The sequence below is a fragment of the Sphingomonas sp. Root720 genome, from assembly GCF_001428605.1.
Classification (GTDB): Bacteria; Pseudomonadota; Alphaproteobacteria; order Sphingomonadales; family Sphingomonadaceae; genus Rhizorhabdus.
Genome location: NZ_LMID01000012.1, coordinates 172,289 through 285,215, shown reverse-complemented (window position 1 = coordinate 285,215; position 112,927 = coordinate 172,289). Strand labels below are relative to the sequence as shown.

Sequence of the window (112,927 nt, the reverse complement as noted above, 5' to 3'; positions counted from 1 at the left end):
GCGACCGACAATGACCGCGGCCTGTCCCTCGATCGCGAGATCGAGGCGCTCCGGCACCGCGACTGAGCCAACCATCGCGGCACCGAGCCCGCGGATGCCAGCATCCGCCCCGGCGTCGCCCTGAGGGAACGAGAAGCATGACCGATCCCATATTGTGGATGACCATCAGCGGCGCGGGCCTGGTCGGCCTGTGCGTGGTCGCCTGGGCCGCGCTCAGCGGCTGGCGCGGCTGGCTGGAGCTCGAGCGGATGAAGCTCGATCGCCGCGCAGCCGCCGCCATGCCCGAGCCCGCCGGCGGCCCGTCGCCCGCCGCGCGCATCGAACTGGCCGACCTCAAGGAGCGCATCCGCAAGCTCGAGGCGATCGCCGCCGGGGTGGACCTCTGACGACCGACCGGACACCATTGTCCCGGCAAATGCACGCGATAGTCCCGCTTTCGCCGAACCAGCCGGGAAAGCGGCAGGGGGATCAGGCGTTCGCCGGGATGACGAGCGGCAGAAAATAGACTAGTCCCCGCTCGCCATGACCGAGCCAGCCCGTCTTTCCGACATCCGCGAAGAATATGAATTCCTCGATGGCGACGACCGCTATCGCCTGCTGATCGAGCTCGGCCGGGCGCTGGAGCCGATGCCCGATGCGCTGAAGACCGATGCGACGCTGGTGCGCGGCTGCTCGGCATCGGTATGGGTCTATCCTACCGTCGCCGATGGCGGCACGCTCCATTTCCTCGCCGACAGCAATGCCGCGATCACCAAGGGGATCATCGCCTTGGTGCTGCTGACCGTGCAGGACAGGCCGGCTGCCGAAATCCGCGACGCCGACATCGCCGCGCTGCTCGAGCCCTTCGACCTGAAGAACCAGCTCAGCTCGAACCGCACCCAGGGGATACCGAACATGATCGCGCTGATCCGCTCGACCGCCGAGCGCTACGCATGATGCGCCGGCGCGTCCTGGCGCTGCTCGCCGCGCCGCCGCTCGCCCTGGCATCGCTCGCCGCGCCGGCCTGCGCCGCGGGGGCGCCTGTCGCCGCCACGTTCGCGACCGGCAGGCTCACCATCGCGGGGGAGGCGTTCGCGCCGGCCGACGTCCTCGATGCCCGCGCGCTGCCCGACGTCAACGGCAAGGTCGGGATCATGCTGACGCTCGTCCCCGCCGCGGCGAAACGGCTCGAAGCGATCACCGCATCGCTGGTCGGCAAGCCGATGCTCGTCGCGCTCGACGGGCGGGCGCTCGCCGCCGAGCTGATCCGCAAGCCGATCGCCGACGGGGTGATCGAGATCCCGGGACGCTGGAACCTCGGCGACGGCGAGGCGCTCGCGCGCCGCATCTCCGGCCGGGACCCGCTGCCCGACGATCTGGCGGAGTAGCGCTCCGCTCCTTCTCGCCGGACGACGGACGAGGAAGAACGCCAGCGTACAGAAAGGCTGCACCCTTTCGGCCGTTCGCAGCGTTCTCCCATTCCCATGCAGCACCGCCCCATCGACCAGGTCGACACGGTCGACTCCGCCCCCGGCATCACCCGTATCCGGCGGGGGAGCGGATGGCGCTTCCTGGCGCCCGACGGCGCGACGGTCCGCGACGTCGAGAACCGGATGCGCATCCTCGCGCTCGGCATCCCGCCCGCCTGGCGCAAGGTGTGGATCAATCCCGATCCGGACGCTCCGGTCCAGGCGACCGGGCTCGATGCCGCCGGGCGCAAGCAATATCGCTACCACAGCAGCTGGCGCGAGGCGCGCGACGAGGAGAAGTTCGCGGCGCTTCCCGAATTCGCCCGGCACCTGCCCCACCTGCGCGCGGTCGTCCGCCGGAGCCTGCGCAGCGACGATCCCTGGGAACGCGCACGGGCGGCGGCGGTGCGGCTGCTCGACGGCTTCGCGATCCGGGTCGGGTCGGCCGATTCGGCGGCGCATGGCAGCTTCGGCGCGACCACCCTGCTCAACCGCCATGCGCGGATCGACGGCGACGTGATCCAGCTCTGCTTCTACGGCAAGCATGGCATCCGCGCCGAGCTGTCGGGCAAGGACGCGGCCCTGGCGGCGGCGCTCGCCGAGCTCAAGGCGGCGGGCCCGGGCAATCTGTTCGCGATGCGATCGGGCCTGCGCATCCGCGCCGCCGACATCAACCAGTGGATCTGCGAGCTGACCGACGGGACCGGCACCGCCAAGACCTTCCGGACCTGGCGCGCCTGCGCAGTCGCGGCGGGGATGCTGGCGCGGGGGCGACGGACCTCGGTCAAGACGCTGCTGGAGGAGGTGGCGCGCCAGCTCGGCAACACCCCGGCGGTGTGCCGCAAATCCTATGTCGCCCCGGCCTTCATCGAGATGGCCAAGGCGGGTCGCTGGATCGAGCATGTCCCCGCCGTGCCGCGCCCGCTGCGCGCGAACGAACGGGCCAGCCTGGCGGTGCTGACCGCCCCGGCCTGAGGATCAGCGGCGGACGGAGGTCAGAGCGCGGCGGCGCTGGACTGCGGCGGCGGCGTGGCCATCGCGATCGCCTGCTGCAGCTCGCCGAGGGTGCAGGGCTTGCGCAGCACCCGGTCGCCGGTGCCGAGGAAAACCTGTTCGATCCCGCTGAAGTAGATGACCGGCATGTCGGGGCGGGTCCGGCGCGCGCGTTGCACAAGGTCGGGGCCGCCGGGGCCGCCGGGCATGTGGACGTCGGTGACGAGCAGGTCGAAGACTTCGCCCTCGTCGATCACGATCGTCGCCCGGTCGCCGCCGATCGCCTCGACCACCTCATGACCGAGCGCGCGCAGCAGATCGGAAGTTATCGCAAGGACAAGTCCATCGTCATCGACGCACAGGATACGCAACATGAACCTCCTCCGGCGGGAATGGTCGTTACGCAACCATCATAGACCGCCGTAGAGTCATGGTATCGGCAAGCGCGCCGTGAGGCAATCGGGTCGAACCGGGGCCGAATCGCGACCGGCGCCCCTCACCGCGGCCGGCGTTCCTCGGCGCGGCGGAGGACTTCGAACGCGGCCTGGACCGCCTGGAAGCGGACGGCGGCCGCGGCGTCGTTGGGGTTCACGTCGGGGTGGTTGACCTTGGCCAGCCGCCGCCATGCCGTCTTGATCGCTTCGAAATCGGCATCGGTTTCCAGCTCGAGCGTCTCGAAGGCGCGCAGCTCGTCGCGGGTCCAGCGGCCGTCGCCGGGGCCGCCCCAGCTATAGTGGGCCTGCTCGGCATAGCCGGAGGCGGAGCGGCGCTCGTCCTCCTCGCGCTTGGCGGCGTCCTCGGCCGACAGCCCGGCGAAATAATCCCAGTTGCGATTATATTCCTCGGCATGCTTCGGGCAGAAATACCAGCGCTCGGGGCTGTTGGGCGATTTGGGCGCGGGGCAATCGCCGGGCTGGTCGCAGCCGTGCCGGTCGCACATGCGGACCTTGGTCGCGCCGCGCTCGCTGCCATAGCCGCGCCAGCGGGGAAAACCCCAGTCGTTCGAACGGGAAGAAGATCGGGCCATAAGCCTTCCCTTGTAGCGCCGAACGGCTGAACGGACCATTGCGGAATCGGAAGCGGTGCCCTGTGGCCGTCATCGGCAGGGAACATCGGGGGTACATTCCCCGATTTCTGCGTTATAGCGGCCGGGAAGAGCGGACGTCACCGCCGAAGCAGGAGAGACGATGCGGACCTTCGAGCGATTTCCGAATCTCGTCACCATGTTCTTCGCGCGCGCCCGCGAGAAGGGCGACGCGCCGTTCCTCTGGGCGAAGCAGGACGGCGCCTGGACCCCGCTGAGCTGGGCGGAGGTCGCGCGCCGGGTCGCCTCGCTCGCGGCCGGGCTGCGGGCGCAGGGACTGAAGGACGGCGACCGCGTGGTGCTGGTGTCCGAGAACCGCCCCGAATTCTGCATCGCCGACCTCGCGATCATGACCGCAGGCTGCGTGACGGTGCCGACCTACACGACCAACACCGAACGCGACCACACCCATATCCTCGAGAATAGCGGCGCGCGGGCGGCGATCGTCTCGACCGCGAAGCTGGCGCAGGTGCTGCTCCCCGCGATCGTGCGCTCCTCGACCTGCGAATTCCTGATCGGCATGGAGCCGCTGCCCGCGACCGGGGTGCGCACGCTCGACTTCGCCACCCTCGCCGGCGACGCGGCGGCCGACGTCGCCGCGGCCGAGGCCGCCGCCGCCGACATGCGGCGCGAGGACCTCGCCTGCCTGATCTACACCAGCGGCACCGGCGGCGCGCCACGCGGCGTCCGCCAGCATCACGGCGCGATCCTGTGCAACGTCGAGGGCTGCGTCGACATCATCGCCGAGGATTTCGGCTGGGGCGACGAGGTGTTCCTGTCCTTCCTGCCGCTGAGCCACGCCTATGAGCATTCGGGCGGGCAGTTCCTGCCGATCGCGCTGGGCGGGCAGATCTACTATGCCGAGGGGCTGGAGAAGCTCGCCGCCAATATCGAGGAGACGCGGCCGACGATCATGGTCGTCGTGCCGCGCCTGTTCGAACTGCTCCGCGCCCGGCTGATCAAGACCGTCGAGAAGCAGGGCGGCCTCGCCCAGAAGCTGCTCGACAAGGCGCTGGAGCTGGGCGCGCGCGAAAAGCTGCGGCTCGCCGACTATCCGGCCAGGTTCGCGATCGACCTGCTGCTCAAGCCCAAGGTGCAGAAGCGCTTCGGCGGGCGGATCAAGGCATTGGTCTCGGGCGGCGCGCCGCTCAATCCCGAGGTCGGCCAGTTCTTCGGCTCGCTCGGGCTCACGCTGCTCCAGGGCTATGGCCAGACCGAGGCCGGGCCCGTCGTCTCGTGCAACCGCCCCAAGGCCGGCATCCGCTACGATACGGTCGGCCCGCCGATGAAGGGGGTCGAGGTCAGGATCGCCGAGGACGGCGAGATACTGGTGCGCGGCGAACTGGTCATGGCCGGCTATTGGCGCAACGAGGCCGAAAGCGAGCGGGTGCTCCGCGACGGCTGGCTCCACACCGGCGACGTCGGCCATCTCGACGGGCGCGGTCGGCTCAAGATCACCGACCGCAAGAAGGACCTGATCGTCAACGACAAGGGCGACAATATCGCGCCCCAGAAGGTCGAGGGCATGCTGACCCTCCAGCCCGAGATCGCCCAGGCGATGGTGTCGGGCGACAAGCGTCCCTATGTCGTCGGCCTCGTGGTCCCCGACCAGGAATGGCTCGCCGGCTGGGCCGAGGAGCGCGGCCTGTCCCCCGAGCTGGGCCGGCTCGCGGGCGATGCCGATCTCCACCGCGCGCTGATGGCGGCGGTCGACCGGGTCAATCGCGACCTGTCGGTGATCGAGAAGGTCCGCCGGATCGTGGTGGCCGACGAGCCCTTCTCGATCGCCAACGAACAGATGACCCCGTCGATGAAGAACCGCCGCCACGCGATCCGCGCGGTCTATGGCGATCGGATCGACGCGCTCTACGGGTAGCGGGAAGCCTCTCCCCGCGCGAACCTCGCAAGCGGTTCGCGAGGCCAATAGTCGGACGGCGCCGCCGACACCGGTTACACGCGCGACACGAAAATTACGTGATATTGTAATATCCGCGCGCGCACGCCGCACGGCCCGCCGTTCGACATCTTGAGTAGATCGCAGAAAAAATTCCCCACATGCGAGGAATTTTCCGATCATCCCGAATATTTTAAGGATGCCCCGAAAAATATATCGTCGAACCGACTTTAGGCTATCCCCGAAGACAGCATGTTATAGGATAATAATCTACCAAGTAACTTGAAAATGAAGCGAAAATGAACTGGTGATTTCACGCACTTTACTATGATCGTAACATAAGTGTCGTGACGAAAACCTATAGGCCCCGTCGAACCAGTTCAACAAAGGGGTTTATAGAATGCGGTCCCGCACCCAGTTTCACCTGCGCCTGCTGACGGCCTCGGCCGCGCTGGCGATCGCCGCGCCGGCGCTTGCACAGGCCGTCCCCACGGCCGCGCCGGCCGACGAAGCCGCCGCCGACGATGCGGGCGGCGGCCTCAGCGACATCGTCGTCACCGCGACCAGGCGCGAGACCGACCTGCAGAAGACCCCGATCTCGATCTCGGTGATCGGCGCCCAGGGCATCGAGGATCGCCATATCCAGAGCCTGTACAACCTGACGGACGGTTCGATCCCGTCGCTGCGCGTCGCCACCTTCGAGGCGCGCCAGTCGGCGCTGACGATCGGCATCCGCGGCATCGTCCCCTATGACCAGAACCAGACCGCCCGCGACGGCGGCGTCGGCGTCTACATCGACGGGGTCGCGCTGGGTAAGACCCAGGGCCTCAACGCCGCGCTGTTCGACATCGAGCGCATGGAGGTGCTGAAGGGGCCGCAGGGCACGCTGTTCGGCCGCAACACCGAGGGCGGCGCGCTGTCGATCGTCACCAAGGCGCCCACCGGCATATTCGGCGGCCACATCGACGCCGGGGTCGGCAATTACGGCAGCCACAGCGCCGACGCGCATGTCGACCTGCCGGCCTTCGCCAACATCGCCCTGAAGTTCGAGGGCGTCTACCAGCACCAGGATCCGACCGTGAAGGATCCGCTCGCCGGCTCCACCGGCTGGAACTATTATGATCGCAAGGGCGGCCGCGTCGCGGCGCGCTGGACGCCGTTCAGCGGCCTCACCGCGGACTTCAGCTATGATTATGCGAAGGACGAGAACACCCCGAACTTCAGCCAGCTGATCAACTACAACCCGAACGGCTACACGGTCGGCTCGTATAACGGCGCCACCTCGGGCTCGGCGCTGTTCCTGCCGGGCACGACGACTCCGTGCGGCGGAACGATCGCGGCCGGCACCGCCCGCCCCGCCTGTATCGCGCCCTTGGCGCCGGCGGTCGTCCCGCACGCCGGGCGCCAGTCCTCGTCCGATATCGGCGTGCCGCAGCAGCCCAGCGTCGACATCACACACGGCGTCTCGTCGAACATCACATATGACGTGGCGCCCTGGCTGGCGCTGCGCTCGATCACGGCGTGGCGCGGCGTCTCGACCGATCAGTGGGACAATAGCGGCGGCGCGGCGCGCCAGACCTTTTCGCCCGGCGCGAACTTCAGCCGCTACAGCCTCTCCTTCCTGCGCCAGAACCAGTTCAGCCAGGAATTCCAGGCCGTCGGCAGCGTCGATCAATTCGACTATGTGGCCGGCGCCTATTATTACACCGAACATGCGACCGAATATGCCGCGACCCCGCTGAGCAACCTGTGGAACGCGGACGGCACGGGCTACACGGTTCGCAGCCCGATCGTGTCGGGCACGGTCACCAGCGCGAACTCGGGCTACCAGCCCTCCGACCCGTCGTGCATCAACAGCCTGGCCGCCACCGTCCCGCAATTCGCGAACAGCTGCCGCTTCATCGCCCGCGCCAGCGAGGCGCACGACCATAGCTACGCGCTGTTCGGCAACGTCACCTACACGCCGGAGGGCCTGGATATCGTCCACCTGACCGCCGGCGGCCGCTGGACGAAGGATCGCCGCCGCGGCCAGCTCTACGTCGTGAACAACGCGAAGCAGCCGTTCACCTTCCGGAACAGCATCAGCCGCTTCGACCCGATGCTGAACCTCGCGGTCGACCTGTCAAACGACACCCACGTCTACGCCAAATATGCGACCGGCTTCCGCGCCGGCGGCGCCAACGACCGTTCGCAGCAGTTCAATGCGTTCGGCCCGGAGACGGTGAAGTCGTACGAAGCCGGCGCGAAGATGGATTTCTGGCAGCACCGCGCGCGCCTGAACGTCGCCGGTTACATCATGGATCGTTCGAACACGCAGTTCGACTTCGACCTCTACGATACCGCGTCGGGCAGTCCGACGCTGGGCAGCCACATCGAGCAGACGCAGAATGCGGGCAAGACCAAGATCCGCGGCGTCGAGGTCGACCTCGCGGTCATGCCGATCGACGGGCTGACCCTGACGGCGTCCTATGCCTATACCCACTGGAAGGCGCCTTCGGCGGTGAACCCGATCACCGGCGGCCGGCCGCAGCAGCTGTACATCGTCTACACGCCGACGAACGCGGCGTCGGGCGCGATCGATTATGTCCTGCCCGTCCCCGCCATCGCCAGCGACGCGAACATCCGCTTCCACCTCGACGGCAATTATTCGGGCAGGCAGTACAGCTTCCAGCTGGAGCCGACCCGGACCGATGCGAGCTTCGTCGTGAACGGCCGCATCACCCTCGGCGACATCGCGGTCGGCGGCAACAGCAAGGTCTCCTTCTCGCTATGGTCGCGCAACCTGCTCGACACGACCTATTATTATCGGCGTTCGGCGGCGAACTCTGCGCCGGTGTCGAACTATAACGGCAGCACGCTGGTCTCGACCAACTATGGCGGCGTGCTGGGCGACTATGCCAACCTCAACCCGCCGCGCACCTTCGGCGGAGAGGTTTCCGTCCACTTCTGATCCCCCTCTACCGAAGGTGGACCGCCGGCCCATCCTCGCGAAAGCGGGGACGGGTTCGGCGATCGTCGTCGATCGGTCGCTGGCCGGTCAGGGCTTCGCGGCGGTCTTGCTGGTCCTGTACCGGTCGAACCAGGCGATGATCGCCGATGCCTTGGCGGCCGATTGCGACGGGCGGGCGGCGATGCCGCCATGGCTCGCGCCCGGCACCTTGACCAGCGCGGTCGGCACGCCGCGGATCTGCAGCGCGGCATAATATTGCTCGGCCTCGCTGACCGGGGTCCGGTAATCCTCGCTGCCGACCACGACCAGGGTCGGGGTCTTGACGTTGCCGACCAGGCTGAGCGGCGAGCGGGCCCAATAGCCGGTCGGGTCCTCCCAGGGCAGCTTCGGGAACCAGTAGCGCGAGGTGAACAGCGTCGCGTCCATGGTCAACGCCTCGCTGATCCAGTTGATCACCGGCTTCTGCGCCGCCGCACCCTTGAAGCGGTCGGTCTTGCCGACGATCCAGCTGGTCAGCACGCCGCCGCCCGATCCGCCGGTGACGAACAGATTGTCGGGATCGGCGACCCCGGCGGCGATCGCGGCGTCGACCGCCGCCATCAGGTCGCCATAGTCGTCGCCCGGATATTTATGGTGGATCAGCAGCGCGAATTCCTCGCCATAGGAGGTCGAGCCGCGCGGATTGGTATAGAGCACCGCATAGCCCGAGGCGGCGTAGAGCTGGTCGTCGGTCGAGAAATGCGGGCCATAGGCGCTGTGCGGGCCGCCGTGAATCTCCAGCACGAGCGGCACGCGCTGCCCCTCGCGCCAGCCCGGCGGCGTCACCAGCCAGGCCGGGACGGCACGGCCGTCGGGCGCCGTGACCGCCAGCTCGCGGACCTGGCCGAGGCTCTTGGCCGAGAGGAAATCCTCGTTGAGGCGGGTGAGCTGCCGGGTGCGGCCGCCGCTCGCGACCGACAGGTCGGCCGGGCGCAGCGGCGATCCGCTGGTGAAGGCTATCGCGCCGCCCTTCGACACGGTGAAGTCGCCGCCGCTATAGGGCCGGTCGAGACCGGTGCCGGTCAGCCCGGTCGCCAGTTCGGTGACCTTGCCGTCGAGGGTGATGCGGGCGACGCGGTTGACCCCGCGCTCGTCATATTGCGCGTAGAGCGCGCGGCCGTCGGCGGCCCAGTCGACCCGGTCGATGCTGCGGTCGAAGCCCGCGGTGACGGCGCGCGCGCCGCTGCCGTCGCGGTTCATCACGTAGAGCAGCGTGTTCTGGTAGGAGAGCCGCTTGTCGTCATAGCCGAGATAGGCGACCTTCGACCCGTCGGGCGAGACGGCGGGGGCGATGTCGGGCCCCGCGCGGCTGGTCAGCGCGCGGATCGCGCCGGTCGCCACGTCGAGCGCATAGATCTCGGGATCGAAGACATTGTGCTGCCAGTCGGGCTTGCGCACCGCGCTGAACAGGATCGAGCGCCCGTCGGGCGTCCAGCTCAGCGGCCCGCCATCCTGATAGTCGCCGAAGCTGAGCTGCCGGGGCGGCCCGCCATCGGCGGCGACGACGAAGATATGGTCGTAGCCCGGCTCGACATAGCCGCCGCCGTCGGCGCGATAGTCGACCCGGTCGATCACCTCGAGCGGCTTGGCCCATTCGGCGCCCTCGGGCTTGTCGGGCGCCTTGCCCAGCTTCGCCGGCTCGCCCGGCACGCGCATGACATAGGCGATGCTCCTGCCGTCGGGGGACCATGTGATCGCCTGCGGGCCGTCGGGAAGCTGGGTGACGCGGACCGTCGCGTCGTCGGCCAGCCAGCGGACGAACAGCTGCGGCTTGCCCTTGGGATCGGCGGCGACATAGGCCAGCCGCTTGCCGTCGGGCGACCAGCGCGGCTGGCCCGCATCGGCGACCAGCGGCCGTTGCGTGCCCGTCGCCACGTCGACCAGCCAGATCGCGCCCTTCTGCTTGTCGCTCATGATGTCGGCCTGGCGCCGGACATAGGCGACGGTCCTGCCGTCGGGGCTGATCTGCGGGTCGGACGCGACCTGCAGCGCGAAGATGTCGCTCCCCTCGAAACGGGTCGAGAGGGTCGGCGGCGCGACGGGGGCGACGGGACCCTGGGCGAGCGAGGGCGTCGAAAGCAGCGTCGCTCCGAGGAGCAGCGCGGAGAGGGTCGGTTTGAGCATGGAGGACCTCTGGCGTTGGGATGGACCGAGGGTGGCGCGTTTCGCAGCCGGGCTCAAGCCCGGCGCGACCGCGCCGCCCGGTCACGGCGCCAGCGGCAGCCCGATCACCACCCGCAGTCCCGGTCCCGCATCCTCGAGCCGCATCGATCCCCGGTGGAGGCGCACGATCGACTCGACCAGCGGCAGGCCCAGTCCATGGCCGCCGCTGCCCCGGCTGCCGTCGAGGCGGCCGAAGCGGCGCAGCGCGCGCGTCCGGTCGGCGGCGGCGATCCCGGGCCCGTCATCCTCGACGACGATCGCCGCCGCGTCGCCGACGCGCGTCGCGGCGATACCGATGCGGCTGCCCGGGGGCGTGTGGCGGATCGCGTTCTCGACGAGGTTGATCAGCGCCTGGGCCAGCAGCTGGCGGTCGCCGAGCACCGGCAGATAGGCGGGCTCGCCGTCGGTGAGGCGCCGGCCGGCATCGGCGGCGGCGGGCTGCATCGTCGTCGCGACATGGTGGACGAGCGTACCGAGGTCGATCCGCTCGAAGCCCGCGCGCCGGGCGCCGCCCTCGATCTCGGCGATGCGGAGGATCGCCGCGAACATGGCGAGCAGCTCGTCGCTGTCGGCGATCGCGGCCTCGATCTCGTCGGCGAGGCCGCCGTCCCCGGCGCGCCCGGCCAGCGCCTGGAGGCGTCCGCGCAGCCTAGCGAGCGGAGTGCGCAGGTCGTGGGCGATGTCGTTGGAGACGTTGCTGATCTCCGCCATCAGCGCCGCGATCCGGTCGAGCATCGCGTTGAAGGCGTGCGCCTGCTGGTCAAAGGCGCTGTGCGATCCGTCGACCGGGACGCGGCGCTGCATGTCGCCGTCGACGATCGCCTCGACGGTATGGCGCATCGCCACGATCCGCCGGCCGATCACCAGCCCGAAGGTCGCGACGCCGGCGACGACGATCAGGACGATCGATCCGAAGCCGAACAGATAGATGCGCGCGCGCCGGCTATCATAGTCGTCGATCGGCTCGGTCTCGGCCACGACGGTCAGGATCAGGCCGTCGCCGATCGGGCGGACCAGCGCGCGGCCGACCGACAGGCCCTTGAGGCCCAGCGTGCGATCGACCGTCGAGAAGCCCTCGGGCAGCGGGCGCCGCAGCCGGATGTTGCCGGCCAGGACGCGGCCGTTGGCGCTGGTCAGCAACAGGCCGAGGTCGCCGGTGTCGCGTTCGCCGGTCAGCGCCCGGATCTGGCGGACCAGTTCGGGCGTGCCGCTGTGCGTGCCCATCGCCGCCAGTTCGCCGCTGACGCTGGCGATGCGCCGGTCGACCAGCGTGGCGATCGTGCTGTGGGTGGCCCGGTAGACCGCGACGCCGGTCAGCCCCGTCGCGGCGATGAACGCCAGCAGGAACGCCGCGGTCAGCGCGCGCAGCGATCGCAGGCCGGTCACCGGCGCCTCATCCGGGCAGGAGATAGCCGACGCCGCGCACCGTGGTGATCGGATCGCTACCCCCGTTCGCGGTCAGCTTGGCGCGCAGCCGGCGGATATGGACCTCGACCAGGTTGGTCGCGGGCTCGAAATCATAGCCCCATACCCTTTCGAGCAGCATCGCCCGGGAGATGATCGAGTCGACGTTGCGGACCAGCTCGAGCAGCAGGTTGAACTCGATCTTGCTGAGGTCGACCGCCTTGCCATCGCGCCAGGCGCGGAAGCGGGCCGGGCTGACGACGATGTCGCCGGCGCGCAGCGTATCGCCGTCCTGGGCCGGCTGGCGGCGGCCGCGCAGGATGGCGTTGAGCCGGGCGTGGAGCTCGGCGGCGGTGACCGGCTTGACGACATAGTCGTCGGCGCCCGCCTCCAGCCCCTCGACCTTCTCGACCGGGCGGCCGAGCGCGCTGAGGATGATGACCGGCAGGCCCATGTCGTCCTGGCGGACCCGCTGCAGCACCGACAGGCCGTCGACCGTCGGCAGCATCAGGTCGAGGATCATCGCGTCGAACCGGTCGCGCGCCACCGCCTCGATCGCCGCCCGCCCGTCCATCGCCACCGCGACGACATGTCCCAGCGCGCGCAGGTCGCGCTCGAGCATCGCGACCAGGGCGGCATCATCCTCGACCAGCAGCAGCTTCAGGCTCATCGCGTCCTCACTTCGCGCGTCGCTCCAGCAGAAGCGCCGCGGCGACGAAAGCGCGATTGTCACCATAATGCAGCATTGCCGCCACTTCGACGTCAGACTTCGGCGGAATTTCGACTCCGGCGCGGCGGCGGGACGGACGGGGCGTATTGCTGTTGCATATATGTCATACACCGGCCCGATATCGGTCGTCGTTCGACGATGGCCGCTTTTCCATTGTTACAACGGCGAAAAATTCGTCACTAGTCGATCATGCGGGGGATAGACGAATCGGGCGCCGGGCGCTCCATCGGAGCGGCCGAACGTATCTTGCGGGCTTTGTCGGCGGAATTTCCGCGGCTGCACGACCGCCAGTCCTTTCTCGACAGCGACGCGCTGCGCGCCGGCTACGAGAAGGACGAGGGGGTCGCCCTCGCCGATAACGAGCGCCAGGCCGCGGCGCGCACGCTCACCCGGATGATCAGCGACGGCACCGTGTCCGAGCTGCTGTGGCCGGCGGGGCATAGCGACAAGGTGCAGCTGCCCGAGCAGGGGATGATTGCGGTGTCGGTCAATCTCGGCTCGCTGCGCGAGGAGCGGCTGGCCTGGGAAGTGGACCGGCAGGGGCCCGAGCCGAGCCAGGAACGGATCATCAGCGAGATCGTCGATCGCTCGCGGGTCTGGATCGAGCAGAACATGGACGGCGGCAAGCTGCCGCTGCTGCTGGTCAATGCCAGCATCATCCACGGATCGAACGCCTTCGACATCCTGATCAGCGCGCAATATCGCAATCCCTACAACCTGCTGCGCTACACGCGCGAGGTGGTCCAGGTGGTCGCCCATATCGCCGGCACCCACACGATGCTGGTCGCGCAGAGCTACGGCTTCCCGGACTTCACCGCCGGGCGATAGGGTTTCTCCACGCTCATCGTCTTCGCGGCGAACGCCGGGACGATGGAGACGTCGCCGGGCGGAAACCTGCCCGCTCAGCCCCGCTCCTCCGCGCTCCGGCGCAGATTGTCGCCGAGCGTGGTCAGCCGCTGCTGGAGCGCGGCGATCTCGCCGACCGGCAGGCCGATCGCATCGAACAGCTCGGGCGACAGGCAGCTTGCCTCCTTGCCGGCGGCGCGTCCCTTGTCGGTCAGGTGGACGCGCACGACCCGCTCGTCGGCGGTGTCGCGCTGCCGCCGGACGAAGCCGGCCGCCTCGAGCCGCTTGATCAGCGGGGTCAGCGTGTTCGATTCGAGGAACAGATGCTCGCCCAGCGCGCCGACCGTCTGGCCGTCGGTGTGGCGTAGCGCCAAGATCACCAGATATTGTGGATAGGTCAGCCCCAGCCGGTCGAGCAGGGGCTTGTAGACGCGGTTGAAGGCATGGCCCGCCGCATAGACGGCGAAACACAGCATGTCGTCGAGCGGGCCGGAGGCCCCGGAAGCGGGCGAGGTCATCGCCCCGATATAAATCGCGCGCGATATGATCGCAAGCATTGACAGCGTCACGCGACTCGCCTAGATAAATCGCACACGATCTAATCGTGGAAGATTAAATTGGCCTTCGGGCCCCGAACAAGGAACAGGACCATGGCTACGAAGATCCTCTACACCACCAGTTCGACGGCCACCGGCGGTCGCGACGGCCGCGCCCGCACGGCCGACGGCAGCTTCGAAGTGACCCTCGGCACGCCGAAGGAGCTGGGCGGCAACGGTCAGGGCAACAACCCCGAACAGCTGTTCGCCTCTGGCTATGCGGCCTGCTTTCTCGGTGCGATGAAGTTCGTCGCCGCGCAGGGCCAGCATGTACAGGTGCCCGCCGACGCGACCGTCACCGCCACGGTCGGCATCGGCCTGCGTGCCGACAAGGGCTTCGGCCTCGCCGTCGCGCTCGAGATAAGCCTGCCGGGCGTAGACCGCGCCGCCGCCGAGGCGCTGGTCGCAGAAGCGGACACGATCTGCCCCTACAGCCACGCGGTACGCGGCAATATCGAAGTGAAGCTCGGCGTCGCCTGAGCGGATCGCGCGGGCGGCCGAGGGTCGCCCGCCTTCCACTCACTCGTCCTTCGCGGCCACCGCCGGAGTGGACGGGAATGGAACGCGGACTAAGTTAGTCTGCGTTTTATACTTGACGAAACAAACGCGGAGTCTATGAGTCCGCGTTATGGCGCACATCACCACCAGTGTCGAATATGGCATCCACTGTCTGCTGTGGCTCGTGGAATCGAGCGACCGGGCGCTGAGCAGCCGCGACCTCGCCGAACTGCAGGGCGTCTCGCCCAGCTTCGTCGCGAAGATCTTCCCCAAGCTCGAAAAGGCCGGGCTCGTCGCGGCGAGCGAGGGCGTGCGCGGCGGCTATCGGCTGGCGCGCCCGGCGGACCAGATCAGCTTCCTCGACATCGTCGACGCGATCGAAGGCGACAAGCCGCTGTTCGATTGCCAGGAGGTGCGCGGCCGCTGCGCCCTGTTCGCGGGCGGTGCCCCTTCCTGGGCGACCGACGGCGTGTGCGCGGTCCACGGCGTGATGCTCCAGGCCGAGAAGGCGATGCGCGACGCGCTCGCCTCCCAATCGCTGATGGACGTGGCCACCCGTTTCGGGCGCAAGGTGCCCGACGGCTTCTTCGGCGACGTCGAGGCCTGGCTCGGCGGCCGCATGAGCGGCCGCACCGGCCGTGGCGGCAAAGCGGCGCGCGAATCGCCGGGCTGACCTGACCGCCCCCTAGGGCCCTTCCGACCTTTCCGATCTCTTTCTCGGCTCCTGCCGGACGTTCCGAGAAAGCCCCCCTGCGCGCCGTGACCGACGGCGGCAGGGAACGCCCCCGCATGTCCGGCGACCATCAAGCATGAAGAGGAGACCATCATGACCCAGAAGATCCTGATCGCCGGTTCCGGTTTCGCCGGCCTGTGGGCCGCTCTCTCCGCCGCCCGCGCCGTTTCGCTCGCCGGGCGCGAGGGCGACGTCGAGGTGACCATCGTCTCGCCCACACCCAATGTCGCGATCCGGCCGCGCCTCTACGAAGCCGAGCTCGCCGACATGAACCCCGACATCTCGGCGCTGCTCGCCGCGGTCGGCGTCCGGCACATCGCCGGACTGGTCGACGCGGTCGACGGCGCGGCGCGCACCGCCACCGTCCGCACCAGCGACGGCGGCTGGCAGACGATCGGCTATGACCGCTTCGTCCTCGCCGCAGGCAGCCGCCTGTTCCGTCCGGACCTCCCCGGCATCGACCTGGTCTTCGATTCGGACCAGCACGACTCGGCGCAGGCGCTCGACCGCCACCTGAAGGCGCTCGCCGACGAGCCCGCGACGCCCGCCCGCAACACCGTCGTCGTCGCCGGCGGCGGCCTCACCGGACTGGAGACCGCGACCGAGATGCCCGGACGGCTCCGCGCCGCGCTGGGGCCCGACGCGGCGATCCGCGTGGTCATCGTCGACACCGCCGCGACGATCGGCGCGGCGATGGGGGCCGAGGCGGTGCCGCATATCCGCGAGGCGCTCGACGAGGCGGGGGTCGAATCGCGCGCCGGCGTCCGCGTCGCCGCGGTCGAGCCCGGCGCGGTGCGCCTGTCCTCGGGCGAGCGGATCGAGACCGACACGGTGGTATGGAGCGCCGGCATGCGCGCCCATCCGCTGGCGGCGAAGATCCCCGGCGAGCACGACCCGCTCGGCCGCGTGGTCGGCGATGTCTTCCTCCGCGCCCCCGAGGCGCCGGGCGTCTTCGTCACTGGTGACACGGTCCAGGTCGCGACCGACGACCAGGGCAACGTCAACGTCATGTCCTGCCAGCATGCGATGAGCCTGGGCCGGGTCGCCGGTCACAACGCCGCCGCCGAGCTGGTCGGCCTGCCGCTGCATCCCTACAGCCAGCCCAAATATGTCACCTGCCTCGACCTCGGACCATGGGGCGCGCTCTATACCGAGGGCTGGGACCGCAAGGTCCGCTTCACCCGCGACGAGGGCAAGGCGATCAAGCGCGAGATCAACGGCGTCTGGATCTACCCGCCCGCGCCCGATCGCGACGCGGTGTTCGGCATCGCCAACCCCGACTATGTGATCGTCCCGTAAGACCCCGGCGGCGGTCGAAGCATCGCAGCATCATGGTGCCCCTTTCCTTCGGGAAGGGGGCATCGCTTCGTCCTTTCCGCTCGCCATTCCCGCGGAAGCGGGGACGGTCGGCGCTCAGCGCTGCGGCGGCCGCTTGCCCGACGGCGGGCGATCGGGCCGTGGCCGGCGCGGCTGGTCGCGCGGCGCTCCGGGACGTCCGCCGCCACCCGGCCCGCGGCCCGGCCCGGCCTGCGGGCGGGGCGCCGGCCGCGGCGTGACGCCGGCGACCTTGGGGTTGAGCACGGTGTAGCCCTCGGACTGCAGCTTGGTGAAGGCGGCCCGCACGCTGGTCTGGATCGACGCCTGCAGGTCCGCCGGCAGATCCTGGAAAGTGGTGTTGGGATGGATCGCGGCCAGATCGCGCAACAGCGCATTGGGCACGCCCTTCGATGCGGTGCGCAGGGCACCGAGCCCATCGATCACGGCCGCGACGATCACGTCGTGCATGACCTCGGCTGCGGACTTGGTCACTTCTTCTCTCCGGATTCGACAGCGGTTCCGACGACGGGGCCGCTATACAGCCTGCCGGAACCGGCGGAAGCGAAATATGGTCGAATACGCCATATCGGTCGCGACCGAAGCCGGGATATGGGGCCAGACCGTCCGCCACGATTGACGCTGCGCGCGGCTTGCTGGCAGGCAGGAGGCGGGTCGATGGCGGATGGGGGGACGATGACATGAGCGAACGCAAACGGGCGATCCTGCCGATGCGGCCGCGCGATCCGGCCGAGCCGCACCGCGCCGCGACCCCGCTCGAACTGCTGTTCGACCTCGTCACGGTGATCGCGATCGCCACCGCGGCCGAGGGCCTCCACCATGCGATCGCCGAGGCGCATGCGGGGCAGGGCGTGCTGCGTTTCGCGCTCGCCTTCTTCTCGATCTGGTGGGCCTGGATGAACTTCACCTGGTTCGCGTCGGCCTATGACAATGACGACGTCGTCTTCAGGCTGCTGACGATGGTGATCATGGCCGGATCGCTGGCGCTGGCCGCCGGGGTCGACGCCTTGTTCCGGTCGCTCGACATCGATCTGGTGGTCGGCGGCTATGTGGTGATGCGCCTCGCCATGGCGCTTCTGTGGCTACGCGCCGCCGGGGCGGATCGGGCCCGGCGAACGACCAACCTGCGCTATGCGGGCGGCATCCTCGTCGTTCAGCTCTACTGGGTGGGGCTCGTCGCGATCGGTTCGCCCGGTTCGACCGCGTTCGTGCCGCTGATGCTGCTCGGCTTCCTGTTCGAGTTGGCCGTGCCCGCCTTCGCCGAGCGTAGCGTCACGACCCCCTGGCACCGCCATCATATCGTCGAACGCTATGGCCTGCTGACCCTGATCGTGCTCGGCGAGATCCTGCTCGGCGCTTCGCTCGCGCTCCAGGCGGCCGCGCGCGAGGGGTTCGACGCCCGGCTCGTCCATGTCGCGCTGGCGGCGCTGGCGATCACCTTCGCGATGTGGTGGCTCTATTTCTGCGAGGAAGAACAGCTGCAGGGATCGGGGCTCCGCCGCGCGCTGCTATGGGGGTACGGCCATCTGCCGATCTTCGCGGCGGGGGCCGCGGTCGGCGCGGGCTTCGCGGTGCTGGTCGACATCGTCGCCGGCCATGCCCATGTGCCGCTGCGCACCGGCGACCTCGCGGTGGCGATCCCGCTCGCGCTCTACATGGGCGGCATCTGGTTCGTGCGCGACCGCTTCGTCCTCGGCGGCGGCGCCGGTCTGGTCCTGCCGCTCTTCGCGCTCGCGATCCTGGTCCTGCCCTTCGTCTTTCCCGCGCTGGAGGCGATCGCCGCGCTCGCGGTGCTGGCCGCCATCGTCCGCGCCTGGGCCGGCCACCGGCGGACCGCGCGAGGTTGATCCGCCCGCGCCCGGGCCTTCCCCGAGCGGCCCAGTGGAAAATCGGCGCGCGATCGACTATGGGACGGCGATGAATCACCCGCAGCCGCTCACCATGCCGATTCCCGGCCATATCGATCCTGTGCCCGTTCCGCGCGACCTGAAGCCGCGGGTCGACGGCCGCATCGACCTGCTCGGCCTGTCGCGCGACGACCTGCGGATGGCGCTCGAGACCGCCCAGCTTGAACCTCGCCAGGCCAAGCTGCGCGCCAAGCAGCTGTGGCACTGGATCTACAATCGCGGCGCCACCGACTTCGCGGTGATGACCGACATCGCCAAGGACATGCGCGTCTGGCTCGAACAGCGCTTCGCCGTGTCGCGGCCGTCGGTGGTCGAGGCGCAGGTCTCGACCGACGGCACCCGCAAATGGCTGCTCCGCTCGGACGCCAATGACGGGCAGGGGAGCCAGGATTACGAGATGGTGTTCATCCCCGACGCCGACCGGGGCACCCTCTGCGTCTCCAGCCAGGTCGGCTGCACCCTCAACTGCCGCTTCTGCTACACCGGCACGATGCGGCTGGTCCGCAACCTGACCCCGGGCGAGATCGTCGGGCAGGTGATGCTGGCGCGCGACGCGCTCGGCGAATGGCCGTCGCAGCCCGAGGGCCGGATGCTCACCAACATCGTGATGATGGGGATGGGCGAGCCGCTCTATAATTTCGACAATGTCCGCGACGCGCTCAAGCTGGTCATGGACGGCGACGGCCTCGCGCTGTCGAAGCGGCGGATCACGCTGTCGACCTCGGGCGTGGTGCCGATGATGGCGCGCGCCGGCGAGGAGATCGGGGTCAACCTGGCGGTGTCGCTCCACGCGGTGACCAAGGCGGTGCGCGACGAGATCGTTCCGCTCAACCGCAAATATGGGCTGGAGGAGCTGCTCCAGGCCTGCGCCGACTATCCGGGCGCCAACAATGCGCGGCGCATCACCTTCGAATATGTCATGCTCAAGGACAAGAACGACAGCGACGACGACGCGCGCGAGCTGGTCCGGCTGATCAAGAAGTACAAGCTGCCCGCCAAGGTGAACCTGATCCCGTTCAATCCCTGGCCCGGCTCCGACTATCAATGTTCGGACCGCGACCGGATCGCCCGCTTCTCCGACATCGTGTTCAAGGGCGGCATCTCCGCCCCGGTGCGGACCCCGCGCGGGCGCGACATCATGGCCGCCTGCGGCCAGCTCAAGTCGGCGTCGGAGAAGAAGAGCCGCGCCGAGCTTGACCGTCTCGCGGCCGAGAAGCAGGCGGCCCTGGGCTGATGTCGGGGGATCGTTTCGAGCGGCATCGCCAGCCCTGGACCCAGGACGAGATCCAGAAGCTGCATCTGCTGGCCAAGAAGGGCATGGCGCTCAAGGCCATCGCCAAGGCGCTCAAGCGCAGCGAGGAATCGACCAAGGACCGCGCCAAGGCCGACGGGCTGAACATCGCCAAGCTGCGCTGAGGGCAGGATCGGTGGCACACCCCCGCCCGGAGCGGCGGGATCAGCGCGGTTACGCGGCGGCCTTCGAAATATTCCCTCCGTTTAACCGTTAAATTTTCGCCACATGACCCCTTGCATCGTTTCGCGGGCAGCGGTTGAATAGGTTCCGGAGACCCTGACCTATGTCGCTATTCGACCGCTTCGCCGGCCACCTGTTCAAACGCGGTGAAATGACCATCATCATGGCGGACGGCTCGGTCCGCCGCTACGGCACCCCCGATCCCGCGATCAAACCCGTCACCATCCGTTTCGTCGACAAGGGCGTCACCGCCTTCATCGCCCGCAACCCGCATCTCCATGCGGCCGAGGCGTTCATGGAGGGCCGGCTGACGATCGAGCAGGGCGACATCCGCGACCTCGTCGACCTCGTCCGCTCCAACGGCAAGTGGGAGGAGGGCAGGGTCACCCTGCGCGGCACCCTGCGCAGCCTGGTCCGGGACCGGCTGCGCGCGCAGATCCAGAGCATCAACTGGGCAAGCCGTTCCAAGGCGAACGTCGCGCATCATTACGACCTGAGCGACCGGCTCTACGATCTCTTCCTCGATGCCGACCGCCAATATAGCTGCGCCTATTTCACCGATCCCGACAACGATCTCGAACAGGCGCAGGCCGACAAGAAGGCGCATATCGCCGCCAAGCTCCACCTGAAGCCGGGCCAGCGGGTGCTCGACATCGGCTGCGGCTGGGGCGGCATGGCGCTCTACCTGAACCGCGTCGCGGGCGTCGACGTGCTCGGCATCACCCTGTCCGAGGAGCAACTGAAGGTCGCGCGCGCCCGCGCCGAGGCGGCGGGCGTGTCCGACCGGGTCAAGTTCGAGCTCGTCGACTATCGCGCGCTCGAGGGCCGGTTCGACCGGATCGTCTCGGTCGGCATGTTCGAGCATGTCGGCGTGCCCCAGTACGAGACCTTCTTCATGAAGTGCCGCGAGCTGCTGGCCGACGACGGGGTGATGCTGCTCCACACGATCGGACGGCTCGGCGGGCCGGGCAAGACCGACGCCTTCACCCTCAAATATATCTTCCCCGGCGGCTACAACCCCGCGCTGTCGGAGATCGTCGCGGCCAGCGAGCCGGCCAGGATGATCGTCGCCGACGTCGAGACGCTCCGCCTCCATTACGGGATGACGCTCGACCGCTGGTACGACCGCACGGTGGCGGCGAAGGAGGCGATCGTCGATCTCTACGACGAGCGCTTCTTCCGGATGTGGACCTTCTATCTCGCAGGCGCGCGGGCGGCCTTCTACCACGGCAATCTGTGTAACTATCAGGTCCAGTATGTCCGCGATCGCCGGGCGCTGCCGATCACCCGTTCCTATATGGCGGAAAAGGAAGCGGCGCTGCCGCGCTGACCGGCGGGGCCTGCTAGGCTGCTCTCGAACAGGGGAGAGAGCCGATGGCGGAAGGTGCCTGGAAGAGGATTCTCGGCGAATGCTTCGTGGGCGACGAACTCGCCGAATGGAAGGCGGCCAAGCAGAGGCTGGGCCCGGCGTTCGACCATGACGGCCATGCCGCCGCCTGGGTCGACTATAACGCCCGGGTGCAGGCCGCGCTGCCGCTCGACCCCGACTCGGACGAGACCCGCGCGATCGTCGCCGAGTGGGACGCGCTGTGCGCCGACTATATGCGGGTCGCCGATCCGGCGATGAAGGCGGGGTCGACGCCGCTCTGGGCCTTCCCGATGCGGCTCGACGATCCCGAGCTGTTCAAGCAGGGCTGAAATAGCCGCTCTCCCGCGAAGGCGGGAGAGGGCGCTGCCCCTGCCGCGATGTCCGGGTCGGCAGATGTTTCCATCTGCCGCGAAATCGCTCTACGCCGAGAAGCCGCCGTCGATCGTCTGCAGCGATCCGGTGATCATCGCGCCCGACGTGCTGGCCAGGAAGGCGGCATAGTCGGCGATCTCGCCGGCATGGACATGGCGCTTGATCGCCATGAAGCCGTGCATCGTGTCCGCCATCGGGCCAGTCGCCGGGTTCATGTCGGTGTCGGTCGGCCCCGGCTGGATAGCATTGACGGTGATGCCGCGCGCGCCGAAGTCGCGGGCGAGGCCACGGACCATGCCCTGGGTCGCCGCCTTGGTCATCGCATAGGCCGCGCCGCCTTCGAACGGGATGCGGTCGCCATTGGTCGACCCGATGATCAGGATGCGGCCATTGTCGGGCATCGTCCGCGCCGCCTCGACCGCCGCATGATAGGGCGCGCGGACGTTGACGTCGATCATCGCGTCGATCGCGTCGGGGTCGAGCGTCAGCGGATCGCCCATCGCCAGCGTGCCGGCATTGACCAGCAGCACGTCGATCGGGCCCTCGGCCGCCACCGCTGCGATCAGGGCGTCGCGGTCGGCGCTGTCGACCCGGACCGCCCTGGCGCTGGTCTCTTCGGCCAGCGCGGCGGCGGCATCGACCGATCCGGCATAGCTGAAGACGACGCTGTCGCCGGCGCCTGCGAACCTGCGGACGAGCGCGGCGCCGATGCCCCGGCTACCGCCCAGCACGACCACCTTACGGGAAGCGATATTCGACATGGGATGTTCCTTTCAATTTCTATAGTGATCGCTATATAAATATCGAATCGCCGATGCAAGAGGTTTTTATAGTGGCCGATATAAAAAAACCGCAAGGCCGTGGCCGGCCGCGCGGCTTCGACCCGGAAGCCGCCATCGCGACCGCCCAGGCGCTGTTCCAGGAGAAGGGCTATGACGGCGTCGGCGTCGCCGATATCGGCCGCGCGCTCGGCATCACGCCCCCGAGCTTCTACAATGCCTTCGGCAGCAAGGCGGCGCTCTTCGACAAGGTGCTCGACCGCTATGCGGGGAGCTTCGGCCGTTTCGTTCCCGAAGCGCTGGAGGGGGGCGGCGGCGTCGCCGAGGCGATCGAGCGGGTGCTGCACGACGCGGCGCGCCTCTATGCGCGCAAGGACGGGATCGCCGGCTGCCTGGTGATCGACGGCGCGCGGGGCAGCGGCGACCCCGAGGCGGTGGCGCTGACCCGGCGCAAGATGGAGGAAAGCCAGTCCGCGATCGCGGCGCACATCGCCCGCGAGGCGCCCGACCGCGCCGACCGGCTGGCGGCGACCGTCACGACCGCGCTCAAGGGGCTGTCGGCCGCGGCGCGCGACGGCGCGACCGCCGACGAACTGCGCGCCTTCGCCGAGATGGCGGCGGCGGGATTTCGCGCCCAGCTCGGGCGCCCATAGCAAAACCCTCTCCCGCGCAAGCGGGAGAGGGAAAAGGTTGGCAGAGGGATGGAGATCAGCCCTGCGAGGGCTTGGCCGCCTCGCGGCGCTCCTTCCACTTGGCGCGCATCGCCTCATGGGCGGCGGTGCGCTCCTCGGGGCTGATCGTCCCGTCCTTGTTGGTGTCGACCCGGTCGAACATCGCCAGCGGCGCGGCCTGCGCCTCGGCGAGGCTGACCTTGCCGTCCTTGTTCGCGTCGGCGCGATCGAACCAGTGGCCCATCATCGCCATGCCGCCGCCATGGTGCATCCGGCCCCAGCCGGGACGGCCATGCTTGCCGTCGCGGCCGGGCCGGCCGGCTTCCTTGCCGGCGCGCGGCGGCGGCGGAGCGAGATATTCGTCCTTCGACAGCGAGCCATTGCCGTCCTTGTCGAGCATCGCGAAGCGCTCGCCCTTGCGCTCCTGGCGCTTCTCGGCAAACGCCTCGCGCATCTTGGCGCGGGCGGCGTCGGCCTCGGCCTTGGTGACGAAGCCGTCGCCATTGGCGTCGGCCCGCTTGAAACGCTCGGCGACCTTCGCCTGCACCTCGGCGCGGGTCTGGGGCGGCGGCGGGCCGTCGCCGCGTGGTCCGGGGGCGGCGATCGCGGCACCGGCGAGCAGGGCGGCCAGCGCGGCGCCGGCGATCAGGGGAGACTTCTTCATCGGGGCATCCTCCGTAAGCGTAGATGGGGTGGGCGGACCGGTCACAACAGGAAAGGGCCGGTCCGCCCTGAGATGCGGTCTAGGGGCCGAATCTTGCCCCCATAGTTCGATGCTGAAATTGTTGTGTCGGCGTTGAAATATAAGGGCGGATCGCTGCCCCGTTCCTGAACCGGCGTTCAGGCGTCCTCCCCAAATCGTCATGCCGAGGGGAGCTTGGCGCCTCAGTCCGCCGCGGACAGGCCCTTCCGGAACAGGGTCAGCTTCTCCATCGCCGCCTGGCGCTCCTGGTCGTCGAGGATGCCGTCATGGTCCGCGTCGGCTGCGTCGAAGGCGGCGCGGCCGACCGCCTGGACCTCGGCGAGCGAGAGCCGCTGGTCGCCGTCCCGATCGGCCAGGCGATAGGCCATGTCGACCATTCCGGCCGTGCTCAGCGGGCCGTTCTCGTTGAGCGACAGGCGCGGGGTGCCGTCGGGGGCGACGTCCATCGTGAAGGGTTCCAGCTCGCGCTTCGCGGTCAGCAGCGACCGGGCATAGCCCAGCGCCTCGCCCGCCTCGCCCCGGTCGATGCGCTGGTCCCGGTTGCGGTCGGCACCCGCGAAATACTGGGCGAGCGCGCTGCTCAGCCCCTCGCTGGTCATCGGCAGCTCCTGGGCCGCCGCCGGCGCGGCGGCCGTCAGTATCGCGATCATGGCACCGAGACGCATTTCATTCTCCCGCGTTGCAGCCGTTTCGCCATCTTGTGCCGCTATCAGCTTGAACGGCGGCCTAACGCATGGCAAGGCGCCGCCGCGCCCGGACGACGGGGCGGACGGAGACAGAGATGAGCGATGTGAAGCGGGTGGTGCTGGCGTTCTCGGGCGGGCTCGACACGAGCGTGATCCTGAAATGGCTGCAGCAGACCTACCAGTGCGAGGTCGTGACCTTCACCGCCGACCTCGGCCAGGGCGAGGAGCTCGAGCCCGCCCGCGCCAAGGCGAAGCTGATGGGCGTGCCCGACAAGCACATCTTCATCGACGATCTCCGCGAGGAGTTCGTGAAGGACTATGTCTTCCCGATGATGCGCTCCAACGCGCTCTACGAGGGGCTCTACCTGCTCGGCACCTCGATCGCCCGGCCGCTGATCGCCAAGCGCCAGATCGAGATCGCACGTCAGGTCGGCGCCGACGCGGTCAGCCATGGCGCGACCGGCAAGGGCAACGACCAGGTCCGCTTCGAGCTCGGCTATTACGGCCTCGCCCCCGACATCCGCGTGATCGCCCCGTGGCGCGAATGGGACCTGACCAGCCGCACCGCGCTGATCGCCTTCGCCGAGCAGCACCAGATCCCGGTGCCCAAGGACAAGCGCGGCGAATCGCCCTTCTCGACCGACGCGAACATGCTCCACACCTCGTCCGAGGGTAAGGTGCTCGAGGATCCGTGGGAGGAGGTGCCCGACTATGTCTATTCGCGCACCGTCAATCCGGAGGACGCGCCCGACCAGCCCGAGATCATCACCATCGACTTCGAGCGCGGCGACGGCGTCGCGATCAACGGCGAGGGGATGAGCCCCGCGACGCTGCTCGAGACGCTCAACGACTATGGCCGCAGGCACGGCATCGGCCGGCTCGACCTGGTCGAGAACCGCTTCGTCGGCATGAAGTCGCGCGGCATGTACGAGACCCCGGGCGGCACCATCTACCACCTCGCCCATCGCGGCATCGAGCAGATCACCCTCGATCGCGGCGCCGCGCATCTCAAGGACGAGCTGGCCCCGCGCTATGCCGAGCTGATCTACAATGGCTTCTGGTTCAGCCCCGAGCGCGAGATGCTCCAGGCCGCGATCGACCACAGCCAGGAGAAGGTGACCGGCACCGTCCGGCTCAAGCTCTACAAGGGTGGGGTCCATGTGGTCGGCCGCAAGTCGCCCAACACGCTCTATTCCGAGAAGGTCGTCACCTTCGAGGACGACGCCGGCGCCTACGACCAGCGCGACGCGGCGGGCTTCATCAAGCTCAACGCGCTGCGGTTGCGCCTGCTCGGCCGCCGCGACGGGCGCTGATTCGACGTCGCCCCTGTCGTCAGGCCAGCGCAGGCGGGATCCTTGCGTAAGGGCCCCGTCTCCAGTGCCTTAATCGTCATCCCAGCGAAGGCTGGGATCCCCTTGCCTTTCCACGCCGCCGGGACAAAGACGAGGAAGAAGGGAGATCCCGGCTTTCGCCGGGATGACGGCAAGGGGACGGCGTTTACGCAAAGGTCCCGCGCGGCTGGCATCTCATAGGATTAGCGCGCGCGACCCTCTGCTGAGACCCCAGCCTTCGCTGGGGTGACGGGCACGGGGGCGTCGTCGCGCCGCAGCCCGACGATGTCGATCGCGCCGTCCTTGAAGCGCCCGACCTCGACCCGGCCCTGCGACAGCTCCTCGAGGAAGACGTCGCCCTTGTCATAGGCCCAGGGGCCGAGGCGCAGCAGCCAGATGGTCGGCACGGCGCGGGTCGCGGGCGCGCGGGCGATCGCGCGCAGCTGCACCCGGTCGAGCGAGGGGACGCCGCGCGAGCCGCTGACATACCAGCTCCCCGGCGGCGGGTTCAGGCTCGGCACCTCGGTCGGGATCGGGCGGCTCGGCATCGCCAGGCCATGGTCGCGCACCGCGCGGTCGAAGGGCAGCGCCCCCTCGTTGGGATAGGCGAACACCACGTCCCCGGGACCGAAGCGCGGCGCGAGCCATTCGACGGCGCGGTACCAGTCGCGCTGCAGATGGCCGAAGCGCGCCTCGACGTCGATGACCGCCTGTCCGACCAGCACCCAGACCAGCGCGGCGGCGGGCAGCAGCCGGACGAAGCCCCGCCGGTCTTCGCCGGCCGGAGTCCAGCCGATTCCCAGCCCCATCAGCAGCAGCGCCGGGATGGCGAGCGCGGTCATCGTGCGGATGATGAAGACCGGGGTGACATAGTGGGACACGACCAGCGACACGCCGACCGGCAGCAGCGCCAGGATCAGCAGCGCGGCGAGCAGGCGGCGCTGCCGCGCGCGCCACAGCAGGGCGCCGCCGAACACCGCCAGGATCGCGGCGGCGGCGCGGATGTCGTCGTGCGGGCCGGTGAACATGTAGGTCGCTCGCCGCCACAGGTCGACGGTGGAGAATTTCAGCCAGGTCGCCTTCACCCATTCGGGCGCCTGGTCGAGCAGGATGAACAGCGCGGGCAGCCACAGCGCGATCGCCAGCAGATGGCCGCCGGCGAACCAGAGCCAGTCGGCGCGGTCCATCGTCCGCACCCGCACGACGCAGAGCAGCGCAAGGCCCATCGCCCCGGCGTAGAGCGGCCCGAGATTGTGGAGCCACAGCATCGCCAGCCCGCAGCCGAGCCAGGCGGCGAAGGCGCGACCCGCGAGCGGCAGCCCGGCCGCGCGCCGCTCGGCGATCGCCAGCAGGGCCAGGGTCGCGCCGGCATAGGCGAGGATCATCAGCGGATAGGGCCGGATCTCGCGCGTCATCCAGATCAGCACCGGCGAGGCCGCGACCAGCGCCGCGACGGCGAGCGCGATCCGGGGGGCCGCCGAGGCGGCGTCGACCCCGGCGATTCGCGCCAGCCGCCGCGCCGCCAGCGCCGCGACCAGCAGCGTCGCCATCCCGCACAGCACGCCGAGCAGCCGGTGCGCGACCAGCCCGTCGCCCGCGACCAGCGTCCAGGCGCGCAGCAGCGAATAATAGAAGGGCGGATGCGTCTCGTAGCGGGGAACCACGTTCCACAGGAAATCCCAGCCCTTCGCCGCGGCATAGGCGCTGTAGCCCTCGTCGAGCCACATCGGCTCGGCCCAGATGTTCCAGACGCGCGTCCACAGCGCGAAGCCGGCGATCAGGGCGACGGCAAGGACCAGGGCGGGGCGGGGGAGCTTGAAGGCGGTCATCGGCCGCCGCTTATGCCAGACCACGCCCCGCGCGCCAGTGCCGCCGGACGAGGCGGCGGACGATGATCGCCGACAGGCTTCATCCCGTCGCGTCTTTCCAGTAAGACCATCGTCCGATGGCACTCTCCTTTATCGGCTCAAAGCCCTTCTTCGACGACAAGAATCGCGCCTTCTGGGTACTCCAGTCGGCGGGATGGAGCGGCTATTTCGTGCTGCGCGCGCTGGGCGGCCTCGCCAACAACATGGGCCTGCTGTTCGTCGTGCCCACCGCGCTGACCACCGCGACCGGCTATTCGCTGACCCTGCTGATGGCCTCGGCCTTCCGCCGGCTGATCAAGCTCAAGCCGATCGTCACCTGGACCGTGTCGATCCTGATCCTGGTCCTCGCCGCGGGCGTCTTCTCCTCGATCGAGACCTGGGCGCACGCCACCTTCTACCGGCCGCAGGAGATGCCCAAGGGCATCCAGTTCTTCGGCGCGATCCTGCTCGATCTCGCGCTGCTCGCGGCCTGGTCCTCGCTCTATTACGGCATCAACTTCTACCTGCTGCTCGAACAGCAGTCGGACCGGGTCGAACGGCTGGAAAGCCAGGCCAGCTCGGCGCAGCTGGCGATGCTGCGCTACCAGCTCAACCCCCATTTCCTGTTCAACACGCTCAACTCGATCTCGACCCTGGTGCTGCTGAAGGAGACCCAGCGCGCCAATGCGATGCTGTCGCGCCTGTCGTCCTTCCTGCGCTACACGCTGGCCAACGAGCCCGAGGGCACGGTCAGCCTCGCCCAGGAGATCGAGACGCTGAAGCTCTATCTCGATATCGAGAAGATGCGCTTCGAGGACCGCCTGCGCGCCGACTTCGACGTCGACCCGGCCGCGTCGGAGGGGCGGCTGCCCTCGCTGCTGCTCCAGCCGCTGGTCGAGAATTCGATCAAATATGCGGTCACGCCGCTGGAGCAGGGCGCCGACATCTTCGTCGCGGCGCGGCTGTCGGGGATGGAACCGGACCGGCGCCTGATCATTACGGTCACGGACACCGGGCCGGGGTTGACCGATGGAGTGACGCGCCCCACCTACTCCACAGGCGTCGGTCTGGCGAATATTCGCGACAGGCTGGCGCAGGCTTATGGAACGGACCAGCGATTTGAGGTCCAGACTGACCGTCAGGAAGGTTTCGGAGTCGTCATCGACATCCCCTTCCAGACCGCGAAACAGCGCAAGGACAATGCATGACGATCCGAACCATTCTCGTCGATGACGAGCCGCTCGCCATTCAGGGCCTGAGGCTGAGGCTGGCGCCGCACGAGGATGTCGAAATCATCGAGACCTGCCTGAACGGCCGCGAGGCGATCCGGGCGATCAAGACCCACAAGCCCGACCTCGTCTTCCTCGATATCCAGATGCCGGGTTTCGACGGCTTCTCGGTGATCCAGGGGCTGATGGAGGTCGAGCCGCCGCTGTTCGTCTTCGTGACCGCTTATGAGGACCATGCGATCCGGGCATTCCAGGCGCAGGCGCTCGACTATCTGCTCAAGCCGGTCGACGAGCAGCGGCTGGCCGACACGCTCGACCGGGTGCGCCAGCGCCTCGCCGAGAAGAAAGGGGTCGAGGAGGTCGGCCGGCTCAAGGAGGTGCTGGCCGAGGTCGCGCCCGACGCCGCCGACAACTATGTCGAGGGCGACGACGCGCCCGCGTCGAATCGCTTCGAGAAGATGATCAACATCAAGGATCGCGGCCAGATCTTCCGCGTCGACGTCGACACGATCGAGCGGATCGACGCCGCCGGCGACTATATGTGCATCTACACCGGCGACAACACGCTGATCCTGCGCGAGACGATGAAGGACCTCGAGAAGCGCCTCGATCCGCGCCGCTTCCAGCGCGTCCACCGCTCGACGATCGTCAACCTCGACCTCGTCCGCCAGGTCAAGCCGCACACCAACGGCGAATGCTTCCTCGTGCTCGACTCGGGCGCGCAGGTGAAGGTCAGCCGCTCCTATCGCGAGGTCGTCGCCCGCTTCGTTCATTGATAATTCCTCCCCTGCGATGCAGGGGAGGGGGACCGCCCGAGGTGGTGGAGGGGGCGACGCCGCACACGGCGCTTCGCGCCGCCGCTCCGCCGCTGCGCGGTCCCCCTCCCCATATCGGGGAGGAATGAGAGGGGAAGCCATGACCATCCGTCCGCGCCGCAGCGCGCTCTACATGCCCGCATCGAACGTCCGTGCGATCGAGAAGGCGCGCTCGCTGCCATGCGACGTCGTCGTCTTCGATCTCGAGGATGCGGTGGCGCCCGAGGCGAAGGCCGAGGCGCGCGCCAATGCGGTGGCGGCGGTGCGCGCGGGCGGCTTCGGCGACCGCGAGCTGGTGATCCGGGTCAACGCCTTCGGCACGCCCTGGGCCGAGGATGATCTGGCCGCGGCCGCCACGTCGGGCGCCGACGCGATCCTCGCCCCCAAGGTCGGCGATGCCGAGACGGTCCTGCGCTACCACCGGGCGATCGCGGCGGCGCCGGCCACGACCGGTTTCTGGGCGATGGTCGAGACGACCCGCGCGATCTTCCGGCTCGAGGCGATCGCCGAGGCGATGGCGGCCCGGCCGGCCGGGGGGGCGTTCGTGCTCGGCACCAACGACCTCGCCAAGGAGATGGGCGCGCGGCTCACGGTCGAGCGGACCCCCTTCCTCGGCATGATGGCGATGGCGGTCGCGGCGGCGAAGGGCCATGGCCTTGCCATCCTCGACGGGGTCTACAACGCCTTCGACGACGAAGCGGGGCTGGTGCGGCAATGTTCCGAGGCGCGGGGCTACGGCTTCGACGGCAAGACGCTGATTCACCCGCGCCAGATCGAGCCGGCCAATCGCGCCTTCGGCCCCGATGCCGCGGAGATCGCCTGGGCGCGTGCCGCGGTCGAGGGCTTCGCCGCGCCCGAAAATGCCGGCAAGGGGGCGATCAGCGTCGGCGGCGAGATGGTCGAACGGCTGCACCTCGATCAGGCGAGGGCAATCCTGGCGATGGCGGACGATCGCCCAAGCTAAGCGGCGCGCGGGCTGGCGTAAAGCTCGTAAATGTTCGCCTTTTCGCTGTTTTATGCCGATGATAGACTGTTCCCGACAAGGCTCGCACCTGAAAGAACAAGAGGGGACTACGCAGACGCGCGCCCAAGACCTGATGCCGCGCGGCTGGCCGCGCATGGCTGCGGATCGCCGGACCCTGGGTTTCATGGCGCTGTTCGCGGCCATCATCGTCGTGGCGATCGTCAAGGCCGCCTATCTGCACCCGCCGTTCGGCCGGGCCGACACGATCCAGATCGCCCTGTTGATCGTCGCGGGCGTCGCCTCGGCCGGCGCCATGATGTGGTCGTGGCGCGCACATGTCGCCGAACAGGGCCTGATCGAACGGCGCGACCTGGTCGACGCGGTCGACCTCGCCGCGGTGATGGTGGTCGACGAGGAGGGAACGATCCGTCACTGGTCGCGCGGCTGCGAGGAGCTTTACGGCTGGCCCGCCGCGGCGGCGGTCGGCCGCAAGCGCATCGACCTGCTCGGCACCCAGATGCCGGTGTCGATGGAGGAGCTGTGGCGACAGCTCCGGGCGGCCGGGCGGCTGAGCGTCGAACTGGTCGAGCGGCATCGCGACGGCCACGAGCTGATCGTCCACGACCATGCCAAGCTGGTCCAGAACGGCACCCGCCGCCATTCGGCGGTGGTCGCCGTCACCGACGTCACCGAGTGGCGCCGGGCGGAGGAGGCGCTGCGGCTGAGCGAGGCGCGGCTCGCCACCTCGGTCGCGGTGCAGGGCATCTTCATCTACGAATATGACCTGGTCGCCGGCCAGCCGATCTGGACGACCAGCGGCGACATCTTCTTCGGCCTCGGCGGCAACGAGGCCGGGACCGGCCCGCGCTACTGGAGCGAGGCGCTCGACAGCCAGGTCCGCGAGGTCGTCGAGGCGGCGGTGGCGAACGGCCAGGACCGCGCCCATTTCGATTTCGACTTCCGCCACCCCGACGGCGCCGCGCGTCGCGCCGAGGGCTGGGCGCGCATCATTCGCAGCCGCGACGGCCGGCCGGTCCGCCTGTTGGGCACCCATCTCGACGTCACCGAGCGGCGCGAGCGCGAGCAGGAGCTGCGCGCGGGCGAGGCCGAGCGGCAGGCGATCCTGGCGACCGTTCCCGACGCGATGTTCGTCTGCGACGCGCGCGGCCATGTCCGCGCCTGCAGCGCCACCGCCTGCCAGCTGCTCGGCTATAGCGAGGGCGAGCTGATCGGCGTCGCGCTCAGCGATCTGGTCGAAAACCGGCGCGGCCCCGCGGCGATGCGCCGCGATCTCGCCCGGGCGCGCAAGCTGGGCCCTGGCGGGCAGTGGCCGGTGCCGGTCAACGTGCGGCGCGCCGACGGCGAACATGTGCCGATCTCCTTCGTGCTGGGCGACGCCTTCGTCGAGGGCACGCGCATGTATGTCGTGTTCGGCCGCGACATGCGCCCGACGATCGCGACCGAGGAGCGCTTCCACCGCCTCAACAACGATCTGGCCCAGGTTTCCCGCCTCGGCATGATGGGCGAGATGGCGGGCGCGCTCGCGCATGAGCTGAGCCAGCCGCTGTCGGCGATCGTCAACTTCCTGGGCGCGGTCGACCTGATGCTCGACAGCGGCGACGGCACCGATGTCGCCCGCCTGCGCCAGGCGCTGCAGCGGGCCAGCGAACAGGCGTCGCGCGCGGGCGAGATCATCCGCCGGCTGCGCGCCTTCATCCTGCGCGGCGAAGCCGACATGCGCGCCGAGCCGTTGACCAGCCTGGTGCGCGAGGCGGCGGCGCTGGCGCTGTTCAACAGCAGCAGCTTCGGCATCCGCCTCTTCTACGATTTCGAGAATGAGGGCAGGATCGTGCTGGGCGACCGGATCCAGATCCAGCAAGTGCTGGTCAACCTCATCCGCAACGCCGCCGACGCGATGACCACGCAGGGCAACGGGCGGCGCGAGCTGCTGATTTCAACGAAGATGGCGAGAGATAATTTGATCGAGCTCATGGTGAAGGATTCGGGGCCGGGGATAGCGCCGGAGATTCTCGAGCGGCTGTTCAGCCCCTTTGCCACCACCAAGCGCGAGGGGCTCGGTTTCGGCCTGGCGATCTCGCGGCGGATCATCGAGGCGCATGGCGGCCAGCTGTCGGCCGCCTCGGCGCAGGACGGCGGTGCGATTTTCCGCTTCACCCTGCCGGTGATGGAAGAGGAGGCGGCGCGATGAACCCGAGGCATATCTACATCGTCGACGACGACGACGCGCTCCGCCAGTCGGTCGAGGTGCTGCTCGACGTCGCGGGGGGCTTCGTCACCCGCGCCTTCGCGTCGGGCGAGTCCTTTCTCGACGAGGTCCCGTCGATGGAGGCGGGCTGCGTGCTGCTCGATCTCAACATGCCGGGCCTCAACGGGCTCGAGGTGCTCCATCGGCTGCGCAAGCTCGACAACCGCTTCGAGACGATCCTGCTGACGGGGCAGGGCGATATCGGCGTCGCGGTCGAGGCGATGAAGTCGGGGGCGATCGACTTCATCGAGAAGCCCTATGACAACCGCATGCTGCTCAACGCGCTCGACAACGGCTTCGACCGTATCGAGGACCGCGAGAAGGAAGCGAGCGCGATCCAGTCGGCGCGCGACGGCATCGACCGGCTGACGCCGCGCGAACGCGACGTGCTGCTCGGCCTGATCGACGGCAAGGCCAACAAGATCATCGCCTATGAGCTCGACATCAGCCCGCGCACCGTCGAGATCTATCGCGCCAACCTGATGGACAAGCTGCGCGTGCGCAGCGTTGCCGAGGCGGTTCGCATCGCCTTCGCGGCAGGGCTGGTGCCGGTCTTCCCGCGCTGAGGCGCGCCGCTCATTCGTCACCCCGGCGCAGGCTGGGGTCTCCGGAGGGGAGGGGAAGGGCATGCGGCAAGGGCCTCACGAGACCCCAGCCTGCGCCGGGGTGACGGATTAGAGGGGCGGTCGGAACGGGTGCGGCGCGGCACGGTTTGACCCGTAACGCGCGCCGGGGATATTCAGGGACATGAGCAGCAGCACGACCCGGTCCGAGCCCCATTCCGATCCCGGCCCCAAGCCCTTCGCCGTCCTCGTCACCGGGGGCGCCGGCTATATCGGCAGCCACGCCGTCCTCGCGCTGCTCGATGCCGGCTGGCGGGTCTCGGTGATCGACAATCTCGTCACCGGCTTCCGCTGGGCGGTCGATCCGCGCGCGCGCTTCCACGAGGGGGACATCGCCGACGAGGCGCTGGTCGCGCGCATCCTGGCGGAGGACGGGATCGGTGCGATCCTGCATTTCGCGGGATCGGTGGTCGTCCCCGAATCGGTCGAGAACCCGCTCAAATATTATCGCAACAACACCGCCAACAGCCGCTCGCTGATCGAAAGCGCGGTGAAGGGCGGGGTGCGCCACTTCATCTTCTCCTCGACCGCGGCGACCTACGGCATCCCCGACGCGATCCCGGTGCGCGAGGACATGCCGACCGTGCCGATCAACCCCTATGGCATGTCGAAGCTGATGACCGAGGCGATGCTGGGGGACGTCGCCGCCGCGCATCCGATGAACTATTGCGCGCTGCGCTACTTCAACGTCGCCGGCGCCGACCCCGAAGGGCGCACCGGCCAGTCGACCGCGGGGGCCACCCACCTGATCAAGGTCGCGGTCGAGGCCGCGCTCGGCAAGCGGACCGAAGTGGCGGTGTTCGGCACCGACTATGCGACCCCCGACGGCACCGGGGTGCGCGACTATATCCATGTCAGCGATCTCGCCGACGCGCATCTCCACGCGCTCGACACGCTGGTCGCCCGGCCCGGCGACAGCCATGTGATGAACTGCGGCTATGGTCGCGGCTTCTCGGTGCTCGAGGTGCTCGACTCGGTCGACCGCATCGCCGGCACCACCGTCCCCCGCCGGATGGAACCGCGCCGCGCCGGCGATCCCGACGCGCTGATCGCCGACAATGCCCGCATCCTGGCGACCACGCCGTGGCGGCCGAGGCTGGCGGACCTCGACACGATCGTGGCGCACGCGCTGGGGTGGGAACGGGGACTGGCGGAGCGGGGCTAAACCCCTTCTAGAATTCCGCGTCGAGTTCCTCGACCTCTTCGGGCTCCGCCAGCGCCGCCCTGGTCCATTCCCGCATCAGCGGCCAGTCGGTGATCGTCTTCACATAGGCGCCGCAGACCGGGTCGAGCGGGATGGCGTAGGTGACGAAGCGGGTCGCGACCGGGGCGAACATCGCGTCGGCGACGCCCGGCTTCGCGCCGAACAGCCAGGGGCCGCCATAGCGCTCGAGGCAATCGCGCCAGATCGCCTGGACCCGTTCGATGTCGGACTTGGCGCCCGTGAACAGGCGGAAGCTGTCGTGCCGCGCCTTGAGGTTCATCGGCAGCGCCGAGCGCAGGTTGTAGAAGCCCGAATGAATCTCCCCCGACACCGACCGGCAATGCGCGCGGGCGAGCTTGTCGGCGGGATAGAGGCCGGCTTCGGGAAAGGTCTCGGCGAGATATTCGGCGATCGCCAGCGTGTCCCACACGCTCGCGCCCTCATGGGTCAGCCGGGGGACCAGCACCGACGGCGACAGCAGCAGCAGCTCGGCGCGCTGCCCGGGCGAGTCGATCGACACCATCTCCTCGCCGACGTCGAGGCCGGCCAGCTTGCAAAGAAGCCATCCGCGCAGCGACCAGGACGAATAGTTGCGGCTCGAAATGGTCAGGACGGCTCGCGGCATCTGCATCCCCCTTGTCCAGGGAACATGCATCGAATGTGCGGGGGCGTCAAAATTTTATGGCGCGGTGCAGCATAAAAGGCTGGATGCGATCGCATGGGCGGTCTAGCCTCCCGCCGGGGGTATAGGTCGCGATGCTGTATCAGCTTTTCCAGACGATGACCGACCTGGCCGAACCCGGCCGGCAATTCGCGGCCGCGGGGCTGCGGGCCCGGCCTTTCCTCGGCGCCTTCGGGCAGCAGCCCATCGCCAGCAGCCTGTTCGCCGCGCTCGACATGGCGGTGCATACCCGGCTCGGCGCCGAACGCCCCGATTATGCGATCGACAGCGTCATCTCCGGCAATATGGAGGTGGCGGTCCGCGAGGAGGTGGTGGCCGCGACGCCGTTCGGCGACCTGCTCCACTTCGCCAAGGAGGAGGGCGGCCTTCCCCAGCCCAAGCTGCTGCTCGTGGCGCCGATCTCGGGCCATTTCGCCACGCTGCTCCGCAATACGGTGCAGGTGCTGCTGCGCGATCACGACGTCTACATCACCGACTGGAAGAACGCCCGCGACGTGCCTCCGTCGGCGGGGGCGTTCGGCTTCGACGACTATGTCGATCACCTCGTCCATTTCATGGCGGAGATCGGGCCGGCAGCCCATATGGTCGCGGTGTGCCAGCCCTGCGTGCCCGCGCTGGCGGCGGTGGCGCTGATGTCGAAGGACGGCCATCCCGCGACGCCGCTCAGCCTCACCCTGATGGGCGGGCCGGTCGACGTGCGGGCCAATCCGACCACGGTCAACGACCTCGCCAACCAGCACGACTATCAGTGGTTCGCCGACAATCTGATCCACACCGTGCCGGGGCGCTATGCCGGGGGCGGTCGCAAGGTCTATCCCGGCTTTCTCCAGCTCACCGCCTTCATGGCGATGAACGCCGGCCGCCATTTCGACCAGCACCGCGCGCTCTACCAGCACCTCGCCGACGGCGAGGTCGAGGAGGCCCGGCCGATCCGCGACTTCTACGACGAATATTTCGCGGTGCTCGACCTGACCGCCGAATTCTACCTCGAGACGATCGACCGCGTGTTCCAGCGCGCGCTGCTCGCCAGGGGCGAGCTCGACTATCGCGGCCAGCGGATCGACTGCGGCCTGATCCGGCGCACCGCGCTGCTGACCGTCGAGGGCGAGCGCGACGATATCTGCGCGGTCGGCCAGACCGCGGCGGCGCATGAGCTGTGCACGGGCCTGCGCCCGCATATGAAGCGCCATTATCTCCAGGCCGGGGTCGGCCATTATGGCGTGTTCAGCGGCCGGAAATGGGAAAACCAGATCTACCCGCAGGTGCGCAGCTTCATCCTCGGGGCCTGCTGAGGCGGCTGTCCCTCCCCACCCTGGCGATGGGAGGGGGCGTACGTCACCACGTCACCCCAGCGAAGGCTGGGGTCCACGTCTCTCGTCTCCCTGATGATCACGCGGGTGAAAACGGACATGGATGCCAGTCTCCGCTGGCGGGACGGAAAGCTACCCCGCCACGAGCACAAAAAAAGAGGCCGATCCCGAAGGACCGGCCTTGAAAGTTTTAGGAGAGGATGCCTGAAAGGCCCGATCTTTGTGCAGGTGCGAACGTGAAAACGCAAGCGAAAAATCGCGGCACCGCCGAAAAAAGTTCCAAATCGTTGGAAAACAGCCAATTTTCTATATTCAGCGATGTAAGCTAATTGCAGGTGCCTCGGTTTTTGCTCGCAGGTGCGAACGCGGGCGGCGTGGATTGCCAGCCATCGCCGCGGGCGCCATGGTCGTCGCCGAACGACGGATCGGAATGGGCATGGCGGAAAATCGAGCGGAAACCGGCGCTTTGCGCGAGCTTACCGCCAGGGGGCTGCTGCTCGGCGCGCTGATCACCTTCGTGTTCACCTCGGCCAATGTCTATCTCGGCCTGCGAGTCGGGCTGACCTTCGCCACCTCGATCCCGGCGGCGGTGATCTCGATGGCGGTGCTGCGACTGGTGCGCGGCGCCACCATCTTCGAGAACAACATCGTCCAGACGGTCGCCTCGGCGGCGGGCTGCATCGCCTCGATCATCTTCGTCCTGCCCGGCCTGATCATGATCGGCTGGTGGCAGGGCTTCCCCTTCTGGCAGACCTTCCTGCTCTGCGCCTCGGGCGGGATGATGGGCGTGGTGCTGTCGGTGCCGTTGCGCCGCGCGCTCGTCACCGGATCGGACCTGCCCTATCCCGAGGGGGTCGCCGCCGCCGAGGTTCTGCGGGTCGGCACCCAGACCAGCGAGGGCGCGGCCGAGGCGCGCGTCGGCCTGCGCACGATCGTCGTCGGCGCGGTCGCCGCCATGGGGTTCGCGGTGCTGGGCGCGACGCGGCTGGTGGCGACCGAGGCATCGACCTGGTTCCGGCTGGGCTCGAGCGACGCCGCCACCGGCGTCTCGGCGTCGCTGTCCTTCGCGCTGCTCGGAGCGGGCCATCTGGTCGGCCTGTCGGTCGGGCTGGCGATGGGGCTCGGCGTCGTCATCGCCTTCGGCGTCGCGACCCCGATCCTGTCGGCGATCGCCGGCGCGCCGGGCCCCGCCGAGGCGGCGGCGCTGGCGGTGTTCGGCAGCCAGGTCCGCTTCCTCGGCGCCGGGGTGATCGGTGCCGCCGCGATCTGGACGCTGGGCAAGCTGGCCCGGCCGCTGTGGCGGGGCATGGCCGGCGCGATCGCCGCATCGAAGGCGCGTAAGGCGGCGGGGGCCGACCTGCTGCCGGTCGAGGAGCGCGACATCGGGGTCGGCTGGCTGGCGGTGATCGTCGCGGGCATGGCGCCGCCGATCATCGGCCTGTTGTGGCATTTCGCGGGAGAGGGGCCGCTCGCCGCCCAGGCGCTGCCGCTGTCGCTCGGCTTCTACGTCTATGTGCTGCTGATGGGTGCCTTCGTCGCGGCGGTGTGCGGCTATATGGCGGGGCTGATCGGATCGTCGAACAGTCCGGTGTCGGGGCTGGCGATCCTCGCGGTGCTGGGATCGGCGCTGCTGCTCGCGGTCGCGGTGCAGCCGCTGGCGGGGGCCGAGGCGGGGCCGCAACTCGTCGCCTTCGCGCTGTTCGTCACCGGGCTGGTCCTCGCCTGCGCGGTGATCGCCAACGACAACCTCCAGGACCTCAAGACCGGCCAGCTGATCGGCGCGACCCCGTGGAAGCAGCAGGTCGCGCTGATGGTCGGCGTCGTCGCCGGGTCGGCGGTGATCCCGCCGATCCTCGACCTGCTCAACGCCGCCTATGGCTTCGCGCCGCTGCCCGGCACCGGCCTGCCGATCCCGGACAATCCGCTGCCCGCGCCGCAGGCGACGCTGATCGCGGGGCTCGCGCGCGGCATATTGGGCGAGGGGCTCGACTGGAACATGATCTTCATCGGCGCCGCGATCGGCCTGCTGCTGGTCGCGCTCGACGGGCTGATGGGGCGCAAGGGCTGGCTCCGCCTGCCCCCGCTCGCGGTCGGGATCGGCATCTACCTGCCGATGTCGGCGACCCTGCCGGTGGTGATCGGCGCGCTGATCGGCTGGCGCTACGACAAGCGCCGCGGCGATCCGGTGGCGCAGCGCATGGGGGTTCTGCTCGCCTCGGGCTTCATCGTCGGCGAGAGCCTGTTCGGCGTGCTGCTCGCCGGGCTGATCGTGGCGACCGGCAGCGGCGCGCCGCTGGCGCTGATCGGCGAGGGACATGCGGGGGCCGCGATGGCGGCGGGCACGGTGCTGGTGGTGGCGCTGCTGGTCGGACTCTACCGCTGGACCGCGCGGGCGGCGGGGCGGGTGGCGTCCTGACCCGGGGAGAAGCGCTGCAAAGTTGCCATTTGGCGGGCTTACGGCTATGGCGCCCGCCGGCTCTTTCAAATCCTCACAGTCTCAGGTGACATCCATGAAGATCAGTGGCGTGGACATCCGTCCCGGCAACATCATCGAATATGAAGGCGGCATCTGGCGCGCCGTCAAGATCCAGCATACGCAGCCCGGCAAGGGCGGCGCCTATATGCAGGTCGAGATGAAGAACCTGATCGACGGGCGCAAGAACAACGTCCGCTTCCGGTCCGCCGAGACCGTCGAGCGCGTCCGCCTCGACACCAAGGATTTCCAGTTCCTGTTCGCCGAGGGCGAGGACCTGACCTTCATGGACAAGGACAGCTACGAGCAGATCACGTTGCCGCGCGACCTGCTCGGCGACGCCGCAGCCTTTCTGAACGACGGCATGGACGTCGTGATGGAGCTGTATGACGAGCGCCCGATCTCGGTGCAGCTCCCCGACACCGTCGAGGCGCTGATCGTCGAGGCCGACGCGGTGGTGAAGGGCCAGACCGCATCGTCGAGCTACAAGCCGGCGCTGCTCGAGAACGGCGTCCGCGTGATGGTGCCGCCGCATATCGCCAGCGGCACCCGCATCGTCGTCGACGTCTACAGCCAGGAATATGTCCGCCGCGCGGACTGAGCGAAGCTTTCTCCTCCCCGATGGGGAGGGCATGTTCCGCCGGGGGCATCGGGTTCCCGGTTTCGTCACCCACCCCTAGCCTCTCCCTTGAAAGGGAGGGGGAGAAAAAGACATGGTTGCCCACTCCGGCCTCATCACCGTCATGGACCGTGCCGCGCGCAAGGCGGCGCCGCGGCTGCGGCGCGATTTCAACGAGGTCCAGCAGCTCCAGGTGAGCCGCAAGGGCCCGGCCGACTTCGTCTCGATGGCGGACAAGCGCTCCGAGCAGACGCTGGTCGAGGAACTGAAGCGCGCCCGTCCCGACTGGGGCTTCATCCTCGAGGAAGGCGGCGAGATCGAGGGCGATCCGTCGAAGCCGCGCTGGATCATCGATCCGCTGGACGGCACCTCCAACTTCCTCCACGGGCTGCCGCACTTCGCGATCTCGATCGCGGTCGAGGAGCCGCGCACCGGCCAGGCCCGCGGCGAGGTGACGCAGGGGCTGGTCTACCAGCCGCTCACCGACGAGAGCTTCTGGGCCGAGAAGGGCCGGGGCGCCTGGCTGCACGACCGGCGCCTGCGCGTCTCGTCGCGCCGCGACCTGTCGGAAGCGCTGGTCGCGACCGGCATTCCCTTCCTCGGCCATGGCGACATCCGCGAATGGACCGCGATCTTCGCCTCGATCGCCCCCGAGGTCGCGGGCATCCGCCGCTTCGGTTCGGCCGCGCTCGACCTCGCCTGGGTGGCGGCTGGGCGCTACGACGCCTATTGGGAAGCCGATCTCAACATCTGGGACGTGGCGGCCGGCCTGCTGCTGGTGCGCGAGGCGGGCGGCTTCGCCAGCGACTATCGCGGCGGCGACCGGATGCACGAGCGCAACGAATATCTGGTGACCAACGACGGCCTGGCGACGCGGATGCACAAGCTGGTGGCGCAGGGCCTGAAGAGGCTCTGAGGCTTCGGCGCCGCCGAGGGCCCTGTCCTTCGTCGGTCCCGCGACGGCGACGTCTTCCGCCATTCCGGCAAAAGCCGCGATCTCCCTGCTTTTCGCCCTCCGGGACGAAAGACGAAGTGGACGCGAGATCCCGGCTTTCGCCGGGAGGAAGAGGAAGAGGATGGCGAAGGGCCGTGCTTTCCCATGGCTGTCGGGCGCGCCTCGAAACCCCGGGAATTCCGTGACCCAGTTGCGAATCATTCTCACCCTTCCACGGCTTGCTTCGCAAATGCCGCAAGCCTAAACGTCCGGCCAAAGGCCGGATTCCCGGTCCACAGCTCGGAGCCTGTTCATGGCGTCAGTCGCCGCCGGATATCTGCCGATCCTGCTCTTCCTGGGCGTCGCACTCGTCCTGTCGAGCGCCTTCGTCTTCCTGCCGATGGCGGTCGGCCGGCTGACCGGCGCGCACCAGCCGAATCCGGAGAAGCTGGCCGAATATGAATGCGGCTTCCCGGCGTTCGAGGACAGCCGCGCCCAGTTCGACGTGCGCTTCTACCTGATCGCCATCCTGTTCATCGTCTTCGACCTCGAGGCCGCCTTCCTTTATCCCTGGGCGGTGTCGCTCGGTGGAATCGGCTTCGTCGGCTGGCTGTCGATGATGGTCTTCCTGGTCGAGCTGACGATTGGTTATGTCTATGCATGGAAGAAGGGAGCGCTCGAATGGGAGTGACCCTCGATAGCGCGCTGAACCCGCACAAGCCGGAAGGCTTCGGCGACGTCGTCGCGCCCGATCCCGATTATTTCAAGGCGCTCCAGGCCGAGGTCAACGACAAGGGCTTCCTCGTCACCTCGGCCGAGGATCTGTTCCAGTGGGCCCGCACCGGCTCGCTGTGGTGGATGACCTTCGGCCTCGCCTGCTGCGCGGTCGAGATGATCCACGTCAACATGCCGCGCTACGATCTCGAGCGCTTCGGCGCGGCGCCGCGCGCCTCGCCGCGCCAGTCGGACGTGATGATCGTCGCGGGCACGCTGTGCAACAAGATGGCCCCGGCGCTGCGCCGCGTCTACGACCAGATGTCCGAGCCCAAATATGTCATCTCGATGGGTTCGTGCGCCAATGGCGGCGGCTATTATCATTACAGCTATTCGGTGGTGCGCGGCTGCGACCGGATCGTGCCGGTCGACATCTACGTCCCCGGCTGTCCGCCGACCGCCGAGGCGCTGCTCTACGGGATCATGCAGCTCCAGCGTAAGATCCGTCGGGTCGGGACGCTGGAACGGTGAGCGGCGCAACGGTGAGCAGCTCGATGACCTTCCCGCGCTTCGCCTCGAACGACGGGGTGATCGAGGCGGCGACCGCCGCGCTCGGCGCCCGGCTGGTCGAGACGCGTGAATGCGTCGGCGAGATCGCGCTCCATGTCGAGCGCGCGAGCCTGGTCGAGACGATGCGCATCCTGCGCGACGAGCTCGCCTATCAGCAGCTGATGGAGATCGCCGGGGTCGACTATCCCGATCGGGCCGAGCGGTTCGAGGTGGTCTACTGCCTGCTGAGCGTGACCAGGAACCACCGCATCCGCGTCCATGTCGCGACCGACGAGGTCGCGCCGGTGCCGAGCGTGACCGGGCTGTGGCCCGTCGCCGGCTGGCTCGAGCGCGAGGTGTTCGACATGTACGGCGTGCTGTTCGAGGGCAATGCCGACCTGCGCCGAATCCTGACCGACTACGGCTTCCGCGGCCATCCGCAGCGCAAGGACTTCCCGCTGACCGGCTATGTCGAGCTGCGCTATTCGGAAAAGCACAAGCGCGTCGTCTACGAGCCGGTCAAGCTGGCGCAGGACTTCCGCAGCTTCGACTTCATGAGCCCGTGGGAAGGCGCCGACTATATCCTGCCCGGCGACGAGAAGGTCTCGCCGGTCGAGCCCGGAGCCCCGACCCCGGCGCCCGCCAAGACGGCGCCCGAGCCGGTCGTCGCCACGTCGCCGCCGCCCACGCCCAAGACCACCGACAGCCCCGCCCAGACCGGCGAGGGCAAGGCCGACCCGCTCGGCGACGGAGCGAAGAAGTGATGGCTGTTCTTCCCACCGTCATGCCGGCGCAGGCTGGCATCTCGGGCGGCTTACGCGCGCCCTCATCTCCTGAGACCCCAGCCTTCGCTGGGGTGACGGATATCGTGGCGGGGATGCTCTGATGGCCTCGACCTATGAAACCCTGACTCCCGAGGCCCAGAAGGGCGAGATCGAGATTCAGAACTACACGATCAATTTCGGTCCGCAGCATCCGGCCGCGCACGGCGTTCTGCGCATGGTGATGGAGCTCGACGGCGAGATCGTCGAGCGCGTCGACCCGCATGTCGGTCTGCTCCATCGCGGCACCGAGAAGCTGATCGAGTACAAGACCTATCTCCAGGCGCTGCCCTATTTCGACCGGCTCGACTATTGCTCGCCGCTGGCGATGGAGCACAGCTACGTCCTGGCGATCGAGAAGCTGCTCCAGCTCGAAGTGCCGCTTCGCGCGCAATATCTGCGGGTGTTCTTCGCCGAGCTGACCCGCATCTGCAACCACATGCTCAACATCGGCGCGCACGTCATGGACGTCGGCGCGATGACCCCGAACCTGTGGCTGTTCGAGATTCGCGAGGACTGCCTCAACTTCTTCGAGCGCGCCTCGGGGGCCCGCATGCACGCGGCCTGGTTCCGCCCGGGCGGCGTCCACCAGGACGTGCCGCTCAAGCTGCTGACCGACATCGGCGACTGGCTCGACGATCGCATGCCGCGCCTGTTCGAGGACGCGGTGTCGCTGTTCGCCGACAACCGCATCTTCAAGCAGCGCAACGTCGACATCGGCGTGGTCAGCAAGGAGGATGCGCTCGCCTGGGGTTTCTCGGGGCCGATGATCCGCGCCGCGGGCATCCCGTGGGACATCCGCAAGGCGCAGCCCTACGACGTCTACGACCGCATGGACTTCGAGATCCCGATCGGCACCAAGGGCGACTGCTACGACCGCATCATGGTCCGCATCGAGGAGGTGCGGCAGTCGGCCCGGATCATGAAGCAGTGCCTGAACGAGATGCCCGAAGGGCCGATCGCCAGCCTCGACCGCAAGGTCGTCCCGCCCAAGCGCGGCGAGATGAAGCGATCGATGGAAGCGCTGATCCACCATTTCAAGCTCTACACCGAGGGCTTCCACGTCCCCGCCGGCGACGTCTATGTCGCGACCGAGAGCCCGAAGGGCGAGTTCGGGGTGTATCTGGTCTCCGACGGCAGCAACAAGCCCTATCGCTGCAAGATCCGGCCGACCGCGTTCAGCCATCTCCAGGCGATGGACTTCATGATGAAGGGGCACATGCTCGCCGACACCACCGCCGTCCTCTCGGCGATCGACGTCGTGTTCGGGGAGTGCGACCGGTGAGCAGGCTCGCAACCGCCGAGGCGATGATCGCGCATTACAACGCGCAGGACGCCGACGCCTATGTCGCGCTGATGACCGACGATGCGGCCGAGGCGGGCTATCGGGGTGCGGTCGTGCGCGACGGCAAGGAAGGCGTTCGCGCGGGCCTCAAGGCGATGTTCGCCGAGTTCCCCGAGAACCGCGCCGACATCCTCTCCGGCTACCAGCTCGGCGACTATGTCGTGCTGCACGAGCAGGTGTTCCGCTCGTCGACCGCCGAGCCGTTCGAGGTGATGAGCATCTACAGTTTCGAAGGCGACAAGGTGTCGCGCGTGGAGTTCGTGCGCTGATGGCCGACGCAGCCCATATCCCCGACGAAGCCGAGACCCGCGCGCGCTGGGGCGGATTCGCCTGGACCGCCGAGAATGCCGAGCAGGCCGGGAAGATCATCGCCCGCTATCCGCCGGGCCGCCAGCAGTCGGCGGTGATGCCGCTGCTCGACCTCGCCCAGCGCCAGGTCGGCGCCGAGACGCAGACCCAGGGCTGGCTGCCGATCCCGGTGCTGGAATATATCGGCGCGCAGCTCGGCATGGCCTATATCCGCGTGCTCGAGGTCGCCAGCTTCTACACCATGTACAATCTGGCGCCGGTCGGCCGCTACCATGTCCAGGTGTGCGGGACGACGCCGTGCATGCTGCGCGGTTCGGACGACGTGCTCGACGCCTGCGCCAGGAAGGGCCTGAAGAAGGGTGCGACGACCCCCGACGGGCTGTTCACCCTGACCGAGGTCGAGTGCCTGGGCGCCTGCGCCAACGCGCCGATGGTCCAGATCAACGACGACAATTACGAAGACCTCACCTTCGAGACGACCACCGCGATCCTCGAGGCGCTTGCCCGGGGCGAGCAGCCGAAGGTCGGCCCGCAGATCGAGCGCCAGACGAGCTGCCCCGAGGGCGGCCCGACCACGCTCAAGGAGATGGTCGGCGAGAATCACGATTATCGCGGCCGCTGGCCGGTAGCGGGGGATGTTCCGGCATGAGCGGCCTGATCGCCATCATCGTCACGATCGTCCTGGCGGTCATCCTGATCAAGGTGACCTTCAAGCTGCTCGGCATCGCCATTGCCATCGCGATCGGCGTCGCGGTCTATTTCATCGCGGCGAAATTCTTCGGGAAGTCGGCATGACGCGATTTTCCCAAGCCGTCATGCCAGCGAAGGCTGGCATCTCGTGCGTCCCGGACGCGCGCTATTCTCCTGAGACCCCAGCCTCCGCTGGGGTGACGCTTTTCATTGGGGGTAGTCGTCGTGCTTGACGACAAGGATCGCATCTTCACCAACGTCTACGGGTTCCAGCCCTGGAACCTCGAGGCGGCGCGCAAGCGCGGCGACTGGGACGACACCAAGGCGCTGATGGCGCGCGGCCAGGACCAGATCATCGAGGATATCAAGGCGTCGGGCCTGCGCGGCCGCGGCGGCGCCGGCTTCCCGACCGGCATGAAGTGGAGCTTCATGCCCAAGGAGCCCAAGCCCGGCAAGCCGAGCTTCCTGGTGATCAACGCCGACGAATCCGAGCCCGGCTCGTGCAAGGACCGCGAGATCATCCGCCACGATCCGCACAAGTTGATCGAGGGTGCGCTGATCGCCGGCTTCGCGATGCGCGCGCGGGCGGCCTATATCTACATCCGCGGCGAGTTCATCTTCGAGGCGAAGATATTGTTCGCGGCGGTCGAGGAGGCCTATGCCGCCGGCCTGCTCGGCAAGAACGCCGCCGGCTCGGGCTATGATTTCGACGTCTTCGTCCATCGCGGCGCGGGCGCCTATATCTGCGGCGAGGAGACCGCGCAGATCGAGAGCCTCGAGGGCAAGAAGGGCCAGCCGCGGCTGAAGCCCCCCTTCCCGGCGGGCGCGGGCCTCTATGGCTGCCCGACCACGGTCAACAACGTCGAATCGATCGCGGTGGCGCCGACCATCCTGCGGCGCGGCGCGGCCTGGTTCGCCGGCATCGGCCGCGAGGGCAACAAGGGCACCAAGCTCTTCCAGATCTCGGGCCATGTGAACAAGCCCTGCGTCGTCGAGGAAGAGATGGGCATCTCCTTCCGCGAGCTGATCGAGACCCATGCCGGCGGCATCCGCGGCGGCTGGGACAATCTGCTCGCGGTGATCCCGGGCGGCTCGTCGGTGCCGCTGGTGCCCGCCGCGCAGATCATGGACGCGCCGATGGACTTCGACGGATTGAAGGCGCTCGGCTCGGGGCTCGGCACCGCCGCCGTGATCGTCATGGACAGGTCGACCGACATCGTCCGCGCGATCAGCCGCCTGTCCTATTTCTACAAGCATGAGAGCTGCGGCCAGTGCACGCCGTGCCGCGAGGGCACCGGCTGGATGTGGCGCGTCATGGAGCGGCTGCGCACCGGCGAGGCGCGGGTCGACGAGATCGACACGCTGCTCGACGTCACCAAGCAGGTCGAGGGTCATACCATCTGCGCCCTGGGCGATGCGGCCGCCTGGCCGATCCAGGGCCTGTTGCGTCATTTCCGTCCCGAGGTGGAGCGCCGTATCCGGGAGCGGGGCAATGATGGCGGCGCGTTGATGGAGGCTGCCGAATGAAACGGATCATGCTTGCTGTCATGGCCGCCGGCGCGACGATCGCCCCCGCCGCCACGCCCGCTTATGCGGCCACGCTCAGCGCCGATGTCGCGCTGACCGGCCACAAGGTCGCCAAGTGCCTCTACGCCAAGCGCCGCGCCGACGTCGTCGGCGCGCTCGGCACGAGCAACGAGGCCGACTTCCAGCGCTATTACAAAACCCTGACGCGCAGCCAGCAATGCCGCGACATCGGCGTCCAGTCGGCCGAGGTCGAGGGCGCGGCGGTGGTCGTTCCCGCCGACATCCTGCGTGGCATGCTGGCCGAGCAGGCGCTGGCCGACAGCGCGAAGTTCCGCGCGCTGCAGCCGGTGCAGGGCGAAACCAGCTACCAGCGGCCGTGGTTCGCCGCGACCGGCCGCAACCCGACCGTCGACGAGATGGCGGTGTGCACGGTCGACCAGAACCCGGCCGGCGTCCGCGAACTGATCGATGCGAAGCCCGAGGGCGATGCCGAGCTCGGCGCGGTCCGTGCGCTCAGCGCGACGCTCGGCGCCTGCCTGCCGCAAGGCGCCACCCTGTCGGCCAACCGCCAGTCGCTGCGCGCGGCGCTGGCTGACGCGCTTTACCAGCGCGCAACCGCCTCGGCGCTCGCCAGCAAGTGATGCGGCTGGCGGCATCCACGACGGCCGGCCTGACGGCAGCGGCGATCGCGGCTTCCGCGATCCTGCCGCTGTCGGACGTCCGGGCGCAGCGTTTGCCGATGTCCCCCGAGCAGTCGCGGCGTGCGTCGCGCGCCTTCGTGACCTGCACGGTGGATCGCCGCCGCGAAATAGCGACCCATTATCTGGCCGCCACCGATGCCACCGATTTCGCGAAGTGGCGCGACCGGCTGTTCGACAATGTCCGGTGCGGGATGAAGGATTTTCCCACGGTCGCCAGCGGTTTCCGGATGACCTACATTCCGGTCGACGTCGAACGTGGTTTCGTGGCGGAGCAGTTGATTGCCGTGGGTCGCGTGGCCCTGGTTGCCGAGCCGGAACCGATCGGAACCTTCGACGGTCGCTGGTCCGGCGTTTCGGGACGTGCGCCGGCGGTGGACGAAATGGCCGGTTGCGCGGCGTCGGTCCGTCCCGCCGACCTGATCGCGCTGCTCCGGACCGAACCGGACAGCGAGGCGGAAAAGACGGCTTTTGCCGGTCTGGGTGATCTGTTCGGGCAATGCCTGGTCACGGGTGCCAAGTTGCAGGCCAATCGTCTGTCGCTCCGCGCCGCACTCGCCGAAGCTTTGTATCGCAGGGCCGCCCGCCAGGCCCCAATTTCTACCGCAGGAACGCAATAATGCCCAAGCTGACCGTAGACGGGATCGAAGTCGAAGTCCCCGCCGGTGCCACGGTGCTCCAGGCCTGCGAAGCCGCGGGCAAGGAGATTCCGCGCTTCTGTTACCATGAGCGGCTGTCGATCGCCGGCAATTGCCGCATGTGCCTGGTCGAGGTGAAGCCCGGGCCGCCGAAGCCGCAGGCGTCGTGCGCGCTGCCCGCCGCCGACAAGCAGGAGGTGTTCACCCAGTCGGCGATGGTCAAGAAGGCGCGCGAGGGGGTGATGGAGTTCCTCCTCATCAACCACCCGCTCGATTGTCCGATCTGCGACCAGGGCGGCGAGTGCGATCTGCAGGACCAGTCGGTCGCCTATGGCAAGGGGCAGAGCCGCTTCACCGAGAACAAGCGCGCCGTCACCGACAAATATATGGGCCCGATCGTCAAGACGACGATGACCCGCTGTATCCAGTGCACGCGCTGCGTCCGCTTCGCCGAGGAGGTCTCGGGGATCGAGGAGATCGGGGCGATCGGCCGCGGCGAGAATATGCAGATCACCTCCTATCTCGAACATGCGGTGACCAGCGAGCTGTCGGGCAATGTCGTCGACCTCTGCCCGGTCGGTGCGCTGACGAGCAAGCCCTATGCCTTCGAGGCGCGGCCCTGGGAGCTCAAGAAGACCCTCGGCATCGACGTGATGGACGCGGTCGGCACCAATGTCCGCTTCGACAGCCGCGGCCGCCAGGTGCTGCGCGTGCTGCCGCGCATCAACGAGGACGTGAACGAGGAATGGGCGTCGGACAAGACGCGCCACGCCGTCGACGGCCTCGTCCGCCGCCGTCTCGACAAGCCCTATGTCCGCAAGGCCGGCAAGCTGGTCGAGGCGAGCTGGCAGGAGGCCTTCGCCGCGATCAAGGCCGTCAGGGCGGGTTCGTCGGTCGCCGCGATCGCCGGCGACCAGCTCGACTGCGAGACGATGTACGCCGCGAAGGCGCTGCTCGCGAGCATGGGCTCGACCCTGCTCGAAGGTCGCCAGACCGGCATGGACTACGACACGTCGAGCCTCGCCGCGGTGAACTTCAACAGCACGATCGCGGGCATCGAGACCGCCGACGCGATCCTGCTGGTCGGAACCAACCTCCGCTGGGAGGCGCCGCTGATCAACACCCGCGTCCGCAAGGCGGTGAAGCGCGGGGCGAAGGTCTTCGCGATCGGCGAGGAGCTCAACCTCACCTATCGCACCGAGTGGCTCGGCAACGACCTGGGTCTGCTCGGCCAGCTGCCCGACGCGGTGACCGAGGCCTTCGCCAAGGCCGAGCGCCCGGCGCTGATCGTCGGCGGCGGCGCGCTGAAGGCCGGGGCGCAGGGCGCCACCCTCGCGCTGGCCGGCCCGCTCGGCCTGATCCGGGACGGCTGGAACGGCTATAACGTCGTCCATCTCGCCGCCGCGCGGATGGGCGGGTTGATGCTCGGCTATGCGCAGAAGGGCGGCGTCGCCGACCTCGCCGCAGCCGCGCCGAAGCTGCTGTTCCTGCTCGGCGCCGACGACGTCGACGCCACGAAGTTCGCGAAGAGCCTGAAGGTCTATATCGGTCATCATGGCGATGCCGGCGCGGCCGCGGCCGACGTGATCCTGCCGGGCGCGGCCTATACCGAGAAGCCCGGCACCTATGTGAACACCGAGGGCCGCGTCCAGCGGGGCGACCGCGCCGTCTTCCCACCGGGCGACGCCCGCGAGGACTGGGCGATCCTGCGCGCGCTGAGCGAGGTGCTCGGCCACAAGCTGCCGTTCGACAGCTTCGACGCGCTGCGCGCCGCGATGGTCGCCGAGGTGCCCGCGCTGGGCATCGAGGGCCTCGCCGCCTATGCATGGTCGGCACCCGCGCTCGCCGCCACCGCGTCGGGCCCGGTGGGCTATCCGGTCAAGGATTTCTACCTGACCAACCCGATCGCGCGCGCCAGCGACACGATGCAGCGCTGCTCGGCCGAACTCCTCCATGGGCAGAGCTTCGCGGAGGCCGCGGAATGAACCTTCTCCCCCATTTCGTCATCCCAGCGAAGGCTGGGATCTCGTGCGGCTCAAGCGCGTCGATCTCGCCGGAGGCGCCAGCCTTCGCCGGGGTGACGGCAGCGGAGTGCGCCGCATGACCGCTCTCTTCCAGAGCTGGGGCCTGCCGTACGACTGGGCCTGGTTCGCCTCGACCATCATCGGCATCCTCGTCATCGCGCTGCCGCTGATGCTCGCGGTGGCGATGATCATCTATGCCGACCGCAAGATCTGGGCGGCGATGGCGCTGCGCCGCGGGCCGAACGTGGTCGGCCCGTGGGGCCTGCTGCAGAGCTTCGCCGACGGCGCCAAGGTGTTCCTCCAGGAAACCATCATCCCGGCGGCCGCGAACAAGGGGCTGTTCATCCTCGCGCCGATCATCACCTTCACGGTCGCACTGATCGTCTGGGCGGTGATCCCCTTCGCGCCGGGCGTGGTGCTCGCCGACATCAACATCGGCCTGCTCTACATCCTCGCGGCGTCGTCAATCGGCGTCTACGGCGTGATCATCGCGGGCTGGGCGTCCAACTCCAAATATCCCTTCTACTCGGCGCTCCGCGCGGCGGCGCAGATGGTCAGCTACGAGGTCTCGATCGGCTTCGTGCTGATCTCGGTCGTGCTGTGGACCGGCAGCTTCAACATGTCGGCGATCGTCGAGGGACAGCGCGCCCATGTGTTCGGCTTCATCAACGGCTATGGCTTCAACCCGCTGCTCTTCCCGATGGCGGTGGTGTTCCTGATCTCGGCGATGGCGGAGACGGCCCGTGCGCCGTTCGACCTGACCGAGGCCGAATCGGAGCTCGTCGCGGGCTACCAGACCGAATATTCGTCGATGGCCTTCGCGCTGTACTGGCTCGGCGAATATGCCAACGTCATCCTGATGTGCGGCCTCAACGCGATCCTGTTCTGGGGCGGCTGGCTGCCCCCGGTCGACTGGGCACCGCTCTACATGGTACCGGGCATCGTCTGGTTCTTCGCCAAGCTGCTGTTCTTCTTCTTCGTCTTCTCCTGGGTGAAGGCGACGGTCCCGCGCTACCGCTACGACCAGCTGATGCGGCTGGGCTGGAAGATCTTCCTGCCGCTGTCGCTGTTCTGGGTTTTCCTTGTTTCGGGGTGGCTGATGCTCACCCGCTACGGAGTCTGAGATGAGCCTCGCGCACATCATCAAGTCGTTCACGCTCTGGGAGTTCGTGAAGGCGCACTGGCTGACCCTGAAGTATTTCTTCAAGGCCAAGGCGACGATCAACTATCCCTATGAGAAGAACCCGCTCTCCCCGCGCTTCCGCGGCGAGCACGCGTTGCGCCGCTACCCGAACGGCGAGGAACGCTGCATCGCGTGCAAGCTGTGCGAGGCGGTGTGCCCGGCGCAGGCGATCACGATCGAGGCCGAGCCGCGCGACGACGGCTCGCGCCGCACCACCCGCTACGACATCGACATGACCAAGTGCATCTTCTGCGGCTTCTGCCAGGAAGCCTGCCCGGTCGACGCGATCGTCGAGGGTCCGAACTTCGAATATTCGACCGAGACGCGCGAAGAACTCATCTACGACAAGGCCAAGCTGCTCGCCAATGGCGACCGCTGGGAACCGGCGCTTGCCGCCAACCTTGCCGCCGATGCGCCGTACCGTTAAGCGCCAGCCGTTCGCGAAGGGGCACTGAGAAAGCCGTGATCCAGACCATAGCCTTCTATCTGTTCGCCACGCTGGTGATCGCGTCCGGGACGCTCACCATCCTGGCGCGCAACCCCGTGCACAGCGTGCTGTGGCTCATCCTCGCCTTCTTCAACGCGGCGGGCCTGATGATCCTGGTCGGTGCCGAGTTCATCGCGATGCTGCTCGTGATTGTCTATGTCGGCGCGGTCGCGGTGCTGTTCCTGTTCGTCGTGATGATGCTCGACATCGACTTCGCCGAGTTGCGCGCGGGCTTCGCCCAATATCTGCCGTTCGGCGTGCTGCTGGTGCTGGTGCTCGCCGCGGAGATGATCTTCGCGGTCGGCGCCTGGTCGGCCGGCGGGGTCGACATGGGGACGCGCGTCGCGCCGACCCCGTCCGAAGTGCCCAATATCGAGGCGCTCGGGACGCTCATCTACACGCGCTATCTCTATATCTTCGAAGGCGCGGGCCTCGTCCTGCTCGTCGCGCTGATCGGCGCGATCGTCCTCACCCACCGCACCCGCGGCGGCGTGAAGGCGCAGAACGTCAGCGCGCAGAACATGCGCCGGCCCGAAGACGCCACGCGCAACGTCAAGCCGGCCGTCGGCCAGGGGGTGGAGCTGTGACGCTTCGCGTTTTGATCCTGCAGCCCGCTAAGGGCGCATCGCGTGGGAGGGCTTCGGCATGATCGGGCTCCAGCATTATCTGGTCGTCTCGGCGATCCTGTTCGTGATGGGGGTGTTCGGTATCTTCCTCAACCGGAAGAACGTCATCATCATCCTGATGGCGATCGAGCTGATCCTGCTGTCGGTGAACATCAATTTCGTCGCCTTCTCCGCCTATCTGGGCGACCTGGTCGGCCAGGTCTTCGCGATGTTCGTGCTGACCGTCGCCGCCGGCGAGGCGGCGATCGGGCTGGCGATCCTCGTCATCTATTTCCGCGGCCGCGGCACCATCGCGGTCGACGACATCAACCGGATGAAGGGGTGATGGTGACTATCTCCGTCATGCTGGCGAAGGCTGGCATCGCGTGCGGCTCCTGCGCGCGCATCTCTCCTGAGATCCCGGCCTTCGCCGGGACGACGTCTGTGGAAGCGGGGGCCGTTCGGGCATGATCACGCTCATCGTCTTCCTGCCGCTGCTCGCGGCGATCGTCGCCGGGCTCGGCAACCGCATGCTCGGCAACCTCGTCGCCAAGAGCATCACCACCGGCGCGCTGTTCCTGTCCTGCGCGCTGAGCTGGCCGGTGTTCGTCAGCTTCCTGACCGGCGCCGCGACCGCGCATGTCGTGCCGGTGCTGACCTTCATCAACTCGGGCGACCTGATGGTCGACTGGGCGCTCAGGGTCGACACGCTGACCGCGGTGATGCTGGTGGTCGTGACGACCGTCTCGAGCCTCGTCCACCTCTACAGCTGGGGCTATATGGCGGAGGACCCGAGCCAGCCTCGCTTCTTCGCCTATCTGTCGCTGTTCACCTTCGCGATGCTGATGCTCGTGACCTCGGACAGCCTGGTCCAGATGTTCTTCGGCTGGGAAGGCGTCGGCCTCGCCTCCTACCTCCTCATCGGCTTCTGGTACCAGAAGCCCTCGGCCAACGCCGCCGCGATCAAGGCCTTCGTGGTCAACCGGGTCGGCGACTTCGGCTTCTCGCTCGGCATCTTCGGCACCTTCCTGGTGTTCGGCACGGTCTCGATCCCCGAGATCCTGGCCGCCGCGCCGGGCTATGCCGATGCGTCGATCGGCTTCCTCGGCGCGCGGGTCGACCTGATGACGCTGCTCTGCCTGCTGCTGTTCGTCGGCGCGATGGGCAAGTCGGCGCAGCTCGGCCTCCACACCTGGCTTCCCGACGCGATGGAGGGCCCGACCCCGGTGTCGGCGCTGATCCATGCCGCGACGATGGTCACGGCCGGCGTGTTCATGGTCTGCCGCCTGTCGCCGATGTTCGAGGTCAGCCCGACCGCGATGCATGTCGTCGCCTATGTCGGCGCGGCCACCGCCTTCTTCGCGGCGACGGTCGGCACGACCCAGACCGACATCAAGCGGGTGATCGCCTATTCGACCTGCTCGCAGCTCGGCTACATGTTCATGGCGGCGGGCGTCGGCGCCTATGGCGCGGCGATGTTCCACCTGTTCACCCACGCCTTCTTCAAGGCGCTGCTGTTCCTCGGCGCGGGCTCGGTGATCCATGCGATGCATCACGAGCAGGACATGCGCCATTATGGCGGCCTGTGGAAAAGGATTCCCTGGACCTTCGCGGCGATGACCGCGGGCACGCTGGCGATCACGGGCGTCGGCATCGCGGGCGTGTTCGGCTTCGCGGGCTTCTATTCGAAGGACGCGATCATCGAGGCGGCGTTCGCCAGCGGATCGACCTCGGGTGGGATCGCCTTCGCGGTCGCGGTGGTCGCGGCGCTGCTGACCAGCTTCTATTCGTGGCGGCTCGTCTTCCTGACCTTCTTCGGCAAGCCGCGCTGGGCGGGCTCCGAGCATATCCAGCATGCGGTGCACGATGCGCATGGCCACGGCCATGACCATGACGCACCCGCGGACGAGGATGCCGGGCACGATCCGCACGCGCAGGACGATCATGGCCATGGTCATGCCGCGCACGGCCACGGCCATGGCGGCGCGGTGGAGGGCGACCTCGGCTATCATCCCCATGAAAGCCCGGCGCCGATGATGATCCCGCTGGTCGTGCTGTCGATGGGGGCGATCTTCGCGGGCTGGTTCTTCGCCCCGTGGTTCCTCGATCCCGAGAAGGGCGCCGCCTTCTGGGCGGGCAGCATCGCCTTCGACGCCCATCTGATGCACGCGATGCACGGCATTCCGGCGTTCGCCAAGCTGTCGGCGACGATCGTGATGCTGATCGGCCTGGCGATCGCGATCTGGGCCTATGTGCTCGACCGCACGATACCGGGCCGCTTCACGTCGCAATTCCACGTGCTGTACGACTTCCTGCTGCACAAATGGTATTTCGACGAACTCTATCATTATCTGTTCGTCGTCCCGGCCTTCTGGCTCGGCCGCTTCTTCTGGAAGAAGGGCGACCAGGGCACGATCGACCGGTTCGGCCCCAACGGCGTCGCCGCGCTGGTGGTGCGGGCCGGCACCGCCGCCCGCGCCGCGCAGTCGGGCTATCTTTATACATATGCGCTGGTGATGCTGCTCGGCCTTGCCGCCGCGGCGACCTGGGCGATGGTGGGCTGACGCGATGGGCTTTCCTATCCTTTCCGTGATGATCGCGCTGCCGCTGGTGGCGGCGCTGGCCTGCCTGTTCGCGGGGGCGAAGGGGGCACGCTGGATCGCGCTGGTCGCGACCCTGGTGAACCTCGGCCTCGGCATCCTGCTGTGGCATTGCTACGAGATCGGCGGCGCCCAGTGGCAGTTCACCGAGAATGTCGCGCTGTTCGGGCGCTTCGCCTGGGCGCTCGGCATCGACGGCATCGCGCTGCTGCTGATCGTCCTGTCGGTGTTCCTGATGCCGATCTGCATCGCCGCCTCCTGGGAGGCGATCGAGAAGCGCGTGCCCGAATATATGGCCGCCTTCCTGCTGATGGAAACGCTGATGATCGGCGTGTTCGCGGCGCAGGACCTGTTCCTGTTCTACATCTTCTTCGAAGCCGGCCTGATCCCGATGTACCTGATCATCGGCATCTGGGGCGGCGCCGACCGCATCTACGCCAGCTACAAATTCTTCCTCTACACGCTGCTCGGATCGGTGCTGATGCTGATCGCGATGCTGTGGATGGTGAACGAGGCCGGCACCACCTTCATCCCCGCGCTGATGGCCTACGACTTCCCGCCGCAGGCGCAGACCTGGCTGTTCCTGGCCTTCTTCGCCTCCTTCGCGGTGAAGATGCCGATGTGGCCGGTCCACACCTGGCTGCCCGACGCGCACGTCCAGGCGCCGACCGCGGGTTCGGTCATCCTGGCCGGCGTGCTGCTGAAGATGGGCGGCTACGGCTTCATCCGCTTCTCGCTGCCGATGTTCCCGGTCGCCAGCGCCGAGCTGATGTGGCTGGTGATGGGCCTGTCGATGATCGCCGTCGTCGTGACCAGCCTGATCGCGCTGGTGCAGGAGGACATGAAGAAGCTGATCGCCTATTCGTCGGTCGCGCACATGGCCTTCGTGACGATCGGCCTGTTCGCCTTCAACCGGCAGGGCATCGAAGGCGCGCTGATGGTCATGCTCGGTCATGGCCTCGTCTCGGGCGCGCTCTTCCTGTGCGTCGGCGTGATCTACGACCGCATGCACACCCGCGAGATCGCCCGCTATGGCGGCCTGTCGAACAACATGCCCAAATATGCGATGCTGTTCCTGCTGTTCACCATGGCCTCGGTCGGCCTGCCGGGCACGGGCAACTTCGTCGGCGAATTCCTGTCGCTGGTCGGCGCCTATGAGATCTCGTCCTGGGTCGCCTTCGTCGCGACGACGGGCGTGATTCTCGGCGCGGCCTATATGCTCTACCTCTACGCCCGCATCGCTTATGGTTCGGCGCGCACGCCCGAAGCGGCGGCGATGCCCGACCTGACGCCGCGCGAGCTCGCCCTGCTGGTGCCGCTCGCGCTCGCCACGCTGTGGATGGGCGTCTATCCCGAAAGCTTCCTGGCACCGATGCGCAACGACGTCGGCGCGGTGCTCGCCCGCCTGGCGCCGGCCGCGCCGGACAGCGACGCCAAGGTGGCGATCGGTCACTCGAAACCTGCTGCCGCGCACCCGGAGGCGCACCACTGATGTCGATGACCGCCTCCCTCGCTCTCACCGTTCCCGAGCTGATCCTGTCGATCGGCGCGATGCTGCTGCTGATGGTCGCGGCCTTCGGCGGCGACGGCTTCGCCCGCGCGATCGGCTGGGGCGCGGTGGCGCTGTTCGCCGCCGCCGGCTTCGCGCTGACCGGCCCCGCCGGCAACGGCGGCCCGGGCTTCGACGGACTCTACATCGCCGACAGCTTCGCCGCCTTCGCCAAGCTGCTGGTCTACATCTCGGCGGCGGTCTGCGTGATCGTGGCGCCGGGCTTCTTCGACCGGTCGGGCGGCGGCTACCGCGCCGAATATCCGATCCTGATCCTCTTCTCCGCGGTCGGCATGGGGATGATGGTGTCGGCGGGCGACCTGCTGACCCTCTATGTCGGGCTCGAGCTGCAGTCGCTGTCGGCCTATGTGCTGGCCAGCTTCCTGCGCCGCGACACCCGTTCGGCCGAGGCGGGTCTCAAATATTTCGTCCTCGGCGCGCTCGCCTCGGGGATCCTGCTCTACGGCATCTCGCTGATCTACGGCTTTACCGGCACGACGCTGTTCGCCGGCATCTCCGACGCGCTGGCGAAGGGGATCACCACCGGTCAGCTGTTCGGCATGGTATTCATCTTCGCGGGCCTCGCCTTCAAGATCTCGGCGGTGCCGTTCCACATGTGGACCCCCGACGTCTACGAAGGCGCGCCGACCCCGGTCACCGCCTTCTTCGCCTCGGCGCCGAAGGTCGCGGGCATGGCGCTGCTGCTGCGCGTCGCGGTCGAGGCGATGGGCTCGGGCACCGACAGCTGGCGCCAGATCGTGATCTTCGCCGCGCTCGCCTCGACGATCCTCGGCGGCGTCGCCGCGATCGGCCAGAGCAGCATCAAGCGGCTGCTCGCCTATTCGTCGATCAACAATGTCGGCTTCGCGCTGTTCGGCCTCGCCGCCGGCACCGCCGAAGGCGTCGCGGGCACGATGACCTATATGGCGGTCTATGTCGCGATGACCCTGGGCAGCTTCATCTGCGTGCTGCAGATGCGCGGCGCCGACGGCCAGCCGGTCGAGACGATCACCAGCCTGTCGGGCCTGTCGCGCAGCCGTCCCGGCCTCGCCGCGGCCTTCGCGATCTTCATGTTCAGCCTCGCCGGCATCCCGCCGCTGTTCGGCTTCTGGCCCAAATTCCTGGTGTTCGACGCGCTCGTCCGCGCCGGCTTCTGGCCGCTGGCGATGATCGGCATCGCGACCTCGGTGATCGGCGCCTTCTATTATCTGAAGATCGTCAAGACGATCTACTTCGACGACCCCGCGCCCGAATTCGCGCCGGCCGCGTCGAGGCTCGAAGGCGGGCTGATCACCCTCGCGGCGCTCGCCGTCTCGCCGCTCGGCTATCTCGCCATCCCGCTGCTCGACGCGACGAGCATGGCGGCGGCGCGCGCGCTGTTCTGAGCGGCTTGAGCAAAGGCCGTTCGTCCCGGGCGAAGGTGAGGGACCTGGGCTCGCGGAACCTCTCTCGACCGCGGCCGATGGCCGACGTTCGTCCCGGGCGCCTGCCGTGCAGGCCGTCGAGGGGCTCGACACGGACGGAACGGGCGTGACGATGGCGCGACCCATCCGCCACGTCGCCGTCACCGGATCGACCAACGACGACATGATGGCGCTCGCCCGCCAGGGCGCCGCCGAGGGAGCGTGGCTGCGCGCCGACCGGCAGGAGGGCGGGCGCGGGCGACAGGGGCGGCCCTGGGTGTCGCCGCCCGGAAACCTCTATGCCAGCACGCTGGTCCGCCGCCTGGGCGGCGATCCCCCGGCGCCGAGCCTGGCGATGGTCGCGGCGGTCGCGCTCGACGAACTGCTGCAGGCGTGGCTGGGTCCCGACCGGCTCGCGATCAAATGGCCCAACGACCTGCTCGTCGACGGCGCCAAGATCTCGGGCATATTGCTCGAGGGTGCCGAGGATGCGGTGGTGGTCGGCATCGGCGTCAACCTTGCCCATCACCCGGAGGCGATCGACCGTCCGGCGACGAGTCTCGCCGCGCTCGGCCTGTCGCCGCCCGATCCGGCCGATTTCGCCGCCGAACTGGCGACGGTGTTCGCCGCCTGGCTGGCGCGCTGGCGGGGCGAGGGCCTTGGCGTGGTGCTCGCCCGCTGGCAGGCGCGCGCGCATCCGCCCGGCACCGCGCTCAGCGTGCGCGCGCCCGAGGGGACGCTCGAAGGGCTCTATGACGGCCTCGCCGCCGACGGGGTGCTGCGCCTGCGGGGCGCCGACGGGCGCATCCATCTCGTGCACGCCGGCGACGTTTTCCTGCTATAGCCCGCCCGGACAGAAGGACTCGGACGAAGCATGCTGCTTGCGATCGACGCTGGTAATACCAATATCGTGTTCGCGCTGGTCGACCCCGGATCGAGTCCGGGGCAGGCGGGCGGGGCGATCGTCGCGCGCTGGCGGATCGCCACCGACGCGCGCCGGACCGCCGACGAATATGCGGTGTGGCTTCACCAGCTGCTCCAGCTCGAAGGCCATGACCGGTCGGCGATCGAGGCGGTGATCATCGCGACGGTGGTGCCGCGCGCGCTCCACAATCTCGAGGTGCTCGCATCGAAATATTTCGGGGTCGAGGCCCTGGTCGCCGGCCGGCCGCCGGTCGAATGGGGGATCACCCTCGACGTCGACGAGCCGCAGAATGTCGGCGCCGACCGCGCGGTGAACGTGATCGCGGCGCACGCCCGCCATCCGGGCGACCTGATCGTGATCGACTTCGGCACCGCGACCACCTTCGACGTGGTCGACTATAGCGGCGCCTATAAGGGCGGGATCATCGCCCCGGGCATCAACCTGTCGCTCGACGCGCTGGTCGCCGCCGCGGCGAAGCTGCCGCGCATCGCGATCGAGGCGCCCGAGACGGCGAGCGTGATCGGCCGGACGACGCAGGACCAGATGCTCATCGGCATCTATTTCGGCTATGTCGCGATGATCGAGGGGCTGGTCGCGCGCATGAAGGCGGAAGTGGGCCGCCCCGCCAGGGTGGTCGCCACCGGCGGCCTCGCCACATTGTTCGAACGGCATGTGAAGCTGTTCGACAGCATCGAACCGGATCTGACGATCCAGGGGCTCGGCATCATATATGATCGCCTCAAGGCCAAGACGTGAACAGATTGGACAAAAACCTACAGTGACGAAACCCGGTAACGAACTGCTCTTCCTGGCGCTTGGCGGCTCCGGGGAGATCGGCATGAACGTCAATCTCTATGGCACCCAGGGCAAATGGGTGATGGTCGACCTCGGCCTGACCTTCGCCGACCCCGGCTATCCGGGGGTCGAGCTGATCCTGCCCGACCTCGCCTTCATCGAGGAACGCGCCAACGACCTGCTCGGCGTGGTGCTGACCCATGGCCATGAGGACCATATCGGCGCGATCCCCTATCTCGCCGCCGATCTCGGCGTGCCGCTCTACGCGACCAGGTTCACCGCCGAGCTGATCAAGGGAAAGCTCGACGAGGAAGGGCTGACCGGCAAGGTCGAGCTCCGCGTGATCGAGAATGAGGGCAGCTTCCAGCTGGGCCCGTTCGGCTTCACCTATGTCCCGCTCGCCCATTCGATCCCAGAGGGCAACGCGCTGCTGATCGAGACGCCCTATGGCCGCGTCTTCCACACCGGCGACTGGAAGATCGACGCCGCGCCGCTGCTCGGCGTGCCGTCGACCGCCGAGGAACTGACCGCGATCGGCGACAAGGGCATCCTCGCGCTGGTCTGCGATTCGACCAACGTCTTCAACGAGGAGGCGTCGGGGTCCGAGGCCGACGTCCGCAAGGGCCTCGACGAGGTGATCGGCGCGTGCAAGGCGCGGGTGCTGGTGACGACCTTCGCGTCGAACGCGGCGCGGCTCCAGACGCTGGGCGAGGTCGCGCAGGACACCGGCCGCAAGCTCTGCGTCGCCGGCCGCTCGCTCGACCGCATCATCCGCGTCGCCAAGGCGAGCGGCTATCTCAAGCATTTCCCGCCGCTGATCGACGTCGACGAGGCGATGCGCCTGCCGCCGAAGGAGGTGATGATCATCGCCACCGGCGGCCAGGGCGAGGCGCGCGCCGCGCTGTCGCGGATCGCCTTCGACAGCCACCCCATCAAGCTGTCGGCGGGGGACACGGTGGTGTTCTCGTCGAAGCAGATCCCCGGCAACGAGATCGCGATCGGCCGCATCCAGAACGCGCTCGCCGCCAAGCGGATCGACATGGTCACCGACCGGCAGGCCGAGGTCCATGTCTCGGGCCATCCGGGACGGCCCGAGCTCAAGGCGATGTACGAATGGATCCGGCCGGAGATCATCCTGCCGGTCCATGGCGAACTGCGCCACATGGCCGAGCAGGCCCGCTTCGCCAAGGGACTGGGCGTGCCGCACGGCATCGTCCAGTCGAACGGCACGGTCGTCCGCCTCGCTCCCGACGGGCCCAGGGCGATCGGCCAGGAGCGGGTCGGCCGTCTCGTTCTCGACGGCGACGTGATCCTGCCCGCCGACGGATCGACGATGAACGAGCGCCGCCGCGTCGGCCTCTACGGCTTCATCGGGGTCACGATCGCGCTCGACAAGAGCGGGCGGCTGAAGGGCGAGCCCGTCCTCCACCTGCAGGGCCTGCCGGTCGAGGAGGATCGCGGGGATTTCGTCGCCGACGCCTCGGACGCCGCGGCCGACGCGGTGGCCAAGGGCGGGCGCGACGAAGCCAAGCTCAAGGAAGCGGTCCGCCTCGCGGTGCGCCGCCGGGCGACCAGCTGGACCGGCAAGAAGCCGGTGGTCGAAGTGTCGATCATCCGGGTGTAGGAGGCGGCGATGAAGTTCACCTCGATCACCGCGATCTACATGCTGTTCTGGTGGGGCTGCCTGTTCCTGGTGCTGCCCTTCCGGCTGCGCACCGGCGCCGAGCCCGAGGCGTTCGTTCCCGGCCAGGCCGAAAGCGCCCCCCCGCGCTTCTCGATGTGGCGCACGGTGCTGTGGACGACGATCGTCTCCGCCGTCGTCTTCGCGCTGTTCTACGTCAACTATGTGAACGGCTGGATCACCGCCGATTTCTTCGACCTGAGCAGGTTTCGTTAGGGCCGCGGGGCTTTCGCCGCCTTGGGTGCGAAGCTGTCGCCGAAGAAGTCCTTCGCATACCAGCGCGGTGGGGTGTCGGCGTCGGCCATCGCGCGCATGATCCGGTAGTTCGCCTCGGCGAAGCGCGCGCCCGAATCCCAGTCGATCTCCTGGTTCATGTCGTCGCCGGGATGGTGATAGGCACCGCCCAGGAAGGCGCCCCATTGCTTCTCGCCGCCATTGGCGAAGCCGGTGGCGAGGAACACCGCGGGGACGCCCTGCTTGACGAACATATAATGGTCCGACCGGACGAAGATCGTCTCGGCCGGCATCGGATCGGGCGACAGGCCGATTCCCATCGGCGCGACCGCCCCGGCGACGATCGGCCCCAGGGTCGAATGGTCGGCGCCGAAAGCGGTGACGTCGGTGAAGCGGTAGAGCAGCAGCGGCATGTCGAGGTCGACATTGCCGACGATCGCCGAGATCGGCACGCTCGGGTGGCGCGCATAATAGTCGGCGCCGAGCAGACCCTTCTCCTCGGCGGTCGAGGCGAGGAAGATCAGCGAGCGGCGCGGGGCGACCGGGGCCGACGCGGCGGCGCGCGCCACCTCCAGCATCGTCGCGATGCCGGCGGCGTTGTCGAGCGCGCCATTGTTGATGCGGTCGGTATCGGGCGTGTCGCCGGGCCTGGCGGGGGTGATGCCGATATGGTCGAGATGCGCCGACAGTACGACATATTCGGCCTTCAGCGCGGGATCGCTGCCCGGCAGGATCGCCACGACATTGGGGCTGGTCACCCGCTTGGTGCTGCTGTCGCTCTGGATGCGGATGCGGGTCGTGAGCGCGAAGCCCTTCGGCCGCCCGCCCGGCTTGTCGGCCAACGTGCGGATCGCGGCCAGCGTCCGGGGCGCGCCTTCGAACAGCGCCAGCGCGGCGGGCTCGTTGACGGTGGCGGTGATGCGGATGCCGGGCGCCTCGTCGAACGCCTTGCCGTCGGCGCCGACCCAGGCGAAGCTCGGCTCGTCGGCGAAGTGGACGCTCTGTGCCCAGGGCCGGGTCTTCATCGACAGGATCGTGCCGACGCCGACCATGCCGATCGCGCCATGCGCCTGCGCCGCCTGCGCCTTGGTGGCGGCGGCGTGGGCCGCCTCCTCGCTCGGCAGCCCCTTCGGATAGCCGCGCAGGGTGACGACGATCTTGCCCCTGACGTCGAGCCCGGCATAGTCGTCGATGCCCAGCCGCTTGTTCTCGATGCCATAGCCGACGAACACCAGCGGCGCCGAGATGTCGAGCGCCGGCTCGTTGGGGCTGAGGCCGACCAGCACGTCGGTGCCGTGCGTCCAGCGCTGGGTCGCGCCGCCGGGGCCGGTGATGGCGATGCTGCCCGGGGTCGTGCCCGGGTCGGTCTGCTGGAAGGTGATCCGCTGATACCAGCTTCCGCCGTCGCCGCCCGGCTTCAGCCCCAGCGCCTCGAACCGGCTGGCGACATAGCGCGCGGCGATCTCGTGCCCGCGGCTGCCGGTGTCGCGGCCTTCGAGCAGGTCGTCGGCGAGGAAGGCGACGGTGGCGCGGAAGCTCTCGGGCGCGAAGGCGGGATCGTTCTGCGCCTGAGCGGTCGAGGTCGGCGCGCTTGGCGCCTGGGCCGTCAGGGCGATCGGCGATGCGAGCAGGGCGACGGCGGCGAGCGCGCCGATGGCATGAGCGGGTTTCACGGGCTGGAGCCTCTTTTGTCTATACAATAACGGGAGACCCTATCAGCGGCCGGTCCCTTGTCCAGTGCTGGTCGGCCGGGGCCGCGTCACCAGCCGCCGGTTTCCAGCCAGCGCTCGACCATCCCCAGCCGGTCGGACCCCCAGAAGCCTTCTTCGCCGACCCGGACGAAGGGCGCCCCGAACACCCCCTTGGCGATCGCCTCGTCGGTGCGCAGCCGCAGCGCCTCCTTCCATTGCGGATCGCGCGCCGCCGCGGCCAGCCAGGCGCCGTCGAGACCGAGCGCCGCGCCGATCTCGCCGATCCGCTCGGGAGCGGTGATGTCGATCCCCTGGCCGAACAGCGCGCGGAACAGGTCGAGCGCGAATTGCGGCGCGATGGCCGGTGCCGTCGCCTCGACCGCATAATAAGCGCGGGCCGGCGCCACCGACAGGATCGGGAAGCGATCGGGCAGGCGGAAGGGCAGGTCGTGCAGGCGCGACAGGCGCGCCCAGTCGTGGCGGCCATAATCGCCGCGCACCGGCTGCTCGGTCAGCGGCGCCATCCCGGTCAGCTTGAGCATCGCGCCGAGCAGGAACGGCCGCCAGGCCACGGCGCGACCGTGGCGCGCGGCGAGCGGCTCGATCTGGTGCGCGGCGAAATAGGCATAAGGCGAGCTGAAATCGAACCAGAATTCGATCGTCGCGCCGTCGCTGGATTCTGGCGTCGTCATTCTCGTCTCCCGACCGGTGGGCCGTCAGCGCTTCAGCAGGAACACCGCATGTTCGGCGCGCAGGTTCGCGGCCGCCTCGCCGCGCCGCCGGTCGCCCGACAGGAACCAGGCGCGCTCGACGGTGATGCCGCGTTCCTTCACGAAGGCGCGGAAATCGTCGATCGTCAGCTGGTGGATGTTCTGCGTCTCGTACCAGCTGCCCGGCAGCGCCGGGGTGACCGGCATGCGGCCGCCCCAGGCCAGGCTCAGCCGCACCCGCCAATAGGCGAAATTGGGGAAGGAGACGAAGGCGCGGCGGCCGATCCGCATCAGTTCGCCGAGCACCTTGTCGGGCGCGCGGGCGGTCTGCAGCGTCTGGCTGAGGATCGCATAGTCGAAGGCGTTGTCGGGATAGTTGACCAGGTCGGTGTCGGCATCGCCCTGCACCACCGACAGGCCGCGCCCGACCGCGAGGCTGACATTGGCCGGATCGATCTCGATCCCGCGCGCGTCGCAGCCCCGGCCGCGCAGCACGTCCATCAACTCGCCGTCGCCGCAACCGACGTCGAGCACGCGCGAAGCGGGGGCCACGTGCGCGGCGATGATCGCCAGGTCGGGGCGCAGCTCGCTCATCGCGGCGAACCGGAGGGGCGGGCGGGGCTCATGCGGCTTCCCCCGCGCGCAGGAAGCCGTCGACCACCCGGTTGAGCTCGGGCACGTCGAGCAGGAAGGCGTCGTGGCCGAAGGGCGAGCTCAGCTCGACGAAGCTGACGGGCGCGCCAGCGGCGTTGAGCGCATGGACGATCGTGCGCGATTCGGCGGTCGGGTAGAGCCAGTCGGTGTCGAAGCTGACCAGGCAGAAGCGGGTCCCCTTCGATCCCCGGAAGGCGTTGGCGAGCAGGCCGCCATGTTCCTCGGCCAGGTCGAAATAGTCCATCGCCCGGGTGATGTAGAGATAGGAATTGGCGTCGAACCGGTCGACGAAGCTGATCCCCTGGTGGCGCAGATAGGATTCGACCTGGAAGTCGGCGTTGAAGCCGAAGCTCTTGGCGCCGTTGGCGTTGTTCGGGCGCGCCTGCAGGCGGCGGCCGAATTTCTCGGTCAGCCCGGCTTCGGACAGATAGGTGATGTGCGCCGCCATCCGCGCCACCGCGAGGCCGGCGGCGGGCGGGTCGGCCGCGGCGTAATAATCGCCGCCGTTCCATTTGGGATCGGCCATGATCGCCTGGCGGCCGACCTCGTGGAAGGCGATGTTCTGCGCCGAGTGCCGCGCCGCGCCGGCGATCGCGACCGCCGAGCGGACCCGCTCGGGATAGGTCGCCGCCCATTGCAGCACCTGCATCGCGCCCATCGATCCGCCCACCGCCGCCGCCAGCGTGCCGACGCCGAGATGGTCGAGCAGCATCGCCTGCGCGCGGACCATGTCGCGGATCGTGATGACCGGGAAGCGCATCGCATAGGGGGTGCCCGTCGCCGGATCGAGCGTGGCCGGCCCCGAGCTGCCGAGGCAGCTGCCCAGCACATTGGCGCAGACGATGAAGTGGCGCGCCGGATCGATCGGCTTGCCCGCCCCGACCATGCGCGTCCACCAGCCCGGCTTGCCGGTGATCGGATGGGTCGAGGCGACATGCTGGTCGCCGGTCAGCGCGTGGCAGATCAGGATCGCGTTCGATCCGTCCCCGTTCAGGCTGCCATAGGTTTCATAGGCGATCTCGACCGGCGCCAGCCTGGCGCCGCCGTCCAGCCTCAGCGGGCCGGGCAGGGTCGCGGAACGGGCGAGGCCGAAGCGGCTGTCGTCGGTCATGGACTTTCGGCGCTAGGACGGGGCCGGGGGAGTGTCAATGAGGGGACGGGCGGTGCCGTCACCTCCTTCCGTCATGCCAGCGGAGGCTGGCATCCATGTCTGTTGTCTTCTCAGGTGCCATCTGGCCGATAAGAGACATGGACCCCAGCCTGCGCTGGGGTGACGTGCTTGGGGGAAGAGGCACCGCAAGCATTGCGGCCCGTCCCCTTCCCCCGTAAAGCGCGCGCATGACCAAGACCCTCGCGCCCAAGCCCTGGATCGAAGCGATCGCCCCCTATGTGCCGGGGCGGTCGGCCACCGACGACGGCCGCAAGGTCGCCAAGCTCTCCTCGAACGAGAATCCGCTGGGCACCAGCGAGGCGGCGCGCGCCGGCTTCGCCGCCGGGGCCGCCTCGCTCGAGCGCTATCCCGACGCGTCGGCGGCGGCGCTGCGCGAGGCGATCGCCGCCGCGCATGGCGGGCTCGATCCCGCGCAGGTCATCTACGGCACCGGATCGGACGAGATCCTCCACCTCGCCGCCGGCGCCTATGCCGGCCAGGGCGACGAAATCCTGTACGCGCGCTACGGCTTCGCGGTCTATCCGATCGCGGCGCAGCGGGTCGGCGCGGTGCCGGTGCAGGCGCCCGACCGCGACTATGCGACCGACATCGATGCGATGATCGCGCATATCACGCCGCGCACGCGGGTGATCTTCCTTGCCAATCCGAACAACCCGACCGGCACCTATGCGCGCCGCGAGGAGATTGCGCGCCTCCACGCCGCGACCCCGGCCGACTGCCTGCTGGTGATCGACCAGGCCTATGCCGAATATCTCGAGCCAGACGAGGACGATGGCGGCCTCGCGCTGGCGCGGTCGGCGCCCAACGTGCTCGTCACGCGGACCTTCTCGAAGATCTACGGCCTCGCCGCCGAACGGATCGGCTGGGGCTATGCCGGCGCGCCGGTGATCGAGGCGCTGCACCGCATCCGCGCGCCGTTCAACGTGACGACCGCCGGGCAGATGGCGGCGATCGCGGCGCTGGGCGACACCGGCTTCGTCGAGCGCAGCCGCGCGCACAATGCACGGTGGCGCGCCTGGTTCGAGGGCGAGATAGCGGGCCTCGGCAACCAGGGCCTGCGCACGGTACCGAGCAAGGCCAATTTCTCGCTGGTCCTTTTCGAGGGCGAACTGACCGCCGAGCAGGCCTATAAAGGGCTGATGGACGCGGGCTATATCGTCCGCTGGCTGCCGGGGCAGGGCCTGCCCCAGGCGCTGCGCATCACCATCGGCACCGAGGAGGAGATCCGCGGGCTGATGGCGGTGATCCGGACGCTGGCCGGGGCGGCGGGCTGATGCTGCCCTTCGCGCGGGTCACGATCGTCGGGCTGGGGCTGATCGGCTCCTCGATCGCGCGCGCGGTCCAGGCGCAGATGCCGACGGTGCGGCTGACCGGCCACGACGCCAGCCCCGAGGTGCGCGAGCGCGCGCGCCAGATCGGCTTCTGCGACGACGTCACCGACACGGCGGGCGCGGCGGTGGTCGATGCCGATCTCGTCATCTTCTGCGTGCCGGTCGGGGCGATGGCGGCGGCGGCGGCGGAGATCGCCGACGACCTGCCCGCCGACGCGATCGTCAGCGACGTCGGCTCGTCGAAGGAAAGCGTGCTCGCGGCGCTCGGCGGCGCGCTTCCGGGCGCGACGATCATCCCCGCCCATCCCGTCGCGGGCACCGAGAATAGCGGGCCCGACGCGGGCTTCGCGACCCTGTTCCAGGGCCGCTGGTGCATCGTCACCCCGCCCGAGGGCGCCGATCCGGTGGCGGCCGAGCGGGTCGCCGAATTCTGGCGGCGGCTCGGCGCGAATGTCGACACGATGGACCCGCGCCACCATGACCGGGTGCTCGCCGTCACCAGCCACCTGCCGCACCTGATCGCCTATACCATCGTCGGCACCGCGTCCGACATGGAGGAGGTGACGCAGAGCGAGGTGATCAAATATTCGGCGGGCGGCTTCCGCGACTTCACCCGCATCGCCGCGTCCGACCCGACGATGTGGCGCGACGTGTTCCTCGCCAACAAGGAGGCGGTGCTGGAGATGCTCCAGCGCTTCAGCGAGGACCTGACCGCACTCCAGCGGGCGATCCGCTGGGGCGACGGCGACACGCTGTTCGACCTGTTCACCCGGACCCGCGCGGTCCGTCGCTCGATCATCGAGCAGGGCCAGGACGACGCCGCCCCGGACTTCGGCCGCTCGCACTGAGCCGGCGGGCAGGGCGGCGCGCGCCGGGTCGGGCGCGGGCCGGTGACAATTTTGCCGCCCAAGCGAAATCTCGTCGCAAATGGCTCATTCCGTTCTTGTAACAATATGTTCGCTTTATTAGCTGCATCCCCGCAACCGTTAGACAGAAACATGAAGTTTCAATGAGTTGCTAACAAATCCGTCCCCGAAGACGGAATGTTCGATACAAGGGGTACTTATCTTGAAAATGATCCATATCGCGGCCGCCGCCGCGGCTATCGTCGCGACTCCGGCCTTCGCCGCCGATTTCGCCGGGCCCTATGTCGGCGCGGGCATCACGCTCGACAACGTCCAGGGCTCGGGCGCGCTCGAAGGTCTCGGCTTCTCGGGCGTCGGCGCGACCGCGTTCGGCGGCTACAACCTGCCGCTCGGTGGCTCGACGTTCGCCGGCGTCGAGGCCAATGTCGATCTGAACACCGCCGATGCCGCGGGCATCGAAGCCAAATGGGGCTGGGGCGTCGGCGCCCGCTTCGGCTACAAGCTCAACGAGGGCACCGCGCTCTATGCGCGCGCCGGCTATGCCCGCAGCAAGATCGCGGCCTTCGGCTTCAGCGATTGGGGTGACGGCGTGCGCTACGGCGCGGGCATCGAAACCGGCGTGACCGACCGCGTGTCGCTCCGCGCGGAGTTCACCCAGACCAACTATGAATCGGACATCATCAACAACCAGGGCACCCTGGGCGTGGTGTTCGGCTTCTGACGGGGCGCTAGAAGGGCCCGACCGATCGGGACGGAAGAGCGCGGGACGCTCCCGTCCGGATCCGGGCCTGCCAGGGAAGGGCGCCGGCATGCCGGCGCCCTTTTCCGTTAACGGACGTCAGCGTTCCAGCGCGTTCATCGCGGCGTGGGTCCGCGCCTCGATCTCGGCGCGGGGAAGGCCGGCGGGGAGCGGCTCGCCGAAGCGGATCGTGATGATGCCGGGGCGCTTGAGGAAGCTGTTGCGCGGCCATATCAGGCCGCTGTCCAGCGCGATCGGCACGACGGGCAGCCCGAGCGCCTTGTAGAGGCCGGCGAAGCCCGGCTGGAGCGGCGGCTGATCGCCCGGGGCGACGCGGGTGCCTTCGGGGAAGATCAGGATCGAGCGGCCGCTGTCGCGCGCGGCGGCGGCGGCGCGCATCATCCGGCGCAGCGCCTTGGCCGATCCGGCGCGGTCGACCGGGATGACGCCCTCGCGCTTCGCGATCCGGCCGAACAGCGGGATGTCGGCCAACTCGCGCTTGAGCACGGTGGCGGGGTCGCCGACGACGAGCAGCAGTTCGAGCGTCTCGAACATCGACTGGTGCTTGGCGGCGAACAGGTGCGGGCCGGGCGGAATCGTGCCCTCGACCCGCGCGCGGATGCCGAGGAGCAGGCGCGCGCACCAGCGGTGGAAACAGGCCCAGCGCAGCGCATGGCGGCGCAGCGGCGCGTCCCCGAACGGCGCGACGAGGAAGGCGGTCAGCACCGCTACCGCCGTCCCGGGGTAAAAGAAGAGGGCGAACAGGGCCGAGCGCAGGGCTGTCATCATATTCCGATCAGGGCGGCGACCCGCCGCAGCAGATATTTGTTATATTCGCGGACGAGGTCGACGAGGCCGGGCTCGGTCGGCACCGCGTCGGTGACGATCTCCAGCCCGTCGCCGGTCGCGTTCTTCAGGTCGAAGCGCGCGCGCACCATGTGCCAGTCCGACGTGACGAGCCGGATCGACCGGTAGCGCCGCCGCGCGATCCAGTCGGTCGCCTCGGCCGCGTTGGACCGGGTGTCGACCGATTCATGGCCGAGATCGACGCAGCAGGCGACCAGCGCCATCGGCGCCTTGAACTGCAGGGCCAGCTCGTGCGGGCGGACCCGCCGGTCCGCGCCCGAGATCAGCAGCCTTTTCGCGCGCTTCGCCTCGAGGAGGGCGAGGCCGCGTTCGACCCGGCCGCGGCCCCCGGTCATCACGACGATGCCGTCGGTGACGATCCCGTCGGGGGCGGGCTGGGGCAGGAACAGCGCGAAGGCCATGAAGCCGGCGATCCACAGCAGGAGGGCGGCCGCCGCCGCGCGGACGATCACAGCCGCCGCCTCAGCGCGAGGATGATCGTCATCCGCGCCGCGACCATCGCCAGCAGGGTACCGGCGAGCGGCAGCAGCGCCAGGACGCCCCAGGCGGCGAGCGGCAGGTCGACCGATCCGATCAGGTCCGATCCGACCTTGGCGATGCGGTCGCCGACCGCGAAGATCACCAGCGAGGCGAGCAGAAGGCCGACCATCCCGCCGAACAGTGCGTCGGTCGCGATGCGTCGCTGGAAGAGCTGGGCGATCTGCGCGTCGGTGGAGCCGAGATGGTGCATCACCTCGATCGTCGCCTGGTGGGTGTTGAGCGCCGACCGTGCGGCGAGGACGACGGTGAACGCCGCCGCCGCCGCCATCAGCAGGACGAGCACGGCGGCGAGCCAGCGCAGCGAGGCGATCAGCCCGGCGAGCGGCGCCAGCCATTGCGCATGATCGTCGATCCGCGCGCGCGGGCTGATCGCCAGCACGGCCGCTTCGGCCGCGCGCTGGGCGTCGGCGGCGCCGGGGGCGAAGCTGACGTCGATCATCGCCGGCACCGGCAGGTCGTTGTCGGCGAGGCCGGCGCCGAGCCAGGGGCGCAGCAGCTCGGTCATCTCGCGGTCGCTGATCCGGCGGACGATGGCGACGCCCGGCAGCCTGCCCACCGCACCGACGACGCGGTCGGCGGTCGCGTCGCGGCGGGCCTGGTTGGCGTCGACGATCTGGACGGTGATCTGCCCCGACAGATGCGAATCCAGCCCGCGCGCGGCGAAGCCCAGCGCCAGGCCCGAGGCCGCCGCCAGCACCATCAGGAACATCATGATCGCGATCACCCAGGGCATCGGCCCCGACAGCCAGCCCTCGGGCAGCAGCCGGCGGCCCGCCGCGCTCGTCAGCCAGTTGCCCGATCCTCTGCCGAACAGCGGCATCAGCGGGCACCCCCGACCGATTCGACGGGCCGGGAGCCCTCGAGCCGCCCATCCTCGAGCGTGATCGTCTGGGCGTGGTGGACCCTCGGGATGAGGTGCAGGTCGTGGGTGGCGACGACGATCGTCGTGCCGAGCTTGTTGAGCGCCTCGAACAGGTAGAGCAGCCGCCCCGCCATGTCGGGATCGACGTTGCCGGTCGGCTCGTCGGCGACGAGGATCTCGGGCCGGCCGATCACCGCGCGGGCGATCGCGACCCGCTGCTGCTCGCCGCCCGACAGCGTGGCGGGCCTGGCATAGGCGCGGCCCGACAGGCCGACCCATTCGAGCATCTCGCGCACCGGCGTGTCGATATCGGCCTCGGCGACGCCGTTCACCCGCAGCGGCAGCGCGATATTCTCATAGGCCGACAGATGCGGGATCAGGCGGAAGTCCTGGAAGACGGTGCCGATCCGGCGGCGGAATCCGGGAATGCGCGCGCGGGGCAGGGTGACGACGTCCTCCCCGAACATGCGGATCAGCCCGCGGCTCGGCCGCTGCGCCAGGTAGATCAGCCGCAGCAGCGAGCTCTTGCCCGCGCCGGAGGGCCCGGTCAGGAAGTAGAAGGCGCCCGCCGCCAGGCCGAAGCTGAGGTCGCTCAGCGTCTCGGCGCCGGCCCCGTAGCGCAGGCCGACATTCTCGAACTGGACGATGTTGGCGGCGCCCGGCCTCATCCGCCCAGCCTCATCCTATCGACACCCTGCGCATGGGCGAGCCATGGCACAGCATCGTCCCTCCCGCAAATGCTTGCAGGTGGAGTCCTGTCAGGGTTAGGGAAGGGAGCGCATGATACTCATCTGTCCCGCCTGCCAGACACGCTATCTCGTCCCCGATGCCTCCATCGGGGCTACCGGACGTCAGGTGCGCTGCGCGAGCTGCCGCCATAGCTGGTTCCAGGATCCGCCCGAGGCCCCCGCCGGCTCCCCCGCCGAGCCGCCGGCGCCCACCACCGTCGAGCCGGTGCCGCCGCCCGCGACCGCGGACAGCGAGCAGCCCGAGGCCGACGTCCAGGCGCGCTACGACGAACCGGAGGAGGTCGCCCCCATCCACGACCGGGTGCCCGCGCTCCTCGGCCGGCAGCGTCGCAATACCGCGAAGCTGCTGACGATCGTCTCGATGATCATCGCGCTGGTGCTGGTCGCGGCGATCGGCGCGGTCGTCGCCGTGGGGCCCGACAAGCTGGCCGAGCGGCTGGACCTCGTCCCCGCGCCGGTGCCGCTGCTGATCGAGATGACCGGCAAGCCCGAGCGGCGCGAGACCGCGAGCGGCAACGAGCTGCTGGCGGTGACCGGCCGGATCGTAAACCCGACCGACCAGCCCCAGCCGGTGCGCGACATCCGTGCCGAGCTGCGCGACACCCAGGGGCGCACCGTCTACAGCTGGACGATCACCCGGCCGGTGCCGATGCTGGTCCCCGGCGGATCGGCCGAGTTCGACAGCGCCGCCGTCGACATACCGCGCGGCGCGAAGAACCTCCATCTGAGCTTCATCGGCCCGACCGGAAGCTAGGGCGGCGCGGCATCGCCGCTCTTCCCAGCGATTGCGGGGATCGATCGCTTCCCCCAAACGTCATGCCAGCGAAGGCTGGCATCCATGTCTGCTTTCTTCTCAGATGCGATCGCGTGTGAGGAGAGACATGGACCCCAGCCTCCGCTGGGGTGACGGCAATAGAAGGATGATGAAACCATGCGCATCGGCGTGCTGACCGGCGGCGGCGACGTTCCGGGACTCAATCCCTGCATTCGCTCGATCGCGCTGTCGGCGCTCGACCGCGGATGGGAGGTGATCGGCTTCAAGCGCGGTTGGCAGGGCTTCCTCGAGATCGACCCCGACGCGCCGGAGAGCGTCGCCGCCCACAGCATCGTGCTCGACCGCGAGGCGGTGCGCGGCATCGACCGGCGGGGCGGGACGATGCTCCACACCTCGCGCACCGATCCGCGCACCGTGCCGGGCGGCGACCGCACCGGCCATGTCCTCAAGGTGCTCGACGCGCTCGGCGTCGACGCGCTGATCACGCTCGGCGGGGACGGCACCCTGCGCTTTTCGGCGCATCTGTCGGCACAGGGCTTCCCGGTCGTCTCGATCCCCAAGACGATGGACAACGACGTGTTCGGGACCGACTATTGCATCGGCTTCTCGACCGCGATCACCCGGTCGGTCGACGCGATCAACGCGCTCCGGACCACCGCCGAGAGTCACGAGCGGATCGCCATCGTCGAGCTGTTCGGGCGGCGGAGCGGCGAGACCGCGCTGCTCGCCGGCTTCCTCGCCCAGGTCGACCGTACGGTGATCGCCGAAGTGCCGGCCGATCCCGAGCTGCTGCTGCCGCTGCTCGCCGCCGACCGGCGTAGCCGTCCGGGCGCCTATGCGATGTGCGTGATCTCCGAGGGCGCGAAGCTGGTCGGCGACGAGACCGCCGACGGCGAGCGCAAGCTGTCGGCGACCCAGCGCAGCGAGGCCGCGGTCAGCCGCCGGCTGGCGCTGATGATCGAGGAGCGGGCGAAGGAAGGGACGATCGTCCAGCAGCTCGCCTATCTGATGCGCTCGGGCGATCCCGACGCGCTCGACCGGATGGTCGGCTTCGCGTTCGGCGGCCTCGCCATCCAGAAGATCGAGGCGGGCGAGACCGGGCGGATGCTGGCGCTGCGCGACGGCAATTACTGCCATGTCCCGATCGACACGCTGCTCGGCGGCACCAAGACGGTCGACGTCGACAGGCTCTACGATCCCGCCCGCTACCGGCCGAAGCTGACCCATGTCGAAGGCATGCCGATGTTCCTCTACTGACCGCGCCCGCCGGCGCCTGCCGGGCGGGATCGGATATTTCTCGACATGGCCCATTGCGCCCCGCGAAACGCTTTGCTAGTGGCCCGGGCCTGCCAGCATCCCGGGCTTCCGGGATTCTCCTCGGTGTGCGGTCGTGGCGGAACTGGTAGACGCGCAACGTTGAGGTCGTTGTGGCCGAAAGGCCGTGGAAGTTCGAGTCTTCTCGACCGCACCAAACAGTCCCAAGTCATCGTATAACTGAATTTTCCCTTCGGGGGCCCGAGGATGGGCCTTACCCGCTGGACAAGCGGGACATCAGCCTTGCGACGGTCGTCCCCGACGGGGTGTGATCCTTGCGATAGGCTATCTCGGCCAGGATCGAGCGGAAGAAGGGCGACGAGCTGGCATAGGCCAGGTTCCAGTCCGCAAAGCGTCGCCGTTCGATCCTGCCGTCCCACAACGTCTTGACGTCGGCATGTCGATCGTCGCCCAGAATCTTGTTCTGGATCTTGATCACATTCGCTTGCGGGCCCTCGATCACCTGCGCGAAGGTACGCTCGGCGAGCATCAGGGCGCCCGAGAGATCGAGCCGTGCGTTATTCCTGCGGGACACTTCAACGATCGCCCGAACGCCGGCGTCGGTATCGGACGGACCGAGGAGGCTGCGGCTGATGTAGATCCAGCTGTATAACGACGATTCGGGAAAGCCTTCGACCCTTGGCCCACGCCGATCGGCTTCGCCAATGGCATGCGGGTCGAGCAACAGGAGGTCGAGCGCCGCGAGCAGTTCCGCTCTGTAATGCGGTTTTTGCAGCACAATGCCCTCGGGCACGGCATGCGCCGCCGCGAGCGCGGCGCTGTCGCCGGTCATGTAGATCACCGCCAGCGCCGCATTGAGGCCGCGCGCCAGCTTGGCCACCTGCCACCCATCCGGGCCCAGGCCCAATCTCACGTCCGTCACAAGGGCGTCGAACGTCGAGGCCGACTGCTGGAGGATGGCTATCGCTTCCGTTCCATTCTCCGCCATCTCGACGGCGTAGCCCGCATCCTCGAGATCGTCCGCCACGAGCATGCGGATAAGAGGCTCATCCTCCACGAGAAGAATTCGCTGCGGGCAAACCATCTTCGCTCCTTCATCCAAGGGCCCGGAGAACCATGCGGGATCGAGCATGTTCCGGACTCGTTCGCGACACTCGGCCAAGGCATGGCGCAGTCACATCTATGTCCAATAGTGAACATTTGGAAGCATGGCCTGCGGTCCCCGCAATGCCACTTTCGCGCGGCGCGCGGGCGCCACGGATCGCCCTATCGCCCGTAGCGGCGAATCCGGGCCCGCCGCAGGATCCTGTCCTCCAGCGAGTAATAGAGCCAGATATCCTCCCCCATCACGAGGCAGGATGCCGCGAAGGCGATGTCGGTCGCGTCGCGGCTCTTCGCGGGGGGCGGCATGACGATCGGTTCGATGCCGCGCCCGGTCACGCGGCCGAAGTCGGGGGAGAAGCTGATCCAGCCGATCCGCCACCGCGCGTCGGCCGTGGCGCCGTTGTAGAACATGACCGGGTCGCGCCCCTGCTGCTGGACGATCGGGCCGGTCGAGAGGTGCCAATTGTCCCAGGCGTCCTCGCGGATCGAAAAGGGATCGTCGACCACCGTCCACGGTCCCTCGGCCGTCGGGCCGACCGCCATTCCGATTCGCGAGGCGTCGTCCCTGGCATATTCGTAGAACAGCCTGAATCGCCCGTCCGAACCCTGTGCGAGGGTGGCTTCCTTGATATTGCCTTCCCCCCGAGGCGCCTTGAGCATCACGCGCTGTTCGTGGAGCGCGGTGAGCTTCGGCCCCTTCGCGACGAGCAACGCGCCCTGCGATCGCGCGGCGTCGACGCCCGTGTAGAAGACGAGATAGGCGCCGTCCTCGCCGCGCACCACGGTCGGATCTTCGCATCCCCCCGCGTCGTCGGGATTCGGCCCCGGCACGATCGCGGCGGAGTCCTGCATCCGGAAGCATGTCCCATTGTCGGACTCCCCCGCCCAGATGACGCCCGTGGGATCGGCCGGACCCAGCGGGTTGGGCAGCACCCGGACCAGCAGGCGGTAGACCGGGCCTTCGGTCCAGACGAACGGACTCATCAGGTCGTGGTGGGCCAGCCGCCCGTCCGGGCCGGCGATGTCCAGCGTCACCTCCTGCAGTTCCTCCACGGCATAGGCCACCATCGCGTCAGGCGCCCTGCGCGACGGTGAGCGACAAGGCGCCGTCGATCGCGACCGTGGTCCCGGTGATATATCCGGCCGCCGGAGACAGAAGGAACAGGATGAGGTCGGCGACCTCGTCCGGCGTGCCGGCGCGGCCCCACGGGATGGCCGCTTCCTTGCGCTTCAGTTCGCCGGGGTCGTCGAGCGCGCTCTGGTTCATCGGGGTCAGGATCATGCCGGGCGCTATGCCGTTCACCGCGATGTGCCGGGGCGCCAGTTCCAGCGCCAGCGTCGCGGTGAGCTGCGCCAGGCCGCCCTTCGCGGCGTCATAATCGACTCCGCCGGCGCGCGGCGCGCGTTCGTGGATCGACGATATGTTGACGATCCGGCCGCCGCGGCCCGTCTTGCCGAGCGCGCGCACCAGGCGCCGGCAGGTCAGGAACGGGCCGTAGAGGTCGGTGCGGATCAGCCGGTCGAACTGGGCGAGAGCCATGTCCTGCACCATCACGCCCGACATGTTGAGGCCCGCGGAATTGACCAGCAGATCGACCGCGCCGAACCGCTGCTCCGCCAGCGCGAAGACCGCATCGACCGGCTGCTCCCGGCTTATGTCGGTCCTGGCCGCGGCGGCCTGCCCGCCCTGCCCGACGATCTCGGCGACGACGGCGTCGGCGGCGGCGGCGTCCTCGAAATAGGTGAGGACGACCGGTACCCCGGCTCTGCCCAGCTTGATCGCCGCCGCGCGACCGATCCCCGATTCGCCGCCGGTGACGATCGCGACGGAGGCCTGGTCGAAGGACAGGGTGGGGAGTGCCATGCGCCAATAACACGCGGATGCGCTTCGAGTGCCCTGACGTGCGCGGCGAGAGCTGTCGTCATGCGCTATCGGCGCGGCCGCTGGCCCGCTCCTCGAGGATGGTTTTCCGGAAGGCCTCGCCGGTCGGCGACAGTTCCTCGTTGTGGATCAGCCACAGCGAACTCGGCGCGGGCATCGCGAAGGAGCGGTGGACGACATTCTCGACATGCAGCCGGGCCATCGACTGGGCGATGATGGTCGGTCCGAAGCCGGCGGCGACCAGCCCCAGCAACGTCGCCAGGCTTCGCGCCTCATGGGCGATCTTCGGCACGAACCCGGCCTCCTCGCACAGCGCGAAGAAATGCTCGGTGAAGCCCGTTCCGTTGGGCGGCCCGTAGAGAACCAGCGGTTCGTCCTCGAGGTCGGCGATGCGCGGCGGCTCGGCCCGGCGGGCGAGCCGGTGGTCCTCGGGCAGCGCCAGGATCATCTCCTCACGCTGCAGGCACTGCGCCACCATGCCCGCGGGCAGGACCGGCGTCCGATAGTCGCGGACGATGCCGATATCGAGCTGGCGGGTACGAACCCCTTCGATCTGTTCGTCGCGGCCCTGTTCGCGCAGGATCAGCTCGACATCGGGATAGCTCTGGCGAAAGCGGTGCAGCGCGCGGGCAACGAGCGGCACGAACGGTCCCGAGGTGGTGAAGCCCAGCCCGAGGCGGCCGATCTCGGCGCGATGGGCGAGCCGGGCGATCTGCGCGGCCTTGTCGGCCTGTTCCAGCGCCTTGCGCGCCTCGGGCGCGAACAGGCGCCCGGCCTCGGTCAGGCGGACGCGCCGGCTGGTGCGATCGAACAGCCGCACGCCCAGCTCGTCCTCGAGCGCGCGGATCTGCTTGCTGAGCGGCGGCTGCGAAATGCCCAGGCGCTGGGCCGCGCGGCCGAAATGCATCTCGTCGGCCACGTGGAGGAAATAGCGCAAATGCCGCAAGTCCATCGATCAATTCCCCAAAGATATCGATCGAGGCATATTATGTATTAGACGCGAATTGTCCAACGCGGCATGGGCGGCGGGGAAGTGGCAGCGCCGATCGCCGCGGACATGCCCGGGTGACGACCAGCCCCCGCACGCCGCCACGCAGCGCCGCCGCATCCCGGAGCAGGTCCGGCGCTCGACCGGAACGGTTCGATATCGTCTTGCTCTCGCCCGGAGAGGCGCGGCATCCTCTGGAGAGGCGAATGGCACTGCATCGCGGCATCGGTTCCGCCGACGGTGCATCCCGGAGTCGTGAATGATCGGTATCGTCAAGGTCGCGCTGCATCGCCCGCTAACCTTCATCGTCATGGCGATCCTGATCGCGATCGGCGGTACGCTGGCGGCGATCCGCACCCCGGTCGACATCTTCCCCAACATCCGCATCCCGGTGATCGCGGTGGCGTGGCAATATGCCGGCCTTCCGCCGCAGGACATGGCCGATCGCATCATCGGCCCCTATGAGCGCGTGCTGACCACCACGGTCAACGACATCGACCATATCGAGAGCCAGTCGCTCCAGGGCGTCGGCATCGTGAAGATCTACTTCCAGCCCAACGCCGACATCCGGACCGCCACCGCGCAGGTGACCTCGATCTCGCAGACGGTGCTGCGCCAGATGCCGCCGGGCGTCACGCCGCCGCTGATCCTCAACTACAGCGCGTCCACCGTCCCGATCCTGCAGCTCGCCCTGTCGGGCAAGGGCCTGTCCGAACAGCAGCTGTTCGACCTGGGCCAGAACCAGATCCGGCCGCAGCTCGTCACCGTTCCCGGCCTCGCCATGCCTTTCCCCTCGGGCGGCAAGCAGCGGCAGGTCCAGATCGACCTCAACCCGCTCGCGCTCCAGTCGAAGGGGCTGTCGGCCCAGGACGTCGGTGCCGCGATCGCGGCGCAGAACCAGATCAACCCCGCTGGCTTCGTGAAGATCGGCGAAACCCAGTACAGCGTCCGGCTGAACAACGCCCCCGCCTCGATCGAGGCGCTCAACGACCTGCCGGTCAAGGTCGTCAACGGCGCGACGATCTACATGCGCGACGTCGCCTATGTCCGCGACGGCAGCGCGCCGCAGCAGAATATCGTCCATGTCGAGGGCGGCCGCTCGGTGCTGCTGACGGTGCTCAAGAACGGCGCCACCTCGACCCTGGCGATCGTCGCCGGGGTGAAGGAGCACCTGCCGCGGATCGCCGCGACCCTGCCCGACACGCTGAAGATCCTGCCGGTCGGCGACCAGTCGCTGTTCGTCAAGGCGGCGGTCCAGGGCGTCATCCACGAGGGCGCGATCGCCGCCGCGCTGACCTCGCTGATGATCCTGCTGTTCCTCGGCTCCTGGCGCTCGACCGTCATCATCGCGCTGTCGATCCCGCTCGCCATCCTCGGCGCGGTCGCCGCGCTCGCCGCCTTCGGCCAGACGCTCAACGTCATGACCCTGGGCGGGCTCGCGCTCGCGGTCGGCATCCTCGTCGACGACGCCACGGTGACGATCGAGAACATCAACTGGCACCTCGAGCAGGGCAAGGGCGTGATCGAGGCGATCCTCGACGGTGCCGCGCAGATCGTCACCCCCGCCTTCGTCTCGCTGCTCTGCATCTGCATCGTGTTCGTGCCGATGTTCTTCCTGCCCGGCGTCGCGGGCTTTCTGTTCGTGCCGATGGCGCTGTCGGTCGTCTTCGCGATGATCGCGTCCTTCGTGCTGTCGCGCACGCTCGTGCCGACCATGGCGATGTATCTGCTGAAGCCGCACCGCGCCGGCGACGAGGACGAGCATCTTGCGGGCACCCCGGCGTCCCGCAACCCGCTGGTGCGGTTCCAGCGCGGCTTCGAGCATCGCTTCGAACGGGTGCGCAGCGGCTATGTCGGCCTGCTCCACCGCGCGCTGAACGCGCGCAAGCCCTTCCTGCTGGGCTTCCTGGCCGTCGTCATCCTGTCGTTCGCCCTTCTGCCGATGCTCGGCAGCAATTTCTTCCCGTCGGTCGATTCGGGGCAGATCGCGATGCACGTCCGCGTGCCCGCGGGTACCCGCCTCGAGGAGACCGCCGCCCGGTTCGATCGGATCGCGCGCGAGGTCCGCAAGCTGGTGCCCGCCGGGGAGCTGGCCTCGATCACCGACAATATCGGCTTGCCGGTCAGCTCGATCAACACCGTCTACAACAATAGCGGCACCATCGGCCCGCAGGACGGCGACGTGCTGATCGCGCTCCGGAAGGGCCACCGCCCGACCGACGAGATCGTCGCCGAGCTGCGGCGCGAGATGCCCCGGCGCTTCCCCGGATCGACCTTTTCCTTCCTGCCGGCCGACATCACCAGCCAGATCCTGAACTTCGGCGCGCCGGCGCCGATCGATATCCAGATATCGGGCAAGAAGGCCGCGGCCAACCGCGCCTATGCGCAGATGCTGCTGGCGAAGATCGCGACCATCCCGGGCCTGGCCGATGCCCGCATCCAGCAGCCGGGCCGGGCGCCGCAGCTCGACGTCGAGGTCGATCGCTCGCGCGCCGGCCAATATGGGCTGACCGAACGCGACGTCACCACCAGCCTCGCCAGCCAGCTGGCCGGCACCTCGCAGACCGCGCCGGTGTTCTTCGTGAACCCCGACAACGGCGTGCAATATCCGGTGGTCGCGCAGGCGCCCGAATATCTCGTCGGCACGATGGGCGACCTGTCCAACCTGCCCGTGTCGGGCGGGCTCAACGCGGCGGTGCAGCCGCTCGGCGGGCTCGCCTCGATCCGGCGCGCCAACACCGTTCCCGTGGTCTCGCACTATAATATCGAACCCGTGCTCGACATCTTCGCGACCACGCAGGGACGCGACCTGGGCGCGGTCGCCGGCGACGTCCGGAGCGCGATCAAGGCTCTCGAGAAGGACCAGCCCAAGGGCGTGACGGTCACGATCCGCGGCCAATATGCGACGATGAACACTGCTTTCTCGGGCCTCGGCTTCGGTCTCCTCGGCGCGATCGTGCTGATCTACCTGCTGATCGTCGTGAACTTCCAGAGCTGGGTCGATCCGTTCGTCATCATCACCGCGCTGCCCGCGGCGCTGGCCGGCATCGTCTGGATGCTGTTCACGACGGGCACGACGCTGTCGGTGCCGGCGCTCACCGGCGCGATCATGTGCATGGGCGTGGCCACCGCCAACTCGATCCTGGTCGTCAGCTTCGCGCGCGAGAAGCTTGCCGAGCTGGGCGACGCGACGCGCGCCGCGCTCGAGGCGGGCCGGGTGCGCTTCCGCCCGGTGCTGATGACCGCGCTGGCGATGATCATCGGCATGGCGCCGATGGCGTTCGGCCTGGGCGAGGGGGGCGAGCAGAACGCCCCGCTCGGCCGCGCCGTCATCGGCGGCCTGATCTGCGCGACCATCGCCACCCTGTTCTTCGTCCCCACCGTCTTCGCCCTGATGCATCGCAAGCATGGCGCCAGGGCGACCTCCATGGAAATGCAGCCCAGTCATGTCTGAGCCCATCAGCACCGCAGAGAACCCGGCCGAGCAGGGCCCCGACGGCCGCACGCTCAAGCGGGTCGGGATCGGGGCGGCGATCGTCGCGCTGGTCGTCGTCGGCCTCGGCGTCACCGCGCGCATCAGCGCGACCGACGAGCTGCGGCAGACCGCGGCGGATGCCTCGATGCCGACCGTCTCGGTCATCACGCCCACGATCGACGCCGACGGCAGCAAGCTGCTCCTGCCCGGCAACGTCCAGGCCTTCAACAGCGCCGCCATCTATGCGCGCACCAACGGCTATGTCCGCCGCTGGCTGGCCGATATCGGCGACAAGGTGCGGACGGGCCAGTCGCTGGCGATCCTCGACGCGCCCGAGGTCGACCAGCAGCTCGCCGCGGCGCAGGCCGATTACCAGACCGCGCTGGCCAACCAGCGGCTCGCCGACACCACCGCGAAGCGCTGGAGCGCGATGCTGGCGCAGGACGCGGTGTCGCGCCAGGAATCGGACGAGAAGGCGGGCGACCTCGCGGCGCGGACCGCCCTGTCCAACGCGGCGCTCGCCAATGTGAAGCGGCTGAAGGCGCTGCAGGGCTTCACCCGCCTGACCGCGCCGTTCGACGGCGTGGTGACGAGCCGCTCGGCGCAGATCGGTGCGCTGGTGGTCGCGGGCAACGCGGCGGCGCAGCCGCTCTTCACCATCTCCGACACCCACCGCATGCGCGTCTATGTCCGCGTGCCGCAGGGCTATTCGGCGGCGATCCGCCCGGGCATGGCGGCGACGCTGTCGCTGCCCGAATATCCGGGCCGCTCGTTCGCCGCGACGCTGACGCGCAGCGCGGGCGCGGTCGACGCGCAGTCGGGCGCGGTGCTGGTCGAGCTCCAGGCCGACAACCGCGACGGCGCGCTCAAGCCGGGCGCCTTCGCGCAGGTCAGCTTCCAGGTCGGCATGGGCAACGGCAACGGCATCGGCCTGCCCGGCAGCGCGATCCTCTACGGCCATGCCGGCCCGACGATCGCCGTGGTGGGCCGCGACGGCCGGGTGACCCTGAAGCCCGTCACCATCGCCCGCGACGAGGGCGCGCAGGTGCTGCTGTCCGCCGGCGTCTCGCCCCGCGACCGGGTGATCGACACGCCGCCCGACGCGATCCGCACCGGCGATCGGGTGCGGGTGCAGACGGCCGCCGGCCCGCGGGATGCCGGTCATGCGGGGTGAGCGGGGCGCGGCGGCGCTGGCGCTGGTCCTGCTCGCGGGTTGCTCGATGGCGCCCGCCTACCGCCCCCCGCAGACCGTGGTGCCGCAGGGTTTCAAGGAGGTCGAAGGCTGGACCGCGGCCCGGCCGATGGACGCCGCCGCGCGCGGCGAGTGGTGGAAGGCCTTCGACGATCCCGTGCTCGACGACCTGATCGCGCGCGCCGCGCAGGCCAGCCCGACGCTCGAGGCGGCGCTCGCCCGCTACGGCCAGGCGCGGGCGGCGGCGCGGATCGAGGCGGCGGACCTCTTTCCCCGGATCGACGCGGCCGCCGATGCGGGCCGCCAGCGCCTGTCGGGCAACCGCTTCAACGGCACCGGCGTCGCGCCGACCTATGATCAATATACCGTCGGCGCCACGCTCGACTATGAGCTCGACCTGTGGGGACGCATCCGCAACAGCGCGAGGGCGGCGCGGGCGGATGCCGAGGCCAGCGGCGACGACCTGGCCTCGGCCCGGCTCAGCCTGCAGACGGCGGTGGCCGACGCCTATGCGCGCCTGCGCGGGCTCGATGCCGAGGCGGAACTGCTGCGCCAGACCGTCGACGCCTTCGGTCGGGCCTATGAGTTGACCGCCAAGCGCCACGATGGCGGCATCGTATCGGGCATCGACGTCAATCGCGCGCGGACCGTGCTCGACAATGCCCGCGCGCAGATCTCGGCGATCGCCAACCAGCGCGCGGCGACCGAGCACGAGATCGCCGCACTGGTGGGGGCGGTCGCGTCGGACTTCGCGATCCCGGTGCGCAGCCAGCCGCTGCTGTCGCCGACGGTGCCCGCCGGCGCGCCGTCCGAGCTGCTCCAGCGGCGGCCCGACGTCGCGGCGGCCGAACGGCGGATGTTCGCCGCCAACGCCCGGATCGGCGTCGCGCGGGCGGCGTTCTTCCCGACGCTGACGCTGGGCCTCGGCGGCGGCTACCAGACCACCCATGGCGACCTGTTCGCGACGCCCAACAGCTTCTGGGGGCTGGGGCCGGCCTCGGCCGTCCTGGCGCTGTTCGACGGCGGCCGGCGCAAGGCGCAGGTCCGCATGTCGCGCGCCGAATATGACGCGCTGGCCGCCGACTACCGGGGTACCGTGCTGACCGCCTTCCGCGAGGTCGAGGATGCGCTGGCCGCCGACCACCACCTCGCCGACCAGATCGCCCGGCAGCGCAGCGCCGCCGCGGCGGCCGGGCGGACCAGCCAGCTCGCGCTGACCCGCTATCGCGACGGCGCCGCCGACTATCTCGAGGTGGTGACCGCGCAGACCGACGCGCTGGACGCCCAGCGCGCGCTGCTGTCGGCGGAGACGCAGCGCATGCGCGCGAGCGTCGCGCTGGTCCGCGCCCTGGGGGGATCGGCCTGAGGCCTCGCCCGGGGCGAACGCGCCGCGGCGCGCCCCGGCCCTATTTCAGATCCTCGACCGAAACCCAGCCCTTGGTGCCGTAAGCGTCGCTGACCTCGACGAAGAGGCCCTCGCGCACGCCGGTGGGCGTCAGGGCGGTGCCGGCGCGCAGCGCGCGGACCGCCTCGGTCGCCTCGGGCTGGGCGTAGAGCTTGGTGTCGATCGCGGTGGTGAAGCCCGGCTTGGTCGCGACCGGGGCGATCCCCGCCGCGCCGGCGCCCGCCAGGCCCGCGGCGGGCTTGACCGCCACCAGCGCCGCCTGCTGCGCGACGACGTTGTTGAAGGCGATGACGAAGGCGCTGGCCAGCATCTGGCCGTCCTTCGAGCTGGCGTAGCCGCTGTTGACATAGTCGCCATAGCCGCGCGCGATGATGTTCTCGCGCGCCGCGTCGGCCCAGGGATTGCCGCCCATTCCGCCGAGGCCGCCAATCGACACCTGGGTCTTGGTCTGCTCGCCGACGCCCGTGGCGACGGTCTGGCCGGTCGCCGGGCTGATCACCCGCAGCCCCGCCGCGACGGTCTTCTTCTTGCCGCCGAAGCCGCCGAACATGCTCAGCGCCTGGCCGCCGAACGGCACGCTGCCCATCATCTTGCCGGCCATGCCCGACCGGACGAGGCCTTCGGTCAGCGCGGTCTTGGCGAGGTTGGTGCCTTGGTCGACCTCCTCCTTGTCGCCGGCGATGGCGTTCAGCAGGAAGTCGGCGGGCGCGCCGCCGCCGTTCGCCTGCAGGGTGAAGCAACCGCTCTGTGCCGCCATCGCGGCGATCAGGTCGCGCGGGCTGCTCAGGCCATATTTGGTCCAGCCCTGGGTGTCGCCATCGACGACGGCGATGCTGCCGATCGGCTTGTCGCACTTGGCCAGCGTGACCGGCGTATCGGCCGCGAAGGCCGGGTGCGCCGACAGGACGGCGGCAAGAATCGCCGCCGGAAGGACGTATTTCATGATGAAGAACCCCCGTTCTCTGTTCTGACCGAAACCATGTCGTCCCATTACGCGACCCACCGGTCCGGCCCGGCCTTACGTTTCATGAATTCGCATGGCCCGGCTATGACGAGCGGCACAGGGTCATCGGTCTTTTGCTTATGCGCGCAGGCATTGCTATGGCCCGCGCCATCATCCCGCTTTCATCGAGACCTTCGTGACCGTTCCGCTCGACAGCATCCGCAATTTTTCGATCATCGCGCATATCGATCATGGCAAGTCGACGCTTGCCGATCGCCTGATCCAGCGCACGGGCGGCCTGACCGACCGGGAGATGTCGGCCCAGGTTCTCGACAACATGGACATCGAGAAGGAGCGCGGCATCACCATCAAGGCGCAGACCGTGCGCCTCGACTACAAGGCGCGCGACGGTAAGGACTATGTCCTCAACCTGATGGATACGCCGGGCCATGTCGACTTCGCCTATGAGGTGTCGCGCAGCCTTGCCGCCTGCGAAGGCGCGCTGCTGGTGGTCGACGCCGCGCAGGGGGTCGAGGCACAGACCCTCGCCAACGTCTACCAGTCGATCGAGCATGACCATGAGATCGTGCCCGTCATCAACAAGATCGACCTGCCCGCCGCCGAGCCCGACAAGGTCAAGAAGGAGATCGAGGACATCATCGGCCTGCCCGCCGACGATGCCGTGCTCGCCTCGGCCAAGTCGGGGATCGGCATCGACGAGGTGCTCGAGGCGATCGTCACCCGCATCCCGCCGCCCAAGGGCGACCGCAGCGCGCCGCTCAAGGCGATGCTCGTCGACAGCTGGTACGATCCCTATCTCGGCGTGGTCATCCTGGTCCGCGTGGTCGAAGGCATCCTCCGCAAGGGCCAGCAGATCATGTTCATGCAGCATGGCACCCAGCATCTGGTCGACCGGGTGGCGTGCATGCGGCCCAAGCTCGAGCAGCTGAGCGAGCTGGCGGCGGGCGAGATCGGCATCATCACCGCGCAGATCAAGGAGGTCAGCCAGACCCGCGTCGGCGACACCATCACCGACGCGAAGAAGCCGACCGCCGAGGCGCTGCCGGGCTTCAAGGAGGTCCAGCCGGTGGTGTTCTGCGGCCTCTTCCCGGTCGACGCCGCCGATTTCGAGAAGCTGCGCGAGAGCCTCTACAAGCTGCGCCTCAACGACGCCTCGTTCAGCTTCGAGGCCGAAAGCTCGGCGGCGCTGGGCTTCGGCTTCCGCTGCGGCTTCCTGGGGCTGCTCCACCTGGAGATCATCCAGGAGCGGCTGACCCGCGAATATGACCTCGACCTGATCACCACCGCGCCCTCGGTGGTCTACCGGCTCAACCTCAGCCATTCGAAGACCGAGGACGCCAAGATCATCGAGCTGCACAATCCCGCCGACATGCCCGATCCCAACCGGATCGAGATGATCGAGGAGCCGTGGATCGAGGCGACCATCTACGTTCCCGACGAATATCTCGGCTCGATCCTCAAGCTGTGCCAGGACCGGCGCGGCATCCAGAAGAACCTGACCTATGTCGGCGGCCGCGCGCAGATCACCTACGAACTGCCGCTCAACGAGGTGGTGTTCGACTTCTACGACCGGCTCAAGTCGATCAGCCGGGGCTATGCCAGCTTCGACTATCACCAGATCGGCTATCGCGAGGGCGACCTCGTCAAGATGAGCATCATGGTCAATGGCGAGCCGGTCGACGCGCTCAGCATGATCGTCCATCGCGGCACCGCCGAGGTGCGCGGCCGGGGAATGTGCGAGCGGCTCAAGGACCTGATCCCGCGCCACCTGTTCAAGATCCCGGTGCAGGCGGCGATCGGCGGCAAGGTGATCGCCCGCGAGACGATCGCGGCGATGCGCAAGGACGTCACCGCGAAATGCTATGGCGGCGACGCCAGCCGCAAGCGCAAGCTCCTCGACAAGCAGAAGGAGGGCAAGAAGCGCATGCGCGAATATGGCAACGTCAACATCCCGCAGGAGGCGTTCATCGCCGCGCTCCGGATGGGCGACGAGAACTGATCCCATGCCGGCCAGCCCCGCGACGGCCGATTTCCTGAACAACCTGCTGGCGATCGAGGCGGCCTGGGCCGCGCTCGACGCCGGGCCGGACCGCGCGGGGATCGATGCGGCGATCGCGCTGGGCGGCCACGGCACGCAACTGCTGATCCGCGCCGCCGCGATGCTCGACGACCTCGGCGATGCAGCGGCGGCGCGCGCCGTGCTGGAGCGCGGCCTCGCCCTCGACGGGCCGACCGCCCCGCTCCAGCTCGCCCTGGCCCGCCAGCTCCAGGCGATGGGCGATCTCGACGGGGCGGCCCGCTGGCTGCGCGGCGCGATGCTGCGCGCGCGGCCCGATGCACGGCTGCTCGCCGCCCTCGCCGCGATCGAGCTCGAAGCTGGTCGGCCGGGCTGCGCCGAGGCGATCGTCGCCGCCGCCAGAGGTTTCCGGACCGACGACGGACCGGGCCTCGCCGAGGAGGGGCGGCGGCTCCGGGCGCTTGGGCGGCCCGACCTCGCGGTCACGCCCTTTGTCCTGGCCTTCGCGCGGGGCTATCGCGACCCTGCGTTCGTCGCCGATTTCGGCGCGCTGCTCGCGCTCGACGGGCTGCCGGCGGTCGATGCCGAGGTACAGCGCGCGGCGGGCGCGATGGCGGCGCATCTCCGGCTCTCGGCCGCCTATCGCGGCGATCCGCTCGTCGAGGCGGCCCGCGTGCGCGAGCATTCGGCGGAATGGGTCGGCCCCGACGCGCTGGCCGGCGAGCTCGGCCGGGCGATCGCGCGGCGGCGGCCCTATAGCTGGATCCGCCTGGGTGACGGCGAGGCGCGCATGCTGGTGTGGCTGCACCGCGACCTCAGGGCGTCGCTGAGCGACGGCGAGGCCGACTTCATCGGCCGCCACATCTGGCGCAACTGGTTCGGGCAGGAGCTGCTCGCGGTCGACCCAGCCCGGCTCGCGGCGCTGTCGGCGCAGCTCGACGCGGCGATCGCCAATGCCGACCTGCTGGGGCTGACCTCGCCCTTCCGCTTCGACGCCGAGCGCGAGCATTTCGGCAGCCTCGTCGCGCTCGAGCATCACGCCGCGCGGATCGTGCCGCTCGGCCGGCGCCGGCCGAGCGAGGCGGGCGCGAACACCATCCTCAACGAACGCGATCCCTTCTTCGCCTCGCTGCTGACCGGGCTCGACTTTCTCGGCGTGATCGCCCCGCATGCCGATCTCGCGACCTTGCTCGGCCGCCGGCTCGGCATCGCGCGAACGGTCTCCCATCTCATCCCGGGCGAGAGCCGGCTTGGCCGCCCGCAGGAGGCGGCCGATCGCGGCACGCATTTCCCGGCGGTGTTCGACCGGATCATGGCGGAGATCGAGGTGCCCTACGAAGGCGCGGTGTTCCTCGTCGCCGGCGGCCTGCTGGGCAAGGTCTATTGCGACCGGATCAAGCGGCTCGGCGGGATCGCGCTCGACATCGGCGCGATGGCCGACGCCTGGATGGGCCACAATACGCGCGGCATCGTCCTCGAGGTGTCGATGCGGCATCGCCTGACCGCCGGATAGGCGCCGGGCGCCGATATCAATCCCTGATATGGGGTATCAGCCCCCGGGTCGGGCGACGGACCGCAAGCCCCTTGCCGGTCCGCCGCCCTGTGGGGGCTGGAAGTCCTCCCTGTGTCCCCGGCCGGCTGGATCGGGGGGAGGACAGCCGGCCGGGTACCTTGTTCGGCTCTCGCCGAAAGCTCTTCGCGTCGCGCCTGCCTCAGTGGCGGCTGCGGGGAATGTTCGCCTCGGGCAGCCGGATCCGCTCGATCTCGGAGGCGACGGCCTTCCACAGCCCCACGCCATAGCTGTCGCCGTCGCGGACCAGCACGCCGATGCGGCTGGCGACATAGGTGTCGGTCTGATCGCCGAAATCGTCGATCACCCTCCTGGCGAAGTCCCGGATCATACTGGTCTCCATGACGCTACTACTCTTCTTCCCCGACGGCTGGGACATTCCCTAGAGCAACCCTTCCGCCCGCAGGCTGCGCCAGCCGGTACGCGCCACGATCAGATGGTCGTGCACCGCGATGTCGAGCGTGCGCGCGGCGGCGACGAGATGCGCCGTCGCCTTCACGTCGGCCTGGCAGGGGGTCGGATCGCCCGACGGATGGTTGTGGACGACGATGATCGCCGTCGCGCCGACCTCCAGCGCCCGCTTCAATATCTCGCGCGGATAGAGCGGCGCCTGGTTGACCGTTCCGCGCGCCATCACCTCGTCGCGCAGCAGCCGGTTGGTCGAGTTGAGGAACAGCACCCGGAGATGCTCGATCGTGTTGTAGGCCATCGCGGCGAACAGATATTCGGTCAGCGCCTCCGAGGTGGACAGGATCGGGCTCTGGCCGAGCTTGGTGCGCAGCGAATGGAGCATCGCCACCCGCATCGCGACCAGGAAGTCGACGACCTGGCCGTCCTCGGGCAGGCAGGCGTGGAGCAGGGCGGGCTCGGCGGCGAGCACCGCGGGCAGGCTGCCGAATTCGTCGAGCAGCTCGTCGATGATCGCGCCGCTATGGGCGACGTCGAGCGGCTGCAGCAGCGCCTCTAATATCTCGCGACATTCGCCCTGGGGATCGAGGCCTGCCTCCGGCGGAAGTTCCACGTTCCGACCGCTATGCCCACCAGCATGGGATAGGCCCAGAATTCCTGCGCGTTCGCGTAGGCCAAGGCCGCCACCGAGCGATCGGCGAGGCTGGCCAGATGGATGGTCACCGCGATCAAATGGAAGGATGTTACCCATATCGGCCAATATCGATCACTAGAGAGGGCAAGATTGCCGAAGGCCGCGAGGACCAGCAGGTCGACGATGATGATCCCCGCCTCCGGCGACCGCCATCCCGGATAGAAGGAGTTGGCGGCGACGACGGTAAGGATCGAACCGACGACCATGATCGCCGCTCCGACCCGCTCGGGCCAGCCGCCACGCCATCCCGCATAGGAGGCGACGGCGACCAGCACGATCAGGTAGAAGAGCTGGAAGATCAGGGCGAGTAACATGCGGTGACCGAATCATAAGGACATTCCCCGGTCAAGCATGGGTTGCGACGCCCCGATCCAGCGTCAGGCGCTTCAGGCGGCGGCAACCTCGGTGAGGTGGCGGACCTCGGAGTTGAACGGCTTGCCGACCAGGCCGCCGAGGCCGTAGGTCTTCAGGCCGATCTCGTCCTTGGTGACGGCGAGTTCGCGGTGGCTGGCGATGATCTGGGCACGGGCCTTGACCAGCGTCGAGAAGCTTTCCGCGGCATATTCGAGGGCTTCCTGCGCGACTTCGCAGGCCAGGTCGGCCTCGGCGCGGGCGGAGGGAATGAAGCCGGTCAGCTCGGCGGTCCGGGCGATGGCGATATCGATCGCATGCTCCGCGGCCATCAGCCGGTCGGCAACGCCCTGGGCAACTTCGCGACGCTTGAGAATGGTCTGACGATTGAACATGTGCTGCTCCCTTCGCGCAGCCCGTCCGAGGCTGCGCGTCCCTGTTTCGACGATGGCAGTGTTGGGTGCGCTTAGGCCTGGAACAGGCGCTTCAGCGCATCGAGGCCGGCGAGAAGTCCGCCGAATGCAAGCGCCGAGGCAATAGCGATCGAAACGATCCACCCCAGCCGCTGCACGATGCTTAAGTCATTACGCTCCCTCCCCGGCGTGGGGATGGGCAGGTTGACGAAGCCGCCGGTGGCGAATGCGGGGGTCCGGAATGCAATCTGCTCTTCCCGAACCGCACTGCCGTGGTAGCCGCCATCTCCCTGCCGAACCCCATGAATGTCGGACAACCCGACAGTGGCATGGACGGGCTGAGGAGCAACATGCGACGATTGATATACGGCTGATTGATATGCGTTCGGGGTCTCGTATTTCGCCAGGATGCGGGCCGCCTCGAAGCGGTTCGCGACGCCCAGGATCTGGATCGCCATGCGCAGCCGCTGGTCGACCGTGTGGGGGGAAATCCCCAGTTCGCGGGCTATGTCCTTGGACGAAAGATGCATGAGAACCATGCGCAGGCATACGCGCTGCGCCTCGGTGAGCTTCTCTATGCGGTCCGATTCCATGGTGCCGATCATATCGCCAATCCTCGACCGTGTAAAACCCGACACTGCGGACGGGATGCGCGCAGTCGATGAAGCCACCGTGACAGATAACGTAACAATCCGCCGCCGGGACCTGCGGGCCACCCATGGCATTGATATATGTGCGACAATCGGATGCCAGCCGCCGGGCATTGCGGTCGGCCGCCGCCATCCCTAGGCTTGCCGGATGGCAGCGGGGGACCATCGGCAGGGGCGCCGAATCGCGATCGTCGGGACCGGCTATGTGGCCGATCTCTACATGCCGTCGCTGCGCAGCTTCCCGGGATTCGAGATCGTCGGCGCCTGGGACGTCGATCCCGGACGGCTGGCGGCCTTCGCGCGCCACTGGTCGGTCGAGCCCACGACGGGCTTCGCCGCGCTCTCCGCGCGCGCGCCCGACATCGTCCTCAACCTGACCTCCCCGCACGCACACGCGGCCGTCACCCGCGCCGCGCTCGATGCGGGCTGCCATGTCTGGAGCGAGAAGCCGCTCGCGCTCGACCTCGACGAGGCCGAGGCGCTCGTCCGCCACGCGCGCGACAGCGGGCGCCATCTCGCCTCGGCGCCGTGCAGCGTCCTCGGACGGGCCGCGCAGACGGCATGGGCGGCGATCCGCGACGGGCGGATCGGCACGCCGCGCCTCGTCTATGCCGAGCTCGACGACGATTTCCTGCCGGCCGCGCCGCACCCGCGCTGGCGCTCGGCGAGCGGCGCGCCCTGGCCGGCGGCCGATGAGTTCCGCACGGGCTGCACCCTCGAACATGCCGGCTATTATCTGTCCTGGCTGATGGCGATGTTCGGGCCGGTGCGTCGGATCGTCGGCGGGTCGGCGCGGCTGCTCGATCCCGCCCAGACCGGCGCCGGCCATGCCACCCCCGATTTCGCGTCGGCAACGCTCCATTTCGACGCGATGGTGGCGCGGCTCACCTGCTCGATCGTCGCGCGCCACGATCACCGGCTGCGCATATTCGGCGATAACGGCGTGCTTGAGGTCGACGAAGCCTGGGCGAACGGCGCGCCCGTCCGCATCCGGCGGCGGCACGTCATCCGCCGCCGGCTGATCAACAGCCCGTTCGCGACGACCGTCCGGCCGGCGGGTGCCAGCCATCCGATGGTCGGACGGCGCGGCGCCGCCTCGATGAACTTCGCACTCGGCGTGGCGGAGATGGCGCAGGCGATCGCCGCCGGCCGGCCGCCCCGGCTCGCTGGGGACTTCGCGCTCCACCTGACCGAACTGGCGCTGGCGATGCAGGCCGGCGGCGACCACCGCCCGCGCACCAGCTTCGCCCCGATCGCGCCGATGGAGTGGGACGCCTGACCGCGCCGCTGCGTTTCGCCGTGATCGGCCGGGGCCGGATGGCGGGGGCGATGCGCGGCCTGATCGGCGATGTCGGGGAGGCCGATGCCGAGGCGGTCTATATCGCCGGGCGCAACCGCGATCATGCCGCCCGCTCGATCGCCGCCCTCGCCGCGGGCAAGGCGGTGCTGTGCGAGAAGCCCTGTGCGATGAGCCCCGCCGAGGCGGCCGAGGTAATTGCGGTGTCGCAACGAACTGGGCTGCTCTATATGGAGGCGGTGGCCACTCCCTTCCTTCCTGCCGTCGCGGCGGCGCTGCAGGCGGCACGGTCGGGCCGGCTCGGCACGCCGTCGCGGGTCGAGGCGAGCTTCGGCTATCCGCTGCGGCGGGCCGATCATCCCCGATTGTTCGAGGCGGACGGCGGGGTGCTCGCCGACCGGGCGGTCTATCCGCTGATGCTGGCGCTGATCGCGCTCGGCCCGGTCGGGACGATGCGCTGCACCGTGGAGCGCGACGGGGACGGGCGCGACGTCGCCGCCGGCTTCGTGCTCGACCACCAGGCGGGCGGCCGTTCGGACCTCGCGGTCTCCTTCACCGAACGGCTCGACAACAGCCTGCGGATCGCCGGCGACGGGGGCGTGGTCGAGGTGCAGCCGCCGCTGCTGACGGCGCAGCGGCTGCGCTTCATGGACGCCGGCCAGCCCCGCCCCGGCCGGCTGCGGCGGCGCCTGCGACAGAATCCGCTGGTCCGCCGGCTCGCCGATCTCGGCAGCCGGGGGTCGGCATGCTGGCATCCGTTCGGCGCCAACCCCTATCTCCATGAGATCGAGCATTTCACCGCGCTCCACCGCACTGGCCGGATCGAAAGCCCCATCGTCAGCCATGCGCGGATGATCGAGGTCGCGCGGCTGGTCGAGGAGGCCCGCCGCGCATGAAGCTCGCCTATCTGCTCAACAGCTATCCGATGACCAGCACCACCTTCATCCGGCGCGAGATCGCCGCGATCGAGCGGGCCGGGGTGCCGGTCAAGCGCTTCGCGGTGCGGCACTGGTCCGAACGGCTGGTCGATCCGCAGGACATGTCCGAACGCGGCCGGACCGAATATCTGCTCACCGGCAACGGCGCCGGGCTGGTGCGCGGGCTGGCGGCCCATGCCGTGCGCCATCCGCGCGGCTTCGGCGAGGCGCTGGAGACGCTGGGGGCGCTCCGGCGCGCGGCGGCCGGCGGCGTGGTCCGCCACACCGCCTATCTGGCGCAGGCGATCCGGCTGCGGCAGCGCTGCGCCGCGCTCGGCATCACCCGGGTCCACGCCCATTTCTCGACCAATGCGGCGGCGGTGGCGATGCTGTGCCGGCTGCTCGGCGGGCCTCGCTACAGCTTCACCGTCCACGGGCCCGACGAGCTCGAGGCGTTGGCCGCGAACAGCCTGACCGAAAAGACGCTCCACGCCGACCATGTGGTGGCGATCAGCGATTATTGCGCCGCCCGGCTGCGCGCGCACCTGCCCGAGACGCTGTGGGAACGGATCCGCGTCATTCCCTGCGGGCTCGACCTGCGCGACTATCCGCCGACCCCGCCGCCGCCGTCGATGAGCGTGCGGCTGCTGTCGGTCGGCCGGCTCTGCCCGCAAAAGGCGCAGGTTGAGATACCGGCGGCGATCGCGGCCGCCGCCGGGGACCATCCCGGCCTGTCGGTGGTCCTGATCGGCGACGGCGAGAGCCGGGCCGCGATCGAGCGCGAGATCAGCGCGACCGGGACCGGCGGGCGAATCAAGCTGCTCGGCTGGCGTAGCAATGCCGAGGTGCGCCGCCGCATCCGCGAGACCCGGGCGCTGCTGCTGCCCAGCCATGCCGAAGGCCTGCCGATCGCGATCATGGAAGCGTTCGCGCTCGGCCGCCCGGTGATCACCACCCGAATCGCGGGCATCCCCGAACTGGTCGACGAGACATGCGGCTGGCTGGTGGAAGCCGGCGACGGCGCGGCGCTCGCGGCCGCGATCGGCGCGGCGATGGACGCGGGCAAGACCGAGCTGGCGCGGATGGGGCGCGAGGGCCGCAAGCGCATCGTCGCGCGCCACGACATCGACGGGATCGCGCCGCAGCTGATCGCCCTGTTCGCGGCCGGGGACTGAGCCCCGGCGCGCTCGGCCGGTCAGTGCGGCCGCAGGCCGGCGAGCCGGGCGGTGATGCTTTCCAGGCTGGCGTCCCGGGTGGCGGCCTGGAGGTCGTCGGCGCGGAGGATCGCCGCGACCGAGGCGCAGCGCTGGCCGACATGGTCGAGCGCCTGCAGCTCGGTGACGTGGCGGGCCGCGAGGGCGGGGTCGTCGATCAGGACCAGGCCGAGGGCTTCGAGTTGCGCGCGCGCCGCATCGAGTTCGTCGGCGAGCATCGCGAGCAGGTCGGGTCGGCCGATCGACGCCATCGGATGCTCCTCCTCAGGCGGCGGCGTCCGCCGCGCGGCGGCAGGCGTCGAGGATCGCCGGGGCGATCGCCTCGATCGGGAGATCGCGTTCGATCGCGCCCGCCGCGCGTGCGGCGGCGGGGGCCTGGTCGACGAGGCAGGTCAGCGAATCCTGGGAAATGGTGAGCGCTCCGCTGGCGCGAAGTGCCTTCATGCCCGCGACGCCGTCGGTGCCGATCCCGGTCAGGATAGCGCCGGCCGCATGGGAGCCCGCGGTCTTGGCGGCGGTCGCGAACAGCAGGCTGGCCGAGGGGCGCGCGCCGTTGACCGGGTCCGACCGCAGCAGCTTGACCGAAGGGTCGGGCCAGCGGTCGATCACCGCATGGGTGGCCGGATCGCAGGCGATCTGGATCTCGCCGCGCCTGAGCGGCCGGCCGTCCTCGGCCAGGACGACCTTGGCGCTGCAGCGGGCCTTGAGCCGCTGCATCAGCGGCGCGACGAAATCGGGATCGATCTGCAGCGAGATGACGGTGGGCGGGCAATCGGCGGGCAGGCCCGGCAACAGTTGCAGCAGCGCGTCGACGCCGCCGGTCGAGGCCCCCATCACCACGATCCTGCCGTTCCAGTCGAACACCGGGACATGATGCTGCGATGCCGGCGGGCGGGCGGGTGCGTCCTTGGCGTAGCGGGCCGAGCGCGCCGAGCCGTTGGCCGCGGCGATGACGAGCGCGCTCAGCCGCTGGGCGAATTCCTCCCGGTTGTCCGAGGTCGGCTTGGGGAAGCAGTCGATCGCGCCCCGCTCCAGCGCCTGGAAGGATGCCTCCGCGCCCTTCTGGGTGAGCGAGGACAGCATGACCACCGGCATCGGCCGGTCGCGCATGACCTCCTCGAGGAATTCGAGGCCGTTCATGCCCGGCATCTCGACGTCGAGGGTCATGACGTTGGGGCGGTGCTGGACGATCATCCGCCGCGCCTCGTCGGCGCTGGCGGCGGTCCCCACCACCTCGATGCCGGGCGAACGATCGAAAATGGAACCGAAGAAGGCACGCATCATCAGCGAGTCGTCGACGATCAGGACACGTGCCTTGGTCCGAACGGGGATCATGCCGGCAGCTTCCTCACGACGAAACGCTTTCGATCGCGCTGGCGAGCTGGGCGGGATTGAACGGTTTGACGAGCCAGCCGTCGACGCCGGCGGTGCGGCCGCGATCCTGCTTGTCGTCGGAACTCTCGGTCGACAGGACCAGAATCGGCATGGTGTCGTGGCGGCCCTGCGCGCGGACCGCCTCGACCAGTCCGAAGCCGTCCATGCGCGGCATGTTGATGTCGGTGATCATCACGTCGGGCCGGTCATGGGCGTCGAGCCATTCGAGCGCGGCGACGCCGTCCTCGGCTTCGGCCACGAGGAAGCCCTGCCCCGACAGGGCGACCCGGAGCAGTTTCCGGATGAAAGGCGAATCGTCCACGGTCAGGATGGTCTTGGGCACGCGTCATTCCCGTCGTTCGGGGCGTCGCGCCCCACCCCCACTTGGTAGCCGGAAGCCGTTAACAGCGCGTTTCCGATGGATCGGGAGGCGGAAAAATCGGCGCATTTCCGAAATCGCCGGTTGCCGTAACGGCAATTGCCTAGGTACAAGCCCGGAGAAGCGGGTCTTCGGCCATTAACTATAGCCGGTTCATGGCCTCCCGCCCATCCAACCCGCGTCCGCGTGGTCGACGATGATCCGGCCGTGTGCGCCGGTCCGGCGCTGCCGGCATCGCATCCCGGCCCGGGATCGCCGCGCGTTGCCGACGAGGCGAAGAAGACCGGCCGGGTTCATAGAAATGATCGCGATCCCGGCAAGATCGATATCGGTCCAGCGGACGTTGGTAGCCCAATATGTTAAAAAATTGCGTGAAGATGCTCGAATCTTGCCGTTTATAATCCGAACATCTTCGAATTTCCTCGTTTCAAACCGAAATTTGTCTATGAAATGGATATTGCGGAGATCGTAGCGGATGGGATTACCTCTCCCGAACTTTGCCATATCTTTCGATACGCTGCTCGATCATGATGAAAATCGATGAAAATTTCGTTACCGAAACAAATTTATGTGGATTTTTCATCGAGCTCCTCTACTTAGAATAAGTATCTATAAACGCAGGGCTTTCGGGAAAGAGTTGATGGTGCGCGGCGCTGGCACGCCATGACCGCACGGCGGGTCATACATATCGTCGACGACGAGGCGATCATACGCGCCTCGATCGTCAGCCTTGTTCAGGCGCATGGCGCATTCGAATGCCGTGAATATGCCAATGGCGACGCCTTTCTCGCCGCGATCGACGCGATCGATCCGGGCTGCGTGGTGCTCGACCTGCAGCTCGACGGAGTCAGCGGCGCGGCGGTGATCGGCGCGCTGGCCGAACGGCAGGACCGATTCCGCCTGATCGTCGTCACCGGCTATAGCGACCTCGCCATGGCGATCGAGGCGTTCCGCGCCGGCGCGGTCGACTTCCTCCACAAGCCCTATGAGATGCGCGCGTTGCTCGACGCGGTCGACCGGGGTTTCCACCTCCTCGAGCGAGGGAGCGAGCCGCAGGTTCTGGTGGCCGAGGCGAGGGCGCGGCTCGCCCGGCTCACGCCGGACGAGGCCGATGTGCTGGCGCTGCTGATCCGCGGCCAGACCAATAAGGACATCGCCCGGGCGCTGGGCTTCGATCCACGCCAGGTGCAGATCCATCGGGCGCGGGCGCTGGCCGCGCTCGATGCGCCCTCGATCCTGGCGGCGATCCGGACCGCGGCGGTCGCCGGCTGGCCGCCCACGGCCTGAACGGTCGCCGCGACCTGCGGATAAGGGGCAGCCCTTAGCGTAGTTGATCGCAATGGGCGGGCCGACGGCACGCTCCTATAGCCATGGGGTCGCGGTCTGCCCGGCGCGCGCGTGGCGGAGGTCCCCCAAATCCCGCCATGCCGGACGGCAGGGACGCCAGGATCGCGGCATGCAGGACCGGCGCGCCGACAGGCGGCCGGTCCTGGCCTTTTCGTCCGTTCCCGGCCCTAGCTTCAATAGCGCAGCCGTACCCCGGCGGTCGCGGCGCGGCCGAGCTGGCCGTAGCCGGCGGCGGTCTGGTAGCGTTCGCCGAACAGATTCTCGATCCGGCCGTACAGCTCGATGGCATCGCTCAGCGGCATCGCCGCCCGCAGGTCGACGAGTACATAGTCGCCCAGCCGGGTCGTGTTGGCCGCATTGTCGAAGCTGCCGGCGACATGGGTGATGGTGGCGCCGGTGGCGAGGCCGAACGGCCAGCGATAGTCGCCGGTGACGTTCACCGTCTGGCGCGGCCGCCGGGCGAGCTGCCTGCCGAAATTGGGATCGCTGCGTTCGCGGTTGCGGGCGTTGGTGAAGGTGTAGTTGGCGGTGAACAGCAGGTCGTCGGTCGGTGCGATGCGCAGCTCCGCCTCGGCGCCGCGGGCCCGCGCCCGGACGATATTGGCATAGGTGAAGGTGCCGAGATCGAAGTCGATCAGATTGTCGGTGTTGCGCTGGAACCACGTCGCGCGCAGCTCGACCGCGTCGCCGATCAGCTTCTGGGCGATGCCGGCGTCCCAGCCCCTGGCCTTTTCCGGCTGCAGGCCGGGCGTGCCGTAATCGCCGTAGAGCTGATAGAGCGAGGGCGCCTTGAAGCCTTCGCCATAGCTGGCGCGGACGATCGTCGCGCCGCCGTTCGGCGTATAGGCAAGGTCGGCGCCGAGCGTCGTCGCATCGCCGAACTGGCTGTGATCGTCGTAGCGGATCCCCGCGCCGAGATTCAGCCCGACGACCGGCCTGGCGCGGAGGTCGAGATAGGCGCTGTCGATGTTCGCCTTGGCCCCTGCGGTTGCCGGCGGGCCGAAATAGGCGCTGATCGTGCGCAGCTTCTCCTCCTGATGTTCGGCGCCGAACGTCGCCTGCACGATGCGGAGGTCGGCGACGCCCTGATATTCGAACCGCAGGTTCCGGCCGCGCGCGTCGAAATTCTTCACCGGCACCGCCGCCGGGTCGTAGCTGTCGCGATCGATCCGCGTGTAGGAGACGGCGATACGGTTGTTCAGCCGGCCGTCGAACAGCCCCGCGTTGAGCCCGGCATAGCCGACGATCTGCTGCTGGCGCTGATATTCGTCGGTGTCGCCGATCGTGTAGTTCGGCGGCGGAAAGCCGTCGAGGTCGACCTTGCTCCTGGTATAGAAGCCGCGCAGGTCGAGCGAGAGCTGGTCGGTGAGCGCGGTGGTGGTCTTCAGGTGCGCGCCGAACAGATGGTAGCCGTCCTTCTCCGCGCCGCCGTCGGCGACCGAGATGCCGTCGGTCGTGAGATATCCGGCGGCCGCGCTGATCGCGGTCGGCCCCACCTTGCCGCTGACCGCGCCGCTGATGCGGCCGCTGTCGTAGCGCCCATATTCGCCGCTGGCGCGGATGGCGAGATCGTCGGTGGGCGCGCGGGTGATCAGGTTGATCACGCCGCCGATCGCCTGGCTGCCCCACAGCACCGACTGCGGCCCGCGCAATATCTCGATCCGCTCGAGATTGTCGGTCAGCAGGTCGGCGAAGTTGAAGCCGCCCCCGGGCGCCGCCGGGTCGTTGAGCTTGACCCCGTCGATCAGCACCACGGTCTGGTCCGACTGGGCGCCGCGGATGAACAGGCTCGTCACCCCGCCGAGGCCGCCGTTGCGCTGGATCGTGATCCCCGGCTGCGTCCGCAGCAGATCGGCCAGCGGCACGGTCTGGCGCTGCTCGATCAGTTCGGCGTCGATGACGCTGATCGACTTGCCGACCTCGGAAAGCCGCGTCTCGGTCCGGGTGGCGGTGACGACGATCGAATCGGCATCGGCCTCCTCGGCCCGTGCGGTGCCCGGCAGAATGACCAGCGCCGCGATCAGCGCCGTCGTGAATGTCCGCATCATGTAGGTCCTCCCATGGAACTATCCATCGGGATCCCGCGCGGACGGTTTCGGAAGATGATGCCCCCGCGCGCGACCCCAGTCGACGTCGTCACGCGAGGATTTCGCCTCGATCATGTGGTGCACCCCGCCCGCATGATGGAACGACCGCGACCGGCAGGTTTCCTGGCTCTCGGGTCATCGCTCTCGCCCGGCCTTCCCGGATGCCGAGGCATCCAGTGACGCAGATGGACGATCGCTCACCGATCACAGTTGCGGGGGCAGCTTCGGCTTGCGGGATCTTCCCGCTTCCGAATTCCCTTTCCTGTCGCGCCGCGCGCTCTAGGCCGGCGGGCGGCATCGCGCAAGCCGGTGTTGCGGCGCGGCAACATCCGGGTCGGATGCGCGTCAGCGTGCTCTTGTGCGTGGTTCGAGCGCGAATGGCCGCTATGCAGAACCGTGCGAAAATCGGCGCGGCATCCCCCGGCCGGGGGATGCAAGGCATTGATGCACTTGTAATAGGGCGATGACATCCGGGCGAAATCCGGATAGTGTCGAGGGGCACGTCGGCGATGGGGATCGCCGCTAAGGGGTATTCAGGGGGCATTTTTTTGCGTAGCTCGCTCTTCTCGACGGCCGTCGTCTCGGCCCTGCTCGTCGCATCGTCATCCCAGATCGCATCGGCCCAGATCGTGGCGCCGACGACCGGGCAGCAGATCGCGCCCGGCCGCGACGAACTGCAGAGCAGGACCCGGCAGCAGGCACCCGCTCCCTCGCGGCTCACGATCGACGGCGACATCGAGCGTGCCCCCTGCGCGCTCGACTCGCCCGCTTATGCGGATCTCAAGGTCACGATCAACGAGGCGCAGTTCAGCAATCTCGAAGGCGTCAGCCCCGAGGAGCTGAAGCAATCCTATGCTTCGCTGCTCGGCGCCGACCGGCCGGTCAGCACGATCTGCACGATCCGCGATGCCGCGGCGACCGCGCTGCGCCGCAAGGGCTATCTCGCCGCGGTGCTGGTGCCGGTGCAGAAGATCGAGGACGGCGTCGTCCGCTTCGAGGTGCTGTTCGCCAAGGTTGTGCAGATCCGGGTGCGCGGCGACGCCGGCCCCGCGGAGAAGGTGCTGGCCTCTTACCTGTCGCACCTGACCGAGGAAAAGGTGTTCAACCGCTATGTCGCCGAGCGCTATCTGCTGCTCGCGCGCGACATGCCGGGCTATGAGGTCCGTCTCGCGCTCAAGCCGGCGGGCACCACGCCCGGCGAGCTGGTCGGCGAGATCAGCGTCATCCACACCCCGCTCGAGGTCAACGCCAGCGTCCAGAATTTCTCGGCGCGCAGCTCGGGCCGCTGGACCGGCGCGGTGCAGGCGCAGGCCACCGGCCTGCTCGGCGCCGACCGGTTGACCCTCTCGGCGTCGACCACCGCCGACTTCAAGGAGCAGCAGCTCGTCCAGCTCGGCTACGAGACGAGGATCGGCGGCGAGGGCCTGACGGTCGGCGGCAACTTCACCTATGCCTGGTCGAAGCCCGACGTGCAGGTGGCGAGTTCCCCCGGCATCGACCTGACCGCGCGGACGCTGTTCGCGACCGGCGAGGTCCGCTATCCGCTGATACGGACGCAGCGCTTCAGCATCGTCGGCGCGGGCGGCATGGACTTCGTCAACCAGACGGTGCGGTTCGGCGGCCGGGACCTGACCCGCGACCGACTGCGGGTCGGCTTCCTGCGGCTCGACATGGACGCGGGCGACGTGGCCGAGCGGCGCGTGCCGACATGGCGCGCCTCGGGCTCGGTCGAGTTCCGCCAGGGCCTCGATCTGTTCGACGCCTCGCCGCGTCCGGCTTTTCCGATCCCCGCGGTCACCCCGGCCCGTACCGACGGCGATCCGACGTCCAGCCTGATCCGCGCCTCGGCGGCGATCGAGTATAATCTCGGCAAGGGCTTCTGGTTCGCGGCGCTGCCGCGCGTCCAATATGCCTTCGATCCGCTGTTCAGCTTCGAGGAATTCTCGGCGGGCAACTTCTCGATCGGCCGCGGCTACGATCCGGGCACGATCATCGGCGACAGCGGCGTGGGCAGCGGCTTCGAGCTGCGCCTGCCGCGCGTCCAGCCGCTGGAGAAAACCAATTTGTCGGTGCTGCCCTTCGTCTTCACCGACCTCGCCTGGGTGTGGAACAGGCACAATGCCTTCACCGTGCCGCTTCCCGCCAACCCCGACTTCCTCGCGTCGGTGGGCGGCGGTTTCCGGGCCATCCTCAACAATCGCTTCCGGATCGACGGCACGATCGCCGTGCCGCTCAAGGCCGCGGGTCTCCAGACCCACAACCATGATCCGCGTTTCCTCGTATCTGTGACGACCAAGCTCTGGCCGTGGGGTAACTGATTATGCGTAAGGTAGCTTGTTCCGCCGATCCCTTCGCCCGGCGCAATCGGGGGCCGGCCCGGCGCTATTCGAGAACGCTGACCTCGGTCCTCGCGGTTGCGACCATCCTCGCCCTGCCGGCGAAGGAGACGCTCGCGGCCAACGGCTTCGAGGGCAGCTTCGCTCCCAATGCGGGTTTCTCCTTCAGCGATACGGGCGGCGGCACCGCGACGATCACGGTCAACGCGCCTTCCGCCCTCATCAACTGGACCCCCAGCGATACCAGCAGCACCAGCGGGCCGATCGACTTCCTCCCGTCCGGCAACACCGTCAACTATGTCGCCGGTGGCGCCGTGGCGGGCGATGGCGACTATACGGTCCTCAACCGGATCGTCCCGACCGGCGGCGCCGCCGGCCGGTCGATCGCGCTGAACGGCACCATCACCACCGACACCCCGAAGGGCAATGTCTGGTTCTACAGCCCCAACGGCATATTGGTCGGGTCGGGCGCCAGCTTCGATGTCGGCGGGCTGCTGCTGACGACGGCGGACATCGACGTCCCGAATGGGCTCGAATTCGACGGCGGCAATTATGTTACCGCCGTCACCACGCAGACCAGCATTGCCGGGCAGGCGGTCACGATCGACAGTAGCGCCAGCATCACCACCAACAATTATTTTGCCGTCCTGGCGCCCAAGATCGAGCAGGGCGGCACGGTCGAATCGGAGGGCGGCATCGCCTATATCTCGGCAAGGCAGGCGCGCTTGTCGATCAATGATTCCAGCGGCCTGTTCGACATTGAAATCGGCGAGGGTGCCGACCTGGCGACGGACGGGATCACTCATAGCGGCATCAGCCAGGGGGTCATCAACACGGCGGACGGCCTCGCCCACCCGATCTACTTCGTCGCGGTGCCCAAGAACGAAGCCATCACCATGCTGCTCGGCGGCAGCATCGGCTTCCAAGTGGCACAGGGCGCCCAGGCCACCGAGCGCGGCATCGTCCTGTCGGCGGGGCGCGACATCGCCTTCGGGTCGCTCGGCGGCGTCGGAGAGGTCTCCGCAGGGGCCGGCAGCGGATCGGTCAGCATCAGCGGCCTGCCTTCGCTGGCCGATCCGCTCAGCATCCGGTCGGGCGTCCCGCTCACCGTGGCCGGAGGCCTGAACGTCACGTCCGGCGGCGGACCGGTCAATATCTACGCCGGGGCCGATACGACCTTCCAGGGCAGCGTCTCGATCGACGCGTCGCGGACCGGATCGAGCGGAAGCGCGCAGGGCGGCGCGATCAACCTGACCTCCGCCAACGGTACGTTGCTGTTCGACAATGGTGTCACGCTCACCGCATCGGGTACCGGCGGCAGCGGCACGGGCGGTATGGGCAGCGGCGGCACCGTCTCGGTCCTCGCCGCGGGCGGCAACATTACCTTCAGCGGCGGCCTCTTCGCGTCGGCGAACGGCACGGGCGGCAGCGGCAACGGCAGCGGCGTGGGCGGCGACGCGCGCGGCGGTATCGTCAGCGTCGAGGCGACGACCGGCAGCAGCGTCAATGTCACCTCGGGATCGATCAGCCTTTCCGCCAACGCCTTCGGCGGCAGCGGATCGGGCGTCGGCGGCGATGCCCTGAGCATCCTGCCCAGCGCCGGAGCGCCGGTGGGGCATGTCGAACTGCGCGCCTCGGGCGGCACGATCAACATCGGCAGCGGCCAGTCGAGCGTCGACGCGACGTTCAACGCTTATGGCGTCGCCGGCTATACCTTCGGATCGGGATCGTCGGGCAATGCGGTCGGCGGATCGGCCGGTCTCTATGCGAGCGGCACCGGCGCGATCAACCTCTATGGCTACGCGACGGGCGACGTCTCGGGCGGCATGTCCGAACTGGCCTCTTCCGGCGGCGGTACGGCGACGGGTGGCGAGTTCGTCGTCGAGGCGCGCAACAGCAGCGCGATCCACTCCTACGCCGATGGTTCGATCGGGCTCGACCTCTATCTCAGGGGGACCGGCGGACAAAGCTCCACGGGCACCGGCGGCGCCGGCACGGGCGGCCAGCTGTCGATCGCGGCCGTCGACGGCGGCGCGACGATTCAGTTCGACGGTTCGGTATATGCCGACGCGACCGGCTCGGGCGGTCTTTCGACCGACAGCACCGGCGGTCTCGGAACGGGGGGCAAGCTGATCGCAGGCGACGGTGCCGGCGATCTCACCTTCAACGATGTCTATTTCTTCGCCGAAGGCCAGGGTGGCGGCGGCAAGACGACCGGCGGCACCGGCCAGGGCGGCACGGCGCTCCTGTCGATCCGCACGGCCGGCGGCGAGCTCACCGCCAATGGCGACGTGCTGATGTCCGCCTTCGGCACCGGCGGCGACGCGGGCTATCATGTGGTGTCCGAGAACGGAGCGCAGCCGTCGACGGGCGGCGTCGGCCGCGGCGGTCTCGCTGGTTTCGAAGTGGTTGGCGGCACCATGACCTTCAACGGCAACGCCACCGCCGATGCCAGCGGCCAGGGCGGCAAGGGGCGTGACGGCGGCGCCGGCTATGGCGGCATCGACCAGGGCAATGATTTCGGCGGCGCGCTGGCCCTCGCCACCAAGGGCACGATCACCTTCAACGGCACGGGCGAGGGCGAGGGCGGAGAGCAGCCGCCTCTCGAGCCCCCCGAGGGCGGAGAGTTGCCTCCCCTGCCCCCAGGCGGCGAGGAGCCGCCTATCGGGCCGTTGGACAGCGGGGGTAGCGAAGGCCTCTATCCGGCCGGCGTTCAGCTCGTCGCGAGGGGCATCGGCGGGGATGGCGATTTCGACGATGCCGCGAATACCGGCAGCGGGGGCAACGGTTTCGGCGGCCTCGCCCAGGCCGTCGGCCTGACCGGCGATACCCCGGTCCAGGGCGTCATATCGGGGTCTTCGGTGCTGGTCGATACCAGCGGCTTCGGTGGTTCCGGCGGCTTCGCGATCCAGGATAGCCTTCCCGGCGGTGCAGGCGGCGACGGTACGGGCGGAGTCGTCCTCATCGCCGCGCAGGCGGGCACGGGACGGCTCGATATCGGCAGCGCCTATCTGATGTCGATCGGTGAAGGCGGCCGGGGCGGCGCAGGCGGCGGTGGGGAATCGATCATCGTTGCCGATGGCGGCGCCGGCGGCACCGGCACCGGCGGCCTCGCCCAGGCCGGCACGGTCAGCGGTCCCTCGAGTTCGACCACCACGGGTAGCGCTGCCTTCGGCTCGGTGCTCGCCGACGCTTCGGGCTATGGCGGGCAGGGCGGCGACGGCGGCTATGCGCAGAGCGGCGGCAACGGCGGCGACACCATGAACGGCGGGGCCGGCGGCGACGGCGGTATCGGTGTCGGCGGATCGGTATTCCTGACGGGGTACGGCGTGCAGGCCTCGGTGAACCAGTCGGTCGACCTCTACGCCACCGGCACGGTGGGCCGCGGCGGATATAATGGCGGCGGCGAGGCTCTCGACGGAATCGACGGCGGCGCGATCGGCGGTTTTGCCGGCGTGTTGGCCGGCGGCCGCAACGGGTCGCCGAACGAACTTGGTTCGGTGCAGATCAGCGGTTCGCTGTTCGCCGACGTTTCCGGCCTGGAGCAGCTGTCCGAAGGCGGGAGCACCCAGGCTGGCCGGATCGTGATCAGCAATTCGCAGCAGGGCACGACGCCGTTCAGCGATGGCGTGACGTCCGATGGCGGCACGATCAGCGTGGACGGTTCGACGACGCTGTATGCCGAGGGCAGCCTGCCGTCGGAGATGCCGAGCGAAGTGACTGCCGGCTCGAGCGACATTAGCTTCGGCGGCGACTTCCTCGCCTACACGTCCGACTCGTCGTTCAACTTCTATCGCGACGATGCGGCAGGAACGATCAACTTCCAGACCGATGGCTGCCATGTGGGCGAGGGCGCCTGCGGTCCGATCGTCGACCGGTTCACATCGCCGCCGCCGCCAGTCGTGTCGCCGCCGGTGTCGCCGCCGCCGCCGGTATCGCCACCGCCGCCAGTGTCGCCGCCGCCGCCGGTATCGCCGCCGCCGCCGGTGTCGCCGCCGCCGCCGGTATCGCCGCCGCCGCCGCCGGTATCGCCGCCGCCGCCGGTATCGCCGCCGCCGCCGGCGATCGACGACCCGGAGGTGAACGAGACGGTAACGACCGAGACGACCAACATCGCCGCGAGCATCCAGGCATCGCTGACGGGAACGCGCGTCGCCGGCGGCAGCATCAGGAGCACCTCCTCGGGTGGTGAGTCCGGCGCCGGTACGGGCGTGGCCTCGGCGGGCGGCTCCGGCGGTTCGTCCGCTTCGGGCGGGGGCGACAGCACTGCCGACGAGGGTGGCGACGAGGACAGCGATGCCGGCAGCTCGACCGCCAGTGGCGGCGCGGTCGGCGGCCCGAACGTGCTGATCGATACGAGCAACATCGGATCGGGCGGCGCGCAGATCGACACGCCGGTGCTCAGCAGCGGCAACAGCAGCCTGTGGCAGGGCGCCGACGGCCTTGGCGACGCGCCGGGCGGGACCGACGGACTGTCGCCGCCCGCAACGGGCGGGGCGGCACCGGGGGGTTCGGCGCCGAACGGTCCGGCCGGAGCGGGTGGTTCGCCCGGCGACGGAGCGGGTGGCGCGTCGCTGGGCGGCGCGGGCGACGTGCCTTCGTCGGGCGGCGGCGAGGGCCCGTCGTTCAGCGCGGGCGGCCAGCCCTTGAGTGGCGGAGGCGGCGCATCCTCGGGCGGAGGCGGCGATTCGGGCTCGGGCGGAGGGAACGACCAGTCCCCGGGCGGCGCGACCGACCAGCCGGCGGGCGCGGGCGGCCAGCAGCCTTCCAATGGAAAATCCCCGGATGGAGCGAAAGACCAGTGATGCGGAACAACCGTCTTTCCCTGGGCCTCGGCCTGCTCGCCGCGGCGGCGCTCGGCCTTCCCTCGGCAGCCCCGGCGGCGAGCCAGCCCGGCGGCCTGTCGCTGCGCAACAGCTTCCGCATCGGTTCGAGCGGGGTGCTCTGCACCGCGCAGATCCGCACGGTCAGCCCGGTGCTGTCGACGATGTTCGACCGCGGCTACCGGATCGTCTGCCGCGACGCGGCGGCTCCGGTCGGCCGGCTGTTCGCGCTGCGCAAGGGCGGCGACGACGCGGTGGCGCGGGTGATCGCCAACACCGAGTCGCCGGTGACCTGCCAGGAAGCGACCAGCGTCGCGATGGAAGGTCTCGGCACCGTCCGGGTCCGCGAATGCGTCGACGCCAACCAGCTCTCCTACAAGACCTATGCCTATACCCAGGGCAGGACGATCTACGTCGCCGACGGGCTCGGCGGCTATGACAGCGCGCTCCAGCTCGGCCTGCGCACGATCGTCGCCGACGCGATCGTCAAGGGCGAGGTGCAGGTCGCGACGACCTCGGCGGGCGATCCCGCCGCCTTCGCGCGGGTCCAGGCGGGCGCGCTCGACAGCGAGAGCGCGCTGGCCGAAGCCTATTCGCGCAACAATGACGGCTCCTATGCCGAGGCGTCCGAGTTCTTCGAGGCGCTCGTCGAACGCGATACCTCGAAGCCCCAGGCCGATTCGCGGCTGTCCGAATATCTCGCCAACCAGGCGATCCAAGAATCGAACCAGCGCAACTTCACCACCGCCGACGCTCTGTTCGCGCGCGCCGCGACCCCGGCCGCGCTGGCCGATCCCGTGCTGGGACGCATGCTGCGCAACTTCTACGCGATCCATTATCTGAACCAGAACAAGCTGAAGCAGGCGATCGCCGAACTGAACAAGCCGGTGGCGGAGATCGAGTCGCGCAGCGTCGCCGACGCCAAGCTCGCCCAGGGCGAGATCAGCGGCGATATCGCCGACGACCTCAACCGTGAGAACAGCTCGATGAGCCAGCTCGGCGCGCTCGACGGCCAGCTGCAGCCCTTCGAACGGGCGCAGATCCTCGATGTGCAGGCGCTCCAGCTGCGCGGCACCGCCTACCGCATCAACAAGGATTTCCCCAAGGCGAAGGCTGCCTTCGCCGAGGCGGTCGACGCGATGCAGGACATCCGCGAGGGCCGGCTCAACAGCACCGGCTGGCTGCGCGCCAGCATCCAGTCGGAACTGGCGCTGGTCGCCGAGGCCGAGGGCAATGTCGCCGAGGCCGAGCGCCTTTACGCCGACGCGCTCCAGGTCGTCGAGATCCAGCATCCGAACACGGCGGTCTCGCTGGGCGCCAAGGCGCGTTTCGCGGGCTTCCTCAGCCGCCACGACCAGGCCGACCGCGCTGGCACCATGTATGGCGAGGTTATCGCCGCGGCCGAGAATCTGCCGGGCGCCATGGCCTCGATCCGCACGCTGCTGCGCCCCTATTTCCGCCTGCTCGCGGAACGCTCGGCGACCGATCCCACCGCGGTGTCGCGGATGTTCGGCGCGAGCCAGGTGATGCTGCGGCCCGGCATCGCCCAGACCCAGGCGCTGCTCGCCCGCGAGCTGTCGGGCGGTGACGACGAGGCGTCGAGCCTGTTCCGCCAGTCGGTGACGCTGTCGCGCTACATCGCCCGCGCCACCGGCGAGATCGCGCGGATGACGGCTGCGCCCAACCCCGCCGAACGACCCGCGCTGGCCGATGCGCAGGCTCGCCTGGCCCGCTATTCGCGCGACCAGACGGTGCTGCAGGCCAAGCTCGCCAGGTTCCCGCGCTACCGCGTGCTGTCGCCGCAGACGATGTCGGTCGAGGAACTGCAGAAGGCGCTGCGGCCGGGCGACGGCTATTACAAGACCACGCTGGTCGGCCAGGACGCCTATGCGATGTTCGTCACCCGCGACGTCGCGCGCGCCTGGAAGCTCGACATGACGACCAAGCAACTCGAGGACACCGTCGCGCAGATCCGCGATTCGGTGGTGAAGATCGAGAATGGCCAGGTCGCGACCTACCCGTTCGACGTCGTCCTCGCCCGCAAGCTCTATCTGACCCTGATGGGGCCGGTCGACGCGGACATGCACAAGGTCACCAACCTCGTGTTCGAGCCCGACGGCCCGCTGCTCCAGCTTCCGGCCAACCTGCTGCCGATCGACCAGTCGGGCGTCGACGCCTATCTGGCGCGGCTCAAGAAGCCCAATGCCGACGACTTTGACTTCCGCGGCGTCAACTGGCTGGGCCGCGACCGCGACATCTCGACCGTGGTGTCCCCGCGCTCCTTCGTCGACGGCCGCGGCGTCGCCGCCTCGAAGGCGACCAAGGGCTATCTCGGCATGGGCGAGAATGCCCGGCCGGCGCTCAACCCCTTCTTCGTCCCGCCGCCGGCCATGACCGACTCCTGCGCCTGGCCGCTCAGCAACTGGAACAACCCGATCTCCTCGTCCGAACTCTATCTGGCGAGCGGGATCATCGGCCAGGACAAGTCGAAGCTGATCACCGGCGGCGACTTCTCCGACTCGGCGATCACCGGGCTGAGCGATCTCGCCGATTATCGCATCATCCACTTCGCGACCCACGGCCTGGTCACCGCCCCGCGCCCGGAATGTCCGGCGCGCCCGGCGCTGCTGACCAGCTTCGGCGGCGGCACCTCGGACGGCCTGCTGTCGTTCAAGGAGATCTTCGACCTCAAGCTCGACGCCGACGTCGTCGTCCTGTCGGCCTGCGACACGGCGGGCATGGCGACCATCTCGGCCACCCGCGAGGCCGGCATCACCACCGGCGGCAACTTCGCGCTCGACGGCCTGGTCCGCGCCTTCGTCGGCGCGGGCGCCCGCACCGTGATCGCGAGCCACTGGCCGGTCCCGGACGATTTCAACGCGACCAAGCGGCTGATCAGCGGACTGTTCACGGCCCCGCCGGGGACCGCGATGGCGACTGCGATGCGGCAGGCGCAGATCGGCCTGATGGACGACGCCAATACGTCGCACCCCTATTACTGGTCGGCCTTCGCGATCGTCGGCGACGGCGAGCGGCCGCTGCTGCCGGCGACAAGCGCGCCGGGCGCCGCGGTCCAGGCGACCCGCTGACGGCTGCGCCCGCCCCCTCGCGGGGCGGGCGTATCGGTCGTGCTGGACAGGGAGCGATTTGGAACATATGACGAACATATGGCCCAGCTCGATGTCCGCCAGAAACTGGAAATCCTCGCCGACGCCGCCAAATATGACGCGTCCTGCGCGTCGTCGGGCACGGCGAAGCGCGATTCGGCCGGCGCGGCGAAGGGGATCGGGTCGACCGAGGGCATGGGCATCTGCCATGCCTATGCGCCCGACGGCCGCTGCATCTCGCTGCTCAAGATCCTGCTGACGAACAGCTGCATCTTCGACTGCCATTATTGCATCAACCGGAAGAGCTCCAACGTCCGCCGCGCGCGCTTCACCGCGAAGGAGGTGGTCGACCTGACCCTCGCCTTCTACCGGCGCAACTATATCGAGGGTCTGTTCCTCTCCTCGGGCATCATCCGCTCGTCCGACTATACGATGGAGCAGATCGTCGAGGTCGCCCGGTCGCTGCGCGAGGACCACCAGTTCCGCGGCTATATCCACCTCAAGACGATTCCCGACGCCGATCCGGCGCTGATCGAGGCGGCGGGCCGACATGCCGACCGCATCTCGATCAACATCGAGCTGCCGACCGCCGCCGGCCTCCAGCGGCTCGCGCCCGAGAAGTCGGGGGAGACGATCCGCGGCGCGATGGCGGGGATGAAGACCGCGATCGACGATGGCGCCGATGCCGGCAAGCGCTACAAATCGGCGCCGCGCTTCGCCCCCGCCGGACAGTCGACCCAGATGATCGTCGGGGCCGATGCCGCCAACGACCGCGACATCATGACCACCGCGAGCGGCCTCTACGATCGCTTCGGGCTGCGCCGCGTCTATTATTCGGCATTTAGCCCGATTCCCGACGCCTCGGCGATCCTGCCGTTGCGCCGCCCGCCGCTGATGCGCGAGCACCGGCTCTACCAGTCCGACTGGCTGATGCGCTTCTACGGCTATCGCCCCGCCGAGGTCGCCGATGCGACCGACGAGCAGGGGATGCTGCCGCTCGACATCGACCCCAAGCTCGCCTGGGCGCTGAAGGCGCGCGAACGCTTCCCGGTCGACGTCAACCGCGCCCCGCGCGAGCTGCTGCTGCGGGTGCCGGGACTGGGGGTGAAGGCGGTCGACGCGATCCTCGCCTCGCGGCGCTGGCGGCGGCTCGGGCTCGCCGATGTCGGGCGCTTGTCGCGCTCGATCGCCAAGCTGCGACCGTTCATCGTCACCAGCGACTGGCGGCCGACGGCGTTGATCGATCGGATTGAGCTCAAGGCGAAGCTGGTCGAGCAGCTGGAGCTGTTCGGCGGCTGAGCGCGTTGCTCGCTTATGCGTCATTCCGGCGGAGGCCGGAATCTCAGGAGGTTGGCCGCGCGCTCGTCTCCTGAGACCCCAGTCTTCGCTGGGTGACGGACGGAGAATGATATCGATGCACCGCATGACCCTGTCCCGCCCCGACGACTATGAAGGCTGGCGCGATGGCGCGCGGGCGGCCGCGCTCGCCGGAGTCGCGGCCGACGCGATTGTCTGGCAGGTGGAGGGCGAGGGCGTCGACCTGTTCGGCGGGGCGGGCGATCCGCTGCCGCCGCCGAGGCTTGCGCCCTTCGCGGTGTCGAAGCGCTTCCTCGATCTTGCCGAGACCGTGGTGCTCCACCGCGACCCCGAGCGCTTCGCGCTGCTCTATGCGATGCTGCTCCGTCTGCGCGACGAACCGGCCGCGATCGCGGACGAGGCCGATCCGCTGCGGCGGCGGCTCGAACAGCTGGCGAAGGAGGTGCGCCGGGACATCCACAAGATGCGCGCCTTCGTCCGCTTCCGCGAGATCGACGGCGCCTATGTCGCCTGGTTCGAGCCCGACCATCATATCGTCCGCGCCAATGCGGGCTTCTTCGCGCGCCGCTTCGCGACGATGCGCTGGTCGATCCTGACCCCCGAACTGTCGATCCACTGGGACGGCGGCAGCTTGCGCGAGGGGCCGGGGGCGACCCGCGCCGATGCGCCGGCGGGGGACCCGGTCGAGGCGCTGTGGAAGGGCTATTATGCGTCGATCTTCAACCCGGCCCGGCTGAAGGTCGGAACGATGCTCAAGGAGATGCCGCGAAAATATTGGGCCAACATGCCCGAAACCGCGTTGATCCCCGAACTGGTCGCGGGCGCCCAGGCGCGCGAGACGAGGATGGTGGAGAGGATCGTGCCCAGGGCCCAGGCTACCGGCAATGCGGGGAAGGCGTGGGAAGCGCTGCGCGAGGAAGCGGCGCATTGCACGCGCTGCGACCTGTATCGATGCGCGACGCGCACGGTGTTCGGCGAGGGACCGGTCGATGCCGACCTCATGATTGTCGGCGAACAGCCGGGCGACCAGGAGGACCTTGCCGGCAAGCCCTTCGTGGGGCCGGCGGGCAGGATGCTCGACGAAGCGCTCGAGGCGGCGGGGGTCGACCGGGCGCGCACCTACGTCACCAACGCGGTCAAGCATTTCAAGTTCGAGCCGCGCGGCAAGCGCCGCATCCATGCGAAGCCCAATGCCGGAGAGATCAAGGCGTGCCGCTGGTGGATCGACCAGGAGCGCGCGATCGTCGCGCCGAGGCGGATCGTCATGTTGGGGACGACCGCGATCCATTCGCTGCTGGGCAAGGCCACGACGCTGAGCTCGGTGCGCGGCCGCGCGCTGGAACTGCCCGACGGCGGTCTGGCGCGCGCGACGATCCATCCGAGCTTCCTGCTGCGCATGCCCGACAAGGCGCGTGCGGAGGAGGAATATGCGATGTTCGTGAGGGATCTCAAGGCGGCCGCCGAATAGGCTGATCCGCCCCCGCCCCAAAAGCGTCGCCCCAGCTTATGCCGGGGCGACGGTCAGGTGTCGGATGACATTCCCCCGAGGCTCTCTCCGGGAAAGGGGAAACCGGAGAGAGCGCCGGGGAATGACCGGTTAGATGCCGACGCCGCTGAGCAGCCCCAGCGCCTGGAGCA

Annotated in this window: 105 protein-coding genes, 1 tRNA gene and 1 riboswitch (2 of these 107 cut by a window edge); of the genes, 70 read left to right on the top strand and 36 right to left on the bottom strand. The window is 68.8% G+C overall.

Annotated features, from left to right (window positions below; all coding sequences use genetic code 11):
- The 5 genes from ASE22_RS16405 to ASE22_RS16385 all read left to right on the top strand — a co-directional run.
- Positions 1–66, top strand: the 3' end of a protein-coding gene (locus tag ASE22_RS16405; RefSeq protein ID WP_056361957.1) for a hypothetical protein. It extends 198 nt beyond the left edge of the window; only the last 66 of its 264 coding nucleotides appear in the window; its start codon lies beyond the left edge, outside the window; its stop codon occupies positions 64–66.
- 71 nt (positions 67–137) lie between these two features.
- Complete coding sequence (locus ASE22_RS16400; RefSeq protein WP_056361954.1) at positions 138–386, top strand: hypothetical protein; 249 nt, start codon at positions 138–140, stop codon at positions 384–386.
- A gap of 136 nt (positions 387–522) precedes the next feature.
- Entirely contained in the window at positions 523–936 is a 414-nt protein-coding gene (locus ASE22_RS16395; RefSeq protein WP_056361951.1) for a SufE family protein, read from the top strand.
- Positions 936–1,367, top strand: coding sequence for a SecDF P1 head subdomain-containing protein (locus tag ASE22_RS16390; RefSeq protein WP_235538172.1), 432 nt, complete (start codon positions 936–938; stop codon positions 1,365–1,367). The genes ASE22_RS16395 and ASE22_RS16390 overlap by 1 nt, the downstream gene beginning before the upstream one ends.
- Positions 1,368–1,463: 96 nt before the next feature.
- Positions 1,464–2,423, top strand: a complete 960-nt coding sequence (locus ASE22_RS16385) for a DNA topoisomerase IB (RefSeq protein WP_056361946.1) — start codon at positions 1,464–1,466, stop codon at positions 2,421–2,423.
- Positions 2,424–2,443: 20 nt separating this feature from the next.
- Here the strand turns inward: ASE22_RS16385 and ASE22_RS16380 are convergent, their stop codons facing one another.
- Positions 2,444–2,815, bottom strand: a complete 372-nt coding sequence (locus tag ASE22_RS16380; protein WP_056361944.1) for a response regulator — start codon at positions 2,813–2,815, stop codon at positions 2,444–2,446.
- 122 nt (positions 2,816–2,937) lie between these two features.
- Positions 2,938–3,468, bottom strand: coding sequence for a J domain-containing protein (locus tag ASE22_RS16375; protein WP_056361940.1), 531 nt, complete (start codon positions 3,466–3,468; stop codon positions 2,938–2,940).
- Between the two features lie 160 nt (positions 3,469–3,628).
- Here ASE22_RS16375 and ASE22_RS16370 point away from each other — a divergent pair, with 160 nt between their 5' ends.
- Both ASE22_RS16370 and ASE22_RS16365 read left to right on the top strand, forming a co-directional pair.
- Entirely contained in the window at positions 3,629–5,401 is a 1,773-nt protein-coding gene (locus ASE22_RS16370; protein ID WP_056361937.1) for an AMP-dependent synthetase/ligase, read from the top strand.
- A 418-nt stretch (positions 5,402–5,819) separates the two neighbouring features.
- Complete coding sequence (locus ASE22_RS16365) at positions 5,820–8,369, top strand: TonB-dependent receptor (RefSeq protein WP_200933108.1); 2,550 nt, start codon at positions 5,820–5,822, stop codon at positions 8,367–8,369.
- 87 nt (positions 8,370–8,456) lie between these two features.
- On the opposite strand, the gene ASE22_RS16360 is transcribed toward ASE22_RS16365, so the two are convergent.
- The 3 genes from ASE22_RS16360 to ASE22_RS16350 all read right to left on the bottom strand — a co-directional run bounded on the left by ASE22_RS16360 (position 8,457) and on the right by ASE22_RS16350 (position 12,645).
- Positions 8,457–10,532, bottom strand: coding sequence for a S9 family peptidase (locus tag ASE22_RS16360; protein WP_056361934.1), 2,076 nt, complete (start codon positions 10,530–10,532; stop codon positions 8,457–8,459).
- A gap of 81 nt (positions 10,533–10,613) precedes the next feature.
- Positions 10,614–11,957 carry a sensor histidine kinase gene (locus ASE22_RS16355; protein ID WP_056361933.1) on the bottom strand — a complete coding sequence of 448 codons (1,344 nt, stop codon included), beginning with the start codon at positions 11,955–11,957 and terminating at the stop codon, positions 10,614–10,616.
- 7 nt (positions 11,958–11,964) lie between these two features.
- A complete protein-coding gene (locus ASE22_RS16350; protein ID WP_200933110.1) occupies positions 11,965–12,645 on the bottom strand; it encodes a response regulator transcription factor in 681 nt (226 codons plus the stop codon).
- Positions 12,646–12,894: 249 nt separating this feature from the next.
- Between ASE22_RS16350 and ASE22_RS16345 the strand changes: the two genes are divergently transcribed.
- Positions 12,895–13,533, top strand: coding sequence for a hypothetical protein (locus ASE22_RS16345; RefSeq protein WP_056361930.1), 639 nt, complete (start codon positions 12,895–12,897; stop codon positions 13,531–13,533).
- A gap of 74 nt (positions 13,534–13,607) precedes the next feature.
- On the opposite strand, the gene ASE22_RS16340 is transcribed toward ASE22_RS16345, so the two are convergent.
- Positions 13,608–14,069: a MarR family winged helix-turn-helix transcriptional regulator gene (locus ASE22_RS16340; RefSeq protein ID WP_056362511.1), complete on the bottom strand. Its 462-nt coding sequence runs from the start codon at positions 14,067–14,069 to the stop codon at positions 13,608–13,610.
- Between the two features lie 132 nt (positions 14,070–14,201).
- Between ASE22_RS16340 and ASE22_RS16335 the strand changes: the two genes are divergently transcribed.
- From ASE22_RS16335 to ASE22_RS16325, 3 genes are all read left to right on the top strand, one after another.
- Positions 14,202–14,627: an organic hydroperoxide resistance protein gene (locus ASE22_RS16335; protein ID WP_056361927.1), complete on the top strand. Its 426-nt coding sequence runs from the start codon at positions 14,202–14,204 to the stop codon at positions 14,625–14,627.
- Between the two features lie 148 nt (positions 14,628–14,775).
- On the top strand, positions 14,776–15,318 hold the full coding sequence (locus ASE22_RS16330; protein ID WP_056361924.1) for an RrF2 family transcriptional regulator: 543 nt from the start codon (positions 14,776–14,778) through the stop codon (positions 15,316–15,318).
- Between the two features lie 153 nt (positions 15,319–15,471).
- Positions 15,472–16,677: an NAD(P)/FAD-dependent oxidoreductase gene (locus tag ASE22_RS16325; protein ID WP_056361921.1), complete on the top strand. Its 1,206-nt coding sequence runs from the start codon at positions 15,472–15,474 to the stop codon at positions 16,675–16,677.
- A 114-nt stretch (positions 16,678–16,791) separates the two neighbouring features.
- On the opposite strand, the gene ASE22_RS27155 is transcribed toward ASE22_RS16325, so the two are convergent.
- On the bottom strand, positions 16,792–17,187 hold the full coding sequence (locus ASE22_RS27155; protein WP_056361918.1) for a hypothetical protein: 396 nt from the start codon (positions 17,185–17,187) through the stop codon (positions 16,792–16,794).
- 206 nt (positions 17,188–17,393) lie between these two features.
- Between ASE22_RS27155 and ASE22_RS16315 the strand changes: the two genes are divergently transcribed.
- From ASE22_RS16315 to ASE22_RS16295, 5 genes are all read left to right on the top strand, one after another.
- Positions 17,394–18,560 (top strand): low temperature requirement protein A, encoded by a 1,167-nt coding sequence (locus ASE22_RS16315; protein ID WP_056361915.1) that lies wholly within the window; start codon positions 17,394–17,396, stop codon positions 18,558–18,560.
- A 70-nt stretch (positions 18,561–18,630) separates the two neighbouring features.
- Complete coding sequence (gene rlmN / locus ASE22_RS16310; RefSeq protein WP_056362508.1) at positions 18,631–19,854, top strand: 23S rRNA (adenine(2503)-C(2))-methyltransferase RlmN; 1,224 nt, start codon at positions 18,631–18,633, stop codon at positions 19,852–19,854.
- A complete protein-coding gene (locus ASE22_RS16305; RefSeq protein ID WP_056361913.1) occupies positions 19,854–20,036 on the top strand; it encodes a hypothetical protein in 183 nt (60 codons plus the stop codon). The genes rlmN and ASE22_RS16305 overlap by 1 nt, the downstream gene beginning before the upstream one ends.
- 161 nt (positions 20,037–20,197) lie before the next feature.
- Entirely contained in the window at positions 20,198–21,424 is a 1,227-nt protein-coding gene (locus tag ASE22_RS16300; RefSeq protein WP_056361910.1) for an SAM-dependent methyltransferase, read from the top strand.
- 44 nt (positions 21,425–21,468) lie between these two features.
- Positions 21,469–21,792, top strand: a complete 324-nt coding sequence (locus tag ASE22_RS16295; RefSeq protein WP_056361907.1) for a hypothetical protein — start codon at positions 21,469–21,471, stop codon at positions 21,790–21,792.
- A gap of 90 nt (positions 21,793–21,882) precedes the next feature.
- Here the strand turns inward: ASE22_RS16295 and bdcA are convergent, their stop codons facing one another.
- A complete protein-coding gene (gene bdcA, locus ASE22_RS16290) occupies positions 21,883–22,596 on the bottom strand; it encodes an SDR family oxidoreductase (RefSeq protein ID WP_056361904.1) in 714 nt (237 codons plus the stop codon).
- A 71-nt stretch (positions 22,597–22,667) separates the two neighbouring features.
- Between bdcA and ASE22_RS16285 the strand changes: the two genes are divergently transcribed.
- Entirely contained in the window at positions 22,668–23,267 is a 600-nt protein-coding gene (locus ASE22_RS16285; RefSeq protein ID WP_156397169.1) for a TetR/AcrR family transcriptional regulator, read from the top strand.
- Between the two features lie 55 nt (positions 23,268–23,322).
- On the opposite strand, the gene ASE22_RS16280 is transcribed toward ASE22_RS16285, so the two are convergent.
- Positions 23,323–23,949 (bottom strand): EF-hand domain-containing protein, encoded by a 627-nt coding sequence (locus ASE22_RS16280; RefSeq protein ID WP_056361897.1) that lies wholly within the window; start codon positions 23,947–23,949, stop codon positions 23,323–23,325.
- Between the two features lie 221 nt (positions 23,950–24,170).
- A complete protein-coding gene (locus tag ASE22_RS16275; protein WP_056361893.1) occupies positions 24,171–24,653 on the bottom strand; it encodes a hypothetical protein in 483 nt (160 codons plus the stop codon).
- A 116-nt stretch (positions 24,654–24,769) separates the two neighbouring features.
- Between ASE22_RS16275 and ASE22_RS16270 the strand changes: the two genes are divergently transcribed.
- Complete coding sequence (locus tag ASE22_RS16270; RefSeq protein ID WP_056362505.1) at positions 24,770–25,987, top strand: argininosuccinate synthase; 1,218 nt, start codon at positions 24,770–24,772, stop codon at positions 25,985–25,987.
- Between the two features lie 221 nt (positions 25,988–26,208).
- On the opposite strand, the gene ASE22_RS16265 is transcribed toward ASE22_RS16270, so the two are convergent.
- Complete coding sequence (locus tag ASE22_RS16265; protein ID WP_056362503.1) at positions 26,209–27,834, bottom strand: glycosyltransferase family 39 protein; 1,626 nt, start codon at positions 27,832–27,834, stop codon at positions 26,209–26,211.
- A 116-nt stretch (positions 27,835–27,950) separates the two neighbouring features.
- On the opposite strand from ASE22_RS16265, the gene ASE22_RS16260 reads away from it, so the two are divergent.
- The 6 genes from ASE22_RS16260 (at position 27,951) to galE (ending at position 34,914) form a co-directional block, all read left to right on the top strand.
- Positions 27,951–29,060: a sensor histidine kinase gene (locus tag ASE22_RS16260; RefSeq protein ID WP_056361891.1), complete on the top strand. Its 1,110-nt coding sequence runs from the start codon at positions 27,951–27,953 to the stop codon at positions 29,058–29,060.
- Entirely contained in the window at positions 29,057–29,857 is an 801-nt protein-coding gene (locus ASE22_RS16255) for a LytR/AlgR family response regulator transcription factor (RefSeq protein ID WP_056361889.1), read from the top strand. Before ASE22_RS16260 ends, ASE22_RS16255 begins: the two co-directional genes overlap by 4 nt.
- Positions 29,858–29,873: 16 nt before the next feature.
- Entirely contained in the window at positions 29,874–30,860 is a 987-nt protein-coding gene (locus ASE22_RS16250) for an HpcH/HpaI aldolase/citrate lyase family protein (protein WP_082545349.1), read from the top strand.
- A gap of 154 nt (positions 30,861–31,014) precedes the next feature.
- Positions 31,015–33,069 carry a PAS domain S-box protein gene (locus tag ASE22_RS16245; protein ID WP_235536443.1) on the top strand — a complete coding sequence of 685 codons (2,055 nt, stop codon included), beginning with the start codon at positions 31,015–31,017 and terminating at the stop codon, positions 33,067–33,069.
- Positions 33,066–33,692: a response regulator transcription factor gene (locus tag ASE22_RS16240; protein ID WP_056361886.1), complete on the top strand. Its 627-nt coding sequence runs from the start codon at positions 33,066–33,068 to the stop codon at positions 33,690–33,692. Before ASE22_RS16245 ends, ASE22_RS16240 begins: the two co-directional genes overlap by 4 nt.
- A 181-nt stretch (positions 33,693–33,873) precedes the next feature.
- The gene (galE, locus tag ASE22_RS16235) at positions 33,874–34,914 is read left to right on the top strand and encodes a UDP-glucose 4-epimerase GalE (protein ID WP_056361883.1); all 1,041 of its coding nucleotides are present in this window, start codon (positions 33,874–33,876) and stop codon (positions 34,912–34,914) included.
- Positions 34,915–34,921: 7 nt separating this feature from the next.
- Here the strand turns inward: galE and ASE22_RS16230 are convergent, their stop codons facing one another.
- Positions 34,922–35,578 (bottom strand): glutathione S-transferase, encoded by a 657-nt coding sequence (locus ASE22_RS16230; RefSeq protein ID WP_056362499.1) that lies wholly within the window; start codon positions 35,576–35,578, stop codon positions 34,922–34,924.
- A 131-nt stretch (positions 35,579–35,709) separates the two neighbouring features.
- Here ASE22_RS16230 and ASE22_RS16225 point away from each other — a divergent pair, with 131 nt between their 5' ends.
- From ASE22_RS16225 to ASE22_RS16105, 26 genes are all read left to right on the top strand, one after another.
- On the top strand, positions 35,710–36,927 hold the full coding sequence (locus ASE22_RS16225) for a polyhydroxyalkanoate depolymerase (RefSeq protein ID WP_056361882.1): 1,218 nt from the start codon (positions 35,710–35,712) through the stop codon (positions 36,925–36,927).
- Positions 36,928–37,381: 454 nt separating this feature from the next.
- Complete coding sequence (locus tag ASE22_RS16220) at positions 37,382–39,361, top strand: OPT family oligopeptide transporter (RefSeq protein ID WP_056362497.1); 1,980 nt, start codon at positions 37,382–37,384, stop codon at positions 39,359–39,361.
- Positions 39,362–39,455: 94 nt separating this feature from the next.
- Complete coding sequence (gene efp, locus ASE22_RS16215) at positions 39,456–40,019, top strand: elongation factor P (protein WP_056361879.1); 564 nt, start codon at positions 39,456–39,458, stop codon at positions 40,017–40,019.
- A 112-nt stretch (positions 40,020–40,131) separates the two neighbouring features.
- Positions 40,132–40,953 carry an inositol monophosphatase family protein gene (locus ASE22_RS16210; protein WP_056361876.1) on the top strand — a complete coding sequence of 274 codons (822 nt, stop codon included), beginning with the start codon at positions 40,132–40,134 and terminating at the stop codon, positions 40,951–40,953.
- Positions 40,954–41,284: 331 nt separating this feature from the next.
- Positions 41,285–41,662, top strand: coding sequence for an NADH-quinone oxidoreductase subunit A (gene ndhC / locus ASE22_RS16205; protein ID WP_056361873.1), 378 nt, complete (start codon positions 41,285–41,287; stop codon positions 41,660–41,662).
- Positions 41,653–42,216, top strand: a complete 564-nt coding sequence (locus ASE22_RS16200) for a NuoB/complex I 20 kDa subunit family protein (RefSeq protein WP_056361870.1) — start codon at positions 41,653–41,655, stop codon at positions 42,214–42,216. The genes ndhC and ASE22_RS16200 overlap by 10 nt, the downstream gene beginning before the upstream one ends.
- Before the next feature lie 23 nt (positions 42,217–42,239).
- A complete protein-coding gene (locus ASE22_RS16195; protein ID WP_056362496.1) occupies positions 42,240–42,998 on the top strand; it encodes an NADH-quinone oxidoreductase subunit C in 759 nt (252 codons plus the stop codon).
- A gap of 121 nt (positions 42,999–43,119) precedes the next feature.
- Complete coding sequence (locus tag ASE22_RS16190; RefSeq protein ID WP_056361867.1) at positions 43,120–44,340, top strand: NADH-quinone oxidoreductase subunit D; 1,221 nt, start codon at positions 43,120–43,122, stop codon at positions 44,338–44,340.
- Positions 44,341–44,363: 23 nt separating this feature from the next.
- Positions 44,364–44,669 (top strand): nuclear transport factor 2 family protein, encoded by a 306-nt coding sequence (locus tag ASE22_RS16185; RefSeq protein WP_056362493.1) that lies wholly within the window; start codon positions 44,364–44,366, stop codon positions 44,667–44,669.
- Entirely contained in the window at positions 44,669–45,358 is a 690-nt protein-coding gene (locus tag ASE22_RS16180; protein WP_056361864.1) for a complex I 24 kDa subunit family protein, read from the top strand. Before ASE22_RS16185 ends, ASE22_RS16180 begins: the two co-directional genes overlap by 1 nt.
- Positions 45,355–45,504: a hypothetical protein gene (locus tag ASE22_RS27335; protein WP_200933112.1), complete on the top strand. Its 150-nt coding sequence runs from the start codon at positions 45,355–45,357 to the stop codon at positions 45,502–45,504. Before ASE22_RS16180 ends, ASE22_RS27335 begins: the two co-directional genes overlap by 4 nt.
- Positions 45,505–45,624: 120 nt before the next feature.
- Positions 45,625–46,926 (top strand): NADH-quinone oxidoreductase subunit NuoF, encoded by a 1,302-nt coding sequence (gene nuoF / locus ASE22_RS16175; RefSeq protein WP_056361861.1) that lies wholly within the window; start codon positions 45,625–45,627, stop codon positions 46,924–46,926.
- Between the two features lie 8 nt (positions 46,927–46,934).
- On the top strand, positions 46,935–47,567 hold the full coding sequence (locus ASE22_RS16170; protein WP_235538171.1) for a hypothetical protein: 633 nt from the start codon (positions 46,935–46,937) through the stop codon (positions 47,565–47,567).
- Positions 47,567–48,244, top strand: a complete 678-nt coding sequence (locus ASE22_RS16165) for a hypothetical protein (RefSeq protein ID WP_056362490.1) — start codon at positions 47,567–47,569, stop codon at positions 48,242–48,244. The genes ASE22_RS16170 and ASE22_RS16165 overlap by 1 nt, the downstream gene beginning before the upstream one ends.
- Positions 48,244–50,247, top strand: coding sequence for an NADH-quinone oxidoreductase subunit NuoG (gene nuoG, locus ASE22_RS16160; RefSeq protein ID WP_056361855.1), 2,004 nt, complete (start codon positions 48,244–48,246; stop codon positions 50,245–50,247). Before ASE22_RS16165 ends, nuoG begins: the two co-directional genes overlap by 1 nt.
- A 115-nt stretch (positions 50,248–50,362) precedes the next feature.
- Positions 50,363–51,409 carry an NADH-quinone oxidoreductase subunit NuoH gene (gene nuoH / locus ASE22_RS16155; protein WP_056362486.1) on the top strand — a complete coding sequence of 349 codons (1,047 nt, stop codon included), beginning with the start codon at positions 50,363–50,365 and terminating at the stop codon, positions 51,407–51,409.
- 1 nt (position 51,410) lies between these two features.
- Entirely contained in the window at positions 51,411–51,896 is a 486-nt protein-coding gene (gene nuoI / locus ASE22_RS16150; RefSeq protein ID WP_056361852.1) for an NADH-quinone oxidoreductase subunit NuoI, read from the top strand.
- Positions 51,897–51,931: 35 nt separating this feature from the next.
- Positions 51,932–52,543, top strand: coding sequence for an NADH-quinone oxidoreductase subunit J (locus ASE22_RS16145; RefSeq protein ID WP_056361849.1), 612 nt, complete (start codon positions 51,932–51,934; stop codon positions 52,541–52,543).
- A gap of 58 nt (positions 52,544–52,601) precedes the next feature.
- Entirely contained in the window at positions 52,602–52,907 is a 306-nt protein-coding gene (gene nuoK, locus ASE22_RS16140; protein WP_056361846.1) for an NADH-quinone oxidoreductase subunit NuoK, read from the top strand.
- 121 nt (positions 52,908–53,028) lie between these two features.
- Complete coding sequence (nuoL, locus tag ASE22_RS16135; RefSeq protein WP_056361843.1) at positions 53,029–55,125, top strand: NADH-quinone oxidoreductase subunit L; 2,097 nt, start codon at positions 53,029–53,031, stop codon at positions 55,123–55,125.
- 4 nt (positions 55,126–55,129) lie between these two features.
- Complete coding sequence (locus ASE22_RS16130; protein WP_056361840.1) at positions 55,130–56,653, top strand: NADH-quinone oxidoreductase subunit M; 1,524 nt, start codon at positions 55,130–55,132, stop codon at positions 56,651–56,653.
- On the top strand, positions 56,653–58,095 hold the full coding sequence (nuoN, locus tag ASE22_RS16125; RefSeq protein WP_056361837.1) for an NADH-quinone oxidoreductase subunit NuoN: 1,443 nt from the start codon (positions 56,653–56,655) through the stop codon (positions 58,093–58,095). Before ASE22_RS16130 ends, nuoN begins: the two co-directional genes overlap by 1 nt.
- A 202-nt stretch (positions 58,096–58,297) precedes the next feature.
- Complete coding sequence (locus ASE22_RS16120; protein ID WP_056362483.1) at positions 58,298–58,957, top strand: biotin--[acetyl-CoA-carboxylase] ligase; 660 nt, start codon at positions 58,298–58,300, stop codon at positions 58,955–58,957.
- Between the two features lie 30 nt (positions 58,958–58,987).
- Entirely contained in the window at positions 58,988–59,794 is an 807-nt protein-coding gene (locus ASE22_RS16115; protein WP_056361834.1) for a type III pantothenate kinase, read from the top strand.
- Positions 59,795–59,876: 82 nt separating this feature from the next.
- Positions 59,877–61,457: a ribonuclease J gene (locus ASE22_RS16110; RefSeq protein WP_156397179.1), complete on the top strand. Its 1,581-nt coding sequence runs from the start codon at positions 59,877–59,879 to the stop codon at positions 61,455–61,457.
- 9 nt (positions 61,458–61,466) lie between these two features.
- Positions 61,467–61,730 carry a DUF1467 family protein gene (locus ASE22_RS16105; RefSeq protein WP_056361830.1) on the top strand — a complete coding sequence of 88 codons (264 nt, stop codon included), beginning with the start codon at positions 61,467–61,469 and terminating at the stop codon, positions 61,728–61,730.
- Here the strand turns inward: ASE22_RS16105 and ASE22_RS16100 are convergent.
- From ASE22_RS16100 to metX, 4 genes are all read right to left on the bottom strand, one after another.
- Entirely contained in the window at positions 61,727–63,421 is a 1,695-nt protein-coding gene (locus tag ASE22_RS16100) for a M28 family metallopeptidase (protein ID WP_082545351.1), read from the bottom strand. The genes ASE22_RS16105 and ASE22_RS16100 overlap by 4 nt on opposite strands.
- An 86-nt stretch (positions 63,422–63,507) precedes the next feature.
- Positions 63,508–64,131 (bottom strand): 2-hydroxychromene-2-carboxylate isomerase, encoded by a 624-nt coding sequence (locus ASE22_RS16095; protein ID WP_056361829.1) that lies wholly within the window; start codon positions 64,129–64,131, stop codon positions 63,508–63,510.
- Between the two features lie 24 nt (positions 64,132–64,155).
- Positions 64,156–64,743 carry a methionine biosynthesis protein MetW gene (gene metW / locus ASE22_RS16090; protein ID WP_056361827.1) on the bottom strand — a complete coding sequence of 196 codons (588 nt, stop codon included), beginning with the start codon at positions 64,741–64,743 and terminating at the stop codon, positions 64,156–64,158.
- A gap of 28 nt (positions 64,744–64,771) precedes the next feature.
- Complete coding sequence (metX, locus tag ASE22_RS16085) at positions 64,772–65,914, bottom strand: homoserine O-acetyltransferase MetX (protein ID WP_056361825.1); 1,143 nt, start codon at positions 65,912–65,914, stop codon at positions 64,772–64,774.
- Positions 65,915–66,141: 227 nt separating this feature from the next.
- Between metX and hisC the strand changes: the two genes are divergently transcribed.
- The 3 genes from hisC (at position 66,142) to ASE22_RS16070 (ending at position 68,892) form a co-directional block, all read left to right on the top strand.
- Positions 66,142–67,248: a histidinol-phosphate transaminase gene (hisC, locus tag ASE22_RS16080; RefSeq protein WP_056361824.1), complete on the top strand. Its 1,107-nt coding sequence runs from the start codon at positions 66,142–66,144 to the stop codon at positions 67,246–67,248.
- A complete protein-coding gene (locus ASE22_RS16075) occupies positions 67,248–68,153 on the top strand; it encodes a prephenate/arogenate dehydrogenase family protein (protein WP_056361823.1) in 906 nt (301 codons plus the stop codon). Before hisC ends, ASE22_RS16075 begins: the two co-directional genes overlap by 1 nt.
- Positions 68,154–68,379: 226 nt before the next feature.
- Positions 68,380–68,892: an outer membrane protein gene (locus ASE22_RS16070; protein WP_235536463.1), complete on the top strand. Its 513-nt coding sequence runs from the start codon at positions 68,380–68,382 to the stop codon at positions 68,890–68,892.
- Between the two features lie 117 nt (positions 68,893–69,009).
- Here ASE22_RS16070 and ASE22_RS16065 read toward each other — a convergent pair whose 3' ends face one another.
- From ASE22_RS16065 to ftsE, 4 genes are read right to left on the bottom strand one after another with little or no spacing between them, the layout of a single operon-like run.
- On the bottom strand, positions 69,010–69,696 hold the full coding sequence (locus tag ASE22_RS16065) for a lysophospholipid acyltransferase family protein (RefSeq protein WP_056362477.1): 687 nt from the start codon (positions 69,694–69,696) through the stop codon (positions 69,010–69,012).
- Positions 69,696–70,229: a YdcF family protein gene (locus ASE22_RS16060; protein WP_056361819.1), complete on the bottom strand. Its 534-nt coding sequence runs from the start codon at positions 70,227–70,229 to the stop codon at positions 69,696–69,698. Before ASE22_RS16060 ends, ASE22_RS16065 begins: the two co-directional genes overlap by 1 nt.
- Positions 70,226–71,137, bottom strand: coding sequence for a cell division protein FtsX (locus tag ASE22_RS16055; RefSeq protein ID WP_056361816.1), 912 nt, complete (start codon positions 71,135–71,137; stop codon positions 70,226–70,228). Before ASE22_RS16055 ends, ASE22_RS16060 begins: the two co-directional genes overlap by 4 nt.
- Positions 71,137–71,847: a cell division ATP-binding protein FtsE gene (gene ftsE / locus ASE22_RS16050; protein ID WP_056361813.1), complete on the bottom strand. Its 711-nt coding sequence runs from the start codon at positions 71,845–71,847 to the stop codon at positions 71,137–71,139. Before ftsE ends, ASE22_RS16055 begins: the two co-directional genes overlap by 1 nt.
- A 112-nt stretch (positions 71,848–71,959) precedes the next feature.
- On the opposite strand from ftsE, the gene ASE22_RS16045 reads away from it, so the two are divergent.
- The 3 genes from ASE22_RS16045 (at position 71,960) to ASE22_RS16035 (ending at position 74,174) form a co-directional block, all read left to right on the top strand.
- Positions 71,960–72,682: a zinc-ribbon domain-containing protein gene (locus ASE22_RS16045; protein WP_056601619.1), complete on the top strand. Its 723-nt coding sequence runs from the start codon at positions 71,960–71,962 to the stop codon at positions 72,680–72,682.
- A gap of 177 nt (positions 72,683–72,859) precedes the next feature.
- Positions 72,860–73,960 (top strand): 6-phosphofructokinase, encoded by a 1,101-nt coding sequence (locus ASE22_RS16040; RefSeq protein ID WP_056361802.1) that lies wholly within the window; start codon positions 72,860–72,862, stop codon positions 73,958–73,960.
- 127 nt (positions 73,961–74,087) lie between these two features.
- Positions 74,088–74,174, top strand: a tRNA-Leu gene (locus tag ASE22_RS16035).
- A gap of 57 nt (positions 74,175–74,231) precedes the next feature.
- Here the strand turns inward: ASE22_RS16035 and ASE22_RS16030 are convergent.
- The 4 genes from ASE22_RS16030 to ASE22_RS16015 form a co-directional block, all read right to left on the bottom strand.
- Positions 74,232–75,110 (bottom strand): BLUF domain-containing protein, encoded by an 879-nt coding sequence (locus ASE22_RS16030; protein ID WP_082545352.1) that lies wholly within the window; start codon positions 75,108–75,110, stop codon positions 74,232–74,234.
- Positions 75,111–75,244: 134 nt separating this feature from the next.
- Positions 75,245–76,150, bottom strand: coding sequence for a glycosidase (locus ASE22_RS16025; RefSeq protein WP_056361796.1), 906 nt, complete (start codon positions 76,148–76,150; stop codon positions 75,245–75,247).
- Between the two features lie 4 nt (positions 76,151–76,154).
- Positions 76,155–76,946 (bottom strand): SDR family NAD(P)-dependent oxidoreductase, encoded by a 792-nt coding sequence (locus tag ASE22_RS16020; RefSeq protein WP_056361791.1) that lies wholly within the window; start codon positions 76,944–76,946, stop codon positions 76,155–76,157.
- A gap of 58 nt (positions 76,947–77,004) precedes the next feature.
- Positions 77,005–77,916 carry a LysR substrate-binding domain-containing protein gene (locus ASE22_RS16015; protein ID WP_056361788.1) on the bottom strand — a complete coding sequence of 304 codons (912 nt, stop codon included), beginning with the start codon at positions 77,914–77,916 and terminating at the stop codon, positions 77,005–77,007.
- A gap of 295 nt (positions 77,917–78,211) precedes the next feature.
- Here ASE22_RS16015 and ASE22_RS16010 point away from each other — a divergent pair, with 295 nt between their 5' ends.
- The 3 genes from ASE22_RS16010 to ASE22_RS16000 are packed head-to-tail and all read left to right on the top strand — an operon-like array spanning position 78,212 to position 83,985.
- Positions 78,212–81,406 (top strand): efflux RND transporter permease subunit, encoded by a 3,195-nt coding sequence (locus ASE22_RS16010; RefSeq protein ID WP_056361785.1) that lies wholly within the window; start codon positions 78,212–78,214, stop codon positions 81,404–81,406.
- Positions 81,399–82,601, top strand: a complete 1,203-nt coding sequence (locus ASE22_RS16005) for an efflux RND transporter periplasmic adaptor subunit (protein ID WP_056361783.1) — start codon at positions 81,399–81,401, stop codon at positions 82,599–82,601. Before ASE22_RS16010 ends, ASE22_RS16005 begins: the two co-directional genes overlap by 8 nt.
- Positions 82,591–83,985, top strand: coding sequence for an efflux transporter outer membrane subunit (locus ASE22_RS16000; protein ID WP_056362474.1), 1,395 nt, complete (start codon positions 82,591–82,593; stop codon positions 83,983–83,985). The genes ASE22_RS16005 and ASE22_RS16000 overlap by 11 nt, the downstream gene beginning before the upstream one ends.
- 40 nt (positions 83,986–84,025) lie before the next feature.
- On the opposite strand, the gene ASE22_RS15995 is transcribed toward ASE22_RS16000, so the two are convergent.
- Positions 84,026–84,967 (bottom strand): SH3 domain-containing protein, encoded by a 942-nt coding sequence (locus tag ASE22_RS15995; RefSeq protein WP_056361780.1) that lies wholly within the window; start codon positions 84,965–84,967, stop codon positions 84,026–84,028.
- A gap of 196 nt (positions 84,968–85,163) precedes the next feature.
- Here ASE22_RS15995 and lepA point away from each other — a divergent pair, with 196 nt between their 5' ends.
- The gene (gene lepA / locus ASE22_RS15990; protein ID WP_056361778.1) at positions 85,164–86,987 is read left to right on the top strand and encodes a translation elongation factor 4; all 1,824 of its coding nucleotides are present in this window, start codon (positions 85,164–85,166) and stop codon (positions 86,985–86,987) included.
- A gap of 4 nt (positions 86,988–86,991) precedes the next feature.
- Positions 86,992–88,518 carry a GT-D fold domain-containing protein gene (locus tag ASE22_RS15985; protein WP_056361774.1) on the top strand — a complete coding sequence of 509 codons (1,527 nt, stop codon included), beginning with the start codon at positions 86,992–86,994 and terminating at the stop codon, positions 88,516–88,518.
- A 199-nt stretch (positions 88,519–88,717) separates the two neighbouring features.
- Here the strand turns inward: ASE22_RS15985 and ASE22_RS15980 are convergent, their stop codons facing one another.
- From ASE22_RS15980 to ASE22_RS15960, 5 genes are all read right to left on the bottom strand, one after another.
- Complete coding sequence (locus ASE22_RS15980) at positions 88,718–88,906, bottom strand: DUF6961 family protein (protein WP_056549967.1); 189 nt, start codon at positions 88,904–88,906, stop codon at positions 88,718–88,720.
- 51 nt (positions 88,907–88,957) lie between these two features.
- On the bottom strand, positions 88,958–89,596 hold the full coding sequence (locus ASE22_RS15975; RefSeq protein ID WP_056361770.1) for a JAB domain-containing protein: 639 nt from the start codon (positions 89,594–89,596) through the stop codon (positions 88,958–88,960).
- Positions 89,539–89,991 carry a hypothetical protein gene (locus ASE22_RS15970; protein WP_056361766.1) on the bottom strand — a complete coding sequence of 151 codons (453 nt, stop codon included), beginning with the start codon at positions 89,989–89,991 and terminating at the stop codon, positions 89,539–89,541. The genes ASE22_RS15975 and ASE22_RS15970 overlap by 58 nt, the downstream gene beginning before the upstream one ends.
- A 72-nt stretch (positions 89,992–90,063) precedes the next feature.
- Positions 90,064–90,423, bottom strand: coding sequence for a hypothetical protein (locus ASE22_RS15965; protein WP_056361762.1), 360 nt, complete (start codon positions 90,421–90,423; stop codon positions 90,064–90,066).
- Positions 90,424–90,494: 71 nt separating this feature from the next.
- A complete protein-coding gene (locus tag ASE22_RS15960; protein ID WP_235536444.1) occupies positions 90,495–91,046 on the bottom strand; it encodes a helix-turn-helix domain-containing protein in 552 nt (183 codons plus the stop codon).
- 193 nt (positions 91,047–91,239) lie between these two features.
- On the opposite strand from ASE22_RS15960, the gene ASE22_RS15955 reads away from it, so the two are divergent.
- The 3 genes from ASE22_RS15955 to ASE22_RS15945 are packed head-to-tail and all read left to right on the top strand — an operon-like array spanning position 91,240 to position 94,480.
- A complete protein-coding gene (locus ASE22_RS15955) occupies positions 91,240–92,370 on the top strand; it encodes a Gfo/Idh/MocA family protein (RefSeq protein WP_056361759.1) in 1,131 nt (376 codons plus the stop codon).
- A complete protein-coding gene (locus ASE22_RS15950; protein WP_235536445.1) occupies positions 92,358–93,284 on the top strand; it encodes a Gfo/Idh/MocA family protein in 927 nt (308 codons plus the stop codon). The genes ASE22_RS15955 and ASE22_RS15950 overlap by 13 nt, the downstream gene beginning before the upstream one ends.
- A complete protein-coding gene (locus ASE22_RS15945) occupies positions 93,281–94,480 on the top strand; it encodes a glycosyltransferase family 4 protein (protein WP_056361755.1) in 1,200 nt (399 codons plus the stop codon). Before ASE22_RS15950 ends, ASE22_RS15945 begins: the two co-directional genes overlap by 4 nt.
- A 20-nt stretch (positions 94,481–94,500) precedes the next feature.
- On the opposite strand, the gene ASE22_RS15940 is transcribed toward ASE22_RS15945, so the two are convergent.
- The 4 genes from ASE22_RS15940 to ASE22_RS26850 form a co-directional block, all read right to left on the bottom strand.
- A complete protein-coding gene (locus tag ASE22_RS15940) occupies positions 94,501–94,770 on the bottom strand; it encodes a hypothetical protein (protein ID WP_056361753.1) in 270 nt (89 codons plus the stop codon).
- 13 nt (positions 94,771–94,783) lie between these two features.
- A complete protein-coding gene (gene cheB, locus ASE22_RS15935; RefSeq protein WP_056361749.1) occupies positions 94,784–95,854 on the bottom strand; it encodes a chemotaxis-specific protein-glutamate methyltransferase CheB in 1,071 nt (356 codons plus the stop codon).
- 13 nt (positions 95,855–95,867) lie between these two features.
- The gene (locus tag ASE22_RS15930; RefSeq protein WP_056361746.1) at positions 95,868–96,236 is read right to left on the bottom strand and encodes a response regulator; all 369 of its coding nucleotides are present in this window, start codon (positions 96,234–96,236) and stop codon (positions 95,868–95,870) included.
- A 189-nt stretch (positions 96,237–96,425) separates the two neighbouring features.
- Complete coding sequence (locus ASE22_RS26850; protein WP_156397171.1) at positions 96,426–96,776, bottom strand: hypothetical protein; 351 nt, start codon at positions 96,774–96,776, stop codon at positions 96,426–96,428.
- Positions 96,777–96,935: 159 nt separating this feature from the next.
- Here ASE22_RS26850 and ASE22_RS15925 point away from each other — a divergent pair, with 159 nt between their 5' ends.
- Complete coding sequence (locus tag ASE22_RS15925) at positions 96,936–97,559, top strand: response regulator transcription factor (protein WP_056361743.1); 624 nt, start codon at positions 96,936–96,938, stop codon at positions 97,557–97,559.
- Between the two features lie 233 nt (positions 97,560–97,792).
- Here the strand turns inward: ASE22_RS15925 and ASE22_RS15920 are convergent, their stop codons facing one another.
- Positions 97,793–99,667: a TonB-dependent receptor plug domain-containing protein gene (locus tag ASE22_RS15920; protein ID WP_235536446.1), complete on the bottom strand. Its 1,875-nt coding sequence runs from the start codon at positions 99,665–99,667 to the stop codon at positions 97,793–97,795.
- A 135-nt stretch (positions 99,668–99,802) separates the two neighbouring features.
- Positions 99,803–100,010: riboswitch (cobalamin riboswitch) on the bottom strand.
- A 244-nt stretch (positions 100,011–100,254) separates the two neighbouring features.
- Between ASE22_RS15920 and ASE22_RS15915 the strand changes: the two genes are divergently transcribed.
- The 5 genes from ASE22_RS15915 (at position 100,255) to ASE22_RS15895 (ending at position 112,757) form a co-directional block, all read left to right on the top strand.
- Entirely contained in the window at positions 100,255–102,024 is a 1,770-nt protein-coding gene (locus tag ASE22_RS15915) for a ShlB/FhaC/HecB family hemolysin secretion/activation protein (protein WP_056361740.1), read from the top strand.
- Positions 102,025–102,026: 2 nt separating this feature from the next.
- Positions 102,027–106,847 (top strand): beta strand repeat-containing protein, encoded by a 4,821-nt coding sequence (locus tag ASE22_RS15910; RefSeq protein WP_056361737.1) that lies wholly within the window; start codon positions 102,027–102,029, stop codon positions 106,845–106,847.
- Positions 106,847–109,954 (top strand): CHAT domain-containing protein, encoded by a 3,108-nt coding sequence (locus ASE22_RS15905; protein ID WP_056361733.1) that lies wholly within the window; start codon positions 106,847–106,849, stop codon positions 109,952–109,954. The genes ASE22_RS15910 and ASE22_RS15905 overlap by 1 nt, the downstream gene beginning before the upstream one ends.
- 78 nt (positions 109,955–110,032) lie before the next feature.
- Positions 110,033–111,271, top strand: coding sequence for a putative DNA modification/repair radical SAM protein (locus ASE22_RS15900; RefSeq protein WP_056361731.1), 1,239 nt, complete (start codon positions 110,033–110,035; stop codon positions 111,269–111,271).
- A gap of 115 nt (positions 111,272–111,386) precedes the next feature.
- Positions 111,387–112,757, top strand: coding sequence for a UdgX family uracil-DNA binding protein (locus tag ASE22_RS15895; RefSeq protein ID WP_056362463.1), 1,371 nt, complete (start codon positions 111,387–111,389; stop codon positions 112,755–112,757).
- Between the two features lie 129 nt (positions 112,758–112,886).
- Here ASE22_RS15895 and ASE22_RS27330 read toward each other — a convergent pair whose 3' ends face one another.
- Positions 112,887–112,927: the 3' end of a Thivi_2564 family membrane protein gene (locus ASE22_RS27330; protein WP_012049385.1), read on the bottom strand. It continues 133 nt past the right edge of the window; 41 of the gene's 174 nt are visible here — the last part of the coding sequence; its start codon lies beyond the right edge, outside the window; the stop codon is at positions 112,887–112,889.

Coding starts and splice junctions, on each gene's coding strand:
- ASE22_RS16265 (WP_056362503.1), bottom strand. CDS start 27,834: ATGACCGCCTTCAAGCTCCCCCGCCCCGCCCTGGTCCTTGCCGTCGCC.
- ASE22_RS15965 (WP_056361762.1), bottom strand. CDS start 90,423: ATGTTCAATCGTCAGACCATTCTCAAGCGTCGCGAAGTTGCCCAGGGC.
- ASE22_RS16345 (WP_056361930.1), top strand. CDS start 12,895: ATGCGGGGGATAGACGAATCGGGCGCCGGGCGCTCCATCGGAGCGGCC.
- ASE22_RS16185 (WP_056362493.1), top strand. CDS start 44,364: ATGATCGCGCATTACAACGCGCAGGACGCCGACGCCTATGTCGCGCTG.
- ASE22_RS16120 (WP_056362483.1), top strand. CDS start 58,298: ATGATGGCGCTCGCCCGCCAGGGCGCCGCCGAGGGAGCGTGGCTGCGC.
- ASE22_RS27335 (WP_200933112.1), top strand. CDS start 45,355: ATGAGCGGCCTGATCGCCATCATCGTCACGATCGTCCTGGCGGTCATC.
- ASE22_RS16015 (WP_056361788.1), bottom strand. CDS start 77,916: ATGGACTTGCGGCATTTGCGCTATTTCCTCCACGTGGCCGACGAGATG.
- metW (WP_056361827.1), bottom strand. CDS start 64,743: ATGAGCGAGCTGCGCCCCGACCTGGCGATCATCGCCGCGCACGTGGCC.
- ndhC (WP_056361873.1), top strand. CDS start 41,285: ATGGCGTCAGTCGCCGCCGGATATCTGCCGATCCTGCTCTTCCTGGGC.
- ASE22_RS16075 (WP_056361823.1), top strand. CDS start 67,248: ATGCTGCCCTTCGCGCGGGTCACGATCGTCGGGCTGGGGCTGATCGGC.
- nuoN (WP_056361837.1), top strand. CDS start 56,653: ATGTCGATGACCGCCTCCCTCGCTCTCACCGTTCCCGAGCTGATCCTG.
- ASE22_RS16055 (WP_056361816.1), bottom strand. CDS start 71,137: ATGCCGCTGTTCGGCAGAGGATCGGGCAACTGGCTGACGAGCGCGGCG.
- ASE22_RS16105 (WP_056361830.1), top strand. CDS start 61,467: ATGAAGTTCACCTCGATCACCGCGATCTACATGCTGTTCTGGTGGGGC.
- ASE22_RS16045 (WP_056601619.1), top strand. CDS start 71,960: ATGATACTCATCTGTCCCGCCTGCCAGACACGCTATCTCGTCCCCGAT.
- ASE22_RS15925 (WP_056361743.1), top strand. CDS start 96,936: ATGACCGCACGGCGGGTCATACATATCGTCGACGACGAGGCGATCATA.
- ASE22_RS15945 (WP_056361755.1), top strand. CDS start 93,281: ATGAAGCTCGCCTATCTGCTCAACAGCTATCCGATGACCAGCACCACC.
- ASE22_RS16380 (WP_056361944.1), bottom strand. CDS start 2,815: ATGTTGCGTATCCTGTGCGTCGATGACGATGGACTTGTCCTTGCGATA.
- ftsE (WP_056361813.1), bottom strand. CDS start 71,847: ATGAGGCCGGGCGCCGCCAACATCGTCCAGTTCGAGAATGTCGGCCTG.
- ASE22_RS16390 (WP_235538172.1), top strand. CDS start 936: ATGCGCCGGCGCGTCCTGGCGCTGCTCGCCGCGCCGCCGCTCGCCCTG.
- ASE22_RS15980 (WP_056549967.1), bottom strand. CDS start 88,906: ATGATCCGGGACTTCGCCAGGAGGGTGATCGACGATTTCGGCGATCAG.
- ASE22_RS16245 (WP_235536443.1), top strand. CDS start 31,015: ATGGCTGCGGATCGCCGGACCCTGGGTTTCATGGCGCTGTTCGCGGCC.
- galE (WP_056361883.1), top strand. CDS start 33,874: ATGAGCAGCAGCACGACCCGGTCCGAGCCCCATTCCGATCCCGGCCCC.
- metX (WP_056361825.1), bottom strand. CDS start 65,914: ATGACCGACGACAGCCGCTTCGGCCTCGCCCGTTCCGCGACCCTGCCC.
- ASE22_RS16340 (WP_056362511.1), bottom strand. CDS start 14,069: ATGACCTCGCCCGCTTCCGGGGCCTCCGGCCCGCTCGACGACATGCTG.
- nuoH (WP_056362486.1), top strand. CDS start 50,363: ATGACCGCTCTCTTCCAGAGCTGGGGCCTGCCGTACGACTGGGCCTGG.
- nuoK (WP_056361846.1), top strand. CDS start 52,602: ATGATCGGGCTCCAGCATTATCTGGTCGTCTCGGCGATCCTGTTCGTG.
- ASE22_RS16020 (WP_056361791.1), bottom strand. CDS start 76,946: ATGGCACTCCCCACCCTGTCCTTCGACCAGGCCTCCGTCGCGATCGTC.
- ASE22_RS15905 (WP_056361733.1), top strand. CDS start 106,847: ATGCGGAACAACCGTCTTTCCCTGGGCCTCGGCCTGCTCGCCGCGGCG.
- ASE22_RS15920 (WP_235536446.1), bottom strand. CDS start 99,667: ATGATGCGGACATTCACGACGGCGCTGATCGCGGCGCTGGTCATTCTG.
- nuoL (WP_056361843.1), top strand. CDS start 53,029: ATGATCACGCTCATCGTCTTCCTGCCGCTGCTCGCGGCGATCGTCGCC.
- ASE22_RS16275 (WP_056361893.1), bottom strand. CDS start 24,653: ATGCGTCTCGGTGCCATGATCGCGATACTGACGGCCGCCGCGCCGGCG.
- ASE22_RS16305 (WP_056361913.1), top strand. CDS start 19,854: ATGTCGGGGGATCGTTTCGAGCGGCATCGCCAGCCCTGGACCCAGGAC.
- ASE22_RS16300 (WP_056361910.1), top strand. CDS start 20,198: ATGTCGCTATTCGACCGCTTCGCCGGCCACCTGTTCAAACGCGGTGAA.
- ASE22_RS16040 (WP_056361802.1), top strand. CDS start 72,860: ATGCGCATCGGCGTGCTGACCGGCGGCGGCGACGTTCCGGGACTCAAT.
- ASE22_RS16210 (WP_056361876.1), top strand. CDS start 40,132: ATGGTTGCCCACTCCGGCCTCATCACCGTCATGGACCGTGCCGCGCGC.
- ASE22_RS16375 (WP_056361940.1), bottom strand. CDS start 3,468: ATGGCCCGATCTTCTTCCCGTTCGAACGACTGGGGTTTTCCCCGCTGG.
- ASE22_RS15970 (WP_056361766.1), bottom strand. CDS start 89,991: ATGTTACTCGCCCTGATCTTCCAGCTCTTCTACCTGATCGTGCTGGTC.
- ASE22_RS16280 (WP_056361897.1), bottom strand. CDS start 23,949: ATGAAGAAGTCTCCCCTGATCGCCGGCGCCGCGCTGGCCGCCCTGCTC.
- ASE22_RS16255 (WP_056361889.1), top strand. CDS start 29,057: ATGACGATCCGAACCATTCTCGTCGATGACGAGCCGCTCGCCATTCAG.
- ASE22_RS16030 (WP_082545352.1), bottom strand. CDS start 75,110: ATGCTCGATCCCGCATGGTTCTCCGGGCCCTTGGATGAAGGAGCGAAG.
- ASE22_RS16240 (WP_056361886.1), top strand. CDS start 33,066: ATGAACCCGAGGCATATCTACATCGTCGACGACGACGACGCGCTCCGC.
- bdcA (WP_056361904.1), bottom strand. CDS start 22,596: ATGTCGAATATCGCTTCCCGTAAGGTGGTCGTGCTGGGCGGTAGCCGG.
- ASE22_RS15960 (WP_235536444.1), bottom strand. CDS start 91,046: ATGATCGGCACCATGGAATCGGACCGCATAGAGAAGCTCACCGAGGCG.
- ASE22_RS16005 (WP_056361783.1), top strand. CDS start 81,399: ATGTCTGAGCCCATCAGCACCGCAGAGAACCCGGCCGAGCAGGGCCCC.
- ASE22_RS16190 (WP_056361867.1), top strand. CDS start 43,120: ATGGCCTCGACCTATGAAACCCTGACTCCCGAGGCCCAGAAGGGCGAG.
- ASE22_RS16225 (WP_056361882.1), top strand. CDS start 35,710: ATGCTGTATCAGCTTTTCCAGACGATGACCGACCTGGCCGAACCCGGC.
- ASE22_RS16325 (WP_056361921.1), top strand. CDS start 15,472: ATGACCCAGAAGATCCTGATCGCCGGTTCCGGTTTCGCCGGCCTGTGG.
- ASE22_RS15900 (WP_056361731.1), top strand. CDS start 110,033: ATGGCCCAGCTCGATGTCCGCCAGAAACTGGAAATCCTCGCCGACGCC.
- ASE22_RS16400 (WP_056361954.1), top strand. CDS start 138: ATGACCGATCCCATATTGTGGATGACCATCAGCGGCGCGGGCCTGGTC.
- rlmN (WP_056362508.1), top strand. CDS start 18,631: ATGAATCACCCGCAGCCGCTCACCATGCCGATTCCCGGCCATATCGAT.
- ASE22_RS16395 (WP_056361951.1), top strand. CDS start 523: ATGACCGAGCCAGCCCGTCTTTCCGACATCCGCGAAGAATATGAATTC.
- cheB (WP_056361749.1), bottom strand. CDS start 95,854: ATGATCCCCGTTCGGACCAAGGCACGTGTCCTGATCGTCGACGACTCG.
- ASE22_RS16335 (WP_056361927.1), top strand. CDS start 14,202: ATGGCTACGAAGATCCTCTACACCACCAGTTCGACGGCCACCGGCGGT.
- ASE22_RS15985 (WP_056361774.1), top strand. CDS start 86,992: ATGCCGGCCAGCCCCGCGACGGCCGATTTCCTGAACAACCTGCTGGCG.
- ASE22_RS16330 (WP_056361924.1), top strand. CDS start 14,776: ATGGCGCACATCACCACCAGTGTCGAATATGGCATCCACTGTCTGCTG.
- nuoI (WP_056361852.1), top strand. CDS start 51,411: ATGAGCCTCGCGCACATCATCAAGTCGTTCACGCTCTGGGAGTTCGTG.
- ASE22_RS16230 (WP_056362499.1), bottom strand. CDS start 35,578: ATGCCGCGAGCCGTCCTGACCATTTCGAGCCGCAACTATTCGTCCTGG.
- ASE22_RS16295 (WP_056361907.1), top strand. CDS start 21,469: ATGGCGGAAGGTGCCTGGAAGAGGATTCTCGGCGAATGCTTCGTGGGC.
- ASE22_RS16360 (WP_056361934.1), bottom strand. CDS start 10,532: ATGCTCAAACCGACCCTCTCCGCGCTGCTCCTCGGAGCGACGCTGCTT.
- ASE22_RS15955 (WP_056361759.1), top strand. CDS start 91,240: ATGGCAGCGGGGGACCATCGGCAGGGGCGCCGAATCGCGATCGTCGGG.
- nuoG (WP_056361855.1), top strand. CDS start 48,244: ATGCCCAAGCTGACCGTAGACGGGATCGAAGTCGAAGTCCCCGCCGGT.
- ASE22_RS16200 (WP_056361870.1), top strand. CDS start 41,653: ATGGGAGTGACCCTCGATAGCGCGCTGAACCCGCACAAGCCGGAAGGC.
- ASE22_RS16195 (WP_056362496.1), top strand. CDS start 42,240: ATGACCTTCCCGCGCTTCGCCTCGAACGACGGGGTGATCGAGGCGGCG.
- ASE22_RS15940 (WP_056361753.1), bottom strand. CDS start 94,770: ATGGCGTCGATCGGCCGACCCGACCTGCTCGCGATGCTCGCCGACGAA.
- ASE22_RS16065 (WP_056362477.1), bottom strand. CDS start 69,696: ATGACAGCCCTGCGCTCGGCCCTGTTCGCCCTCTTCTTTTACCCCGGG.
- ASE22_RS16025 (WP_056361796.1), bottom strand. CDS start 76,150: ATGGTGGCCTATGCCGTGGAGGAACTGCAGGAGGTGACGCTGGACATC.
- efp (WP_056361879.1), top strand. CDS start 39,456: ATGAAGATCAGTGGCGTGGACATCCGTCCCGGCAACATCATCGAATAT.
- ASE22_RS16350 (WP_200933110.1), bottom strand. CDS start 12,645: ATGAGCCTGAAGCTGCTGCTGGTCGAGGATGATGCCGCCCTGGTCGCG.
- ASE22_RS16370 (WP_056361937.1), top strand. CDS start 3,629: ATGCGGACCTTCGAGCGATTTCCGAATCTCGTCACCATGTTCTTCGCG.
- ASE22_RS15995 (WP_056361780.1), bottom strand. CDS start 84,967: ATGAAATACGTCCTTCCGGCGGCGATTCTTGCCGCCGTCCTGTCGGCG.
- ASE22_RS16250 (WP_082545349.1), top strand. CDS start 29,874: ATGCAGGGGAGGGGGACCGCCCGAGGTGGTGGAGGGGGCGACGCCGCA.
- ASE22_RS16385 (WP_056361946.1), top strand. CDS start 1,464: ATGCAGCACCGCCCCATCGACCAGGTCGACACGGTCGACTCCGCCCCC.
- ASE22_RS15910 (WP_056361737.1), top strand. CDS start 102,027: ATGCGTAAGGTAGCTTGTTCCGCCGATCCCTTCGCCCGGCGCAATCGG.
- ASE22_RS15895 (WP_056362463.1), top strand. CDS start 111,387: ATGCACCGCATGACCCTGTCCCGCCCCGACGACTATGAAGGCTGGCGC.
- ASE22_RS16270 (WP_056362505.1), top strand. CDS start 24,770: ATGAGCGATGTGAAGCGGGTGGTGCTGGCGTTCTCGGGCGGGCTCGAC.
- ASE22_RS16315 (WP_056361915.1), top strand. CDS start 17,394: ATGAGCGAACGCAAACGGGCGATCCTGCCGATGCGGCCGCGCGATCCG.
- ASE22_RS16220 (WP_056362497.1), top strand. CDS start 37,382: ATGGCGGAAAATCGAGCGGAAACCGGCGCTTTGCGCGAGCTTACCGCC.
- ASE22_RS16000 (WP_056362474.1), top strand. CDS start 82,591: ATGCGGGGTGAGCGGGGCGCGGCGGCGCTGGCGCTGGTCCTGCTCGCG.
- ASE22_RS16260 (WP_056361891.1), top strand. CDS start 27,951: ATGGCACTCTCCTTTATCGGCTCAAAGCCCTTCTTCGACGACAAGAAT.
- ASE22_RS16130 (WP_056361840.1), top strand. CDS start 55,130: ATGGGCTTTCCTATCCTTTCCGTGATGATCGCGCTGCCGCTGGTGGCG.
- ASE22_RS16115 (WP_056361834.1), top strand. CDS start 58,988: ATGCTGCTTGCGATCGACGCTGGTAATACCAATATCGTGTTCGCGCTG.
- ASE22_RS16095 (WP_056361829.1), bottom strand. CDS start 64,131: ATGACGACGCCAGAATCCAGCGACGGCGCGACGATCGAATTCTGGTTC.
- hisC (WP_056361824.1), top strand. CDS start 66,142: ATGACCAAGACCCTCGCGCCCAAGCCCTGGATCGAAGCGATCGCCCCC.
- ASE22_RS16180 (WP_056361864.1), top strand. CDS start 44,669: ATGGCCGACGCAGCCCATATCCCCGACGAAGCCGAGACCCGCGCGCGC.
- ASE22_RS16365 (WP_200933108.1), top strand. CDS start 5,820: ATGCGGTCCCGCACCCAGTTTCACCTGCGCCTGCTGACGGCCTCGGCC.
- ASE22_RS16110 (WP_156397179.1), top strand. CDS start 59,877: ATGAACGTCAATCTCTATGGCACCCAGGGCAAATGGGTGATGGTCGAC.
- ASE22_RS16070 (WP_235536463.1), top strand. CDS start 68,380: ATGATCCATATCGCGGCCGCCGCCGCGGCTATCGTCGCGACTCCGGCC.
- ASE22_RS16170 (WP_235538171.1), top strand. CDS start 46,935: ATGCTTGCTGTCATGGCCGCCGGCGCGACGATCGCCCCCGCCGCCACG.
- ASE22_RS26850 (WP_156397171.1), bottom strand. CDS start 96,776: ATGGCAAAGTTCGGGAGAGGTAATCCCATCCGCTACGATCTCCGCAAT.
- ASE22_RS16010 (WP_056361785.1), top strand. CDS start 78,212: ATGATCGGTATCGTCAAGGTCGCGCTGCATCGCCCGCTAACCTTCATC.
- ASE22_RS16165 (WP_056362490.1), top strand. CDS start 47,567: ATGCGGCTGGCGGCATCCACGACGGCCGGCCTGACGGCAGCGGCGATC.